Source organism: Roseinatronobacter alkalisoli (genome assembly GCF_028745735.1).
In the GTDB taxonomy this organism is placed as follows: Bacteria; Pseudomonadota; Alphaproteobacteria; order Rhodobacterales; family Rhodobacteraceae; genus Roseinatronobacter; species Roseinatronobacter alkalisoli.
The window spans coordinates 1-115343 of the sequence record NZ_JAQZSM010000013.1 but is presented as its reverse complement, the minus strand read 5'-3'; the positions used below and the strand labels follow the sequence as shown (position 1 = coordinate 115343).

At 60.2% G+C, this 115343-nt stretch carries 109 protein-coding genes and 1 pseudogene (1 of these 110 running past the window's edge); 71 read left to right on the top strand and 39 right to left on the bottom strand.

The window, feature by feature from the left end; translation table 11 throughout:
- Positions 1-914: the 5' portion of a LysR family transcriptional regulator gene (locus tag PUT78_RS14190; protein ID WP_274352932.1), read on the bottom strand. It extends 19 nt beyond the left edge of the window; the window shows 914 of its 933 coding nt (coding positions 1-914); it begins with the start codon at positions 912-914; its stop codon lies off the left edge, out of view.
- A 178-nt stretch (positions 915-1092) separates the two neighbouring features.
- On the opposite strand from PUT78_RS14190, the gene PUT78_RS14185 reads away from it, so the two are divergent.
- From PUT78_RS14185 to PUT78_RS14110, 16 genes are all read left to right on the top strand, one after another.
- Complete coding sequence (locus tag PUT78_RS14185) at positions 1093-2703, top strand: ABC transporter substrate-binding protein (protein ID WP_274352931.1); 1611 nt, start codon at positions 1093-1095, stop codon at positions 2701-2703.
- A 78-nt stretch (positions 2704-2781) separates the two neighbouring features.
- Complete coding sequence (locus PUT78_RS14180; protein ID WP_274352930.1) at positions 2782-3762, top strand: ABC transporter permease; 981 nt, start codon at positions 2782-2784, stop codon at positions 3760-3762.
- Positions 3759-4682 carry an ABC transporter permease gene (locus PUT78_RS14175; protein ID WP_274352929.1) on the top strand — a complete coding sequence of 308 codons (924 nt, stop codon included), beginning with the start codon at positions 3759-3761 and terminating at the stop codon, positions 4680-4682. Before PUT78_RS14180 ends, PUT78_RS14175 begins: the two co-directional genes overlap by 4 nt.
- Position 4683: 1 nt before the next feature.
- Entirely contained in the window at positions 4684-5664 is a 981-nt protein-coding gene (locus tag PUT78_RS14170; RefSeq protein WP_274352928.1) for an ABC transporter ATP-binding protein, read from the top strand.
- Positions 5661-6662 carry an ABC transporter ATP-binding protein gene (locus tag PUT78_RS14165; protein ID WP_274352927.1) on the top strand — a complete coding sequence of 334 codons (1002 nt, stop codon included), beginning with the start codon at positions 5661-5663 and terminating at the stop codon, positions 6660-6662. The genes PUT78_RS14170 and PUT78_RS14165 overlap by 4 nt, the downstream gene beginning before the upstream one ends.
- Positions 6659-7531, top strand: a complete 873-nt coding sequence (locus tag PUT78_RS14160; RefSeq protein ID WP_274352926.1) for an N-formylglutamate amidohydrolase — start codon at positions 6659-6661, stop codon at positions 7529-7531. The genes PUT78_RS14165 and PUT78_RS14160 overlap by 4 nt, the downstream gene beginning before the upstream one ends.
- Positions 7528-8499: a M14 family metallopeptidase gene (locus PUT78_RS14155; protein ID WP_274352925.1), complete on the top strand. Its 972-nt coding sequence runs from the start codon at positions 7528-7530 to the stop codon at positions 8497-8499. Before PUT78_RS14160 ends, PUT78_RS14155 begins: the two co-directional genes overlap by 4 nt.
- A 286-nt stretch (positions 8500-8785) precedes the next feature.
- The gene (locus PUT78_RS14150; protein ID WP_274352924.1) at positions 8786-9271 is read left to right on the top strand and encodes a hypothetical protein; all 486 of its coding nucleotides are present in this window, start codon (positions 8786-8788) and stop codon (positions 9269-9271) included.
- A gap of 133 nt (positions 9272-9404) precedes the next feature.
- Positions 9405-10457: a hypothetical protein gene (locus PUT78_RS14145; RefSeq protein ID WP_274352923.1), complete on the top strand. Its 1053-nt coding sequence runs from the start codon at positions 9405-9407 to the stop codon at positions 10455-10457.
- A gap of 328 nt (positions 10458-10785) precedes the next feature.
- Positions 10786-11883 (top strand): sensor histidine kinase, encoded by a 1098-nt coding sequence (locus PUT78_RS14140; RefSeq protein ID WP_274352922.1) that lies wholly within the window; start codon positions 10786-10788, stop codon positions 11881-11883.
- 39 nt (positions 11884-11922) lie between these two features.
- Positions 11923-12810 carry a LysR family transcriptional regulator gene (locus PUT78_RS14135; protein ID WP_274352921.1) on the top strand — a complete coding sequence of 296 codons (888 nt, stop codon included), beginning with the start codon at positions 11923-11925 and terminating at the stop codon, positions 12808-12810.
- Between the two features lie 90 nt (positions 12811-12900).
- The gene (locus tag PUT78_RS14130) at positions 12901-13377 is read left to right on the top strand and encodes a formate dehydrogenase subunit gamma (RefSeq protein ID WP_274352920.1); all 477 of its coding nucleotides are present in this window, start codon (positions 12901-12903) and stop codon (positions 13375-13377) included.
- Positions 13374-14894: a formate dehydrogenase beta subunit gene (locus tag PUT78_RS14125; RefSeq protein WP_274352919.1), complete on the top strand. Its 1521-nt coding sequence runs from the start codon at positions 13374-13376 to the stop codon at positions 14892-14894. The genes PUT78_RS14130 and PUT78_RS14125 overlap by 4 nt, the downstream gene beginning before the upstream one ends.
- A 91-nt stretch (positions 14895-14985) precedes the next feature.
- Positions 14986-17883 (top strand): formate dehydrogenase subunit alpha, encoded by a 2898-nt coding sequence (fdhF, locus tag PUT78_RS14120; protein WP_274352918.1) that lies wholly within the window; start codon positions 14986-14988, stop codon positions 17881-17883.
- 4 nt (positions 17884-17887) lie between these two features.
- On the top strand, positions 17888-18715 hold the full coding sequence (fdhD, locus tag PUT78_RS14115; protein ID WP_274352917.1) for a formate dehydrogenase accessory sulfurtransferase FdhD: 828 nt from the start codon (positions 17888-17890) through the stop codon (positions 18713-18715).
- Positions 18705-18911: a formate dehydrogenase subunit delta gene (locus PUT78_RS14110; RefSeq protein ID WP_274352916.1), complete on the top strand. Its 207-nt coding sequence runs from the start codon at positions 18705-18707 to the stop codon at positions 18909-18911. Before fdhD ends, PUT78_RS14110 begins: the two co-directional genes overlap by 11 nt.
- Before the next feature lie 11 nt (positions 18912-18922).
- Here the strand turns inward: PUT78_RS14110 and PUT78_RS14105 are convergent, their stop codons facing one another.
- A complete protein-coding gene (locus PUT78_RS14105) occupies positions 18923-19993 on the bottom strand; it encodes an AbrB family transcriptional regulator (protein ID WP_274352915.1) in 1071 nt (356 codons plus the stop codon).
- A gap of 120 nt (positions 19994-20113) precedes the next feature.
- Positions 20114-20800, bottom strand: coding sequence for a GntR family transcriptional regulator (locus PUT78_RS14100; protein ID WP_274352914.1), 687 nt, complete (start codon positions 20798-20800; stop codon positions 20114-20116).
- Positions 20801-20882: 82 nt separating this feature from the next.
- Here PUT78_RS14100 and uxaC point away from each other — a divergent pair, with 82 nt between their 5' ends.
- From uxaC to PUT78_RS14075, 5 genes are read left to right on the top strand one after another with little or no spacing between them, the layout of a single operon-like run.
- Positions 20883-22289 carry a glucuronate isomerase gene (gene uxaC / locus PUT78_RS14095; RefSeq protein WP_274352913.1) on the top strand — a complete coding sequence of 469 codons (1407 nt, stop codon included), beginning with the start codon at positions 20883-20885 and terminating at the stop codon, positions 22287-22289.
- Positions 22290-22304: 15 nt separating this feature from the next.
- Positions 22305-23129 (top strand): 5-dehydro-4-deoxy-D-glucuronate isomerase, encoded by an 825-nt coding sequence (kduI, locus tag PUT78_RS14090; protein WP_274352912.1) that lies wholly within the window; start codon positions 22305-22307, stop codon positions 23127-23129.
- Positions 23126-23851 (top strand): 2-dehydro-3-deoxy-D-gluconate 5-dehydrogenase KduD, encoded by a 726-nt coding sequence (kduD, locus tag PUT78_RS14085; protein ID WP_274352911.1) that lies wholly within the window; start codon positions 23126-23128, stop codon positions 23849-23851. The genes kduI and kduD overlap by 4 nt, the downstream gene beginning before the upstream one ends.
- Position 23852: 1 nt before the next feature.
- A complete protein-coding gene (locus PUT78_RS14080) occupies positions 23853-25256 on the top strand; it encodes a mannitol dehydrogenase family protein (protein ID WP_476453966.1) in 1404 nt (467 codons plus the stop codon).
- Entirely contained in the window at positions 25249-26727 is a 1479-nt protein-coding gene (locus tag PUT78_RS14075) for a UxaA family hydrolase (protein ID WP_274352909.1), read from the top strand. Before PUT78_RS14080 ends, PUT78_RS14075 begins: the two co-directional genes overlap by 8 nt.
- Positions 26728-26732: 5 nt before the next feature.
- On the opposite strand, the gene PUT78_RS14070 is transcribed toward PUT78_RS14075, so the two are convergent.
- A complete protein-coding gene (locus PUT78_RS14070) occupies positions 26733-27704 on the bottom strand; it encodes a helix-turn-helix transcriptional regulator (RefSeq protein ID WP_274352908.1) in 972 nt (323 codons plus the stop codon).
- A 242-nt stretch (positions 27705-27946) separates the two neighbouring features.
- Here PUT78_RS14070 and PUT78_RS14065 point away from each other — a divergent pair, with 242 nt between their 5' ends.
- The 6 genes from PUT78_RS14065 to PUT78_RS14040 all read left to right on the top strand — a co-directional run bounded on the left by PUT78_RS14065 (position 27947) and on the right by PUT78_RS14040 (position 34750).
- Positions 27947-28822, top strand: a complete 876-nt coding sequence (locus PUT78_RS14065) for a carbohydrate ABC transporter permease (protein WP_274352907.1) — start codon at positions 27947-27949, stop codon at positions 28820-28822.
- Positions 28822-29742 carry a carbohydrate ABC transporter permease gene (locus PUT78_RS14060; protein ID WP_274352906.1) on the top strand — a complete coding sequence of 307 codons (921 nt, stop codon included), beginning with the start codon at positions 28822-28824 and terminating at the stop codon, positions 29740-29742. Before PUT78_RS14065 ends, PUT78_RS14060 begins: the two co-directional genes overlap by 1 nt.
- A gap of 4 nt (positions 29743-29746) precedes the next feature.
- Positions 29747-30847, top strand: coding sequence for an ABC transporter ATP-binding protein (locus PUT78_RS14055; RefSeq protein WP_274352905.1), 1101 nt, complete (start codon positions 29747-29749; stop codon positions 30845-30847).
- A gap of 15 nt (positions 30848-30862) precedes the next feature.
- Positions 30863-32116 carry an ABC transporter substrate-binding protein gene (locus PUT78_RS14050; RefSeq protein ID WP_274352904.1) on the top strand — a complete coding sequence of 418 codons (1254 nt, stop codon included), beginning with the start codon at positions 30863-30865 and terminating at the stop codon, positions 32114-32116.
- A gap of 64 nt (positions 32117-32180) precedes the next feature.
- The gene (pglA, locus tag PUT78_RS14045) at positions 32181-33659 is read left to right on the top strand and encodes a polygalacturonase PglA (protein WP_274352903.1); all 1479 of its coding nucleotides are present in this window, start codon (positions 32181-32183) and stop codon (positions 33657-33659) included.
- Entirely contained in the window at positions 33653-34750 is a 1098-nt protein-coding gene (locus PUT78_RS14040) for a glycoside hydrolase family 88/105 protein (RefSeq protein ID WP_274352902.1), read from the top strand. The genes pglA and PUT78_RS14040 overlap by 7 nt, the downstream gene beginning before the upstream one ends.
- Before the next feature lie 21 nt (positions 34751-34771).
- Here the strand turns inward: PUT78_RS14040 and PUT78_RS14035 are convergent, their stop codons facing one another.
- From PUT78_RS14035 to PUT78_RS14005, 7 genes are all read right to left on the bottom strand, one after another.
- On the bottom strand, positions 34772-36145 hold the full coding sequence (locus PUT78_RS14035; protein WP_274352901.1) for an FGGY-family carbohydrate kinase: 1374 nt from the start codon (positions 36143-36145) through the stop codon (positions 34772-34774).
- Entirely contained in the window at positions 36142-36456 is a 315-nt protein-coding gene (rhaM, locus tag PUT78_RS14030; RefSeq protein WP_274352900.1) for an L-rhamnose mutarotase, read from the bottom strand. Before rhaM ends, PUT78_RS14035 begins: the two co-directional genes overlap by 4 nt.
- Positions 36456-37439, bottom strand: coding sequence for an ABC transporter permease (locus tag PUT78_RS14025; protein WP_274352899.1), 984 nt, complete (start codon positions 37437-37439; stop codon positions 36456-36458). Before PUT78_RS14025 ends, rhaM begins: the two co-directional genes overlap by 1 nt.
- A complete protein-coding gene (locus PUT78_RS14020; protein WP_274352898.1) occupies positions 37436-38419 on the bottom strand; it encodes an ABC transporter permease in 984 nt (327 codons plus the stop codon). Before PUT78_RS14020 ends, PUT78_RS14025 begins: the two co-directional genes overlap by 4 nt.
- Positions 38416-39960 (bottom strand): sugar ABC transporter ATP-binding protein, encoded by a 1545-nt coding sequence (locus PUT78_RS14015; protein ID WP_274352897.1) that lies wholly within the window; start codon positions 39958-39960, stop codon positions 38416-38418. Before PUT78_RS14015 ends, PUT78_RS14020 begins: the two co-directional genes overlap by 4 nt.
- Before the next feature lie 73 nt (positions 39961-40033).
- On the bottom strand, positions 40034-41038 hold the full coding sequence (gene rhaS, locus PUT78_RS14010) for a rhamnose ABC transporter substrate-binding protein (protein WP_274352896.1): 1005 nt from the start codon (positions 41036-41038) through the stop codon (positions 40034-40036).
- Positions 41039-41083: 45 nt separating this feature from the next.
- Positions 41084-41890, bottom strand: a complete 807-nt coding sequence (locus PUT78_RS14005) for a DeoR/GlpR family DNA-binding transcription regulator (RefSeq protein ID WP_274352895.1) — start codon at positions 41888-41890, stop codon at positions 41084-41086.
- Positions 41891-42086: 196 nt separating this feature from the next.
- On the opposite strand from PUT78_RS14005, the gene PUT78_RS14000 reads away from it, so the two are divergent.
- Both PUT78_RS14000 and PUT78_RS13995 read left to right on the top strand, forming a co-directional pair.
- Positions 42087-44177: a bifunctional rhamnulose-1-phosphate aldolase/short-chain dehydrogenase gene (locus PUT78_RS14000; protein ID WP_274352894.1), complete on the top strand. Its 2091-nt coding sequence runs from the start codon at positions 42087-42089 to the stop codon at positions 44175-44177.
- A gap of 42 nt (positions 44178-44219) precedes the next feature.
- A complete protein-coding gene (locus PUT78_RS13995) occupies positions 44220-45467 on the top strand; it encodes an L-rhamnose isomerase (RefSeq protein WP_274352893.1) in 1248 nt (415 codons plus the stop codon).
- A gap of 36 nt (positions 45468-45503) precedes the next feature.
- Here PUT78_RS13995 and PUT78_RS13990 read toward each other — a convergent pair whose 3' ends face one another.
- Positions 45504-46529: a LacI family DNA-binding transcriptional regulator gene (locus tag PUT78_RS13990; RefSeq protein ID WP_274352892.1), complete on the bottom strand. Its 1026-nt coding sequence runs from the start codon at positions 46527-46529 to the stop codon at positions 45504-45506.
- Between the two features lie 218 nt (positions 46530-46747).
- Between PUT78_RS13990 and PUT78_RS13985 the strand changes: the two genes are divergently transcribed.
- The 11 genes from PUT78_RS13985 (at position 46748) to PUT78_RS13935 (ending at position 59154) form a co-directional block, all read left to right on the top strand.
- Positions 46748-47983 carry an ABC transporter substrate-binding protein gene (locus PUT78_RS13985; RefSeq protein WP_274352891.1) on the top strand — a complete coding sequence of 412 codons (1236 nt, stop codon included), beginning with the start codon at positions 46748-46750 and terminating at the stop codon, positions 47981-47983.
- A gap of 76 nt (positions 47984-48059) precedes the next feature.
- The gene (locus PUT78_RS13980) at positions 48060-48971 is read left to right on the top strand and encodes a carbohydrate ABC transporter permease (protein ID WP_274352890.1); all 912 of its coding nucleotides are present in this window, start codon (positions 48060-48062) and stop codon (positions 48969-48971) included.
- Positions 48968-49861 (top strand): carbohydrate ABC transporter permease, encoded by an 894-nt coding sequence (locus PUT78_RS13975; protein WP_274352889.1) that lies wholly within the window; start codon positions 48968-48970, stop codon positions 49859-49861. Before PUT78_RS13980 ends, PUT78_RS13975 begins: the two co-directional genes overlap by 4 nt.
- 4 nt (positions 49862-49865) lie before the next feature.
- Entirely contained in the window at positions 49866-50951 is a 1086-nt protein-coding gene (locus PUT78_RS13970) for an ABC transporter ATP-binding protein (RefSeq protein ID WP_274352888.1), read from the top strand.
- A 33-nt stretch (positions 50952-50984) separates the two neighbouring features.
- On the top strand, positions 50985-51734 hold the full coding sequence (locus tag PUT78_RS13965; RefSeq protein ID WP_274352887.1) for a sugar phosphate isomerase/epimerase family protein: 750 nt from the start codon (positions 50985-50987) through the stop codon (positions 51732-51734).
- A gap of 10 nt (positions 51735-51744) precedes the next feature.
- The gene (locus PUT78_RS13960; protein WP_274352886.1) at positions 51745-52866 is read left to right on the top strand and encodes a Gfo/Idh/MocA family protein; all 1122 of its coding nucleotides are present in this window, start codon (positions 51745-51747) and stop codon (positions 52864-52866) included.
- Positions 52863-53915: an L-glyceraldehyde 3-phosphate reductase gene (gene mgrA, locus PUT78_RS13955; protein WP_274352885.1), complete on the top strand. Its 1053-nt coding sequence runs from the start codon at positions 52863-52865 to the stop codon at positions 53913-53915. Before PUT78_RS13960 ends, mgrA begins: the two co-directional genes overlap by 4 nt.
- Entirely contained in the window at positions 53912-55513 is a 1602-nt protein-coding gene (locus PUT78_RS13950) for a glycoside hydrolase family 43 protein (RefSeq protein WP_274352884.1), read from the top strand. Before mgrA ends, PUT78_RS13950 begins: the two co-directional genes overlap by 4 nt.
- Before the next feature lie 37 nt (positions 55514-55550).
- Positions 55551-56609 (top strand): sugar phosphate isomerase/epimerase family protein, encoded by a 1059-nt coding sequence (locus PUT78_RS13945; protein WP_274352883.1) that lies wholly within the window; start codon positions 55551-55553, stop codon positions 56607-56609.
- Positions 56609-57751 carry a Gfo/Idh/MocA family protein gene (locus tag PUT78_RS13940; RefSeq protein WP_274352882.1) on the top strand — a complete coding sequence of 381 codons (1143 nt, stop codon included), beginning with the start codon at positions 56609-56611 and terminating at the stop codon, positions 57749-57751. The genes PUT78_RS13945 and PUT78_RS13940 overlap by 1 nt, the downstream gene beginning before the upstream one ends.
- Positions 57752-57822: 71 nt before the next feature.
- Complete coding sequence (locus tag PUT78_RS13935; RefSeq protein WP_274352881.1) at positions 57823-59154, top strand: cytochrome-c peroxidase; 1332 nt, start codon at positions 57823-57825, stop codon at positions 59152-59154.
- 243 nt (positions 59155-59397) lie between these two features.
- Here the strand turns inward: PUT78_RS13935 and PUT78_RS13930 are convergent, their stop codons facing one another.
- Together PUT78_RS13930 and PUT78_RS13925 are read right to left on the bottom strand one after the other, a co-directional pair.
- Positions 59398-60885: a CRTAC1 family protein gene (locus tag PUT78_RS13930; RefSeq protein WP_274352880.1), complete on the bottom strand. Its 1488-nt coding sequence runs from the start codon at positions 60883-60885 to the stop codon at positions 59398-59400.
- Positions 60882-62183, bottom strand: a complete 1302-nt coding sequence (locus tag PUT78_RS13925; protein WP_274352879.1) for an ROK family protein — start codon at positions 62181-62183, stop codon at positions 60882-60884. The genes PUT78_RS13930 and PUT78_RS13925 overlap by 4 nt, the downstream gene beginning before the upstream one ends.
- Before the next feature lie 229 nt (positions 62184-62412).
- Here PUT78_RS13925 and xylF point away from each other — a divergent pair, with 229 nt between their 5' ends.
- From xylF to chrA, 7 genes are all read left to right on the top strand, one after another.
- Positions 62413-63438, top strand: a complete 1026-nt coding sequence (gene xylF / locus PUT78_RS13920; protein WP_274352878.1) for a D-xylose ABC transporter substrate-binding protein — start codon at positions 62413-62415, stop codon at positions 63436-63438.
- Positions 63439-63574: 136 nt separating this feature from the next.
- Positions 63575-64888: a sugar ABC transporter permease gene (locus tag PUT78_RS13915; protein WP_274352877.1), complete on the top strand. Its 1314-nt coding sequence runs from the start codon at positions 63575-63577 to the stop codon at positions 64886-64888.
- Between the two features lie 3 nt (positions 64889-64891).
- On the top strand, positions 64892-65644 hold the full coding sequence (locus PUT78_RS13910; RefSeq protein WP_274352876.1) for an ATP-binding cassette domain-containing protein: 753 nt from the start codon (positions 64892-64894) through the stop codon (positions 65642-65644).
- On the top strand, positions 65644-67083 hold the full coding sequence (gene xylB / locus PUT78_RS13905; protein WP_274352939.1) for a xylulokinase: 1440 nt from the start codon (positions 65644-65646) through the stop codon (positions 67081-67083). Before PUT78_RS13910 ends, xylB begins: the two co-directional genes overlap by 1 nt.
- The gene (gene xylA / locus PUT78_RS13900; protein ID WP_274352875.1) at positions 67080-68381 is read left to right on the top strand and encodes a xylose isomerase; all 1302 of its coding nucleotides are present in this window, start codon (positions 67080-67082) and stop codon (positions 68379-68381) included. The genes xylB and xylA overlap by 4 nt, the downstream gene beginning before the upstream one ends.
- Positions 68382-68615: 234 nt before the next feature.
- A complete protein-coding gene (locus tag PUT78_RS13895; protein WP_274352874.1) occupies positions 68616-69437 on the top strand; it encodes a sulfurtransferase/chromate resistance protein in 822 nt (273 codons plus the stop codon).
- Complete coding sequence (chrA, locus tag PUT78_RS13890; RefSeq protein ID WP_274352873.1) at positions 69437-70804, top strand: chromate efflux transporter; 1368 nt, start codon at positions 69437-69439, stop codon at positions 70802-70804. The genes PUT78_RS13895 and chrA overlap by 1 nt, the downstream gene beginning before the upstream one ends.
- 105 nt (positions 70805-70909) lie before the next feature.
- On the opposite strand, the gene PUT78_RS13885 is transcribed toward chrA, so the two are convergent.
- The 6 genes from PUT78_RS13885 to PUT78_RS13860 all read right to left on the bottom strand — a co-directional run bounded on the left by PUT78_RS13885 (position 70910) and on the right by PUT78_RS13860 (position 73905).
- Positions 70910-71785: a transglutaminase family protein gene (locus PUT78_RS13885; RefSeq protein ID WP_274352872.1), complete on the bottom strand. Its 876-nt coding sequence runs from the start codon at positions 71783-71785 to the stop codon at positions 70910-70912.
- Between the two features lie 2 nt (positions 71786-71787).
- The gene (locus tag PUT78_RS13880; protein WP_274352871.1) at positions 71788-71988 is read right to left on the bottom strand and encodes a zinc finger domain-containing protein; all 201 of its coding nucleotides are present in this window, start codon (positions 71986-71988) and stop codon (positions 71788-71790) included.
- On the bottom strand, positions 71985-72299 hold the full coding sequence (locus tag PUT78_RS13875) for a hypothetical protein (RefSeq protein ID WP_274352870.1): 315 nt from the start codon (positions 72297-72299) through the stop codon (positions 71985-71987). The genes PUT78_RS13880 and PUT78_RS13875 overlap by 4 nt, the downstream gene beginning before the upstream one ends.
- Complete coding sequence (locus tag PUT78_RS13870; protein WP_274352869.1) at positions 72296-73144, bottom strand: transglutaminase-like domain-containing protein; 849 nt, start codon at positions 73142-73144, stop codon at positions 72296-72298. Before PUT78_RS13870 ends, PUT78_RS13875 begins: the two co-directional genes overlap by 4 nt.
- A gap of 49 nt (positions 73145-73193) precedes the next feature.
- A complete protein-coding gene (locus PUT78_RS13865; RefSeq protein WP_274352868.1) occupies positions 73194-73628 on the bottom strand; it encodes a hypothetical protein in 435 nt (144 codons plus the stop codon).
- Positions 73629-73713: 85 nt separating this feature from the next.
- Positions 73714-73905 carry a Thivi_2564 family membrane protein gene (locus PUT78_RS13860; protein ID WP_274352867.1) on the bottom strand — a complete coding sequence of 64 codons (192 nt, stop codon included), beginning with the start codon at positions 73903-73905 and terminating at the stop codon, positions 73714-73716.
- Between the two features lie 319 nt (positions 73906-74224).
- Here PUT78_RS13860 and PUT78_RS13855 point away from each other — a divergent pair, with 319 nt between their 5' ends.
- On the top strand, positions 74225-74650 hold the full coding sequence (locus PUT78_RS13855) for a hypothetical protein (RefSeq protein WP_274352866.1): 426 nt from the start codon (positions 74225-74227) through the stop codon (positions 74648-74650).
- Between the two features lie 95 nt (positions 74651-74745).
- Positions 74746-74907 carry a hypothetical protein gene (locus PUT78_RS13850; RefSeq protein WP_274352865.1) on the top strand — a complete coding sequence of 54 codons (162 nt, stop codon included), beginning with the start codon at positions 74746-74748 and terminating at the stop codon, positions 74905-74907.
- A 76-nt stretch (positions 74908-74983) separates the two neighbouring features.
- Here the strand turns inward: PUT78_RS13850 and PUT78_RS13845 are convergent, their stop codons facing one another.
- A complete protein-coding gene (locus tag PUT78_RS13845) occupies positions 74984-75217 on the bottom strand; it encodes a hypothetical protein (RefSeq protein WP_274352864.1) in 234 nt (77 codons plus the stop codon).
- A gap of 159 nt (positions 75218-75376) precedes the next feature.
- Here PUT78_RS13845 and PUT78_RS13840 point away from each other — a divergent pair, with 159 nt between their 5' ends.
- Positions 75377-76108 carry a Crp/Fnr family transcriptional regulator gene (locus tag PUT78_RS13840; protein ID WP_274352863.1) on the top strand — a complete coding sequence of 244 codons (732 nt, stop codon included), beginning with the start codon at positions 75377-75379 and terminating at the stop codon, positions 76106-76108.
- A gap of 242 nt (positions 76109-76350) precedes the next feature.
- Here the strand turns inward: PUT78_RS13840 and PUT78_RS13835 are convergent, their stop codons facing one another.
- The 8 genes from PUT78_RS13835 to PUT78_RS13800 all read right to left on the bottom strand — a co-directional run bounded on the left by PUT78_RS13835 (position 76351) and on the right by PUT78_RS13800 (position 84743).
- Entirely contained in the window at positions 76351-76992 is a 642-nt protein-coding gene (locus PUT78_RS13835; protein WP_274352862.1) for a YiaD family glycine zipper/OmpA-like lipoprotein, read from the bottom strand.
- A 380-nt stretch (positions 76993-77372) separates the two neighbouring features.
- Positions 77373-77501 carry a hypothetical protein gene (locus tag PUT78_RS13830; RefSeq protein WP_274352861.1) on the bottom strand — a complete coding sequence of 43 codons (129 nt, stop codon included), beginning with the start codon at positions 77499-77501 and terminating at the stop codon, positions 77373-77375.
- A 21-nt stretch (positions 77502-77522) separates the two neighbouring features.
- Positions 77523-78968: an aldehyde dehydrogenase gene (locus PUT78_RS13825; protein WP_274352860.1), complete on the bottom strand. Its 1446-nt coding sequence runs from the start codon at positions 78966-78968 to the stop codon at positions 77523-77525.
- A 59-nt stretch (positions 78969-79027) separates the two neighbouring features.
- Positions 79028-79924 carry a VOC family protein gene (locus PUT78_RS13820; RefSeq protein ID WP_274352859.1) on the bottom strand — a complete coding sequence of 299 codons (897 nt, stop codon included), beginning with the start codon at positions 79922-79924 and terminating at the stop codon, positions 79028-79030.
- A gap of 3 nt (positions 79925-79927) precedes the next feature.
- The gene (locus tag PUT78_RS13815) at positions 79928-80752 is read right to left on the bottom strand and encodes a fumarylacetoacetate hydrolase family protein (RefSeq protein ID WP_274352858.1); all 825 of its coding nucleotides are present in this window, start codon (positions 80750-80752) and stop codon (positions 79928-79930) included.
- An 11-nt stretch (positions 80753-80763) separates the two neighbouring features.
- Positions 80764-82302 (bottom strand): bifunctional 3-(3-hydroxy-phenyl)propionate/3-hydroxycinnamic acid hydroxylase, encoded by a 1539-nt coding sequence (locus tag PUT78_RS13810; protein WP_274352857.1) that lies wholly within the window; start codon positions 82300-82302, stop codon positions 80764-80766.
- The gene (locus tag PUT78_RS13805) at positions 82299-83984 is read right to left on the bottom strand and encodes a thiamine pyrophosphate-binding protein (protein ID WP_274352938.1); all 1686 of its coding nucleotides are present in this window, start codon (positions 83982-83984) and stop codon (positions 82299-82301) included. The genes PUT78_RS13810 and PUT78_RS13805 overlap by 4 nt, the downstream gene beginning before the upstream one ends.
- A 138-nt stretch (positions 83985-84122) precedes the next feature.
- Positions 84123-84743 carry a TetR/AcrR family transcriptional regulator gene (locus PUT78_RS13800; protein WP_274352856.1) on the bottom strand — a complete coding sequence of 207 codons (621 nt, stop codon included), beginning with the start codon at positions 84741-84743 and terminating at the stop codon, positions 84123-84125.
- Positions 84744-85023: 280 nt separating this feature from the next.
- On the opposite strand from PUT78_RS13800, the gene PUT78_RS13795 reads away from it, so the two are divergent.
- From PUT78_RS13795 to PUT78_RS13780, 4 genes are read left to right on the top strand one after another with little or no spacing between them, the layout of a single operon-like run.
- On the top strand, positions 85024-85563 hold the full coding sequence (locus tag PUT78_RS13795; RefSeq protein ID WP_274352855.1) for a TRAP transporter small permease subunit: 540 nt from the start codon (positions 85024-85026) through the stop codon (positions 85561-85563).
- Positions 85550-86863 carry a TRAP transporter large permease gene (locus tag PUT78_RS13790; protein ID WP_274352854.1) on the top strand — a complete coding sequence of 438 codons (1314 nt, stop codon included), beginning with the start codon at positions 85550-85552 and terminating at the stop codon, positions 86861-86863. The genes PUT78_RS13795 and PUT78_RS13790 overlap by 14 nt, the downstream gene beginning before the upstream one ends.
- 43 nt (positions 86864-86906) lie before the next feature.
- Positions 86907-88007, top strand: a complete 1101-nt coding sequence (locus PUT78_RS13785; RefSeq protein ID WP_274352853.1) for a type 2 periplasmic-binding domain-containing protein — start codon at positions 86907-86909, stop codon at positions 88005-88007.
- 49 nt (positions 88008-88056) lie between these two features.
- Positions 88057-88506, top strand: coding sequence for a GlcG/HbpS family heme-binding protein (locus PUT78_RS13780; RefSeq protein WP_274352852.1), 450 nt, complete (start codon positions 88057-88059; stop codon positions 88504-88506).
- A gap of 236 nt (positions 88507-88742) precedes the next feature.
- Here the strand turns inward: PUT78_RS13780 and PUT78_RS13775 are convergent, their stop codons facing one another.
- Positions 88743-89411 carry a dioxygenase family protein gene (locus PUT78_RS13775; RefSeq protein ID WP_274352851.1) on the bottom strand — a complete coding sequence of 223 codons (669 nt, stop codon included), beginning with the start codon at positions 89409-89411 and terminating at the stop codon, positions 88743-88745.
- A gap of 15 nt (positions 89412-89426) precedes the next feature.
- Positions 89427-90032, bottom strand: coding sequence for a protocatechuate 3,4-dioxygenase (locus PUT78_RS13770; protein ID WP_274352850.1), 606 nt, complete (start codon positions 90030-90032; stop codon positions 89427-89429).
- A gap of 78 nt (positions 90033-90110) precedes the next feature.
- Here PUT78_RS13770 and PUT78_RS13765 point away from each other — a divergent pair, with 78 nt between their 5' ends.
- Positions 90111-90902 (top strand): IclR family transcriptional regulator, encoded by a 792-nt coding sequence (locus PUT78_RS13765; RefSeq protein WP_274352849.1) that lies wholly within the window; start codon positions 90111-90113, stop codon positions 90900-90902.
- Positions 90903-90911: 9 nt separating this feature from the next.
- Here the strand turns inward: PUT78_RS13765 and PUT78_RS13760 are convergent.
- A pseudogene (locus PUT78_RS13760) lies at positions 90912-91288 on the bottom strand (3-keto-5-aminohexanoate cleavage protein).
- Between the two features lie 87 nt (positions 91289-91375).
- On the bottom strand, positions 91376-92716 hold the full coding sequence (locus PUT78_RS13755; RefSeq protein WP_274352848.1) for an aspartate aminotransferase family protein: 1341 nt from the start codon (positions 92714-92716) through the stop codon (positions 91376-91378).
- A gap of 105 nt (positions 92717-92821) precedes the next feature.
- On the opposite strand from PUT78_RS13755, the gene PUT78_RS13750 reads away from it, so the two are divergent.
- The 7 genes from PUT78_RS13750 to PUT78_RS13720 are packed head-to-tail and all read left to right on the top strand — an operon-like array spanning position 92822 to position 99362.
- The gene (locus tag PUT78_RS13750; protein ID WP_274352847.1) at positions 92822-93985 is read left to right on the top strand and encodes a CaiB/BaiF CoA transferase family protein; all 1164 of its coding nucleotides are present in this window, start codon (positions 92822-92824) and stop codon (positions 93983-93985) included.
- Entirely contained in the window at positions 93982-94860 is an 879-nt protein-coding gene (locus PUT78_RS13745) for an SMP-30/gluconolactonase/LRE family protein (RefSeq protein WP_274352846.1), read from the top strand. Before PUT78_RS13750 ends, PUT78_RS13745 begins: the two co-directional genes overlap by 4 nt.
- Before the next feature lie 12 nt (positions 94861-94872).
- Positions 94873-95772 carry a dihydrodipicolinate synthase family protein gene (locus tag PUT78_RS13740; protein ID WP_274352845.1) on the top strand — a complete coding sequence of 300 codons (900 nt, stop codon included), beginning with the start codon at positions 94873-94875 and terminating at the stop codon, positions 95770-95772.
- Positions 95772-96065 (top strand): (2Fe-2S)-binding protein, encoded by a 294-nt coding sequence (locus PUT78_RS13735; RefSeq protein WP_274352844.1) that lies wholly within the window; start codon positions 95772-95774, stop codon positions 96063-96065. The genes PUT78_RS13740 and PUT78_RS13735 overlap by 1 nt, the downstream gene beginning before the upstream one ends.
- Complete coding sequence (locus tag PUT78_RS13730; protein ID WP_274352843.1) at positions 96062-97483, top strand: FAD-dependent oxidoreductase; 1422 nt, start codon at positions 96062-96064, stop codon at positions 97481-97483. Before PUT78_RS13735 ends, PUT78_RS13730 begins: the two co-directional genes overlap by 4 nt.
- On the top strand, positions 97480-98580 hold the full coding sequence (locus tag PUT78_RS13725) for an NAD(P)/FAD-dependent oxidoreductase (protein WP_274352842.1): 1101 nt from the start codon (positions 97480-97482) through the stop codon (positions 98578-98580). Before PUT78_RS13730 ends, PUT78_RS13725 begins: the two co-directional genes overlap by 4 nt.
- Positions 98577-99362: an SDR family NAD(P)-dependent oxidoreductase gene (locus PUT78_RS13720; protein WP_274352841.1), complete on the top strand. Its 786-nt coding sequence runs from the start codon at positions 98577-98579 to the stop codon at positions 99360-99362. The genes PUT78_RS13725 and PUT78_RS13720 overlap by 4 nt, the downstream gene beginning before the upstream one ends.
- 30 nt (positions 99363-99392) lie before the next feature.
- Here the strand turns inward: PUT78_RS13720 and PUT78_RS13715 are convergent, their stop codons facing one another.
- The 5 genes from PUT78_RS13715 to PUT78_RS13695 form a co-directional block, all read right to left on the bottom strand.
- Positions 99393-100949: a sulfatase family protein gene (locus PUT78_RS13715; RefSeq protein ID WP_274352840.1), complete on the bottom strand. Its 1557-nt coding sequence runs from the start codon at positions 100947-100949 to the stop codon at positions 99393-99395.
- A gap of 15 nt (positions 100950-100964) precedes the next feature.
- The gene (locus tag PUT78_RS13710; RefSeq protein ID WP_274352839.1) at positions 100965-101099 is read right to left on the bottom strand and encodes a hypothetical protein; all 135 of its coding nucleotides are present in this window, start codon (positions 101097-101099) and stop codon (positions 100965-100967) included.
- A gap of 88 nt (positions 101100-101187) precedes the next feature.
- Positions 101188-103569, bottom strand: a complete 2382-nt coding sequence (locus tag PUT78_RS13705; protein ID WP_274352838.1) for a TRAP transporter fused permease subunit — start codon at positions 103567-103569, stop codon at positions 101188-101190.
- Positions 103570-103635: 66 nt separating this feature from the next.
- Positions 103636-104679 carry a TAXI family TRAP transporter solute-binding subunit gene (locus PUT78_RS13700; protein WP_274352837.1) on the bottom strand — a complete coding sequence of 348 codons (1044 nt, stop codon included), beginning with the start codon at positions 104677-104679 and terminating at the stop codon, positions 103636-103638.
- Positions 104680-104745: 66 nt separating this feature from the next.
- On the bottom strand, positions 104746-105624 hold the full coding sequence (locus PUT78_RS13695) for an MBL fold metallo-hydrolase (protein WP_274352836.1): 879 nt from the start codon (positions 105622-105624) through the stop codon (positions 104746-104748).
- A gap of 145 nt (positions 105625-105769) precedes the next feature.
- Here PUT78_RS13695 and PUT78_RS13690 point away from each other — a divergent pair, with 145 nt between their 5' ends.
- Positions 105770-106279 carry a MarR family winged helix-turn-helix transcriptional regulator gene (locus PUT78_RS13690; protein ID WP_274352835.1) on the top strand — a complete coding sequence of 170 codons (510 nt, stop codon included), beginning with the start codon at positions 105770-105772 and terminating at the stop codon, positions 106277-106279.
- A 76-nt stretch (positions 106280-106355) separates the two neighbouring features.
- Here the strand turns inward: PUT78_RS13690 and PUT78_RS13685 are convergent, their stop codons facing one another.
- Positions 106356-107132, bottom strand: a complete 777-nt coding sequence (locus PUT78_RS13685; protein WP_274352834.1) for a DeoR/GlpR family DNA-binding transcription regulator — start codon at positions 107130-107132, stop codon at positions 106356-106358.
- A 270-nt stretch (positions 107133-107402) separates the two neighbouring features.
- On the opposite strand from PUT78_RS13685, the gene glpD reads away from it, so the two are divergent.
- The 8 genes from glpD to PUT78_RS13645 all read left to right on the top strand — a co-directional run.
- Positions 107403-109013 carry a glycerol-3-phosphate dehydrogenase gene (glpD, locus tag PUT78_RS13680; RefSeq protein ID WP_274352833.1) on the top strand — a complete coding sequence of 537 codons (1611 nt, stop codon included), beginning with the start codon at positions 107403-107405 and terminating at the stop codon, positions 109011-109013.
- Between the two features lie 24 nt (positions 109014-109037).
- On the top strand, positions 109038-110126 hold the full coding sequence (locus PUT78_RS13675; RefSeq protein ID WP_274352832.1) for an ABC transporter ATP-binding protein: 1089 nt from the start codon (positions 109038-109040) through the stop codon (positions 110124-110126).
- 16 nt (positions 110127-110142) lie between these two features.
- Positions 110143-111249, top strand: coding sequence for an ABC transporter ATP-binding protein (locus tag PUT78_RS13670; protein ID WP_274352831.1), 1107 nt, complete (start codon positions 110143-110145; stop codon positions 111247-111249).
- Positions 111249-112121: a carbohydrate ABC transporter permease gene (locus PUT78_RS13665; protein WP_274352830.1), complete on the top strand. Its 873-nt coding sequence runs from the start codon at positions 111249-111251 to the stop codon at positions 112119-112121. The genes PUT78_RS13670 and PUT78_RS13665 overlap by 1 nt, the downstream gene beginning before the upstream one ends.
- A 24-nt stretch (positions 112122-112145) precedes the next feature.
- Positions 112146-112976 (top strand): carbohydrate ABC transporter permease, encoded by an 831-nt coding sequence (locus tag PUT78_RS13660; RefSeq protein WP_274352937.1) that lies wholly within the window; start codon positions 112146-112148, stop codon positions 112974-112976.
- Positions 112977-112988: 12 nt separating this feature from the next.
- A complete protein-coding gene (locus tag PUT78_RS13655) occupies positions 112989-113267 on the top strand; it encodes a DUF2160 domain-containing protein (protein WP_274352829.1) in 279 nt (92 codons plus the stop codon).
- A gap of 103 nt (positions 113268-113370) precedes the next feature.
- Positions 113371-115083: an ABC transporter substrate-binding protein gene (locus PUT78_RS13650; RefSeq protein WP_274352828.1), complete on the top strand. Its 1713-nt coding sequence runs from the start codon at positions 113371-113373 to the stop codon at positions 115081-115083.
- 138 nt (positions 115084-115221) lie between these two features.
- Positions 115222-115343: FGGY family carbohydrate kinase (locus PUT78_RS13645; protein ID WP_274352606.1), on the top strand; the 122-nt coding region annotated here is incomplete at its 3' end.

Genomic DNA, 115343 nt, shown 5'->3' with positions numbered 1-115343 from the left:
GTCTGGTTGGCCCGCGCGCGTACCATCGCCATGAAGGCAAGCGTGGCTGGCGAATGGCGCGTCCCGATGGGCGAAAGAAAACTGGTCTGCAATGTGATTGTCGGTTCAAACGGGCGGGTGGTCAGGCTGGCGTCCAGCCGCAGGGCGGTCGGAAATGGGTTGATCAGTGCCACCCCCAGCCCTTCGCGCACCAGTTCCGCAGCCGATACGACAGTCGCGGTTTCGATTGTTATGCGCGGTTGCACCCCGGCAGCCGCCAACGCACGATCCTTGGCGACGCGGGCCGAATGGCGGCGGGTCTGCGCAACATAGGCCAGCCCGTCCAGATCCTCGGGCAGGATGACCTGCTTCGCCGACAGCGGGTTTTCGCGCCGCATCAGGCACACGACATGCGATGCGCGGAACGGCTCCACCCGGACCGCCGCATGGTTCGGCTCGGCGTCAGACAAGGCAATGTCAACGCGGCCTTCGGCAACCTGGGTGACAAGGACATCGCTGGACAACACATCGATCAGGATCGTCTGATCAGGATAGCGGCGGGAAAAATCAGCGACCGGACCGGGCAGGAACCGATGTGCGATGGTGGGCGGTGCCGCAATTCGCAAGGGCACTGTCGGGTCAGGCGCACGCCGGTCAGGGTTCTCAATCCGGTCCAGTGCATTGAACAGCACATCCAGTTCCGCATCTATCCCAAGGGCTTCGGAGGTGGGCAGCAGGCGCCCCCCTTCGCGCGCAAAAAGCACGCGGCCCAAACGCTCTTCGAGTTGCGCTACCGTCCGGCTGACCGCTGGCTGTGAAATGCCCAGCACATCTGCTGCTGCGGTTGTCGTTCCTGTGGTGACAATTGCGCGCAGGACACGCAACTCCCGCAGTCTGATGTCAGACCCGTCATTTTTGCTGTTATCTTCAGGCACCGCTACAGCCTATGCGTTTTGGTTATGATGTTTTCTATTTACAATGCTATTAATGCATCATAGCATTTAACGCAAGAGCGGCCTGTAGCTGGTCATGCGCTGGCGCGGTTCGTTCTGTCAAAAGACAAAGATGATACCGTGCGCATTGCGTGCGAGAATCGCAAACAGGGAGCTACCAATGCCCAATACTTCATCACGCGCATTTCTGATGTCCGCCAGCGCAGCGCTTGCGCTGACAGCGGGCGCGGTCAGTGCTGATACGCTGCGGATCGGGCTTGCATCCGAACCAACATCCGTTGACCCGCACTACCACAATCTGGGGCCGAACAATGCGCTGGCCCGCCATATATTCACGCCCTTGATCGAACAGGACGCCCAACAGCTTCTGAATCCCGGTCTTGCAACGGAATGGGAAGCCGTGGATGACACCACCTGGCGCCTGACCCTGCGCGAGGGGGTGACCTTTTCCAACGGTGCGCCGTTTACCGCGCGCGACGTGATCTATACCATCTGCCGCATTCCGCTGGTGCCTGACGCGCCGTCGCCCTTCACGCTATACACCCGCGCCATCGCCGGGCTGGAAGCCGAAGATGACCATACGCTGATTGTAACCACAGACGGGCCGGCCCCGCTGCTGCCCAACCAGCTGGCGACATTCGGCATCATTTCGGCCAGCGTTTCAGGTGCCGAAGATGAGGTGAGTTTCGACACCGATGGCTGCACCGGAATCGGCGATGCGCCCGCATCTGCGGAATTCAATGACCCGGCCTTTGCCATCGGCACCGGCCCCTACACGCTGGATGCCTATATCCGGGGCGAGGAATTGCGCCTGACGCGCAATGACAACTACTATGGCGACGCCCCCGCATGGGAACAGATCGTCATGCGTCCGCTGACCAATGCTGGTGCCCGCGTGGCAGCGCTGCTGGCAGGTGACGTGCAGATGATCGAGAACCCGCCAACGCAGGATATCGCCCGGATCGAAGGCGATGGTTTCGTTATTTCATCCGGTCTGTCAAACCGCGTCATCTATATCGCGCTGGATCAGGGCGATGCGCCGACACCGGGTATTGCCGGCGACACCAACCCGTTGCAGGACGCCCGTGTGCGCGAAGCACTGGCGCTGGCCATCGACCGCGAGGCGATTCAGCAACGGCTGATGCTGGGTCTGTCGGAACCGGCGGGCGAATTGCTGCCTGCACCAATGTTCGGCACCAACCCCGACCGCCCCGCGATCCCCTATGACGCTGAGCGCGCACGCGAATTGCTGGCTGATGCGGGCTATCCCGATGGTTTCCAGATCGTGCTGGGCACGCCGAATGACCGCTACATCAACGATGGGGCCATTTCACAGGCAGTTGCGCAGATGTGGACACAGGTCGGCGTGCAGACCGAAGTGGATGCCAAGACTTTCTCGGCCTTTATCGCGGACCGCAATGGTTTCAACTTCTCGGCCTTTCTGGCGGGCTGGGGTGCGGGCACAGGTGAAATGTCGTCACCGCTGGGGGCGCTGGTCGCCACGCGCGACCCCGATCGCAGCCTTGGCGGCACCAATTTCGCCCGCCATTCCAACCCGGATATCGATGACCGGCTGGTAGAAGCGCTGCAAACTGTGGATGACGCTGAACGCGAACGGCTTCTGCGCGAGGCAAGTGCCATCGCAATGGACACATTCGCCATTGTGCCGATCCATTATGAACTGACCACATGGGCGCTGGCGCCCGGTCTGGAATATGAAGCACGCGCAGACCAGTACACGCTGGGTTTTGCGGTCACCCAGGCCGACTGATACCGGGCCTTTTCATATAGGATGCGCCGGGTCTGATCCCGGCGCATCAGCTTTCTTTTGCCAGCGGAGAATATCATCATGGTGGCATATCTGCTGCGGCGTCTGGGCCAGAGTCTGCTCGCCGTGATTGCAATGGCCGTGCTGGTCTTTCTTGGTGTCTATGCGATCGGCAATCCTGTTGACATCCTGATCAATCCCGAAGCGACAGAGCGTCAGCGGCTGGAGATCATGGAACGCATGGGGCTGGACCGCCCCTTGTGGGAACAGTTCTGGGTCTATTTCGGCAACCTGCTGCAGGGCGATTTCGGCCGTTCCTTCGTCTATGGCGAAAGTGCGATGTCGGTGATCCTGCAACGCCTGCCCGCGACGATGGAACTGGCGCTGTTTGCGCTGGTGCTGGCCATCGTGCTGGGCGTGCCGCTGGGCGTGATCGCCGGGCTGAAGCCCGACACAGTGGGCGGGCGCAGCATCATGGCGGGGTCCATTCTGGGGTTCAGCCTGCCGAATTTCTGGCAAGGCTTGATGATGATCCTGATCTTCGCGGTGTTTCTGGGCTGGCTGCCTGCGGGCGGGCGTGGCCAGACCACCGAATTTCTGGGAATGCGGGTCAGTTTCCTGAACCTCGACGGGCTGAAACACATGATCCTGCCCGCAATCAATCTGGCGTTGTTCAAGATGGCGCTGGTCATCCGGCTGGCGCGCGCAGGCACGCGCGAGGTGATGATGCAGGATTATATCAAATTTGCCCGCGCCAAGGGGTTGTCGCATCGCCGCGTGGTGCTGGTGCATGTGCTGAAAAACATCATGATCCCCGTTGTCACCATTCTGGGGCTGGAACTGGGGTCGATGATCGCCTTTGCCGTGGTGACGGAAACAGTCTTCGCCTGGCCCGGCATGGGCAAGCTGCTGATCGACAGTATCAACCGGTTGGACCGGCCTGTGATCGTGGCCTATCTGATGCTGATCGTCTTCCTTTTCGTGCTGATCAACTTTCTGGTGGATCTGCTGTATTCCGTGCTGGACCCGCGTGTGCGGCTGGCACAGCGGGGCACACAATGAGCGATATTTCCATCACGCCCCCCGTGGAGAAGGCCCCGCAAAAAAAGGCTATCAGCCCGCTGCGCGCGGCGATGCTGGATTTCGCGTCCAGCCCGCTGGCAATGATCGGGCTTGTGGTCATGGTTGTTATGGTACTGGCCGCAATATTCGCACCATGGATCACGCCACAAAACCCTTATGACCTGTCGCAACTGTCGATCATGGACAACAACCTGCCGCCGGGGTCCGAATCCTTTGGCGGGCAGACCTATTGGCTGGGCACCGATCCGCAGGGCCGCGACATGCTGTCGGCCATTATCTATGGCCTGCGGATGAGCCTGATTGTCGCTGTCACCGCCACGCTTTGCGCGCTGGCAATCGGCATGGCGATGGGCATCACCGCGGCCTATTTCGGCGGGCGGATTGATACGCTGATCATGCGGGTGGTGGACCTGCAACTGTCATTTCCCGCGATCCTCGTGGCGCTGATCCTGCTGGCCATTCTGGGCAAGGGCGTGGACAAGGTGATCATCGCGCTGGTGATCGTGCAATGGGCCTATTATGCGCGCACGGTGCGCGGATCGGCGCTGGTCGAACGCCAGCGCGACTATATTGCCGCCGCGCGCGGGCTGGGGCTGGGGCATGCGCGGGTGATGTTCCGCCATCTGCTGCCCAACACCCTGCCGCCGCTGATCGTGGTGGCCACCGTGCAGATTGCGCAGGCCATCGCGCTGGAAGCAACATTGTCCTTCCTTGGTGTCGGTGTGCCAGTAACCGAACCGTCGCTGGGCCTGCTGATCGCCAATGGCTATTCCTACCTGTTGTCGGGCGCATACTGGATCAGCGTCTATCCCGGTGTGGCGCTGCTGGTTGCCATTGTCGCGATCAATCTGGTGGGCGACCAGTTGCGCGATGTACTTAACCCCCGTCTGAGGCGCTGATATGACTGCTGTATTGCAGGTCGAAAACCTGAAAACCCACTTTTTCACCCGTGCGGGCGTGGTCCCTGCTGTCGATGGTGTCAGCTTCTCGGTCAACCGGGGTGAGGTGATGGGGCTGGTCGGCGAAAGCGGGTCGGGCAAAACCGTCACCGGCTTTTCCATCATGGGGATGGTGGACAAACCGGGGCGCATTGTGGGCGGGCGCATCCTGTATCAGGGCCGCGATCTGGCCAACCTGCGGGAACGCGAATGGCAGGCCATCCGTGGCCGCCACATTGCGATGATCTTTCAGGACCCGATGATGACCCTGAACCCGGTGCTGAAGATATCCACCCAGATGATAGAAGCGGTTCAGGCGCATGTCCATATCAGCAAACAGGCCGCGCGCGAACGCTGCCTTGCCACGCTGGCGCGGGTGGGTATCCCGTCACCGGCGGAACGGATGGATGCCTATCCGCACCAGTTTTCGGGCGGGATGCGCCAGCGCGTCGCCATCGCCATCGCCCTGCTTCATGACCCCGAGGTGATTGTCGCGGATGAACCGACCACCGCGCTGGACGTGACCATTCAGGCACAAATTCTGGCTGAGGTGCAGAAACTGGCCGAAGGCAGCGGCACTGCGCTGATCTGGATCACCCATGACCTGAGCGTGGTGTCCAGCCTGGCCGATAATATCGCAGTGATGTATGCGGGCCGCGTGGTCGAACAGGGGCGGGCGGCCACTGTGCTGCGCCACCCCGCGCACCCCTATACCCATGGGCTGATCGAATCCATTCCCAGCCGCAACAAGCGCGGGGTTGATCTGGCGCAGATACCGGGCATGACGCCGCCGTTGCTGGACCTGCCGCAGGGCTGTGCCTTTCGTCCACGTTGCCCCAACGCCACTGATGCGTGCCGCGCCGACCAACCGCCGCGCGAAATGCCCACCGGGCAGATGGCGCGTTGCATCCATCCCATGCGCGAGTCCGAGGTGGCGCAATGACCGAAGCGCTGCTTGAAATTGCCAATCTGTCGAAACGCTTCCGCGAAGATCATGATATGGCCGCACGGCTGGCCGCGCGCATGGGCATGGGGCATGAACCCGCAACTGTTCACGCTGTTGATGATGTCAGCTTCAGCGTGGCCCCGGGCGAGGTGGTGGGGCTGGTGGGCGAATCCGGGTCCGGGAAATCCACCATCGGGCGGATGATTGCAGGTTTGCTGCCACCAACGCATGGCACGATCCGGTTTGAAGGGGCAGATATCACCACCCGCAACCGCGCCGAAACCACAGCTGCGGCCTTGCAGATTCAGATGATCTTTCAGGATCCCATGTCCTCGCTTAACCCGCGGATGCGGGTGCGCGACATCATATCCGAGGCGCCAGTCTATCATGGCATCATCACGCAATCGCAGGCGCGGGAATTCGTGGCGCAGATGCTGGAACGTGTGGGCCTTGAACCCACTGCGGGCGACCGCTACCCGCACCAGTTTTCCGGCGGTCAGCGCCAGCGCATCGTGATTGCCCGCGCGCTGGCGGTCAGCCCGCAATTCCTGATCTGCGATGAATCGGTGGCCGCGCTGGATGTTTCTATTCAGGCGCAGGTGCTGAACCTGTTCATGCGTCTGCGGCGCGAACTGGGGCTGGCTTATCTGTTCATCAGCCATGATCTGGGTGTTGTGGAACATATTTCTGACCGGGTGGTGATATTGTATCTGGGCCGTGTGGTTGAAATCGCCCCGACAGATGCGCTGTTTTCCGATGCCCGCCACCCCTATACGCAGGCGCTGCTGGCCGAAGTGCCGCGTCTGTCATTTGAAAAGCGCCGGTTTGAACCGATCAAAGGTGAAATCCCGTCCCCCATGAACCCGCCGCCGGGGTGCCATTTTCACACCCGCTGCCCCTTTGCCGGGCCGCGCTGTTCACGAGAGGTGCCGCGCCTGCGCCAGGATGGCCCGCGCGCCGTGGCCTGCCATCTGGAAGATGGGGGTGTCGCATGACCCTGATCCCGGCGGTGCTGGAAATTCTGGGCACTGACAGCCAGCGCCTGCCGCTGGTGTTTGACAGCCCGCATTCCGGCACTGACTATCCCGCCGATTTCCGCCCCATCGCCGACCCGGCCCTGTTGCGCATGGCCGAGGATACCCATGTCCACACACTGTTTTCGGGCGCGGTGGATGCAGGCGCGGTGCTGCTGCATGCGCTGTTCCCACGTGCCTATATCGATACCAACCGCGCGGCGGATGATCTGGACCCCGCGCAGATTGACGGCACAATGCCGATGACCCTGCGGCCATCTGTGAAAAGCCGCAACGGCATCGGCCTGTGCTGGACCCGCGTGCCACCCGACGGCGCAGCAATGTATGACCGCCCCCTGACCGCGGCAGAGATCACGCACCGCATCACCACATATCACCAGCGCTATCAGACCACCCTGCGTGATCTGCTGGATGGCGCCCATACCCGTTGGGGGCAGGTCTGGCATGTCAATTGTCATTCGATGCCGCATCGCGCCAGCGCCATGTCGCCCGAACCGCCCGGCACAACGCGCGCCGATTTCGTGCTGGGCGACCGGGATGGCACGACCTGCGCCCCCGCCATGACGGAAACAATCCGCGCATTTCTAGCTGCGCGTGGCGTGTCAGTGGGTATTAACGACCCCTACAAGGGCATGGAACTGGTCCGCGCCAATGGTGCCCCGGCCGCCAACCGCCATTCCATCCAGATCGAAATCAACCGCCGCCTGTATATGAATGAGGCCACACGCGAACCCAATGCGGGCTTCGCGCCGTTGCAGGCCCTGTTGCGTGACCTGTCAGCGCATCTGGGCGAATTCGTCACCAGCCAGCTACAAGGGCAATATCCATGACCCCTGCCACCCCCGCCGCCTATCCCGTAGAACTGACCCCGCCCGACATTACCGCCTATGCGGCCGGGAACACCGGCATCCCCTATGTCTGGACATTCGACAGCGGCCAGCCCGGCCCCCATGTTGCTGTCACCGCCGTTGTGCATGGCAATGAACCCTGCGGGGCCATCGCGCTGGACTGGCTGTTTGGCAACAACGTGCGCCCGGTGCAGGGCAGGTTGTCGCTGGCCTTCATCAACATTGCCGCCTATGAGGCGTTTGACGCAGCCAATCCCAATGCCAGCCGCTGGGTGGATGAGGATTTCAACCGCCTGTGGTCGCCGGGCGTTCTGGACGATCCCGACCGCAAGCTGACCGTTGAACTGGCCCGCGCGCGCGAAATCCGGCCATGGCTGGATACTGTTGATCTGCTGCTGGACATCCATTCGATGCAGCATAAGACCGAACCACTGACCATTGCCGGGCCGCTGGCGAAAGGCCGCGATCTGGCGCGCGCTGTCGGCACGCCCGCAGTTGCGGTCAGCGACCATGGCCATGACGAAGGCGTGCGTATGCGCGACTATGCGGATTTCGCCAACCCGGCATCGGGACGCAATGCGCTGCTGGTGGAATGCGGCCAGCATTGGGAAACCCCCGCCGCCGATATCGCGCTGGACACAACCCTGGCCTTTCTGGCCGCAACCGGCGCGGTGCCGCAGGATTTTGTCGCCGCACACCGGCCATTGCCAGTACCGGAAAACATGCGTTTCTACGAAGTATCCGGCCCGGTAACAATCCAGACGGACAATTTCCGCTTCGCCGAAGACTGGCGCGGGTTTGAACATCTGCCGCAGGGCGCACTGATCGGCCATGACGGCGCGCGCGAAATCCGGGCACCGCATGCCACCACTGTCCTGATCATGCCGTCTGCCCGGCTGTGGCCCGGCAAGACCGCTGTGCGGCTGGCACAACCGGTGGATGTTGCCTGACATACTGGTGGTTTGTCTGAACAATACAGACTGAACCCACGCCAGGCCATAGCGGAAGGCCGGTTGAACCCGGCCCACGGGTGGCGCAGGCTTTGCGCGCGCATCAACACCCGGTTTCCGACCAGATTAAACATGATCCTGTCATGTCATCACGGGCCAGTTCCTGCCCGTGAATGGCACCCCCACAAGGCCCATGCGCGTTATTCGCGGGAACGGAATGCGGTTTCAGGGGTTTTATGCGCATACGGTCTGAAAACACGACCGAAGCAACCGAAGGAAATGGATCATGAGACTTTCCGGTATTCTTGCCCCTGCCTTGTTCGCACTGGCGTCCAGCACTGCGCTGGCCAGCGTTGAAAAAGTGTCCGAAGTCACGGTCGCAGCCGATATTACAGCGATCGGCAATGAAGAAGCTGCATTGTTCTGGGCATCAATCACTGATGACCTGGAGAACGCAATACTTGCCCTGATCGTGGACCGCATCGACGATGAAGGCGCCAAAATTTCTGTGCGGCTGGAAGAAGTCGCACTGGCCAGCGCGTTTGAACGCAGCTTCGATCTGGAGCAGTCGGTTCTGGTCGGTCAGGTCAATGTGACTGATGAAACCGATAACAGCAATTTCAATTCCTACGAACTGAGCGTTTCGCTTTCAGGTGTGACCGCTGTTGACGAATACGGCGAACCGCTGCTGTTTGAAAGTGTTGAAGCCGAACTCGCCTATCAGACGCTGATCACCGCTTTTGCGGAAGGCGTGGTTGCGCGGCTGGATTAGGACGCGCGCTGAAAATCATCAGGCGGGCCGCATTTGCGGCCCGTTTTCTTGGCGCTGTCCATACGCATATTGCATCACATGAACATCCCTGAATTTCCTTGATCGGTTTGCAAAATCGCAGTATTTTGCGCATATGAAGAAAATTCCATCTGCTTCGCTGGATGACCTCAGCGGCCCTTATGACCGCGACGGGACGACGGATGATCTGTGGTTTCTGCCCGGCCCCCCCGAAGATGAACCCGCTTTCCTGCCACCTGGCCCCGCGCAGGAACCGACCGAAGCGTCGGTCCTTGATGAATGGACCCGCGCCGAAGCCGGACATGCTGCGCGGCTGGCGCGCGTTGCAGGGCGGCTGGGGGCGCTGGATGAACGCCTGAAACGCGGCCCGGCCGGGTGGCGGCAGCGGCTGGCCCTGATGGAAGCTGCGGATTTAAGCTGGATCAATGGTGGCCGGGTTGCCCCAGACAGGCTGGCGCTCTGGGTCGCGCTGCGGGTTTCCGGCGTGCAGGATGATACGCAGGCTTTGGCCCGCCTTGGCTGGGCTGTGCGGCGGCTGGGTGGCGGGCCGGGACCAGAGGCGGGCCTGCCGGAATTCCTTGGCCGCCATGATGCAGTGACCACGGATGATGCAGCAGGACTGTTCACCGAACGCGCAGGCGCGTGGGAACAGTTGATGAAATCAGCCGCGCATCTGCATCCGGTGACACGGGCGTGCATGGGGTATCATCTGTGGGCACTGGCCGGACTGGTGCATCAGGGCGACGGGCTGGAAGCCGCAGTGACCGCTGCGCGCATTGCCGCCAGCGAAGGGCAGGGCGCGGTTTTTGCGCCGATGGCCATGGGGGGCGCAGTGGGATTGCGCGCCAATGGCACCCCCGATGCGCGGCTAAAACGCTGGTACGACGGAATGGACGCAGCACTGCTGACTGCGCTGCGCCATCTGGACCAGATCGACGCATGGGATGCACGTGCGGAAACGGCAATGGCGCGACTGTCGGGGCGCACCCCCCCTGCCTTGCGGCGCGCGATGGCGGATTGGCCGCTTCTGTCTGCGCCCATGGCGGAATTCCTGACAGGGGCCAGCCGCGCCGCGGTGCAACGCAATCTTGCATGGATGGAAGATAACGGCCTGATCCGCGAAATGACGGGGCAGGGGCGTTTCCGGATGTGGCGGGCCATGGTGTGACGATGCCGCGGCGGCCTACGGAACTCCGCCCCCCCTCCGACACCATAAGACAACCTGCCTTGCCGTTCCGCCAGACCTGCCCCGCGCTACCGGAAGCAACAATCCCGCACGCGAAGCAACTTGCCGCATGGTCAACCTGCCCAAGGCGCTTGCTTGTAGAACAATAGGCTTGCTTCCTGACCGGATATACGCAATTCCTGATGGGGTGCTCCACTACCTTAAGCGGTGGTTGCTAAGTTGAATTACAATCATAGCGCGAACAGGACGCCATTTGAACCCCGCGACCAGGTCAGAAAAATTTGGATATCGCAGGCATTTCAGCCGGTTGATGAACGGGCTGAGTGCCACATTAATTGCGCAGCGTAGCTGGCAGTTCGAACTGGTTTTCGGCGCATCGGCCGTAATTGTGGCAACATTTCTGCGGTTCGCGTTGGATAATGTGCTGCCGCCCGGTTTTCCGTTTCTGACGTTTTTTCCTGCAGTCATGCTGGCGCTGTTTTTTGCGTCCATCCGGTGTGGTATTGCTGTGGTCGGCATATGCGGCGTCATTGCGTGGTACTGGTTCATTGCGCCTGTGGGTGCGTTCAGCCTGAACAGTGGCGTGATTCTTGCGCTTGGTTTCTATGTGCTGATCACCGCCACGAATGTGCTGATCATCGCGGCGGCTGTCCGGGCCTTGCGGGAACTATCCCTGTCGCGCAGGAAGGCAGATGAATTGGCTCAGTCGCGCACATTGATGTTTTCTGAACTGCAGCACCGCGTTTCGAACAATCTGGGCACAATTGCCGCGTTGCTGCGACTTCAGACCGCGCAGACGAGTGATGCGGAAGCGCGGCGCGCGCTCGCCGCCTCGGAGGCGCGGATCACGTCGATTTCACGCCTTCAGCGCAGGTTGCATTCGGTTGATGCGCAGTCGGTCAATGTGGCGGAATATCTGCGCGACGTGCTGCAGGACACGCTTGCCGTCGCAAAAGAAGGGACCCCGGTCGCGCTGACGATCAATGCCGCACCGCTGCGCGTTCTGAACAATGCGGCAGTCCCTTTGGGGCTGATTGCCAGCGAACTGATGATGAATTCCATCAAACATGGAACATCCCACGACGGCAAAACTGTGATAGAGGTTTCGCTGACTGCGGAACCTGCTGATAACGAGGGGCGAATCGCGGCCGTTCTGGAAATGCGCGATAATGGGCCGGGGCTGCCGACAGGGTTCGAACTGGCAAAATCCAGCAGTCTGGGGTTGACGGTGGCAACCCAGTTCGCCAAGGCGCTGGATGGCGAATTGTCGCTTTGCCACGCGGATTCCAGCAGCGGCACACTGGCACGCCTGCGTTTTACAGTGCCTGACAGCGATCCTGCGGAATCGCCCCTGACCAACGCCGGTTCCCCTGCCAAGGAACAAGGCGTGACACAACAGATTGCCTGACCCCACCGGGCCGGGCAGCCTTGTACAGGACGCATGCCGATGCTGGATAAACTGGAAATGTTCATTGCCGTCGCACGCGAAGGGCATTTTGGCCGCGCGGCCACCAGTCTGGGCATAACCCAGCCGTCGCTGTCCAATGGCATCAAGCAGTTGGAAGAACAGCTTGGCGTGCAGCTTATTTTCCGCGGCTCGCGTTATGGCGGGCTAACGCCCGAAGGGCAGACAGCGCTGGTCTGGGCGCGGCGCATTGTCGGTGACAGCCGCCAGCTTAAGGAAGAAATGCGCTTCAAGCGTCATGGGTTGTCTGGGCGGCTGCGCATTGCGGTCATTCCCACGGCATTGACATGGGCCGCACGGCTGGCCGCGACATTCTGCGAGAAAAACCCCAATGTGCGCCTGACCATCCTGTCGCGCACCTCGATCGAGATTTTGTCGATGCTGGACAATCTGGATATTGATGCGGGTATTTCCTATCTGGACAATGAACCCATGGGCCGTGTCAGTACGGAACCGCTGTATGAAGAACGGTATCTGCTGGTCTGTGGCGCGGAATCGCCTTTTGCCGCGCGTGATGCTGTGGGTTGGGATGAATTGCAGGGTGAACGCCTTTGCCTGTTGACGCCTGACATGCAGAACCGCCGGATCATCAACCGCAATTTTGCCGATGCGAATGTAACCCCCGAAACCTGGGTGGAGGCGAATTCAACCGTGGTGCTGATGGCCATGGTTGCCGAAGGCGGCTGGATGACCGTCCTGCCCGAAGACAGCGCGCGGTTTCTGGCCAGCGGCAAGGCGGTCCGCACAATTCCGCTTCAGGGGGATGCGGTGCCCCATGTCGTGGGGCTTGTCGCTCCATGGCGCGAGCCGCATACCCCCGTTCTGGAAGCGCTACTGCGTGCGGCACGCCAATTATCGACGGTTGATTGATAGCCGCTGCCTATCAATCAACCAATAATGAATATTGATTTCAAATGATAATTCATGGTCTGATGGGATAAACACCCAATGAGGCCAGCCATGACCCTTTCCGCGCCAGCCACCGAGACCGATGACATGCGTGCGATCATCGCGCAGCATCTGCATCTTGAAGGGCCGCTTCTGCCGATCCTGCATGCGTTTCAGGATGCATTCGGGCATATTCCCGCAGCTGCCAGCCCCCTGATTACAGAGGCGCTGAACATTTCCCGCGCGGAATTGCATGGGGTTATAAGTTTTTATCATGATTTCCGTGAAAACCCCGCCGGGCGGCATGTGCTGAAGATTTGCCGCGCCGAAGCCTGTCAGGCAGTGGGCGGCAATGCGCTGGCCGAATCCACCCTGCGCAAGCTGGGGCTGGACTGGCATGGCACCACGGCAAATGGCGCGGTGACGGTGGAACCGGTTTACTGCCTGGGCCTGTGTGCCTGTGGTCCGGCTGTCATGGTGGACGGGCGCGTTCTGGGCCGTGTGGATACCGCGCGCATGGACGCGGTTCTGGCGGAGGCGGGCGCATGAAAATATTTGTCCCTGCAGATAGTGCAGCCCTCGCCCTTGGTGCCGATGACGTCGCCGCCGCAATCACGCAACAGGCGCGCGCGCGCGGGCTGACGGTTGAACTGGTGCGCAACGGCACCCGTGGCATGATCTGGCTGGAACCGCTGGTCGAGGTCGAGATTGACGGTGTGCGCCACGGCTTTGGCCCCGCCACCCCGGGGGATGCGGATGCGATCCTTGATGGCTCCTCCCCCAAGGCGCTTGGCCCGGTTGATGAACTGGACTGGATGCGCAACCAGACCCGCCTGACATTCGCGCGCTGCGGCATCATCGACCCGCTGTCGCTGGGCGATTATCAGGCGCATGGCGGGCTTGCGGGTTTGCGCCGGGCCATTGCCATGACGGGCGCGGATATTGTGGATGAAGTCACCAAATCCGGCCTGCGCGGGCGTGGCGGCGCGGGTTTCCCCACAGGCATAAAGTGGAACACAGTGCTGGGCGCGCAGGCGGCGCAGAAGTATATTGTCTGCAACGCAGATGAAGGCGACAGCGGCACATTTGCCGACCGCATGATCATGGAAGGCGATCCTTTTACCCTGATAGAAGGGATGGCGATCGCGGGTCTGGGCGTGGGGGCCACACGCGGCTATGTTTATCTGCGTTCGGAATACCCTGACGCGATTTCGGTGATGACCCGCGCAGTGGAAATTGCGCGAGCAGCCGGTGTGCTGGGGCCAGATGTGCTGGGGTCGGGCCGCGCGTTCGACATGGAGATCCGCAAAGGGGCCGGGGCCTATGTCTGCGGTGAAGAAACCAGCCTGCTGAATTCACTGGAGGGCAAGCGCGGCGTGGTGCGCGCGAAACCACCCCTTCCGGCGCTGGAAGGGTTCCTGGGCCAGCCCACTGTGGTCAATAACGTAATATCACTGGCCACAGTGCCGGTGATTTTTGAAAAAGGCGCTCAGTTCTATGCGGATTTCGGGCAGGGCCGGTCGCGCGGCACAGTGACCTTGCAGATCGCGGGCAATGTCGCGCGCGGCGGGTTGTTTGAAACGGCGTTTGGCATGCCCCTGGGCACAGTGGTCAATGACATCGCAGGCGGCACGGCCAGCGGCAGGCCCGTCAAGGCAGTGCAGGTAGGCGGCCCGCTGGGGGCCTATATGCCCGTGTCGAAATTCGACACCGCATTGGGCTATGAAGAATTCGACGCCGCAGGCGGGCTGATCGGCCATGCGGGGTTGGTGGTGTTCGATGACAGCGCCGACATGCTGCGCATGGCGCGCTTTGCAATGGAATTCTGCGCTGTGGAAAGCTGCGGCAAATGCACGCCCTGCCGGATTGGTGCTGTGCGCGGCGTCGAAACCATCGACCGGATCGCGGCAGGTGACGGGGCGGCTATCCCGTTGCTGACAGACCTGTGCGAAACCATGAAGGACGGATCGCTTTGTGCACTGGGGGGCTTCACGCCTTTCCCGGTGATGTCCGCGCTGACCCATTTCCCCGATGATTTCGCGCGCATGAAGGAGGCTGCGGAATGAATGTTTCAGCCGCCATATTGCGCCGCGCCATGCGCGTCGTCCCCCATACCCCCCAGAATATTTGCAGCAAGATGAAGCAGAGAGTTTGCGCATGAAGGATTTTGTCATTCCATCCGATGACCGTGATCTGGGCACCCCTGCGCGCGAGGGTGCGCCGGTAACATTGCAGATTGACGGGTTCGAGGTGACCGTACCTGAAGGTACATCCGTAATGCGCGCGGCGGCATTGGCGGGATTGTCCATTCCCAAGCTATGCGCAACGGACAGCGTTGAAGCTTTCGGGTCATGCCGTCTGTGCGTTGTGGAAATCGAAGGGCGGCGCGGCACGCCCGCGTCCTGCACAACGCCGGTTGCGCCGGGCATGGTCGTGCACACCCGGAATGAAAAACTGCGCAAGCTGCGCCGCGGTGTGATGGAGCTGTATATCAGTGACCACCCGCTGGATTGCCTGACCTGTGCTGCCAATGGCGATTGCGAATTGCAGGATATGGCAGGCGTCGTGGGTTTGCGCGATGTGCGCTATCAGGCACCTGAAGGTGCCGGTCTGGCCAATCATTTTGCACCGCGCAATACCAGTGGCGAGGCGAATCCCGAATGGCTGCCCAAGGATGACAGCAACCCGTATTTCACCTATGACCCGGCGAAATGCATCGTCTGTTCACGTTGCGTGCGCGCCTGCGAAGAAGTGCAGGGGACATTCGCGCTGACGATTGAGGGACGTGGGTTTGACAGCCGCGTGTCCTTTGGTGCGAAAAGTGACACCGCGCTGGCGTCTGATTGTGTGTCCTGCGGGGCCTGTGTGCAGGCCTGCCCGACAGCAACATTGCAGGAAAAATCGGTGATCGAACTGGGCACGCCCACGCGGTCGGTTATCACAACCTGCGCCTATTGCGGGGTTGGCTGTTCGTTCAAGGCAGAACTGAATGGCGATGAACTGGTGCGCATGGTGCCCTATAAACACGGCAAGGCCAATCGCGGCCATAGCTGCGTGAAGGGGCGTTTCGCCTATGGTTATGCCAACCACAAGGACCGCATTCTGAACCCGATGATCCGTGACAGCATTGACCAGCCCTGGCGCGAAGTCAGCTGGGAAGAGGCGCTGTCTTTTGCCGCTGCTAAAATGCGCGGCATTCAGGCGGAATACGGGCGCAAATCTGTGGGGGTTATCACCTCCAGCCGCTGTACCAATGAAGAAACCTATCTGGTGCAGAAACTGACCCGCGCGGTGTTTGGCAACAACAATACCGACACTTGTGCGCGGGTGTGCCATTCACCCACCGGCTATGGACTGGGCCAGACCTTCGGGACCAGCGCGGGCACGCAGGATTTCGACAGCGTGGAACAGGCCGATGTGATCATGGTCATCGGTGCGAACCCGCATGCGGGCCACCCGGTTTTTGCCAGCCGCATGAAGAAGCGCCTGCGCGCGGGCGCCAAGCTGATTGTCGTGGACCCGCGTCGTACTGAAACCGTGCAAGGCCCGCATTACAAGGCCGCGCATCATCTGGCATTGCGGCCGGGGACGAACGTGGCGGTGGTGACCGCGATGGCGCATGTCATTGTGACCGAGGGGCTGATGAATGAGGACTTCATCCGCACCCGTTGCGACTGGGATGAATTCCAGCATTACGCCGAATTCGTATCCGACCCGCGCCACAGCCCCGAAGCAAGCGAATTGTTGACGGGCGTTCCGGCCGCAGAATTGCGCGCGGCGGCCCGGTTGTTCGCCACAGGCGGCAACGGGGCCATCTATTACGGGCTGGGTGTGACTGAACACTCTCAGGGGTCCACCACAGTCATGGGGATTGCCAACCTGGCCATGCTGACCGGCAATGTCGGGCGGCGCGGCGTGGGCGTGAACCCGCTGCGTGGCCAGAACAATGTGCAGGGGTCATGCGACATGGGGTCATTCCCCCATGAATTGCCGGGCTACCGCCATGTCAAACTGCCTGAAGTCCGCGCCATTTTCGAACAGGCCTGGGGTGTGGAAATTGACCCGGAGCCGGGCCTGCGCATTCCCAACATGCTGGATGCTGCTGTAGCCGGGCAGTTCAAGGGCCTGTATTGTCAGGGCGAAGATATCCTGCAATCGGACCCGGACACCAAACATGTGGCCGCAGGGCTTGCGGCGATGGAATGTGTCATTGTCCATGACCTGTTCCTGAATGAAACTGCCAATTACGCGCATGTGTTCCTGCCCGGTTCGACCTTCCTTGAAAAGGACGGCACATTCACCAATGCCGAACGGCGCATCAACCGCGTGCGTCAGGTAATGGCACCGCGCAATGGCTATGCCGACTGGGAAGTCACCCAACTTCTGGCCAATGCGATGGGCGCGAACTGGCGCTATACCCATCCCAGCCAGATCATGGATGAAATCGCCCTGACAACGCCCAGTTTTGCGGGCGTGGATTACGCGACGCTGGAAGAAAAAGGGTCGGTGCAATGGCCCTGCAATGACGCAAACCCAGAGGGCACGCCGCTTATGCATGTGGACGGATTCGTGCGCGGCAAGGGGCGGTTCATTGTCACCGAATACGTGGCGACCGATGAAAAGACCGGACCGCGCTTCCCGTTGCTGCTGACCACGGGGCGCATTCTGTCGCAATACAACGTGGGCGCGCAGACGCGGCGCACGGATAATGTGGTCTGGCATGATGAGGATCTGCTGGAAATCCACCCCCATGATGCGGAACAACGCGGCATCAATCAGGGCGACTGGGTGAAACTGGCCAGCCGGTCGGGGGAAACCACGCTGCGCGCCACATTGACCGACCGTGTCAGTCCGGGTGTGGTTTACACCACGTTCCACCACCCTGTGACGCAGGCGAATGTCATCACCACTGATTATTCCGACTGGGCCACCAACTGCCCGGAATACAAGGTGACGGCAGTGCAGATCAGCCCGTCGAACGGTCCCAGCGAATGGCAGGAAGAATATCAGGCGCAGGCAGCACTTTCGCGCCGTATCCTGCCCGCTGCGGAATAGGGCCATGACCGCGCGGCGCCCCCCTGCTGCCAGCATGTCGGGCCTGTCCGTCCACAAGGACGGGCAGCGCGACATGTGGCGCACCCTGCCGGATGAGGTTCCGGTGGCGCTGGTCTTTGACGGAACAACCCTTGCGGTGATGATGGCCAGCCCCGCTGATATTCATGATTTCGCTGTGGGTTTTGCCTTGACCGAGGGGATTATCGCCACCGCAGATGAAGTGCAGGATTTTGAACTGGCCGAGCATCCTGCCGGGCTGGAAGCGCGGCTTTGGTTGCGGTCCGACCGCTCAGAGGCCCTTCAGGCCCGCCGCCGGTTCATGGCGGGGCCGGTGGGTTGCGGGTTGTGCGGGGTTGACAGTCTGGAACAGGCCAGCCGCCCCTTGCCCCATGTGCCTGACACTGGCCTGCGGTTGCCCCGCAAGGCTGTGCTGACTGCGGGCAAGGCATTGGCAGCGCGCCAACCCCTGCGCGAACAGACCGGGGCCACCCATGCGGCGGGGTTCCTAACCCGTGACGGCAGTATCATTCTGGCCCGCGAGGATGTGGGCCGCCACAATGCGCTGGACAAACTGATCGGCGCCATGGCGCGCGCCGGGATGGATGCAGGGCAGGGGGCTTTTGTCCTGACCAGCCGTCTGTCGGTGGAACTTGTGCAGAAATGCGCCATGGCGGGCTGTCCGGTGCTTGTATCCGTTTCCGCACCCACTGTTGCGGCCCTGCGGCTGGCGCGGGATGCGGGGATTACAGTTGCCGCTTTTGCGCGCGGTGACGGTTTTGACATTTACGCGCATCCCGCGCGCATTATTACAGAGGTATCCGATGCAGCCTGATAAACTGGTATATATGGCCAACCAGATTGCGACCTTCTTCAAGTCACAACCGGGCGATGACGGGGCCGAACGCATTGCTGCGCATCTGCGCGATTTCTGGGATCCATCCATGCGCGCGCATCTGTGCGAACTGGCAAAACAGGATGATCAGGTACTGGATGAAAATGTGCGCAAGGCAGTCGCATTGCTGAACTGACGCTGCTGCATTCAGTCCCGTTTCGGCGGGGTCCAGTGCGTCAGGCGTGCGGTGATCCGCGTCAGCAAGGGCGCGGACGGGATGATGATGAAAATCCGCGTGATGTGATAGGCGGTGACCAGCGCCACGCTTTCCTGTAATACTTTCGCGGTCAGGGCCATTTCTGTCACGCTGCCCGGCGCAGTGGCCAGAACCATGGTTGCCCAGTTCGTTCCCGTAATCGGGGCCAGGATCAGCGCCAGCACCAGACATAGCAGGATCATCAGCAATGTGGACAACAACGCAGCCGGAACAAAACGGCCTGCCCGCCGGAACAGGTCGCGGTTGATCACCGCGCCCAGCCAGACCCCCAGCAATACCTGCGCACCGGCAAGCACCACATAGGGGCTGGCCGTGACCGGCAGCCCCGCCGCAGAGGCCGCAGCCGACGCCGCCAACGGACCAAGGAAAAACGGGTTGGAAATGCGCAGCACCTTGAACAGCAGCGCCCCGAGAATGGCCAGCGTCAGCAATAATACCGTGCCCGCCGGGGTCCACGGGATATTGCGCAGGGTGGCGGAAGGGTCGTCAACGCTGCCATCGATCAAAAGGATGGCAGGTGGAATCAACAACACCAGCGCCATGATCCGCAAGGTCTGTGCGAACACCACAGGGCCGGGTGCAACCCCATAGCGCTGCGCCAGATTAGCGGATTCGACCGGCCCCATCGGAACCGACGCCAGTGTTGCGGTCATGGCGTCAACATCTGACAGGCGCATCAGCACCCAGGCCACCAGAAACCCCGCAGCGATTGTCAGCAATGCAGCGATCACCATGGGCAGGAACATCGCCCCCAATGATTCCAGCGCAGCCGGTGTAAAGGCCAGACCAACAGACCCCGCAACCACGATCTGTCCCGCCGGGCGTGTCAGGGCGGGGGCCTTGATCTGGACACCGCCAAGGCTGATTCCGGTTGCGAAGATCAGTGCGCCGATCATCCAGGGCAGCGGAAGATGCAGTTGTGCTGCAACCCAGCCAGTGCCGACCGCGCCCAGATAAATTGCTGTGATTTTTGCATATCTGCCCGGAACGGACTGCTGCATCGGGAAACCCCGCAGGTGACCTTCGGCCTGTTTACCCCAAAGCGGAAACGGATGCCAGCATGAAACTTCACGTGTGTATTGTCTATGTGCCGGATGCGCCCGCAACGAACGCGAACCGCGTCAGAACACCTCTGGCTGGGTGGTCTGCAACCAGTCGATGATTTCATCAATATGGTTCAGATGCCGCTTGACCGCAGCGGCCGCCCCGTCGCCGTCACCCGCGCGCAATGCGTCCAGAATGTCATGATGTTCAGCCAGCGCGCGTGGCGCACCAAAGGACAGGCTGAGATAGCGCGCGCGGTCCATATGACCCTTGTTTTCCTTGATTACGGCCCAGCCGAACCCAAGCCCCGAATAATTGCAGATATCGTGGTGGAACTGGTCGTCAAGCGCGTGAAATCCGGTTTTGTCAGCCATGCGCAAGGCATCTTCCTGACGCACAAGAATATCCTGCAATGCAGTCAAATGCACAGGTTTCAGGTTGGTGGCGGCCACGCGCATGGTTGCTTCTTCCAATGCACTGCGGATGAAATAGGCCCGCACAATCGCATCCTTGGAAATGGGTGCGACGGTGGTTGCGCGTTGGGGCCGGATCTGGATGAAACCCAGTTGCGACAACCGGTAAAACGCATCGCGCACAGGCTGTCGTGACACGCCCAGCTGCGCCGCAACTTCTGCTTCGGACAGCTTTGTTCCAGGTGGCAGCGTCAGATTGATGATACGTTCATACAGCATATCGTACACCTGATCAGCCATGCTGCGCGGGTGGTGTGCATCCAGTGGCGGAAGAAGCGGCGACATTGTCATGGGATGATATCTACAGCCCTTGACGCCTCCTGTAAACTAGAATATTAGCCGAATAGATTGTTTTCCCGAACCCGAGGTGCAAATGCCACTGCTGCACGAAGACCGCCTTTTTCCGATCGAAGGGCGTGCGCGTGATATTGCGCGGGCGCTTTATGCTGACATCCGTGATCTGCCGATCATCAGCCCGCATGGCCATACCGACCCGCGCTGGTATGCTGAAAACGCGCCCTTTCCTGACCCGGCACAGTTATTCGTTACGCCGGATCATTATGTTTTCCGCATGCTGTGTTCACAAGGTGTGGCACTGGCTGATCTGGGCGTGCCGCGCGTCGATGGTGGCGCAACGGAAACCGATGGCCGCAAGATATGGCGGCTGTTTGCGCAGAATTACCACCTGTTTCGCGCCACCCCGTCGCGGCTGTGGCTGGACTATTCGTTCCAGAACGTCTTTGGTATTGACCGGCCCCTGAACGCGGGCAGCGCAGACTGGTATTTCGACCACATCGCGGAATGCCTGGCCAAGCCGGAATTCCGGCCCCGCGCGCTGTTTGAACGTTTCAACATTGAAGCGATTGCCACAACCGAAGCGGCCACCGACGATCTGCGCTGGCACCGGATGATCCGCGACAGTGGCTGGACAGGACGTGTCATAACCGCCTACCGCCCCGATGGTGTGATTGACCCCGAAATGGAAGGCTTTGCCGAAAATGTTGCCCTGATGGGCGAACAGACAGGCGAAGATACCACCACATGGGCGGGTTATCTGAATGCGCATCGCGCGCGGCGGGCGTATTTCAAGGAATTTGGTGCCACATCTTCCGACCATGGGCACCCATCCGCCCGGACAGAGGATCTGCCGCAGGCGGATGCCGCAGCGCTGTTCACCAAGGCCCTGCGCGGGGAATGCACCCCGGATGAAGCCGATGCATTCCGCGCCCATATGCTGACGGAAATGGCGCGGATGAGTCTGGATGACGGGTTGGTTCTGCAAATTCATCCGGGATCGCGACGCAACCATTCCGACCCGGTCATGGCCATGCATGGCCGCGACAAGGGGTTCGATATTCCGGGCCGCACCGATTATGTCGCAGCATTGCGCCCGCTTCTGAATGCGGTTGGCATGCGCACCGATCTGAGTGTGATCCTGTTCACGCTGGACGAAACATCCTATGCGCGTGAACTGGCACCGCTGGCAGGCGTATATCCCTGCCTGAAACTGGGCCCGGCATGGTGGTTCCATGACAGTGCCGAAGGGATGCGCCGTTTCCGCGAAATGACAACCGAAACCGCAGGGTTCTACAACACTGTGGGGTTCAATGACGACACCCGCGCGTTCTGTTCCATTCCTGCCCGCCATGATGTCGCGCGGCGTGTGGATTGCGCATATCTGGCAACGCTGGTTGCAACCGGGCGCCTGTCCGAAAATGACGCGCCTGAACTTGCATATGATCTGGCCTATGGGCTGGCCAAGCGTGCCTACAAACTTTGACCGGAAGGAAATTCCATGCTGAATGTTGAAACCCGCCACGCCATCCATCCTGAACACGCCAAGGGCATGGATACTGCTGCGCTGCGCGGTCATTTTCTGGCCGAAGGGCTGTTTGCCGACGGGGAAATCCGGCTGGCCTATACCCATTATGACCGCTTTGTTCTGGGTGGTGCCGTGCCGGGGGGAACTGCGTTGGTGCTGGATCAGGTTGCGGAAACGAAAACCCCCAATTTCATGGACCGGCGCGAAATGGGGATCGTCAATATTGGCGAACCCGGCCGCGTAGAAGCAGATGGTCAGGTCTGGGACATGGCTTATGGTGATGTGCTGTATCTGGGCATGGGTGCCGGGCCTGTGACATTTACGGGCGCGGGGCGGTTCTATATTACCTCTGCGCCTGCACACCGGGCATTCCCGCACCGTCTGGTCAAGGTGGCCGACGCCAAGGAAGTGAAACTGGGCGCTGCGGAAACATCCAACAAGCGCACCATCCGGCAGTTCATTCACCCGCTGGTCATGGAAAGCTGCCAGTTGATCCTTGGCTATACCTCGTTAGAAGACGGGTCGGTGTGGAACACCATTCCCAGCCATATTCATGACCGCCGCATGGAAGCGTATCTGTATCATGGCATGGCACCGGAAGCGCGCGTGCTGCATCTGATGGGCGAGCCGCAGGAAACCCGGCATCTGTTCGTCGCCAATGAACAGGCGGTGCTGTCGCCGCCATGGTCAATCCATTCGGGTGCGGGGATCGGGGAATACACCTTCATCTGGGCGATGGCGGGGGATAATGTCGATTACACCGATATGGACTTCATCCAGCCGGAGGATCTGCGATGACCGCCTTTTCGCTGCAAGGGCAGACAGCACTGGTCACCGGCGCGAATACCGGCATTGGGCAGGCGATTGCGGTCGCGCTTGCACAGGCCGGGGCCGATGTCATTGCCGCCGGTCGGCGTGATTGTGATGAAACGCTGGCCCTTATGGGCGGCGGACGGTCGCTGCAACTGGACTTCGCAGACCCGATGGCCGCGCGCGATGTGTTCGCGCAGGACCGCATTGACATTCTGGTCAATAACGCAGGTATCATTCGCCGCGCAGATGCAGTTGATTTCACGGAATCCGACTGGGATGACGTGATGGATGTGAACATGAAAGCACTGTTTTTCACCTGTCAGGCATTCGCGCGCGCCGCATTGCCACGCGGGCGCGGCAAGATCATCAATATCGCGTCCCTGCTGTCGTTTCAGGGGGGTATCCGCGTGCCATCCTACACCGCCAGCAAACATGGGGTTGCGGGGCTGACGAAATTGCTGGCTAATGAATGGGCGGGGCAGGGGCTGAATGTGAACGCCATTGCCCCCGGCTATATTGAAACCAACAACACCGAAGCGCTGCGCGCCGATCCCGACCGTTCGCGCGCCATACTGGACCGCATTCCCGCCGGGCGCTGGGGCAAACCCGAAGATATTGCGCAAACCGCAGTGTTTTTGGCCGCACCTGCATCCGATTATGTGAATGGTGCAATTCTGAACGTGGATGGAGGCTGGCTTGCACGATAGATTGAATCATCCGCCCGCCGCCACGCCCGCAGGTATTGTGCATCTGGGGCTGGGCGCGTTTTTCCGCGCGCATGTTGCAAGCTATCTTGCGGATGCGATGGCACGCCATGGTGGTGACTGGGGCGTGATCGGTGTCTCGCTGCAATCGCCCGGCACACGCGACAGGCTGCGCCCGCAGGGTTGGGCCTATACAGCCGTCGAACTTGCCCCGGACGGGGAAAAGCCGCAGATCATGACGCTGCTGCGCGATGTTCTGGTCGCGCCGGAAAACCCGCAGGCGGTGCTTGATGCCATGGCCGCGGAAACCGTGTCGATTGTCAGCCTGACAGTCACGGAAAAGGGCTATTGCCACGAACCGGCAACCGGGCGGCTGGACCCCGCGCATCCTGATATCGCGCATGATCTGGAACATGATCTGCCAAAATCCGCGCCGGGCTATCTGGTGCGGGCGTTGCAGTTGCGCCATGCGCGCGGGTTGCCGCCGTTTACGGTGCTGTGCTGTGACAATCTGCCGGAAAACGGGCGGGTCGTGCGCGCAGTTGTGCTGGAACTTGCACGTCTGATCGACCCTGCGCTGGCCGACTGGATTGGTGACAATGGCGCATTCCCGTCCACGATGGTCGACCGCATCGTGCCTGCCACGACTCCGGATGATCTGGACCGCGTGGCCGCCCTGACCGGGTTGCGCGACGAAGCGCCGGTGATGCATGAACCGTTCCGCCAATGGGTAATCGAGGATCATTTCTGCGGCCCCCGCCCCGATTTTTCGGGCACAGGTGCGCAATTGGTCGCGGATGTGACCCCGTTTGAGCATATGAAACTGCGCATGCTGAACGGCACGCATAGCGCACTGGCCTATCTGGGCTATCTGGCGGGACATCAGACCATTGCAGATGTCATGACCGACCCTGCATTCGTTGCCTATGCCCGCCATCTGTGGCAGGCAGAAATCATCCCCACGCTGACCCCGCCGGAAAACACCGATCTGGGTGCATATGCCGATGCGCTGGCCGCGCGGTATGCCAACCCCGCCATCCGGCACCAAACATGGCAGATTGCCATGGATGGCAGCCAGAAACTGCCGCAGCGCATTCTGGCCACGATTGCCGATAACCGTGCCGCCGGGCGCGATATCAGCGGGCAGGCTTTGGCGGTTGCGGCATGGATGCGCTACACATCCGGACGCGACGAAACCGGCGCCCCGATTGACGTAAAAGACCCGCTTGCGCCCCGTCTGGCGGCATTGTGGCACGAAGATCCGCGCGATACGGTCACGGCCTTCTTGGCCCTGTCAGAGGTATTCCCCGAAACCCTGCGCAATGACGCAGGCTTTGCGGATGCCCTGACACAGGCCTTGTCGGGGCTGGTTGCCCAAGGCGCGCGCGCGATGGTGGCCGATGTCTGAACCGCTGATCCTGAACCCTGCAGATACTGTCGCTATCCTGACAGAAAAGGGTGTTGCATCCGCAGGGCACAAGGTCGCACGCCAGCCGATGCCGAAAGGGGCACCGGTTATCAAATGCGGGCAGGTGATCGGCTATGCCACCACCGATATTGAGCAGGGCGCGCATGTGCACAGCCATAACTGTGCCTTTGGCGCGCATGGGCGCGACTACAGCCCCGGCGCGGGGCTGGAGGTGGCACGCGCCGCGCTGGAAATCCACGCATCTGCCCCCGCGATGCAGTTTCAGGGCTATCACCGCGATGGCGGGCAGGTGGGCACGCGCAATTATATCGCGTTGGTGGCGACTGTGAATTGTTCAGCCACCGTGATACGCCGCGCCGCAGATGAACTGGACCGCGAAGGCGCGCTTGACGCTTATGCGAATGTCGATGGCGTTGCGGCTTTTGCCCATGGCACCGGCTGCGGCATGGGGTCCAGCGGGCCGGGATATGACGCGCTGAAGCGCGTTCTGACCGGCTATGCAGGGCATGCCAATGTGGGCGCTGCGCTGTTTGTCGGGCTGGGCTGCGAAGTCATGCAGATCGCACGCATGAAGCAGGATCTGGGTGCTGCAGCGCGGTTCCACTGGCTGACCATTCAGGACACAGGCGGCACCCGCGCGACAATTGACGCCATCAAGGCACGGGTGCGGGAAATACTGCCTGCGGTCAACGCCGCACGCCGCACGCCCGCGCCGGTCTCAGCGCTGAAAATCGGGTTACAATGCGGGGGGTCGGACGGGTTTTCAGCAATCACGGCCAATCCCGCGCTGGGGGTGGCAAGTGACATGCTGGCGGCGCAGGGCGCGTCAGTTGTCCTGTCCGAAACGCCAGAGATTTTTGGCGCGGAACGCCTGCTGCTGGACCGCGCCGTGTCTGAGGATGTGGCCCGCAAGCTGATGGCCCGGATCAGTTGGTGGGAAGACTACACCGCGCGCAATGGCGTGTCGCTGGACAGCAACCCAAGCCCCGGTAACAAGGCGGGCGGGCTGACGACAATTCTGGAAAAATCGCTGGGGGCGGTGGCCAAGGCAGGCAGCACACCATTGCAGGCGGTGCTGGACTATGCGGAACCTATCACCGCGCCGGGACTGAATTTCATGGACACGCCCGGCTATGACCCTGTATCGGCCACAGGCCAGATCGCGGGCGGGGCGCAACTGATCGTCTTTACCACCGGGCGGGGGTCTGCCTTCGGGTCGAAACCGGCACCCACGCTGAAACTGGCCACGAATTCACGCCTGTTTGACGCGATGCGCGATGATATGGACCTGAATTGCGGCGATATTCTGGACGGGGTGTCGTTACAGGACAAGGCTGCGCAGATTGTGCAGATGGTTCTGGCCACAGCATCCGGGCAGGTCACCAAATCCGAAGGGTTAGGGCTGGGGGATCATGAATTCGTACCCTGGCAGATTGGTGCAGTGGTCTGAGTGCATCACTCCGGTGCGCCAGTCGGGGAATGAATGGGCGGCGGGCGCAGCGGATACAGGATTTCGCCATCTTCCTGCCCGCGCGGCCAATGCCCGTCGCGGCGCAACCGCACCTGATTTTTCCAACCTCGGGGACTGGTGCCTATATGGCGCTTGAACAGGCGGGAAAAGTAATAGACATCCGCAAATCCCAGCCGCGTTGCGGTTTCCGAAACACCTTTGCCCGCTTCCAGTAATTGCATGCCAATTTCCATGCGTTTGAATTCCTGATATTTTGCAGGCGTTGCGCCCAGTCGGCGGCGGAACTCGCGGCGGAAATAGACATCGCTATAGGGCGCATCGCGCACCACCTGTTCGGCCAACCCCGCTTGCAAGGGTTCAGCGGCAATCCGGGCGGCGGCGATCATCACCGCCATCGACAGCCCTTCGGACTGGTCAAGCGTCGCGTCTTGCGTGTCGCGCCAGTCCAGAAATGCATCTTCTATGAATTCGTTCAGAATAACCATGAAAGCATGGTGCATGGACATGGTGACTGAACTGGCGGGCGCGGTAGCACGGTAATGGCGCACCAGCGGTTCCAGCATTGGCCAGCGGGATAGGGTGACCACCTGCCGCAGATGCAGCCGCGCCAGAAAATCATGCCGCCCGAACAGATCCAGCCGGAAATGCTGCGCCAACCCGGTATAGAGCAGGTCCGGGTCGGGATTGCGGCCCTGAAACCGCGTCCCGGCGGGAATAAGCATGGCCATTCCGGGCGTCAGGCTGACATGCTGATCCCCCAGCAGATACACGCCCTGCCCCGACAGGCAGATAACAAGGTCATGAAAGCTGTTCACCTTGTCGATGGACCAGCTATGCGAATGTTTCATCCGGATCGCAGAGCGCGTCAGCGTCAGATCCAGCGCCCGGACAGGCAGGCCCGCCAGAATTCCGGCCCCTGCTGTGTTCGCGTCTGCGGGGTGTTCTGTTTCGTCCATCTTTTTCTGCATAAACGTCAATTCCATCCGTCCGTCAAACTGGCATATTAGGCGAATACTTCTGACGAGGGAATGCTTGTCAGTGCTGGTCGAATCGAAGGAGGAGCGGTTTGATGACGTGCCAAAGGCATATACTTTGCCATAGACACTGCATCCTGTCATCAACTACGGGTTGTCCCCCATGCTGCGGTCCCCGTGCGGACCTCATGGGAAACATGTATCAAATGACAGGGAAATAAACCATGGAAAGCCGTTTTCTGGGGCTGGCCTATCTGGCGCCTTATATCATCGGGCTGCTGGTCTTTACGATGATCCCGTTTCTGGCCTCGCTTTACCTGAGTTTTACGGATTACAATCTGATGTCGCGCCCGGTCTGGACAGGGCTGGAAAACTTCCGCGACCTGTTGTCGGACCGGACCTTCAAGCGGTCGCTGAATGTCACGCTGATATATGTGTTTCTGACAGTTCCGCTGAAGCTGGTCTTTGCACTGTTCATCGCCGTAATCCTGAACTACCGGCTGCGCGCCATCGGGTTTTTCCGCACGGCCTATTATGTGCCGTCCATTCTGGGCGGATCTATCGCAGTGGCGGTGCTGTGGCGCTATATTTTTGCCGATACCGGGCTGGTCAACATGGTGCTGGTTACCATCGGACTGGACCCTGTGAACTGGTTCGGCGATCCAGTCAATGCGCTGTTCACCATCACGCTGCTGCGCACATGGCAGTTCGGTTCAGCCATGGTCATCTTTCTGGCGGCGCTGCAATCAGTGGACAAATCGCTTTATGAAGCCGCCGCGATTGATGGGGCGGGCAAGTGGCACAGCTTCTTCTTCATCACGCTTCCGCTGATTACGCCTGTCATTTTCTTCAATCTTATCATGCAGATGGTGCAGGCGTTTCAGGAATTCAACGGCCCCTATGTCATTACCGGCGGCGGTCCGTTGCGGTCCACCTATCTGCTGCCGCTGTATATCTATGACGAGGCGTTCAAGAATTTCAACATGGGCTATGCGTCGGCCATCGCCTGGGTGCTGTTTGTCATCATCATGGTGCTGACCGTGGCGGCGTTCTGGTCATCCAAGAAATGGGTCTATTACGCCGGCGACAAAAGGAGCTGATGATGAGTATTCCAGACACAACCCTTGCGTCTGCCAAGGCCCTGGTGGCCCCTGTCCTGGACGATACATCCCGCGCGCAGATCAGGGCGGAACGCATGTCCGCTTTCGTGCGCTATACGCTGCTGATTACCGTCGGGTTTCTGATGCTGTATCCGCTGCTGTGGCTGGTGGGTGCATCGTTCAAGACCAATTCGGAAATCTTCGGTTCCATCGGGTTTATCCCGCAGGAACCAACGCTGGACGGGTATCGCAAAGGGTGGGAAACATCGACACCCTATACATTCGGGCGGTTTTTCTGGAACACGTTCCTGATCATCCTGCCCAAAACCATCTTCACGGCGATTTCCTGCGCGCTGGTGGCGTATGGGTTTGCCCGGTTTGAGTTTCCCTACAAGAAGCTGCTGTTCGCCAGCCTGATTGCCACGCTGCTGCTGCCCAATGTGGTGACACGCATTCCGCAATACATTCTGTTCCGCGATCTGGGCTGGCTGGACACCTATCTGCCGCTTTGGGTGCCGTCTGCTTTTGCCGGGGATGCGTTCTTTGTGTTCATGCTGGTGCAATTTCTGCGTGCCATTCCCCGCGACATGGAAGAAGCGGCGCGCGTGGACGGGGCCAACAGCCTGCAGACCCTGATTTACATCGTGGTGCCCATGCTGATGCCCGCGCTGATTTCGGTGGCACTGTTCCAGTTCATGTGGACGATGAACGATTTTCTGGGTCCGCTTATCTATCTGTCGTCGGTCCAGAGTTTTCCTGTCTCGCTGGCGCTGAAACTGTCCATCGACACGACCGAAGCGTTTGACTGGAACCGCATTCTGGCCATGTCCGTGCTGGCCCTGCTGCCTGCACTGATCGTTTTCTTCATGGCACAACGATACTTCATCGAGGGCATCTCGACCGGTGGGGTGAAAGGGTAGACCTATGGCACGTTTGCAAATCAGGAATCTGGAAAAGACCTATACCAATACGTTCAAGGCGGTGCATGGCATCAATCTGGATGTGGCAGACGGGGAATTCATGGTGCTGGTCGGCCCGTCGGGCTGCGCCAAATCCACCACGCTGCGCATGATCGCGGGGCTGGAAAGCATATCCGGCGGCGAAGTTGTGATCGGCGACCGCGTCGTCAACCGCCTGCAGCCGGGGGAACGCGGCATCGCGATGGTGTTCCAGAACTATGCACTTTATCCGCATATGAAGGTGCGCAAGAACCTGTCCTTCGGGCTGCGGCTGCAACGCGCCCCCAAGGCGGAGATTGAACGCAAGACCGCCGAAGTTGCGCGTATTCTGGAAATCGAACCGCTGCTGGACCGTCTGCCGAAGGAATTGTCGGGCGGGCAGGCGCAGCGTGTGGCCCTTGGCCGCGCCCTGATCAAACAGCCCGAAGTGTTCCTGTTCGACGAACCACTGTCCAACCTGGATGCGAAACTGCGCGCGTCAATGCGGGTGCGCATTACCGATCTGCACAAGCGGCTGAAGGATCAGGGCATGTCATCAACGGTGATCTATGTCACCCATGACCAGACCGAAGCCATGACCATGGGCGACCGGATCTGCGTGATGAAGGATGGCCATATCATGCAGGTGGCCGACCCCAAGACCCTGTATGACCGCCCCGCAAATGCCTTTGTTGCCGGTTTCATCGGCAGCCCTGAAATGAACCTGATTGCGGGCAGGCTGGATGGCAACAGCTTCCATCTGGGTGCGCAATCGCTGGTCCTGCCCGATGAACTGATGGCCCGCCTTCGCGCCAATAGCGGGTCGGTCACGCTGGGCATTCGCCCCCAGCACCTGCGGGTGAACACCGCCGACGGGCTGCGGGCCGTTGTCGCGGGGGCGGAATTCATGGGCCATGAAGTTGTCCTGCATCTGGATGTGGAAGGCGAGCGTGTGGTCGCGGTGTTGCCCGCCGCAGACTACGCCGATCTGGACCGCGGCACGACAGTTACGCTGACCCCGGATCCGGGCCAGGCGCATGTTTTCGATCAAAGCGGCGGGAATATCTCGCTTTCGACGTCTCAGTAACGGGAGGATTTACACATGAGACTACTGACAACAACCATTCTGACGGGCCTTCTGGCCAGTGCCGCGCAGGCAGATACGCTGCGCATGTCATGGTGGGGCGGCGATGCCCGCCATGCCCAGACCCAGGAAGCGCTGAATTATTGCGGCCCCAAGCATGGCCATGACATTCAGGCTGAATTCACCGGCTGGTCGGGCCATCAGGAACGTATCACCACCCAGATCGCCGGCCGGACAGAAGCCGATATCATGCAGATCAACTGGCCATGGCTGCCGCTGTTCTCGCCTGATGGAACGGGGTTTGCGGACCTGTATGAATATGACCACATCATCGACCTGTCACAGTTCACCGAAGCGCAGCTTGCCGGTGGCGAAGTGGCGGGCAAGCTGAACGGGATTCCCGTATCCACCACCGGACGGGTCTATTTCTTCAACAAAACCACCTTTGAACGCGCCGGTCTGGACGTTCCCACCACCTGGCAGGACGTGATCGATGCGGCCCCTGTCCTGCGCGCGGAACTGGGACCGGATTACTACCCGTTCGAAGCGGCCGGTCTGAACGCGATCTTCCTGGTATCAATGGCGGTGACGCAAGCGACCGGCAAAGACCTGATTGACCCGGAAACAACGACTGTTGCCTGGACCGAGGAAGAACTGCTGGACGGTATCCGCTTCTATCAAAGCCTGGTCGAAGCAGGGGCCATTCGCGAATGGCGTCAGGTCGCGGGCGAGGGCAATATCGAGTTGTTCGAAATGCGCCCATGGTCTGACGGGCGGATTGCCGGCACCTATGAATGGGATTCTGCCTATGCCAAATATGCCGACCCGCTGGGTGGCGATCAGGTGCTGGTGCCGGTACCCATGCTGATGACCGAAGGGGCGGTGACGGAAGCCACCTATTCCAAGCCATCCATGTTGTTTTCCATCTCGCGCAATTCTGACCACCCCGAAGCGGCTGCGGAAATCATCAATTGCCTGCTCAATGACCCGGAAGCAATTGAAATCCTGACCGATTCACGCGGGGTGCCTGCCAGCAAGGTGGCGTTCGGATTGCTGAACGAAAATGACCTGATCAACCCCAATGTGGCCGCCGCCAATGCGATTGTGCTGGACGGCACAGGGCCGGTGGTGTCGTCGTTCAATGAACACCCGCGCGTGCGCGATGCGTTCCGCGACAATCTGGAAGGCGTGGCCTACGGCATAATCAGCGCCGAAGACGCGGCGGCTGATATCATCAGCAGTATCGACCGCGCATTGCGCCAGTTCCGCTGATCCCTGACCCCAAGGCGCGCGCGAACGTCCGTGCGCGCCTTTTGCCTTCATCCGGACCCGAACCATGCCCCCCTTGATTGAACTTGTGGCAATCACGCCCCGTGCGGTTGCCTTGCGACTGCTGATGCCTGATGCCCGCTATTACCTGCCGGAACCGGTGGCATGGCGGTTGCATGGTGACGGGATTGACCGCCAAGGCACGACCGACCGGGTTGTGACAGTGCTGCATGATCTGCCGCCAGCCACGACCCTGAGTTTTGACGCAGCCGGTTTTGCGCCATTTGAAGTCACCCTGCCGCCCTGCAACGGGGCCGTGGTGCTGAATGACCCGGCACAGGCGCAGGTGTTGCTGGACGGGCTGCCCGATGGCGGCACATTGATTGTGCCTGCGGGCGAATGGGTGGTGGCACCGCTGTTGATTCCGTCGCACCGCCATATCTGGCTGGCCGATGGTGCGCGTCTGGTGGCCCCGTCGGACCGGGCGGCATTTCCAATTCTGCCCGCCGGACAGGGTGGCAGTTGGGAAGGACTGCCTGATGCCTGCTACCGCGCCATTCTGACCGCGATTGATGCGCATGACATCACCATTTCCGGCCCCGGTCTGGTGGACGGGGGCGGCGCGCACGGCGACTGGTGGGACTGGCCGAAAGAAACCCGCAACAATGCCCGGCGTGCGCGCCTGCTGCACCTGATCGGTTGCGAGGGTGTAACAATTCTTGGCCCGGTGCTGACAAATTCACCAAGCTGGACAGTGCATCCCTATATGTGCCGCAACCTGTCCTTTGCCGGGCTGACCATCCGGAACCCCGCTGACAGCCCCAATACCGATGGCCTGAACCCCGAAAGCTGCGAAGCTGTCCGCATTGACGGGGTGCGCTTTTCAACCGGTGATGACTGCATCGCCATCAAGGCGGGCAAACGCAGCGACACTGGCGGCGATGCCCATCTGATGCCCACACGCAACGTGACTGTGCGCAACTGCCTGATGGAACGCGGCCATGGTGGCGTTGTCATCGGGTCCGAAATGTCGGGCGGTGTCAGCGATGTGCGGATTTCCGATTGCGAGATGGTCCAGACCGACCGCGGCTTGCGCATCAAGACACGGCGCGGGCGTGGCGGTGTCGTGTCCGGCATCCATCTGCGCAATGTCAGCTTTGACGGCGTGGACACGGTTTTGGCCATCAATATGCATTATTTCTGCGACCATGACGGGCATACGCCCTTCGTGCAGACGCGCCAGCCGCAGCGCGTGGATGACCTGACGCCGCAGATCCGCGACATCACGCTGGACCGGATAGTGGCGCGCGATGTGCGGCTGGCTTTTGCCGCCTGTCTGGGCCTGCCGGAAGCGCCGGTGACGGGCGTGGTGGTCACCGATGCCGATGTCACCTTCGCGCCCGCACCCACACCGCAAGTGCCCCTTATGGCCGATGGGCTGCGCGCTGTGGCCGGGGCGGGCGTGTTGACGGAACACTGCGCCATTTCGGCCCCAACTGATCTGCCCCAAGGCCCCCTGACACTGAAGGATTTTCAGCCATGCTAGAGTATTTTGACGCATATGCTGCGCGCTATCAGCCCTATAAGGGTGGGGATTGGTGCTATGAGGATGGCTGCATTTATCGGGGGCTGTTGCTGCTGTATCAGGCCACGGGGCAGGCGCGCTGGCGTGATCACCTGATGCGGCTGGTTCAGCCACAGGTGGCCCCCGATGGCAGTTTGCGTGGCTACCGGATTGATGAATACAATATCGACAACATCCTCGCCGGGCGCATCCTGTTTGCGCTGGACCGCTGGACGGATGATCCGCGCTGGATGCGCGCGGCAGCACTGCTGGCGCGGCAGCTGGACACCCATCCGCGCACCGATAGCGGCAATTACTGGCATAAGCTGCGCTATCCGCATCAGGTCTGGCTGGACGGGCTGTATATGGGCCTGCCGTTCCAGATTGAATACGCGCAGGCCACAGGCGACAGCGCGCGCATCCGCGATGCGCTGGCGCAGATGTCCAGCGCGCTGGCGGTGACCTTGCGCGATGACGGGCTTTATGCCCATGGCTATGATGCCGCGCGGGTGCAGGAATGGGCCGATCCCAGTACCGGGCGATCCCCCAGTATCTGGGCGCGCGCGCTTGGCTGGCAGGCTATGGCGCTGGTCGATTGCGCCGAATTGGTGGGGCTGGCGGAATTTGATGCGGCTGGCCTGCTGGCACCATTGCGCGGTTTACTGGCGCAAGTGATCACGTGGCAGCAACCTGATGGGGGCTGGCTGCAGCTTATGACCATGCCTGATCTGGCGGGGAACTATACCGAAAGCTCTGCCAGTGCGATGTTTGCCTATGCCATGACCAGTGCCGCAGCGCTTGGGGTGGATCTGCCCGGTCAGAATGATGCCATCGCGCGCGTGACCGCGTTTGCGCGCACTCGTCTGGTGCCCATGGACAACGGCGAAGTGCAGTTTGGCGGGATTTGCCATGTCGCAGGGCTTGGCGGGTTTTCAGGTGTCTATCGTGACGGAAGCCCCGACTATTACCTTAGCGAGATACAGGTCAGTGATGACGCCAAGGGCACCGGCCCGCTGATGATGGCCCATGCCCGCGCGCTGCAACTGGCGCAGGCCCCGTTGCAGCCTGTCTGACGGGGCCGCTGCGCCTTCCGATTACTGTGACTGGCGCAGATTGTCCTGCCATGCCGCTGCATAGGCCTTGCAGGACTGCGCCAGTTCCGCAGGTGGCGGGGTGCAGGCGGGCAGGGGGGGCAAGGATGTGTCCTTGAACAGCAGCGCTGCCCCCTGACTGGTGCCGGTTGCGCCAGTCGCTGCGCAAACCGGGCTGGCGGTCACCGCCTGCAACATTGTCAGGAAGGCTGCGTTGCGGGCAAATGGCCCTTCCACGATTACCCGCCCCTGATGCCCGATCAGGTCCAGACATTCCGCCGTCATCAATGCCAGATAGAACCCGACCGCCGCGGCGCGGGTGTCACTGCCAGGGGGCGGGGGATCGCCCGTCCAGCCGCCCTGAAACTGGCGGAAGGGGCCGGTTTCAGGTATTGTTCCGGGCAAGGCGGCAATATTGTCGCGCAAGACCTGCGCCATGGCCGCATCGGTGGGCTGCCCGCCCTTGCCCTGCATCAGGTATTCGAATTCGCGCCCGCCCATGAACCGCGCTGATGGAACTGCATGCCCGCGCGCGTTCACATTCAGCAATGTGTCGCGCGCGGGGTCCAGCGCGGGGGTACGCCCGCCCATGGCCATGGCCACGACCCATGTGCCGGTGGACACCACGGAAAACGGCCCCGTTTCTGCCAGCAGATGCGGTAATAGGGATGCGTTCGAATCGTGGATGCCACAGGCAACAGGCAGGCCCGCTGGCAGCCCCGTCCGTGCTGCGATTCCGGGCAGCACCCCGCCCAGCACATCCGATGGTTTGCGCGCAGGGGCCAGTTTACCCCCGATGCCAAGACGGTCAACCAGACTGGAAAACTGCCCCTTGGCCGGATCCCACAAATCCGTATGGCAGCCCAGCGACGTGACATCGCAGGCCAGTTGCCCCGTCAGCCGGAAACCCCAGTATTGCGGATAGGTGACAATATGCGCCACGCGCGCGGGCAGGTCCGGCGTGGTCGAAAACTGCCAGAACAACTGCGCCCCAAGGTTCAGCCCGCTGCGCAATGCGGGACTGCCGGTATGCGAAAATGACGGGCGCAGCGCGTCGTATTCCGCGCGCAGATCATCCGGGCCGTTATGTTCGTAATCCAGAACAGGCGCGGCCAGACTGCCATCTGCGGCCAGAAGCGCCGCGCAGGCCCCATGCGTGGTGATCGCGATGGCATCCACGCCATGCGTGGCATGGAAATCTGCCAGCCCGTCCAGAATGAAGCGCCAATGCCCTTCGGTATCGAAATGCGGCCAGGGCGGGCCGGGCTGCACTGTGTTGGGGCGCGTCAGAACAGCGGTTTCATGCAGGGTCTGGCCGTCGACCAGCGCCAGTTTGGCATTGGTCTTGCCTATGTCGATCACGGCGATATGGGTCATGGCAGGTGGAACATGGGAATAAGCGGAGTTGCCACGGGTTCATTGCCCGGATGGGTTTCCATCAGGTCGGCCATGTGCGCCCACCAGCGTTGCATCACCGGATGGGCGGGCAGGGCGTCCATGCCATGATCCTTTGGCCGTGACAGCATGGCAAACAGGATACCTGTTTCCATGTCCAGATGGATGGAATAGTCGCTGACACCGGCATCTTTCAGCAAATCCACCAGTTCGGGCCATATGGCGTCATGGCGGCGCTTGTAATCGTCCTGGCAGCCCGGTTTCAACTGCATCCTGAAGGCGTATTTTTCCATCAGCGAGTCTTCCATTTTTCCCATAGCCGCGGCAGTGCGATGACAGAAATCAGCAGCGCGCCAATGACAATCGACATGACAATGCCCGGCACGTTCAGCAGGCCCAGCCCGAATGTGACCAACCCCATGATGAAGGCCGCCAGCACCACACCGGGTATGGTGCCCGCGCCGCCCAGAATGCTGACCCCACCAAGGACAACCATTGTGACAATCTCCAGCTCCCATCCCATGGCGATGGAGGGGCGCGTGGACCCCAGCCGCGATGTCAGGCATATCGCGGCCACGCCCGACATCAACCCTGTCAGCAGGAACAGGATGAATTTGACCCGCGCCACGCGGATACCGGAAAATGCCGCTGCGACGGGGTTATTCCCGATGGCATAGACCGCGCGTCCGAAATTCGTCTTGTGCAGAAGCACGCCGAAAATCACCGCCAGCACGCCAAACAGCGCCAGTTCAAAGCTGATGATCCACCAGACATAGCCCTGCCCGAAAAAGGCGAAATCAATCGGATAGCCGCGAAACGCCTGATCACCCAGAACGATATAGCTGATACCGCGAAACAGACTCATGGTGCCGATGGTCACAACAATGGATGGCAGGCCAAAGCGCGTGACCAGCACCCCGTTGAACGCCCCGCAGACCAGTCCGACCCCCAGCCCGACCATGACCAAGGCGGGCGTGCCGAACCCCATCTGCACCGCAAACCCCATTGCTGTCGATGCCAGCGCGATGATCGATGCCACCGACAGGTCAATCTCGCCCGAAATGATCAGCAGCGCCATGGCGAAGGCGATCATCGCTTTTTCGGTGAAATTGAAAGTCGCGTCCGACAGGTTCCACGGGTCCAGAAAATAGGGTGATGCAAAACTGTTCAGGATGAAAATTCCCACTGCCACCAGCAACAGCAGCGTTTCCCAGCTTTTCAGGTTGCGCTGCAACGGGCTTTGCAGCCGGTCGGGGATGGTGCGTGTCGTGCTCATGTCGCGTGCTCCGCGCGTTTCAGGATGATCCGGCCCCTGGTGCGGTTTGCCCGCGCATTGAAGGCCACAGCGATAATGATGGCCGCGCCCGAAATCGCCATCTGCCAGAATGGCGACACGTTGACGACCGGCAGCGCATTCTTGATGACGCCCAGAAACAACGCACCCAGCAACGCGCCCGCGACTGTGCCCACGCCGCCGGCGATGGAAATGCCGCCGATGACACATGCCGCCACCACGTCCAGTTCGAACCCGCCTGCGATATCGACATAGGCGACTGCGTAGCGCGACACCCACAGATACCCCGTCAACCCCGCCAGCGCGCCCGAAATGGTGAAGGCCCAGAATTGCGTGCGCCCCACATCAAGCCCGGTATAGGTGGCCGCATGCGGATTGCCCCCCACAGCATAGACCGCGCGCCCCAGCGTTGTGCGCGACATGATGACGGTAAACAGGATCACGGCCAGAATGGCGAACCAGCTCAGCATCGGCAGGCCCAGCACCGTGCTGCGGGGAAATGCCTTGAACGCCGCGCTCATCTGGTGGCTGTTGACCCAGCGCCCTTCGCTCAGCACAAAGATCAGCCCGCGGAAAATGGTCATTGTGCCAAGGGTGACCACAATGGGCGGGATTTGCAGTTTCCACACCAGAACCCCGTTTACCATGCCCAGAAGTGCGCCAAGGCCCATGGCGAGTATCACAATTGCAATAATCGGCAAGTCCGGCATGGCCGCGTTAAGCATGGCAACGACCATGCCTGTCAGGGCCAGATTGGCCGCCACCGACAGGTCAATACAGCGCGTCAGAATGACAATCATCTGTCCGATGGCCAGCAAGATCAGTGGCGATGTGTCGTTAAACACCCTGATCAGGTTATTGGGCGCGACGAAACCCGGAAACCGCGTATAAATCACCCCAAGCAGAAGCACGATTGCGCCAAGCAGGATCATTTCGCGTGATGCTATGGCACGTCTGATCATTGGTCCGCTCCATCTTCGATACCGGCGGCGCGGCGCACCAGTGTTTCGGGGGTCAGGTTGTCATGGTCAAGTATGTCCACGATCCGGCCTTCGCGCATGACCACCACACGGTCGGACATGCCAAGGATTTCAGGAATTTCCGAGCTGACCATAATGACCGCCAACCCCTGCGCGGCCAGTTCGGCCATGAATTCATGCACCGCCGCCTTGGACCCGATATCGATGCCCTTGGTCGGTTCATCCAGAATGATGACTTTGGGGCGTGTGGCCAGCCATTTGGCAATCACCACCTTTTGCTGATTGCCACCCGATAATGTGCCAAGTTCAGTATCCAGTGATGCCGCGCGCAGGTCCAGACGGCTGGTATAGTCACGCGCAAGGCGGAATTCTTCAGCCAGACGCAGGAACCCGTTGCGCGATGTTCGCCGCAGCGACGGCAGGGTGATGTTCTGAAAAATCGGCAGCGAGGTGATGGCACCCTGCTTGCCGCGGTCTTCGGGCACATAGACAATGCCCTGCGCCACCGCTTCAGCGGGCGAACGGATGACGCGCACCTTGTCGTCAATACGCACCACCCCCTTGGATGGTCTGGTAATGCCGAACAGGGCCTGCATCAGTTCGGACCGGCCCGCGCCGACCAGCCCGTAGAACCCCAGGATTTCGCCCCGATGCAAGGTGAAATTGATATCAGCAAATTCGGTCGGGTGGTCATAGCCGACAACGCGCAGGATCTCGGTTCCGCCAAGGCGCTGGCGGTCGGGAAAAATCTGGTCCACGGCGCGGCCTACCATCATTTTGACAAGGTCACTTTCGGTAACATCGGTAATCAGCCCGTCACCAATGAACTGGCCATCCCGGAACACTGTGTAGCGGTCGGCAATTCTGAATATTTCGTCGAATTTATGGCTGATGAACAGGATCGCCTTGCCCTGCGCCTTCAGCTTTTCAACAAGATCGTACAGTTCCTGGATTTCCTTGTGCGACAGGGCCGCGGTCGGTTCATCCATGATGACAATGCGCGCATCCACGGACAGGGCGCGGGCAATCGCCACCAGATGCTTGTTGGCAATGCCCAGATCGCGCAGGCGCACTGTCGGGTCCATATGCGCGCCGATGCTGGCCAGAATTTTTGCCGCTTTTGCTATCATGGCGCGCGTATCGATCAGCCCCAGACGGGTGCGCGGGGCATGGCCAAGATAGATATTTTCGGCCACGCTCAGGTCATCAAACAGCACTGTTTCCTGATGAATGGCCGTAACCCCTGCGCTGGCCGCATCCTGCGCGGTCGCAAAACTGACGGGTTGGCCGTCCAACAGGATTTGCCCGCCATCGGGCTGGTATATCCCTGTCAGAATCTTGACGACCGTGGATTTGCCCGCGCCGTTTTCCCCCACAAGTGCAGTTACCTGCCCCGGATAAAGCCGCAATGCCACATCCGACAGGGCCTTCACGCCCGGAAAGATCTTGGTGACGCCATCCAGCGCCAGAATGGGGTCCGTGCGCGCGCCTTCGGGCGCGGTAGGGGGGGCAACAGCCTGCATGATTGTTTTATTCCGATAGGACAAAAATCCGCCCCGGCGCGGTGAACGCACCGGGGCGGCAAGAAAAGGACGCTTAGAAGATGTCCTTGAATTCTTCGATATTGGACGCGTCATAGACGAAGGGATCAGCCATTGCACCTTCGGAATTGTCGTCCAGTGTCAGCGTGCCCATGCGCCCCATCGGGATTTCGGCACCGGGACCGGCTTCGGCCTGATCGGTTGCCAGCATATAGGACAGATAGGCGGCCGAATAACCCAGATCGATCGGGTTCCAAATGGCGAAGGATTGCGATGCACCTGATTCAATGGCCCCCGCCATTTCCGATGGCAGCCCAAGGCCTGTGACATTCACCTGACCAACCTTGCCCGCATCCTCTACTGCGCGCGCAGCAGCCACGATGCCGACCGATGTGGGCGCGATGATGGCGCTCAGGTCAGGGTAGGTCTGCATCAGGCCCGTAGCCTCGCGGTAGGATTTGTCGGCCAGATCGTCGCCATAAACCGTGCTGACCACTTCGATATCCGGGTATTGGTCCATGACCTTCATCATTTCCTCGATCCAGATATTCTGGTTGGTCGAGGTGGTGGTGGCCGATAGCAGCGCAACCTGCCCGCCATCAGGCAACTGGTCCGCGGCCAGTTTGATGATCATGTTGCCGATCAGCGGGTTTGATGACGGGTTCAGATGCAACTGCCGCCCTTCCGGTGCAACGCCGCTGTCCCAGCTTATAACCGTGATGCCCCGGTCCATGGCGCGGCGCAGCGCGGGAACCAGCGCGTCCGTGTCATTGGCCGAAACCGCGATGGCGTCCACCCTCTGTGCGATCAGGGAATTGATAACCTCGATCTGGCCTTCGGCCGTGGTGTCGGTCGGGCCGGTATAGATGATTTCGACATTGCCCAGTTCTGCTGCGGCTTCCTGTGCGCCTTCGGCTGCGGCTTCAAAAAAGCCGATGCCAAGTGCCTTGACCACCAGCGCAATGCGCACTGTGTCATCCTGTGCAAAAGCGGCACTGCCCATCAAGCTGGCAGCAAGGCCAAGCCCGGTGGCGAATTTGGTAAAGTTCCGGCGTTTCATGCAAGTTTCCTCCCTGGAATTGTTGCAGATGAAGTGTTCGGGCAGTCAGGATGCCTCCCCTGCGTCAGGCTGCGCGCGTCCCATAGGGGCCACGATCAGCCGGATATCCGCCGCGTCCAGCATGGATGCGGTCTTGTCGGTGATGCCGTCATCCGTGATGACAGTGTGGATGCGCGCCAGCGGACACAGGATCAGGCTGGTCCGCGCCTTGAATTTTGTACTGTCCACCAGAACGACCAGTTCATCGGCCTGGCCTATCAGCTTCTGTTCAGCCTGTATCAGCAACGGGTCCGCTTCCATCAGGCCAAGCGGGCCAAGGCCCTGCGCGCCCATGAACATGCGCTTGGCATAGAAATTGCGGGTCACGTCATTGTCGAATGGCGACAGGATGATGTTCTGTTCGCGGTAAATCGTCCCGCCCGACAGCATGATGGTGTTTTTCGAATGGTGCAGCAGGTGTTCGGCAATGGGGAATGAATTGGTGAATACCTGCATCCGGCGGTTGGCCAGCGGGTGCACCATCTGGAATGTGGTCGTGCCACCGTTGATGATGATCGGATCGCCATCTTCGCACAGACCCACCGCAGCGCAGGCAATGGCCTGCTTTTGCTTGATGCGCATGGTCTGGTTCACGGCAAAGGGCCGCCCGGCCAGCCCCACGAATTGCGGTGGTGTCAGCGCTTCCGCCCCGCCGCGTACACGGCGCAGCTTCTTCTGGACATGCAGGGTTGCAACATCGCGGCGAATGGTCGCTTCGGATGCGCCGGTCAGGTTGCACAAGTCAACCACCGTCACCACGGGCCGGTCCTGCACAGCAGAAAGAATGATTCTATGGCGTTCTTTTTCGTGCATTGCGCCCCTCCTGCGTGCCGAAATGCTGCGAGAGAATGCGCGTCGTGTCAATCATTAATTTTCATAAATGATCAGAGTAAATCAAATTATGATCGTTTATGATCGTTTTTGATTGACAAAACGCCGCAGCATTTGTCAGGTTCAGCGCAACAGGCGCGGGATGGCGGATTCGCCCCAACAAGGAGATCATGACCTGATGACCGATAACCGATTGCAAAATGGCTGGGATGCGGGCCGCGCGGCAACACTGACAGAGGCCGAAAAGCTGCTGTACCGTTCCAACCTGCTGGGGTCTGACAAGCGCATAACCAATTATGGCGGCGGCAACACGTCGGCCAAGGTCATGGAAACCGACCCGCTGACGGGTGAACAGGTGGAAGTGCTGTGGGTCAAGGGGTCTGGCGGCGATGTGGGGTCCATCAGGATGGACGGGTTCGCCACGCTTTACATGGATAAGCTGCGCGCGTTGAAAGATGTCTATCGCGGGCCTGATCATGAAGATGAAATGGTCGGCTATCTGCCGCATTGCACCTTCAATCTGAACCCGCGCGCGGCGTCGATCGACACGCCACTGCACGCCTATGTCCCCTTCAAGCATGTGGACCATATGCATCCTGACGCGATCATCGCAATTGCGGCAGCGCGGGATTCGCGTGCGCTGACGCAGACCATCTTCGGCGATGAAATCGGTTGGTTGCCCTGGCGGCGGCCTGGTTATGAACTGGGGCTGTGGCTGTCAGATTTCTGCGCGAAGAACCCGCAGGCCAAGGGCGTTGTTCTGGAAAGCCATGGGTTGTTCACATGGGCAGATGACGCGCAGGAATGCTACGCGCTGACACTGCAGATCATCCAGCAGGCGATGGACTGGTTCGCGGCGGAGACCACGGGCAAATCTGCTTTTGGCGGCGCGGTGCATCAGCCGTTGGACGGGGACGCACGCCGCACGACTGCCGCGCGGCTGATGCCAGTCATTCGCGGGCTGGTATCGGGCGATCATCATATGGTGGGCCATTTCGACGATAGCGCGGCAGTGCTGGAATTCGTCAATGCCCGCGACATGCCGGATCTGGCAGCGCTTGGGACCTCCTGCCCCGATCATTTCCTGCGCACCAAGATCCGCCCACTGGTGGTGGCGTTTGATCCTGCTGAAAATGATCTGGATGGTGTGATTGCCAACTTGCCGGAACAGGTGGCGGCCTATCGCAAGGATTACGCCACATATTACGATCGCTGCAAGCACGACAATTCCCCGCCGCTGCGCGACCCCAACCCGGTGATATTCCTTGTGCCCGGGGTTGGCATGATCAGTTTCGCCAAGGACAAGGCCACCGCGCGCATTTCCAGCGAATTCTATGTCAATGCCATCAATGTCATGCGCGGGGCATCCAGCGTCAGTACCTATGTCGGGCTACCGGAACAGGAAGCGTTTGATATTGAATACTGGTTGCTGGAAGAAGCCAAGCTGCAGCGCATGCCCAAACCCAAATCGCTGGCGGGGCGCGTGGCACTGGTAACGGGCGGCGCGGGCGGTATCGGCACGGCCACGGCGGACCGCTACTTGCGCGAAGGGGCCTGTGTCATGCTGGCCGATATTGACGCCGATGCACTGGAACGCACGCGCGACGTGCTGGCGGGGCAATATGGCGCCGATGTGGTACGCACGCAGATCATGGATGTCACGGATGAGGATGCGGTGGCCGCAGCCTATGCCGCGATGGCGGTAGAATTCGGCGGGGTCGATATTCTGGTGTCAAACGCAGGCATTGCGTCCAGCGCCCCGGTAGAGGAAACCAGTCTGGCGCTGTGGAACCGCAATATGGACATTCTGTCCACTGGTTATTTCCTTGTCAGCCGCGAAGCATTCCGCGCGATGCGGGTGCAGGGGATGGGCGGGGCGATTGTCTTTGTCGCGTCCAAGAACGGGTTGGCGGCATCGCCCAATGCATCGGCCTATTGCACGGCGAAAGCGGCGGAAATTCATCTTGCACGCTGTCTGGCGCTGGAAGGGGCGGAAGCGGGCATCCGCGTCAATGTCGTAAACCCCGATGCAGTGCTGCGCGGGTCCAAGATATGGTCGGGCGAATGGCTGGACCAGCGCGCCAGCACTTACGGCACAGACAAGGGCGGGCTGGAAGAAATGTATCGCCAGCGATCCATGCTGAAACGCTCTGTCCTGCCCGAAGATATTGCCGAAGCGGCCTATTTTCTGGCATCCGACCTGTCGTCCAAATCGACCGGCAATATTCTGAATGTCGATGCGGGCAATGTGCAGGCATTCACGCGCTAACGCATGCAGCGAACATGCAAAACCCATAGATCAGAGGCTGATATGACCCAATATGACAGCGCGCGTGACCAGTTCGCGCAATGGGGTGTCGATACGGACGCGGCGCTTGCACAACTGGCGAAGATCGCGATTTCGGTGCATTGCTGGCAAGGCGACGATGTGCGCGGGTTTGAACGGCGCACAGGCAGCTCAGGCGGCGGCATTCAGGCCACGGGCGACCATCCGGGGCGCGCACGCACACCGGATGAATTGCGCGCCGATCTGGAATTTGCCTTCGGGCAGATCCCTGGGCAGCACCGGCTGAACCTGCATGCCTGCTATCTGGACACGGACCAGACACCGGAACGCGATGAACTGGACCTGTCGCATTTCACCCCTTGGGTGGATTGGGCGCGCGATCAGGGGCTGGGGCTGGATTTCAACCCCACCTTCTTTGCCCATGCCAAGGCTGATGACAACCTGACCCTGTCGCACCCCGATGCAGGCATACGGGATTTCTGGGTGGAACACGGGCGGCGCTGCCGTGACATTGCAGCGGGCATGGGCGCTGCGCTGGGGTCATCGGCGGCAAACAACATCTGGGTGCCCGACGGGTATAAGGATACGCCAATTGACCGTATGGCTGCGCGCCGCAGGCTGGAACAGTCGCTTGACCGCATGCTGGCCGATCCTCTGGACCCCGCGCATATGCGCGACGCGGTTGAATCCAAGCTGTTCGGCATCGGGGTGGAAGCCTGCACCATCGGCAGTCATGAATTCTATATGGGGTATGCCATCCGCAAGGGGCTGATGCTGTGTCTGGATATGGGGCATTTCCATCCGACGGAATCGGTGGCCGACAAATTGTCTGCGGTGGCGCTGTCGGTCGATGAGTTGCTGCTGCATGTGTCACGCCCCATGCGCTGGGACAGCGACCATGTGGTAACGCTGAATGATGATGTGCTGGCCGTTGCGCAGGAACTTGTCAGCGCGGGTCTGCTGGGGCGCACGCGCATCGGGCTGGACTTCTTTGATGCCACGATCAGCCGGACCGCGGCTTGGGTGATCGGCACGCGCAACATGCAAAAGGCCCTTTTGCGCGCGTTGTTGCTGCCGATGGACCAGTTGCGCAGCGCTGAAAACGGGCTAGATTTCACGACCCGCCTGATTGTGACTGAAGAATTCCACGATCTGCCCTTTGGCGCGGTCTGGCAGGAATTCTGCGCACGCCACGATGTGCCCAACGGACAGGCATTGCTGGGCGGGCTGGACAGCTATCAGCGCGGTGTCGCGACCAGCCGCAACGCCTGAAACACATCGCGCAAAACCGGGTAACGGTTTTGCGCATCATGGCGGCGCGGCGGTCGTACCCCGTTCAATCAATGCGACAGGCGCAAAGATGACATGCGCCCCTTCGGTTTTCTGCTCGCCCCGCAGCCGCGCCAGCAATTCCTGCGCCGCAAGCCTGCCAAGCCCGGACCGGTCCTGACGGATGGTGGTCAGGCCCGGTTCCATGAAGGCCGCCAGTTCGATATCATCGAACCCTACGACCGAAATATCCTGCGGCACCGCAACGCCAAGCTGCTGGCACCGCGTAATGAAGCTGAGTGCCATCGCATCCGATGCACAGAAAACCGCTGTTGGCCGTTCCGAAAGTGCCAGAATCCGTTCTGCGGCCCGCGCACCCGCGCCCAATGAAAAGTCGCCTTCCACAATCCAGTCCGGTGAAATATCCAGCCCATGTATGGCGCAACGTTGGGCAAACGCTTTTTTGCGCACCTCGGCCAGAATATTTTCCGCAGGGCCGGCCACATGGGCAATCCTGCGATGCCCCAGCGCAACAAGATGATCGACCACCAGTCGCGTTCCTAGTCCATTATTGCTGCGGATAGAAGGCAGCTGCCATTGATCGGACCATTCGCAGCAGAAAACAACCTGCTGCATCATGTTGGTGCTGCGCAGCGCATGGCCTGTTGCATCCGACATATGCCCGTCCAGGGTGATCATGCCATCCACACTGCCATTTAGAAAACAATCCGCAACCGCATGTTCAGATGCGCCGGGTTGCTGGCTGTCAAACACCAGAACCGAATACCCGTTGGCGGCAAGCACATCATTGATGCTGGACAGGATTGCGGAAAAGAACGGGTTCCCCAGATTCGGAACCAGCACCAGAACCGCCCCCGCGCGCCTTGTGCGCAGATTGCGCGCCGCCTGATTGACACGGTAACCGGTGGAATGGATCGCGTCGAAAACCTTCTGGCGCGTTGGCGCACTCAGGCGGTCGGGCTGGGTAAGGGCGCGACTGACAGTTGCAGTGGATACGCCCGCGACGAATGCGACGTCCTTGATTTTTGGCTGGGTCTTTTTCATCGGGGGTTCCGCGACCTTCTTTTCTGGGCGGTTACAAATTTCTTGACAGATTGTTTCATGTGGTGGAAGCTAGTGCAATCGATTACATCGTGATTCATCCTCGGAGGAGAGTACTTTGATCTCGGATTGTAATCGATTACATCGCGCGGGCAAGAAGTTTTCGAAAAAATCCGCGCTGCACGTGACACACGCGGCTTATGTCGCTGAGGGAGGAATAAATGAAAAAAACAATCGCATTGCTGGCATCAACCAGCCTGATTTCCGTTGGTACTGCCGCCATGGCCGCCGATCTGGAAGTGACACATTGGTGGACATCAGGCGGTGAAGCCGCGGCTGTTTCCGAATTCGCACGTATGTTCAATGAAAACACCGAACATACATGGGTTGATGGTGCCATCGCCGGGGGCGGGGGCACCGCGCGCCCGATCATGGTTGGCCGCATTACCGGCGGCGACCCGATGGGCGCTACGCAATTCAACCATGGACGGCAGGCCGAAGAACTGGTCGAAGCCGGGCTGATGCTGGACCTGACCGAACTGGCAGAGGCCGAAGGCTGGAGTGACTTCGTTAACCCCAGTTCGCTTCTGGACAGTTGCACGCTGGACGGCCGCATTTATTGCGTGCCGATCAATATTCATTCCTGGCAATGGCTGTGGCTGAGTCACAAAGCCTATGAGGATGCGGGCATTCCTGTACCAACAAACTGGGACGAATTTGTTGCCGCTGCCCCCGCGCTGGAAGAAGCTGGGAAAATCCCGCTTGCGATGGGTCAGCAGCCCTGGCAATCCAACGGTGCATTCAACGTGATGGCGATCGCGCTGGCGGGCACCGATGCATGGAAAGCAGTGCATCTTGATCATGACGCCGAGGTTGCGGCAGGACCGGACTATGCCCGCGTGTTCGAAGCTGCGGCACAGGCCCGCGCATTTTCCGCGCGCTCGAATGTGCAGGACTGGAATCAGGCAACGAACATGCTGATTTCAGGTCAGGCAGGCGGCCAGATCATGGGCGACTGGGCGCAGGGTGAATTTCAGGTCGCAGGTCAGGTTGCCGGAGAGGATTATTCCTGCCTGCCGGGTCTGGGCGTGAATGAGATCATCTCAACCGGGGGGGATGCCTTCTATTTCCCGAAGGTCAACAACCCGGAAATTGAGGCCGCCCAGCTTGAACTGGCCTCGCTGATGATTTCCAAAGAAGCCCAGGTCGCGTTCAACCTGAAGAAAGGGTCATTGCCGGTGCGTGGTGATATTGACCTGACGGCGGCGAATGACTGCATGGCCAAAGGACTGGAAATTCTGGCGACCGGCGCAATCCTGCCGGATACGAACCAGACCTTTTCACCTGATACCCAAGGCCAGCTTGAGGATCTGATGGTCGAATTCTGGAATGATCCCAGCTATTCCGCCGAGGATGCGCAGCGTCAGTATGCCGACATAATCTCGCGCGCAGACTGATCAGCCAGCCGGGGTTCCCTGACGTGCAGGGAATCCCGGTCATCCGACAGTATTTCCCGAAATCCGGAGAACAATAATGTCAAGCGCAAGACGCGTTCGCGATGGCGCACGCCCGCCAATCCGCCTGCTGCGCAATCTGTCATCCAAGATTGCGGCCATCCCGATGGTGCTGGTGGGACTTGGTGTTTTCGTGGGGGGCACGCTATGGACAGTGCTGCATTCCTTCACAGACTCGCGCCTGTTACCACGGCTGAACTGGGTTGGCCTCGATCAGTATGAACGCCTGTGGAGCACGCGACGATGGCTCGTATCCATTGAAAACCTGGCGGTTTACGGCATCGTGTCGCTGGTGCTGACCATGTGTCTGGGTTTCTTTCTGGCGGCCCTTCTGGATCGCAAAATCCGATATGAGGATACATTCCGCACGATTTTCCTGTATCCGTTCGCGCTGTCCTTCATCGTCACAGGTCTTGTCTGGCAATGGATCCTGAACCCAGAATTCGGCATTCAGGCAATTATCCGCGGACTGGGCTTTCAGAATTTCAACTTCGACCCGCTCTATAACCCCGATCTGGTGATTATCGGCCTGTTGATTGCAGGGCTGTGGCAGGGCACGGGGCTGATCATGGTCATCATGCTGGCAGGCTTGCGCGGCATTGACGAAGATATCTGGAAGGCCACCCGCGTGGACGGGATTCCGATCTGGAAAACCTATATCATCGTGATCATTCCGATGATGAAACCGGTTTTCGTGACCGCGCTGGTACTGGTCACCAGCGGGATTGTGAAACTGTATGATCTGGTTGTGGCCATGACAGCGGGCGGGCCGGGCATCGCGTCGGAAGTACCTGCGAAATACGTCTATGACACGCTGTTCACACGTCAGAACCTTGGTCAGGGCTTTGCCGCATCGACAATGATGCTGGTGACAGTCGCCATCATTCTGATTCCATGGGCCTATATGCAATTCCGGGAGAAGCGCCAATGACCGCTGCTGTCACCACTCCGCGCGGGGCCAGGCCGAAAAACCCCTTCGCGCCGCGCAATATCATGCTTTATGGCGCACTGATCATCTTCAGCATCTACTATCTGCTGCCGCTTTATGTGATGCTCGTCACCTCGTTGAAGGATATGGCCGAAATCCGTGTCGGCAATATTTTCTCGCCGCCGGTGGAAATCACGTTCCAGCCCTGGGTCAAGGCCTGGTCGGAAGCCTGCACCGGTATCAATTGCGACGGGCTGTCGCGCGGGTTCGGGAATTCTGTGCGCATTCTGATCCCGTCGCTGATCCTCTCGGTTTCGGTCGCGGCACTGACGGGCTATGTGCTGGCCTGCTGGCGCTTCAGGGGGTCCGAAGTGTTCTTCGGCATCCTTCTGCTGGGCGCATTCATCCCCTATCAGGTGCTTCTCTATCCGCTGGTAATCATTCTGCGCGAAATGGGGCTGTTCGGCTCGCTCTGGGGGCTGGTGCTGGTGCATACGGTCTTTGCCATGCCAATCAACGTATTGTTGTTCCGCAACTATTTCGTGGCGCTGCCGGAAGAATTGTTCAAGGCCGCACGGGTGGACGGTGCCGGCTTCTGGGGTATCTTCTTTCGTATCGTGATCCCGATGTCGCTGCCGATCTTTGTGGTTTCGGGCATCATTCAGGTCACAGGTATATGGAACGATTTCCTGTTCGGCGTCGTCTATACCCGCCCAGAGAATTACCCGATGACGGTGCAACTGAACAATATCGTCAACTCGGTGCAGGGCGTAAAGGAATATAATGTGAACATGGCAGCCACCATGCTGACAGGGCTGGTGCCACTGGCAGTATATTTCTTCTCTGGCAGACTTTTCGTTCGCGGCATCGCTGCCGGCGCAGTCAAGGGCTAAGAACATGACAAATTCTATCGAAATCAAGGACCTGAAACTCAGCTTTGGCGCTGTGACGGTACTGGAAGACCTGAATCTGGAAGTGGGGCAGGGCGAGTTTCTGGTGCTTCTGGGGTCATCCGGTTGCGGAAAATCAACACTTCTGAACTGCATCGCGGGGCTTCTGGATGTCACCGATGGCGAAATCCATATTCAGGGGCAGAATGTCACCTGGGAGGAACCGTCCAGACGTGGCATCGGCATGGTGTTCCAGTCCTACGCGCTTTATCCGCAGATGACGGTCGAAGGGAACCTTACCTTCGGCCTGAAGAATGCCCGTGTGCCCAAGGACGAGATTGCAAAGCGCATCGCCCGTGCAGCCGAAGTGCTGCAGATCGAGCCGCTTCTGAAGCGCAAACCCGGTGCGTTGTCAGGCGGGCAGCGCCAGCGGGTGGCGATCGGGCGCGCGCTGGTGCGCGATGTCGATGTGTTCCTGTTTGATGAACCACTGTCGAATCTGGATGCGAAACTACGCGCCGATCTGCGGGTGGAAATCAAACGTCTGCACCAGACCCTGAAGAACACCATGATCTATGTGACACATGATCAGGTAGAGGCTATGACCCTTGCTGACCGCATCGCCATCATGCGCGGCGGGCAGATCATGCAGCTTGCACATCCGTCGGAAATTTATAACCGTCCCGTGAACAAATACGTGGCAGGTTTCATCGGCTCGCCTGCCATGAATTTCATGGAAGGTCAGCTGGACGGCGGGGCGCAACGGTTCGATACCGGGCGGGGTCTGGAATTTTCGGTGCAGGGGTATGAATTCGTCGGGCCGCCAACGACGGGGCCGGTCTGGCTGGGGCTACGCCCGGAACATGTGCAGTCGGGCAAATGGGCCGAAGATCAGCCTGTGCAGATGGAGGCGCTGGTCGATATGGTCGAACCCATGGGGTCGGATACCCAAGTCTGGGCCAAAGTGAACGGCCAGGAATTGCGCTTCCGCATGGATGGCCAGGAGGCAGTGGACATCGGCGACCGCATACCCATCGGGTTTGATCCGGCGCGCCTGTCGCTTTTCGATAAATCAACGGAAAACCGGCTGTAAAGCCAAAATCAGAACCGCAGAAAGGTATGCAGCATGGACGTCTCGTTCCAGCTTTATTCAGCACGTAACTTCACACCATGGGAGGGGGTTCTCGATCAGTTGACGGCCCTCGGCTATACACAGGTCGAAGGGTTCGGCGGGGTCTATCAGGACGCGCCCGCTTTCCGCGCCGCACTTGATGCGCGCGGGTTGTCGATGCCCTCTGGGCATTTCTTCCCGCTGGCCAGCTTCGAGGAGGATTTTGACAAATCCATCGCTGCAGCGCGGGCTTTGGGTATGGCGCAAATCTATTGCCCCGCACCTGATGATATCTACCGCGAGGGCGCGGATGCAGCAGCGTGGCGCGATCTGGCCGCGCGGCTGGAAACAGCCGCCAAGCGCGTACAGGATGCGGGCCTGCGCTTTGGCTGGCACAACCACCATTGGGAATTCATGCCCCTTCCCACGGGCGAAATCCCAATGGCGCTGCTGTTGGAAGGCGCCCCGTCAATGGAATGGGAGGCCGATATCGCCTGGATCGTGCGCGGCGGGGGTGACCCGCTGGCATGGATCAAGGACCACGCAACGCGCATCACCGCGGCCCATGTCAAGGACATCGCCCCTGCGGGAGAGGCCGAAGATGAAGATGGCTGGGCCGATGTCGGCCATGGCACCATGGACTGGCCTGCTATTACGGCCGCATTGCGCGCCGCAGGGGTCAGCCTGTTCGTGATGGAGCACGACAACCCGAATGACCTGGCTCGTTTTGCGCGCCGGTCCATCACCAGTTTCCGCCAGTTCTAAGGGGCAAATCATGACAAGAAAACTTGGTATCGGGGTTTTGGGCTGCGGGAATATCTCTGCTGCATATATGCGCCTGGCCCCACTGTTTCGCGGCATTGAAATGCGCGCCTGTGCTGATCTGTCCGAAGATGCGGCGAAGGCCCGCGCGGGTGAATTCAGCCTGCGTGCAGAAACCATTGACGGGCTTCTGGCCGCGGATGACATTGACATCATCGTCAACCTGACCGTGCCTGCCGCGCATTTTTCCGTATCCCAGCAAGTGCTGGAGGCGGGAAAACATGTCTATTCCGAAAAACCCTTTGTGCTGACATTGGATGAGGGGCGCGCCCTGGCCAGCAAGGCTGCGGCAAAGGGGCTGCGCGTGGGGTCCGCACCCGACACATTCCTGGGCGGGGCGCATCAGCTTGCCCGCCATCTGATTGACAACGGGCGGGTCGGGGCCATCACATCGGGCACCTGTTTCGTGCAAAGCCCCGGCATGGAAATGTGGCACCCGAACCCGGACTTCTTTTTCAAGCCGGGTGGCGGGCCGATCCTTGATCTGGGACCATACTACATTTCCAACCTTGTGCAGCTTCTGGGACCGGTCAAACGTGTGACCGCCATGAGCATGAGTGCGCAGGCCGAACGCACCATCACATCGCAGCCGCGTTATGGGCAGAAAATCCCTGTTGAAACGCCGACCACCATACATGCGATCCTGCAATTCCATTCGGGCGCGCAGGTGACCTATTGCGCCAGTTGGGATGTCTGGCAGCACGGCCATGCCCCCATGGAACTGTATGGCGAACATGGCACCCTGCATGTGCCCGACCCCAATTTCTTTGGCGGTGAAGTGCGCATGACCCAGAAAGCTGCGTTCACTTCGGCAGGTACAGCATGGGATCACCCGTTTGCGCGTGCCAATGACGGGGTGCAGGCCAATTATCGCGCCGCAGGGCTGGCCGATATGGCGCTGGCCATTCTGGACGGGCGGCCGCACCGGTGTTCGCTGGAATTTTCGCTGCATGTGGTGGATGTGATGACCGCCATTCTGAACGCTGCGGAAACCGGCCAGGTGCTGGACATCGCCACCAGTTGTGAACGCCCCGAAGCGCTGTCCCCCGACGCAGCACAGGCGTTGCTGGCATGAGTGTCTATTGCGCATCAGACGACCGCTACACGCGGATGCAATACCGGCGCTGCGGGGCGTCCGGGCTGATGTTGCCTGCAATCTCACTGGGGTTGTGGCATAATTTCGGCGATGACACCCCGCATGAGGTGAAGCGCAGCATTTGCCAGACGGCCTTTGACCACGGAATCACGCATTTCGATCTGGCCAATAATTACGGCCCCCGCCCTGGTGCCGCCGAAGCGGCATTCGGGGAAATACTGCGCACCGATTTTGCGCCTTACCGCGATGAACTGGTGATTTCGACCAAGGCGGGCTACCGGATGTGGCCGGGGCCTTATGGGGAATGGGGCAGCCGCAAGTATCTGGTGTCGTCCTGCGATGCGTCGCTCAAACGTATGGGGCTGGATTATGTCGATATCTTCTATTCCCACCGTTTTGACCCCGACACGCCCCTGGAAGAAACCATGGGCGCATTGGATTACATCGTGCGGTCGGGCCGCGCGCATTATGCCGGGATTTCCAGCTATAATTCCGAACGCACCCGTCAGGCTGTAGCCATCCTGAAAGACCTTGGCACGCCCTGCGTGATTCACCAGCCCAGCTATAATATGCTGAACCGTTGGGTGGAACGCGACGGGCTGAAGCAGACCTTGCAGGAACTGGGGGTCGGCTCCATCGCGTTCACACCGCTGGCACAAGGCATGCTGAGCACGAAATACCTGAACGGTATTCCCGAAGGCAGCCGCGCCAGTCAGGGCAAATCGCTGGCCGCTGGCATGATCAGCGACCGCGCGATCGAAAACATCCGCAAGCTCAATGACATTGCGGCGGCCCGCGGGCAGACACTGGCGCAGATGGCAATTGCATGGGTGTTACGCGATGGCGGCATTACGACGGCTCTGATCGGCGCATCAAAGCCCGCGCAGGTGGTGGATTGCGCAGGCGCCGTGGGTAATCTGGATTTCACCGCTGCGGAACTGGCCGAGATTGACCGTTGGGCGGATGAAGAAAACATCAACCTGTGGGCGCAATCATCCGAACTGGACAAAGGGGCAGGGCAGACATGATCCGCAACCCCATCCTGCCCGGTTTCAACCCTGACCCGTCCATATGCCGTGTGGGGGATGACTATTTCATCGCCACATCAACATTTGAATGGTTCCCCGGCGTACAGATTCACCGCTCCACCGATCTGGTGAACTGGGAACTGGCCTGCCGCCCGCTGACGCGGGCCAGCCAGTTGGACATGCGCGGCAATCCCGACAGTTGCGGGGTCTGGGCGCCGTGCCTGTCCCATGCGGACGGGCTGTTCTGGCTGGTCTACACGGATGTCAAACGGCTGGACGGCAATTTCAAGGATGCGCATAACTACATCGTCACTGCACCCGCGATTGACGGGCCGTGGTCGGACCCGGTCTATGTCAATTCATCGGGGTTTGACCCGTCGCTGTTTCATGATGATGACGGGCGCAAATGGTTTCTGAACATGCAATGGAACCATTGCGGGCGTTCAGTGGGCGGCCGGCCGAGAAGCCCCGCCTTTGACGGCATTCTGATGCAGGAATGGCACCCGGAACACGGGCTGACCGGCCCGGTGCACAATATTTTCGCAGGCAGTTCCATTGGACTGGTCGAAGGGCCACATCTGTTCAAACGCAAGGGCTACTACTACCTGACCACCGCCGAAGGGGGCACCGGCTATGGTCATGCCGTAACAATGGCGCGCGCGCGCCAGATTGATGGCCCATACACGCTGCACCCCGACACACATCTGATCACGTCAAGGGACCACCCGGACGCGCCCCTGCAACGCGCGGGCCATGGCCAGATTGTGGAAACACCGCAGGGTGATGTCTATCATACGCATCTGTGTTCGCGCCCGCTTCCGGGGCGGTTTTCGCCGCTGGGGCGTGAAACCGCGATCCAGAAATGTATCTGGGCCGATGATGACTGGTTGTATCTGGCGCATGGCGGTCCCGTGCCCGCGCTGGATGTGGCCGCCCCTACAGAGGTGGAACCACGGCCCGCTGCTGCCATCCGGCGCGTGTTTGACGGGCCGGACCTGCCGCCGGAATTCCAGTGGTTGCGCAGCCCGCAGCCCGAACGGCTGTTTACCCTGACGGGGGATGCGCTGCGCCTGCACGCACGCGAAAGCATTGGCAGCTGGTTTGAACAATCGCTGGTCGCGCGCAGGCAGGAACATCTGCATTACAGCGCCGAAACCGAACTGGCGGAATTTACCCCCGACACCTATCAGCAGGCCGCAGGGCTGGTGACATATTACAACCGCAGCAAGTTCCATTTCGCCGCCGTGACATGGGACAAGACGCTGGGGCGGTGCCTGACAATCATGTCCTGCAATGGCGACTGGCCTGATGGCGCGTTAAGCTGGCCATGCGAGCCGGTCGCACTGGCCCCCGGCCCTGTCTGGCTGTCGGTGCAGGTCAGCGGTGCAGTGCAGCAATTCCACTGGCATCAGGGTGGCACCACATCCCCGCTTGGGCCAGCGCTGGATGCATCGGTCATTTCGGACGAAGGCGGGCGGGGGGAACATGGTTCCTTCACCGGCGCCTTTGTCGGGATGATGGCATTCGACATCACCGGACGGGCACTGCCCGCGCATTTCCGCAGCTTCGATTACACTCCCGAACCGGGACGGGCCTGAACGGCCTGCCCAAAACACCAAACCACGAGGAAAACCAATGCCCGCAAAAATTAAGGGTCCAGCCCTGTTCCTGGCGCAATTCGCAGGCGATGATGCCCCTTTCAACTCGTTGGAAAATATCACCAAATGGGCCGCATCGCTGGGGTACAAAGGCGTGCAGATCCCAACATTCGACACACGCCTGTTCAATCTGGACCGTGCTGCCGAAAGCAAGGATTACTGCGACGAAATCGCTGGTATCTGCGCTGCGGCGGGTGTGGAAATCACCGAATTGTCCACCCATCTGCAAGGCCAGCTTGTTGCCGTGAACCCTGTCTATGATACGGCGTTTGACGGATTTGCGCCTGCCGCCCTGCATGGGAAACCGGCAGCGCGGCAGGAATGGGCCGTGGATCAGGTGAAAAAGGCCGCGCGCGCCAGTCGCCATCTGGGGCTGGACACGTCCGTCAGCTTTACCGGGTCGCTGGCGTTTCCGTTCCTGTACCCCTGGCCACAGCGCCCCGCTGGCCTGATAGACGAGGCATTTGCCGAACTGGCCCGTCGCTGGCGGCCTATTCTGGATGTCTATGACGAATACGGCGTTGATATCGGTTATGAAATTCACCCCGGCGAAGATGTCTTTGACGGTGCGACATGGGAAATGTTTCTGGACGCGCTGGACGGACATACCCGCGCGCGCATCAATTACGACCCGTCGCATTTCCTGCTGCAACAGATGGATTATCTGGCCTTCATCGATATCTATCATGACCGCATCTGCGCCGTTCACGTCAAGGATGCGGAATTCAACCCCGATGGGCGGCAGGGCGTTTATTCCGGCTATCAGCCATGGCTGAACCGCGCGGGCCGGTTCCGCAGCCTTGGCGATGGCCAGGTTGATTTCGCGGCGATCTTTTCCAAACTGGCCCAATATGGATATGACAGCTGGGCCGTGCTGGAATGGGAATGCTGCCTGAAATCACCGGAACAAGGCGCGGCCGAAGGTGCGCCTTTCATCGCGCAGCACATCATCGACGTGACCGACAAGGCGTTTGACGATTTCGCAGGCGCCAAAACCGATATCGCGCAGATCCGCGCCATGCTGGGGATTGCATAATGAGCGCACGTCTGAAACTGGGCATGGTGGGCGGCGGCGAAGGCGCGTTCATCGGGGGTGTTCACCGCATTGCCGCGCGCATTGACGGGCAGTGGGATCTGGTTGCGGGGGCGCTGTCGTCGGACGCAGCACGCGCGCATGCATCAGCGGCCGCGCTGGGGATCGCGCCCGATCGCAGCTATGACAGCTTTGAGCAGATGGCAGCAGCGGAAGCCGCGCGCGATGACGGCATCGATGCGGTTGCGATTGTCACGCCCAATCATATGCATGTCCCTGCTGCGCTGGCGTTTCTGAAGGCGGGAATTCATGTCATCTGTGACAAACCGCTGGCGTCGAAACTGGAAGATGCGCTGCAACTGGAACAGGTGCTGGCACAATCGGGCAAGCTGTTTGTGCTGACGCATAATTATTCGGGTTATCCGCTGATCCGACAAGCGCGCGACATGGTTGCGCGGGGTGAGTTGGGGCAGTTGCGGCTCGTGCATGTCGAATATGTGCAGGACTGGCTGACCGAAGCCGCCACCGGCAAACAGGCCGAATGGCGCACCGACCCCGCGCGGTCCGGCGCGGGCGGGGCAATTGGCGATATTGGCACCCATGCCTGGCAACTGGCCGAATTCGTGACCGGCCAGTCCCCCGAAGCGCTGGCCGCCGATCTGTCCAGTTTCGTGGAGGGGCGCGCGGTGGATGACAACGCCCATGTGATGCTGCGCTATGCCAGCGGGGCAAAAGGCATGCTCTGGGCATCGCAGGTGGCCGTCGGCAATGAAAACGCGTTGCGGCTGCGTATTCACGGTGACAAGGGAGGCCTGGACTGGGCGCAGGAAAACCCCAACCAGATGGCGTTCACGCGCTTTGGCCAGCCAACGCAGATTCTGACACGCGCGGGCGCGGGCGCCACTGATGCGGGACTTGCCACCACACGCATACCGGCCGGTCACCCCGAAGGGTATCTGGAAGGGTTTGCCACGCTTTACCTTGAAGCGGCAGATGCGATTCGCGCACATGATGCCGACAATACCACTGGGGGGTCTGTCCTGCCGGGCCTGTCGGACGGGCTTTCGGGTATGCGCTTCATCGATGCCTGCCTGCGTTCATCACAGGCGGGCGGGGTCTGGACGCCGGTCATTCAACAGGGCTGACCGCGTTGGCCCCTTGCTGCAACCCCATTGTTGCGGCACTCTATGTGGCAACGATGGGGAAGGGGGACAGGATGCGGTGCATCGCTTTGGGTCTGATAGTGGTTGCAGGGCTTGCCCCCGGCGGCGCTATGGCTGACATCCCCTTGCCTGACCCGGTGTCGGATACGGATTATGCCAGCCATCCGCCGGAACTGGTGCGCCTTGGCTGGCATCTGTTTTATGACCCCATCCTGTCGGGCAACCGTGAAGTGGCCTGTGCGACATGCCACCACCCTGCCTTTGGCACCTCGGACGGGGTATCGCTGGGGCTGGGGGACGGGGGCAGGGGGCTTGGCCCAGCCCGCGTGGCCGATGCGGATAACATGCCCGAGCAGCGCATTCCGCGCAATTCACCGGCGTTGTGGAACCTTGGCGCGCATGAATTCACCCGCATGTTTCATGATGGCCGGATAGAGGAAGACCCAACCCGCGAAACCGGTCTGCGCACCCCGCTGGAAGGCGACATGATGGTGGGGTTCGCGTCGCTTCTGTCGGCGCAGAACATGTTTCCTGTGCTGAGCCCCGATGAAATGGCAGGCCATTACAGCGAGAATGAAATCGCACAGGCCGTGCGGCAGGGCCGGATTACCGGCGCAGGCGGCGCATGGGATCTGATTGCCGCGCGGGTGCGTGGCATTCCCGATTACGCCGCGCGCTTCATCGCGACGCATGACAATATTGGGGCCCCTGACGACATTGCCTTTACTGATATATCCAACGCCATCGCGGCATTTGTCGCTGTCGAATTCCGGTCTGATACCAGCCCGTTTGATGCCTTTCTGCGCGACGGGACCAGCCTGCCGGAGGATGCGGCGCGCGGGATGGGTCTGTTTTACGGGCGTGCAACTTGCAGCACCTGCCATTCCGGCCCGTTCCAGACCGATCACGGGTTTCATGCGCGCGGCGTGCCGCAACTGGGGCCGGGCAAAGCCGCGCGGTTTGAATCCCACCGCCGCGACACAGGGCGCATGCGCGTGACAGGGCGGGATGAAGATGCTTTTGCCTTTCGCACACCGTCGCTGCGCAATGTGGCGCATTCTGCCCCCTATGGGCATGCGGGTTCACATGCCACGCTGGCAGGTTTCATCCGCGACCATGCCGACCCTGTGACCGCGCTGACACGCTATGACCGCGCGCAGGTCATCCTGCCCGATCTGGGTGTGGACGACTGGCTGATCATGAATGACCCCGTTGAGATTGCCGCCATTGCGGGTGCCGTGCAAACCCCGCCCATCGCGTTGAATGACGACGATATTGCCGATATCGTGGCCTTTCTGAACAGCTTGAGCGACCCGCAGGCACTGGCGGGGCAGTTGGGCGTGCCCCCTTCTGTGCCCAGCGGACTGGTCGTTCCGAACCCGTAATGGGAGCGTTTGAGTGTTGGGGTATGAATATAACCCGCGCTATCGGCGGGCAGGGGACTACCGATCCCACATCTGAGACGCTCACTTTATGCAGGCGGAATACCCCGACATACAAGGCGTGCTATGACGCTGGCGTAACCGGCAGGCCGCGGGACGGCCCGCCGATAGCGCGTTTTCCGGGCTTTCGCCGCGCCACTGGCGCGACGGTCCCTTCAAACCCTGCGGCCTTTGTTCCGCGATGCTTCAGTCAGGCTGCAGGCTGATAACCTGATTGACGGCATCGACGCTATGGCGACTTTCCCGCCCGTCGGGCCAGATGACATGCACATCGGCGCGCATAGCGTCCCCTAGCCCGAAATGCAGTGGCACTAGTTGTCCGCCTGCATGGCCCCCGCCGATGGTGATGTCCTGCCATTGCGTGCCCGTTTCGGTTTCCACGTGCACCCGCGCGCCAATCGCAAAGCGGTTTGCCCCGTCTTGGCGCAGATCAACGCCCAGCCAGTTGCCAACCCCATCGGTGTCATTGCGATACAGCCGCGCAGGCGCACGGCGGTTCATCACCACCAGATCAAGCCGCCCATCACCATCCAGATCCACCAGCGCCGCCCCGCGCGAACGGTCAGGATCCGCCAGCCCCGCGGAATGCGCGACCTCAGAAAACTTGCCATCCGTGCCTTGCAGCAACAGGTTGTTGGGATCGGCCATGGCCAGATCAGGCATCTGGTCCACATTGCCCTTGGCCACGAACAGATCGGCGCGGGTGTTATTGTTCACATCCCCCCATTGCGCATGCCACCCGGTCGATGGGCGGCCATCATCGCCCGCAAACGGTCGGTGCGCCGTGTGGCCCATGCTGAAGGGGGCGGGGTCATAGGTGCCATCGGGCTGGGCCAGTTGCAGCATCTGATCGGCCATGGATGTCAGGTAAACATCGGCCAGCCCGTTGCCCGTCACGTCACGGCTGGCAATGCCCATGCCCCATAGCATCAGGTCAGGCCAGCCGTCAGCACTGTCCAGAAAGCGGCCATCTGCAATATCCCACATCTGTTCATGGCCGCCACGCACATAGTAATGCCTGTCATTGGACAGGCGCAACGTCATGCGGTCGCGCGCATCGCGTGCGGCCAGCGCCGAGAGCGGGCAGAACCCCGGCCCGAAGGGGTCCGATACCCAGCCCGTGCCATCAGGGCGCAGCAGTTGGTTGTCATCGCAGGCAAAGAATGGCCCTGTGGGGTCGTCGCGGTCCACGTAGTTGCCGATGAACATGGCGGGCCGTGTCGCACCTGCATCCCACCACGCGCTGAATGCCGTGGACCAGCCATTGCCCGCATCAATGCCAAGTTCTTCGGTCGCATCCTGGAAGCGGCAATCCCCCAGCCCGCGCAACACCACATTCGGCCCCACGCGCAACACGAACAGATCCAGCACCCCGTCGCCATCGACATCCAGCGGATAGGCGCCTGTCACATCATGCAGGTCAGTTTCTTGCGGCGCGAACACCATGCCGCCCATGTTGCGCAGCAGCAGTGCAGGCCCTTCGCCACCGGCCAGAAACAGGTCGGGCAGTCCGTTGTCGCTGCAATCGAATGCGGCCACGCCGCCACCCACGAAATGCTCCCACCCGCCGCTATAATGATGTTCGGGAATGGTATGGGTCAGGTCGGCAAAATGCGGCGTGTCTGACAGGGCAGGGGCCACAGTCATCATCAGGGCAAGAACCGCGCCTCTCATGCGGCACTGCCGCGCGTGGTAGAACTGCCCAGCCGCTGCTCGGTCAATGCCCCCAGCGCCAGCGCAACTGCACCCTGCGCCCAGACCAGATCGCCCCAGGCATGGATTTCCACACGCGCGGGCGCGCGGGCACCTATCAATGTCATGGCCTGCATTTCGGCCATCACCTCGCGGGCATAAAGATAATCATATTGCATGCGCCCACCGGACAGGATGACCAGTTCGGGGTCAAACATCTGCACGACATTCGACAGGCCAAGCGCCAGATACCGCCCCGCACGCCTGAAAATGGACAGCGCCGCTTCATTGCCGCGCTTCGCTTCCGCGAACAGATCTTCCAGCAGGGCAAGCGGGCTTTCAGCCAGGCTTTCATGCTGGTCCAGCGCGGTTGCCGCTTCGCGCGCCAGCGCATAATCCGCAACATAGGCTTCCAGACAGCCCCGTTTGCCGCACCGGCACAGCGCACCGTCCAGTTGTACCTTGGTATGCCCCAGTTCCAGCCCCACACCGCGCCCCCCGCGATAGAGCTGGTTGAACAGCACCAGCCCCATGCCTACCCCATGTTCAATGGTGATCACCGCGAAATCCGATTTCCTGCGCCCGCCCCCGAACCACAATTCCGCAAGTGTCAGCAGATTGGCATCATTGTCCAGATAGGTCGGCACACCGAATGCGTCCTGAAACTGCGCGCTTAGTGCAGTTCCCGGCGAATTCAGCATGGGCGACCATGGCACATTGCCGGTCGCATAATCCACCATACCCGCCATACCCACCCCGATGGAGTCGATATCGCGCAGCTGCATACCTTGCGATGCCAGCAATTTATCCATCAATGCGCGGGCTTCGGCCACCAGCATGGCGGGGCTTTTCCGGTTGGGGCGGGTCGGCAAATCGGCTTCGGCAATCCTGCGGCCCGCAAAATCGCTGAGCACTGCAGTATGGCGCACATCCCCCAGTTTCATGCCGACAACATAATGCGCTTCAGCAACCACCTCCAACTCCACAGGTGGTCGACCACGCCCGATACGGGGCTGGTCGGGTTCCAGCGGTGCGGCAAGGGTGATTTCGCGCAGGAATCCTTCGGCGATCAGTTCGGCGGTAACGGCACTGACCGATGCTGCACTGACGCCAAGGGCACGCACCATGTCCGCGCGCGTGATCTTGCCATGGGCGCGGGTATAGTCGAACAGCATCTGACGCAGGGGGCGGGGCACCGGCGCGATATTCGCCAGAACCGGCCCGCAACCAGTGGGTTCTTCGGCATCAGATATGATGGCCCCGACATGATGCGGTGTCATCTTTGCCCTCCCCAGCGCAATAATAACTTCACAGGATAAATTAATAACACCGAATAATGGTGAATACATCAAGCAAAAACACCAGACCAGCGCAAATTAGTGGATAATAGTCAGAATACCTGACATATTTCCATTTATTTTGTTTGACAGTCGAAAAATATATGGCCATTATTCCCCTGTCTGGCCGCAGCATCAGACTGCGCGCCAAGATTTGTTCAGGGAGGAACGTATGCAACGAATTCTGACAGCGGCTATTGTCGCAACCCTTGGCTTCAGCACATCCGCATTGGCCCAGTCACTGACTGTTGGCGTAAGCTGGTCCAACTTTCAGGAAGAGCGGTGGCAGACTGATGAAGCTGCAATCCGCGCCGCGCTGGAAGCTGCGGGGGCCACCTATATTTCATCTGATGCGCAATCATCATCTTCCAAGCAATTATCAGACATCGAAAGCCTGCTGGCGCAGGGCGCGAATGCCCTGATCGTTCTGGCGCAGGACGCCGCCGCCATTGGCCCCGCCGTGCAGGCCGCAGCAGATGAAGGGATCCCCGTCGTCGCCTATGACCGCCTTATTGAGGACAGCCGCGCGTTTTACCTGACCTTCGACAATGTCGAAGTGGGTCGCATGCAGGCGCGCGCCGTTCTGGAACAGGCGCCAAACGGCAACTATGTCATGATCAAAGGTTCGCCCACTGACCCCAACGCAGACTTCCTGCGCGGTGGCCAGCAGGAAATCCTGCAAGACGCGATTGATGCTGGCGACATTACCATTGTCGGCGAAGCCTATACCGATGGCTGGCTGCCTGCCAATGCGCAGCGCAACATGGAACAGATCCTGACTGCGCAGGACAACAATGTCGATGCGGTCGTGGCGTCCAATGACGGCACCGCTGGCGGTGTTGTCGCTGCACTCACCGCGCAGGGCATGGACGGAATCCCTGTATCCGGCCAGGATGGCGACCACGCCGCGCTGAACCGTATTGCACTTGGTACGCAAACGGTTTCCGTGTGGAAAGACGCGCGTGATCTGGGCCGTGCAGCAGCTGAAATTGCTGTGCAACTGGCTGCCGGCACCGAAATGGCCGATATCGAGGGCGCAGATATGTGGACCTCGCCCGCAGGCACTGAAATGGTCTCGATGTTCCTGGAACCTGTTCCGGTGACAGCGGATAACCTGTCGGTTGTCGTCGATGCAGGCTGGATCAGTCTTGAAGCCCTGTGTCAGGGTGTCAGCAGCGGCCCCGCGCCCTGTAACTGATCCCTGCACGAAGCGAATCAGACGGGGCGGCATGCGTGCCGCCCCACCGTCGATATGCTGGCCCGCCGCATATTGGTCCTTGCCAGTGCACCCGCCGCGATCAGCTGCACGGCCACGACATTCAGGACATTTCCCCATGAGCACCCCCAACACAGCGAACCGCGCATTATCCGGCGCGGACAAGGCGAAGAAAACGCGCCTGATCGATGCACTGGAACTGGATACCCGCCTGCTGGGCATGATCGGCGCCTTTATTCTGGTTGCCGTCGTGTTCAATGTCCTGACGGACGGGCGTTTCCTGACCCCGCGCAATGTATTCAACCTGACCATCCAGACCGCCAGCGTCGCCATCATGGCCACTGGCATGGTGTTCGTCATAGTCACGCGCCATATCGACCTGTCGGTGGGCGCGCTGCTGGCCACATGTTCGGCGGTCATGGCGATGATGCAAACCGCATGGCTGCCGCAGTTTCTGGGCCTGCCGCTGGGTCATCCGCTTATCCCGTGGCTGGCAATCGGCGCGGGCATTCTGACCGGCGGGCTGATCGGGGCGTTTCAGGGCTATCTGGCGGGGTATCTGTTGATTCCGGCCTTCATTGTCACGCTGGGGGGCTTGCTGGTCTGGCGCAATGTGGCGTGGTATCTGACCAATGGCCAGACCATCGGCCCGCTGGACCAGACCTTCCAGATGTTCGGCGGCATAAACGGGACCATGGGCGAATTCTGGTCATGGGTCGTGGGCATTGTTGCCACATTGGCCGCGCTGGCCGCACTCTGGTCGAAACGGCGCGACAAGCTGCGCCATGATTTCCCCGTGAAACCGCTTTGGGCCGAAATGGCATTGGGCGCGATCATTGCAGGTGCCATTCTGGGGCTGATTACGGTGCTGAATTCCTATCAGGTGCCCGCCGCGCGCCTGCAACGCGAATTTGCCGCCCGTGGTGAAACCATGCCGGACGGGTTTACCGCCGCTTATGGCCTGCCGATTTCGGTGCTGTTGCTGATTGTCGTGGCTATTGTCATGACAGTCGTTGCCCGGCGCACGGCGCTGGGGCGCTATATCTTTGCCACTGGCGGGAACCCGCAGGCGGCGGAATTGTCGGGCATCAACACCCGCCTGCTGACGGTCAAGGTGTTTGCCATCATGGGCGCGCTTTGTGCCATTTCGGCGGTCGTGGCCTCGGCCCGTCTGACCAACCATTCCAATGATATCGGCACGCTGGACGAATTGCGCGTCATCGCGGCGGCCGTGATCGGCGGCACAGCACTGGCAGGTGGTATCGGCACGATCTATGGCGCAATCCTTGGCGCGCTGATCATGCAGTCGCTGCAATCTGGCATGGCCATGGTGGGCGTGGATGCACCCTTGCAGAATATCGTTGTGGGCAGCGTTCTGGTTCTCGCCGTGCTGATCGACATCATCTATCGCCGCCGCACAGGAAAGGGCTGAACCATGACCCGCACACCACTTGTTGAAATGCGCAATATCTCGATTGCCTTTGGCGGCGTGCAGGCGGTTGATGATGTGTCAATCGATCTGTATCCCGGCGAAGTCGTGGGCCTGCTGGGCCATAACGGCGCAGGAAAATCCACGCTGATCAAGATCCTGTCGGGGGCATATAAGGCCGATAGCGGTGAAATCTGGATTGATGGCGTGCAGGCCACGATCAACAGCCCCCGCGATGCCCGCGACTATAACATCGAAACCATCCACCAGACGCTTGCACTGGCGGACAACCTGTCTGCCCCTGCGAACCTGTTTCTGGGGCGCGAATTGCGCACCATGTTCGGTTTTCTGGATGACAGCCGCATGGAGGCGGAAACCACCAAAATCATGGCGCGGCTGAACCCGAACTTTAAGAAAATCGCGGAACCGGTCAGTGCCTTGTCGGGGGGGCAGCGCCAGTCGGTTGCCATTGCCCGCGCGGTCTATTTCAACGCGCGTATTCTTATCATGGATGAGCCGACTGCGGCCCTTGGTGTGCATGAAACCAAGATGGTGGCCGATCTGATCATGGAACTGAAGGCGCAGGGGCTGGGCATTTTCCTGATCAGCCATGACACCCGCGAAATGATGGAACTGTGCGACCGTGTGAGTGTCATGAAAAACGGCCAGCTTATCGGCACCGAACGGGTCGAGGATGTGACGGAAGACGACATCCTGTCGATGATCATCATGGGCAAGAAGGCAGAACAGGCAGCATGATGTATCTGGGATTGGACCTTGGCACCTCTGGCCTGAAGGGGCTGGTCATTGATGAGGGCGGCGCGGTACAGGCCGAAGCCTCTGCACCGCTGCGCGTTGCACGCCCAGCCCCCGGTTGGTCGGAACAAGACCCCGCCGACTGGATCACGGCGGCGCAAGCAGTGTTGCGCGCCCTGTCGGCAAAGGTGGATATGGGCGCCATCGCAGGCATTGGCCTGTCTGGGCAGATGCATGGCGCCACGGCGCTGGACGCATCCGACAAGGTACTGCGCCCCTGCATCCTGTGGAATGACACCCGCGCCAGTGTGCAGGCAGCAAGACTGGACGCTGACCCGCGGTTCCGTGCCATCAGTGGCAACATCGTTTTTCCGGGCTTCACTGCGCCGAAACTGGTGTGGATGGCGGATGAGGAACCTGACCTGTTTGGGCAGGTGGCCAAGGTTTTGTTGCCAAAGGATTATCTGCGTCTGTGGCTGACCGGGGCGCATGTTGCCGAAATGTCGGATGCTGCGGGCACAAGCTGGCTGGATGTGGGCGCGCGTGACTGGTCGGATGATCTGCTGGCCGCAACCGGGCTGGGCCGCGACCAGATGCCCGCGCTTGTCGAAGGGTCCGCGCCTTCTGGCGGGCTGCGCGACGCGCTTGCGCAGGAATTCGGGCTGCGGGCGGGTATTCCCGTGGCGGGAGGGGCGGGCGACAATGCCGCAACCGCCATCGGGCTGGGGATCGCGCGGGGCGGGCAGGGCTTTGTCAGTCTCGGCACCTCGGGCGTGCTGTTTGCCGCAACGGATGGCTATGCACCCGCGCCGGAAACCGCGGTACACACGTTCTGTCATGCGCTGCCAGGCACATGGCACCAGATGGGTGTCATTCTGGCAGCCACTGATGCGTTGAACTGGTTTGCAGGAATTGCGGGCGCAAGCGCAGAAGATCTGACGGCCGGTCTGGGTGAATTGCAATCTCCGGGCCGGGCGTTGTTCCTGCCCTATCTGGGGGGCGAGCGCACACCGCTGAATGATGCGGGTATTCGTGGCGCGTTTGTGGGTCTGGACCACGCGACCGACCGTAACGCCGCCACCCGCGCTGTGATGGAAGGCGTGGTTTATGCGCTGGTGGATTGTCAGCAGGCGCTGGCGGCCACCGGCACGCAACTGGACACGCTTCTGGCCGCAGGCGGGGGCGCGCGGTCAGATTACTGGCTTTCGGCATTGGCAACGGCGCTGGACCTGCCGGTTCAGGTGCCGCAAGCGGGCGATTATGGCGCGGCCCTTGGTGCTGCGCGGCTGGGTCTGATGGCGGCAACCGGGGCAGGGGCGGACGCAATGCCACTGCCGCCCATCGCCCGCAGCTTTGACCCCGTCACCGACAGGAAACAGGCCTTTCAGGACGGCTATGCCCGCTTCCGCAAGGCACAAATGGCAATCAAGGAACTCTCATGACCGATTTCTTCAAAGGCATCCCGCAGATCACCTATCAAGGACCGGACAGCGACAATGATTTCGCGTTCCGTCACTATAACCCCGACGAAATCGTGCTGGGGCGCAGAATGGAGGACCACCTGCGTTTTGCCATCTGCTACTGGCACAGTTTTGCGTGGCAGGGTGGCGACCCCTTCGGCGGCCAGACATTCCTGCGGCCATGGTTCGGCGACAGCATGGAGAATGCGAAACTGAAAGCCGATGCCGCATTTGAAATGTTCCGCATCCTGAACGCGCCCTATTACTGTTTTCATGACGCCGACATGCGCCCCGAAGGCAGCAGTTTTGCCGAAACCACCCGCAATCTGGAAGAAATGACTGATTATTTCGCCGCCAAGATGGAAGCGGGCGGTCCGAAACTGCTATGGGGTACGGCAAATCTGTTCAGCCACCGGCGTTTCATGTCCGGGGCCGCCACCAATCCCGACCCTGATGTGTTTGCCTATTCCGCAGCCACCGTGAAAACCTGCATGGATGCGACCCTGCGTCTGGGGGGTGAAAACTATGTCCTGTGGGGCGGGCGCGAAGGGTATGAAACCCTGCTGAACACCGACCTGACCAAGGAACTGGACCATATGGGCCGCTTCCTGTCGATGGTCGTCGATTACAAGCACAAGATCGGTTTCAAGGGCGCGATTCTGATCGAACCCAAACCCCAGGAACCCACAAAACACCAGTATGATTATGATGTGGCGACCGTGTTCGGGTTCCTGCAACGCTTCGGACTGGAAAAGGAAGTGAAGGTCAATATCGAACAGGGCCATGCCATTCTGGCCGGTCACAGTTTCGAGCATGAACTGGCACTGGCCGCCAGCCTTGGTATTTTCGGCTCGATCGACATGAACCGCAATGATTACCAGTCAGGCTGGGACACGGACCAGTTTCCCAATAACGTGCCTGAAACCGCACTGGCCTATTATGAAATCCTGCGCGCGGGCGGGTTCACCACTGGTGGGACGAATTTCGATTCAAAACTGCGCCGCCAGTCGCTGGATGCCGAAGATCTGATCCTGTCACATGCGGGTGCGATGGACGTCTGCGCGCGCGGGTTGAAAGCCGCCGCCGCGATGCTGGAAGATGGCAGGTTGGAATCCGCACGCGCAGCGCGTTACGCAGGCTGGGCCAAACCCGAAGCGCAAGCACTTCTGAACAGCGATCTGGACAGTATTACCGCTGATGTGCTGGCGCGCGGCATTGACCCGCAGCCATCTTCAGGCAAACAGGAGAAGCTGGAAAACCTGGTCAATCGTTTCATGTGAACAGGCTTTCGGGTCTGCCCCTGCGCTGGGGTAGACCCACCCTCGGCGCATGTAATGTACCCCATAATCAATGTTATGTTAATTTATTAATTGGTGAGTCACGGGAACGCAACCCGTAGTTCTTGACACTTCTGCCTGCGTCGGCTTAGCTGAACCTATGGGGACCCGCGAGCTCCCCACGAGGCGCCAGCTGAAGATCGCGTTCCATATCACCCGCAAGACGGAGGAACGCACATGCCTGCGCCCAATGCCATTTCATTCGACAAACTTACCCGCATCATCGGAACCCCGCGCGCACCGCGCCTGCTCGATGTGCGGTCCGAGGAGGATTTCGCCGCCGATCCGCGACTGCTGCCGGGTGCCACGCGCGTCGACGATCAGGCGCTTGCCGCCCTCGCGCCACAGCTCGGTGGTCAGCCGTCAATCGCCGTTTGTCAGGCCGGTCACCGGCGCAGTCAGGGCGCCGCCGCCTGGCTGCGCGCCGAGGGTTGCTTCTCGGAATATCTGGAGGGTGGGTTCGAGGCTTGGCGATCCGCCGGGCTGCCGCTGATTGATCCGGCTAAATTGCCCGCACGCGATGCACAGGATCGCACCGTCTGGGTTACACGATCGCGCCCCAAGATCGACCGCATCGCCTGCCCCTGGCTGATCCGGCGGTTCCTTGATCCTCGCGCGATCATCCTGTTCGTCGCGCCGGCCGAGGTGGTGGGCGTCGCCGAGCGCTACAATGCCGCGCCCTTCGACATCGAGGATGTGTTCTGGAGCCACCGAGGCGATCTGTGCACTTTCGACGTAATGCTGGCGGAGTTCGGCCTGCGCATTCCCGCGCTCGACCGCCTCGCCACCATCGTGCGCGGTGCCGATACCGCCCGGCTTGATCTCGCGCCCGAGGCGGCCGGTCTGCTGGCAGTGTCGCTCGGCCTGTCGCGGATGTTCTCGGACGATCTGGAGCAGCTGGAAGCCGGGATGCTGCTTTACGACGCCTTTTATCGCTGGGCGCGGGACGCCACCAACGAGACCCATAACTGGCCCACCAACAAGCCGAAGGCAGAGTAATGCAGGACCGCCCCTACCCCACCCTAGCCGCAGCCATCCGCATCTGGGCCCGTATCGGCCTGCTCAGCTTTGGCGGTCCCGCCGGGCAGATCGCGCTCATGCACCGGATTCTCGTCGAAGAACAGCGCTGGCTGGGCGAGAAGCGGTTTCTCCATGCGCTTAACTACTGCATGCTGCTGCCGGGGCCGGAGGCCATGCAGCTTGCCGTCTATATCGGCTGGCTGATGCACCGCACGCTGGGCGGCATCATCGCGGGCGTGCTGTTCGTTCTGCCCGGCGTCGTGGCGATCATGGCGCTAAGTTGGATTTACGCACTCTACGGCAATGCCGGTCCGGTGGAGGCACTGTTCTTCGGGCTGAAGGCGGCGGTCCTTGCCATCGTAGTACAGGCAGTCTTGCGCATCGGTTCGCGCGCCCTGAAGAATGGCGCGATGCTTGCCATTGCTGCGGTGTCCTTCGTGGCGATCTTCGGTTTCGCTGTACCATTCCCGCTTATTATCCTGATTGCTGGCCTGACCGGGTACTTCGGCGCCCGGGCGGGCCTGCCCGCATTCCATGATGGCGGCGGACACGGGAAGGTGGGCAAGGTGCAGGTCGATGATGCCGATACCCTGCTGGGCGCGGAATCGCCGGAGCACACGCAGGTCAACCGCGCCTGGGCGTTTCGCATCTCGGCTGTGTTCCTCATGCTCTGGCTGACGCCGGTCGCGCTGCTGTTCGGCCTGCTGGGTCCGGCCAATGTGTTTTCTCAGATCGCGGGTTTCTTCAGCGTCATGGCGGTGGTGACCTTTGGGGGTGCCTATGCGGTGCTGGCCTATGTCGCACAGGAGGCGGTGCAGAATTACGGCTGGCTTGCCCCCGGCGAGATGCTTGACGGCCTCGGCATGGCTGAAACCACACCCGGCCCGCTGATCATGGTAACGCAGTTCGTGGGCTTCATGGGGGCCTTGCGCGAGGCAAGTGGCCTGTCACCCCTGATGGCGGCAACGCTGGGCGGGCTGCTGACGACATGGGTGACCTTCACGCCCTGCTTTCTGTGGATCTTCCTTGGCGCGCCCTTCATCGAGCGTCTGCGCGACAACAAGGTGCTGACGGCCGCGCTGACCGCGATCACCGCAGCTGTGGTGGGTGTCATCCTGAACCTTGCCGTCTGGTTCGGGATGCATGTTGTCTTCGATCAGGTCACGACCGTGACGGGCATCGGCCTCAATGTCGATGTGCCGGTGCTGGCTTCGGTCAATCTTCCGGCGCTGGTTCTGGTGCTGGCGGCAGTGGTCGCGGTGTTTCGCTTCCGGACCGGAACACTGACTGTCTTGTTGTCATGCGCAGCTGTCGGTGTGGCGCTGGGAATCGCGGGGCTGTTGTGACGCCGATGCCGCAAAACTCATGTTGTGCCACTTTCGGACAGGTTTGAGGGTATTTCGGGCCAATCGCGGGAACGGGGCGGTTTGACAGACATTGGACATGTCTGGTCAAGGAGGGTCTACCGCTGCAACAGAGATTGCAACGTCCATGCGCGCAACGTCCTCTTGCCGCGTCAGGAAACTGCCTGTCACCGGTGCGACCTGCATGATATGGCGCGCCACTGCCACTGGTATCAGGTTTCCCGCCCCGACCGCGCGGTTGGTCGGGTCGAAGGATATCCAGCCTGCACCGGGGACAAACACTTCAACCCAGGCATGAGTCGAACCCTGCCCCGCTGATCCGACAAGGTTTTGCAACGGGTCGAACATGTAGCCAGAAACAATCCGCGCCCCGAAGCCCAGCGTCCGGACCGCTTCGGCAAACAGAACCGCAAAGTCGCGGCATGACCCCCAGCCGCGATCCAGGGTTTCCAGCGGGCCCTGGGTGCCCATATCTTCGCGGATTTGATAGGATATCTGTTCGGAAACGCCGTTGCTGACATCCTTGAGCAACGACAGCGTATCAGTCGGTCTTTGCATCACGAAGCGTTCGACCCACGCTGACAGCCGCCCCGCGCTGTCGGCATATTGCGGAAGGGCCAGTGCGCCAAGATCGGTCTGGTCCTCGACAGAATAGCGGAACGGATAGGTCTGCGCCGATGCAGCAATGGCGAAAACGGGCCAATGCGGTGCGCTCAGGGACAGTGTCATTCTGCTTTCGATCACAAGATCAACCGCCATGGCACGAAAAACCGCTGTCGCGATGGAATTGCCGACGACGTCATAGGCCCATGTCACTTCGGCCGCGGGCGATATGGTCAGGTCAAATGACAACAGCTTCAGCTCGCGCGTTTCTCTGGGGCGCAGTATCATCCGGTGCGGACCCAGGGACACGGGGGATTGATACGCATATACTGTTCTGTGGATGATGCGGATTTCGGGCATGGCTAGCGCTGACGGTTCCCGTCACCGCGCGCGGGCAATCCCGACTTCCACTGCGCCGATCCTTTGCAGCGCGGGCAGATACGTTCACCGAAACCTTCGCTTTGAAAAACCGTCTTGCAGCGCAGACAGGCACGTCTGGTCGGCACGTCGCGCGGGGACCGGAAGGGATCGGGGTCGGTATTTTCCGGATAGGCGTCGGTCATAGCTTGTACTCCCCGCATCTGTTCAGGCGTGCCATATCAAAAAGCACACGCCGGATAAGAATTTGCACCTGACTATCCTGCGCGTCTGGCGTCGATGCGTAGCGCTCGATCAGGAAAATGGCTTTCTGGGAAACATCAGTCCAGCTATCTGCCGGTCCCGCCAGCATTTGCCTGTGAAAGGCCGCATCGCGTTCAGGCTGCCTGGCCAGACGGTCAGGACCGCAATACCCGCAGTCGTGACGCCGGAAAGAAACGGCAATCTGCGCATCAGGGCTGCGACGGGCGTCCAGATCCACGGGGTTGTCGGTCATGGGACGGCTTCCTGTCCTGTCAGCAGGCGCTTTTCTTCTTGCCGTGCTTCTTCCGTCCAGACCACAAAGCCTGTCATGGTGGCTGGCCCGAAGGTCTGTGTCAGGGGCACATCAGCGGCATCGCGGCCCCGCGCGACAAGAAACCGTGCGAAGCGGCGGGCATTGTTGCGCGGGTCAAACATGTGCCACTCGCCGTCCAGATACACCTCCATCCAGGCGGCAAAATCGCCTGCCGGATGCGGAAGCGGTTCGCCTATATCGCTCAGATACCCGGTGCAGTAGCGCGCAGGGATGTTCATGCAACGGCACAGCGTGATTGCCAGATGCGCGAAGTCGCGGCACACGCCAACACCTTCCGCCAGCGTTTGGGATGCTGTCCGCGTGCTCCGTGCGTGCTGATAACCGAAGCTGACTTTCGCCTGAACGAAGTCACAGATTGCCTGCACGCGCGCCCATCCGGCATTACCCTGACCAAACACCTGCCAAGCCTGCTCTGACAGCAGATCCGTGTCGCAATAACGACTTCCCAGCAGATAGACGAGCGTGTCAAAGGGCAGGTCCTGTACCGCATGCTGACGTGCGGACGGGGCAACAGGATCGGGCAGGCCGGAATCGTGAAAGACGCCGTTCGCCGACAGGGTGAAATCCCCCGCCGGGGCGAGCATGCGCGTACACCAGTTGCCAAAGCCATCCCGGTATCCCGCAAGCGGAATGCTGGGATCCGCAACAAGGTCATCCTGCTGTATCATGTCGTTGAAACGGGTATAATGGACATTCAGCATCGCAATCAGGGGTGTGGGTTGCGGGAACCGGAAACTCATCCGGCATCCAAGGCTTATCAGCATGATGCCCCCCCGGGAGTTCCCGCGTGAGTGAAACAATTGTGGCATAATATCAGGCCACATCGGAAGATTTCGGGCCAAGCGCGCCCAAAGGGGGCACTGCATTTTCAACAGGCGGCGGACCAACCGGTTCTGCGTCGCGCGATGGGGTTTGGCGTGGGGGCATCCCCTCGTTTTCGGCGCGCTGGACAGCGCCGACATCCGCCCTGTCGCGACGCCATTGCGCCTCGCTGCCATTGCGCGTGTCACTTTGGTTTGCACAGGCCACGCGGTTTGCGCGGGCACGAAGTTGCTGTATCTCAGCGTTTGTGATCCGCTCCGCTGTCATTACCAGCCGGACCATAAGATCAGCCAGCATCTTCACAACGAAAAAATCCACGACACTGCGCCCTGCCCGCTTGTTGCAGGCAAACACGTGTTCCAGACCCGACAGCGGTGCATTGCGTATGAGGGTTGCAGTATGGTCATCGATGGGGGCGTTTGACATGGGTTTTCCCACCTTTCGGGATCAGGGGTGCGGCAAAGTGATCGACCCAGTCAGCACAACTGTCCGCAGGACAAGACCTGCTGCCTCAGCCACCCACCCGAATACCGGCCATGTTGCCCAGAATACCAAAGGCACTGAGCAGCCACAGGATGACTGCGATCACGATGACAGCGTTCAGGATGGATTTGATCTTGCGATCCATCGGGATGTAAGTGTTCACCAGCCACAGCAGAACGCCGACAACAATAAGGGTGATGATCAGATTCATAAGTGGCATGTCTGGTATCCTTGTGCGATAACGCTGGTTCTGGCCATGGGTCGGGGCGTATGTCGATGCGTTTGGCGGCGCCCGACCTGCAGCCTGTATAAAACCCTACAACAGGCAGTCATTGTCGAAACTGATCGACGTTAGCGGCGGCGCGGTTATAGCCAGATAATGCCGCAATCATGCGGCGCACTGATCTGCATCAGCCGCAGCGGGCACGTTTTTGTCTATCATGGCGGGAGGAGGCCGGAGTGACCCCCTTCAATCAGGCGGTCAGGTTGGCGGATTGCCGCGTCACACAGCCCCGGATTTCACAGAAAGGGCGCATCGCATGTCCAGAATGGATTATTTCAGTCAGGGGGGAACCCCGTTCGATGGCTTCCTTTATGCCGAGCTGGGTCAGGACCGGGCGGGAAACACTGTCAGCGTCCTGTCCGCTCTGGCGCGCCTTGGCCGCGACCCCTGGGACGAAGCTGCGGAACTGTCCGCCATGTCCAGCGCTGTTGCGCAAACCCGTCTTGGGGTGCTTCTGGCCCGCTTTCACGATGTTCCCGCAGTTGACCGCGATCCGCGTGCAACCATTCCCCGGCTTGTCGCTTTACTGCCATCGTCCACCGCGCAGAAAACCGGCGCGGGCAATGTGCTGCCCGCCGGGGCAAAGGTGCCGGGAATTGGCGCGATCATTGCTGTGCTGATGATGGTGATCGTGTTTCTGTTGCAGACGTTCATCTTCGGGTCTGCCGGAACCGGTGATTGATGTATCAGGGATCGCTTCTTTGAAATTGCCCCACGTTCTTTCAGGCCGTGGTACGACCAGTCCATCCCCAACACCCCATGCAAGGACCAAAGAACATGGACAAAAACGCGAAGAAGAAGTCAACGACAAGCGGATCGAAAGGGGGGAAAATCCCCAGTGACTACAAGTCGCGCGAAGCCGAAGGCAAGCACAGCGCCGCAGACAGCAAGTTTCAAAAGCAGATCGGCAAGGCAAAAGATACCCTGCGCAAGGGTTGATATCGTCTGCTGAAAACCCCACCGCAATATCCTTCTTGCGGTGGGGTTATGTATATCAGTGACAGCAAGAATAATTTTAACGGCGCCGCACGGAATTCCCGCCGGCCAGTATTCCGTTGATCAAAGCTGCCACGGCGGCATGGATTTCCGCATGCTCTGCATCCGGGGAAAATTCATGTGCGGCAGCGGCGTCATGCAATATCCCGACGATCTCTTTTTCCGGCAGGACATTTCTGTCGTTCAACGCCAAAAGCAGCGACTCGCATATTGACAGGGCGGCGATTCCGGCAATCTCGTTTGGGACGGGCATGGGCGGTTTCGCTTTCTGTTTCAGGAGGGACAAGTCGGAACGTGTCGCAACAATAGACCCAGTCTGTTATACTGGACTGATACAAAGCAGCATGAGGCACAAGTTTTGCGGCTATTCGAACTGTAAGCCTCAGACCACCTTTCCCAGCTGGAAGCCGACATGTTTATCCTGCAAAGCCCCCTGACGCGAAAGCTGGCTGCCTTTGTCGCCTTGTCGGAAGCCGATCTTGACACGCTGGAACGTTTCCATCGGCGCAGGCGCAGCTTTCTGTCCGGGCATCAACTGATCCATGAAGGGCAGAAAAACCAGTCGGCCTTTATCCTGGCCGAAGGCTGGGCTTGCTCCTACAAGATGCTGCCTGACGGCGAGCGGCAGATCGTGGATTTCCAGGTTCCGGGGGATTTCCTGGGTCTGCGCAGTGTGCTGTTCCGCACCACCGATCACAGCGCTGAAGCTGTAACCCGGATAGAGGCATCCGAGGTGCGCGCCGCTGATATTCTTGATGGTTTTGCCAATGCCCCACGCCTTGCCACCGCTGTCTTGTGGGCAGCGTCACGCGATGAGGCGATGGTGGTGGAACATCTGGTCAATCTGGGCCGCCGGTCTGCAGAGGAGCGAATGGCGCATTTCCTGCTGGAACTGGGGGCAAGGCTGCAACTGGTGGGGATCGGCGACAAAACCGGCTTCGATTGCCCGCTGACGCAATATCATCTGGCCGACGCGCTGGGGCTAAGCGCGGTGCATGTAAACCGTGTACTGCGCCATCTGCGCGAGGAAGGGCTGGTAACGTTCCAGAAAGGCCGGGTCAGTTTCGACGATTTTGGCGGTCTGGTAACGCTTGCAGCATTCGACACCGACTACCTGGATCAGGACGGTCCGCTGTTGCGATGACATTCCCATGGGTAAACCGCTGGCAGAACATGGTCACTCTTGCGCGTTGATCAGACCAGCGCGTGCTTGGCTGCGTCATGCTTGCAGTCACATTCAACATCATTCCGGGCAGCCTGACGATGCATCATTTGCCCGGCATGGTAACTGATACAGGTTTGCATGCGGGGGATTATTTTCAAGCGCACTCTGGCCGGAATGAACGAAGCGGGCACGGGTTTTATCCCGGCCCGCCCTTCGACCTGTCAGTTTCTTGGGGTAATCACAATTTCAACCCGGCGGTTTTCAGCGCGCCCGGACACGCTGGCATTTGATGCGACAGGTTCATAAAAACCACGTCCGGCAACCACGATCCTGTTACTGCTGACGCCGTTCTGTATCAACACACGCGCAACTGCCATTGCGCGATCCTGGCTTAGCTGGTTGTTAAGCGCTGCGGACCCGACATTGTCGGTATGACCGACAACCCGGACGCCGGAATTGGGATGGCGGCGCAGACTGTCAGCGACCACCCGTAGCGCCGGGCGAAACCCGGTATCGACCACGGATGACCCGGTGCGAAAGGTTACGGATTCCGGCAGGATGACCCGCAGGTCGCTGCCGGTATTGGTGATTGCCGCGCCTGTACCGGCAAGTGACTGGCGCAACTCTCGTTCCTGTGCGGCCATACGCGCCCCGATGGCCCCGCCAACAGCGGCCCCGACCACCCCGCCAATCACGGTAGCACGCGTGTCGCCCCCGATGATCTGCCCTGCTGCGGCACCTGTCAGCCCGCCAATGACCGCCCCCGAAACGGGCTGATTGGCAGACCCGTCCTGATTTGTGCATCCCGCAAGGATCGAAATGGTCAGAATAGCTGTCGCAATTGGCTTTACATGGTAACCCATTGTCTTCTTCCTTCCAAAGGTGTCGCCTGGACAGAAACTGTCTGGCCGTAGCACCGAACTGCCATCAGCATGACACCAACGATCGATCCGCTTGCTGATCTGGGTTAACCTGCATGAAAACGCAGAAATCGATGACTAACGCGAACTGAGCTGATCGTTTTGACCAGCGCGCGCGCAGCAACGCCACCCCGGACCTTGCGGTGGGGCGCACCGGAATAAGTGGGGGATTATTGCTGAACCGGGGAAACCCGGTCCGCACCCGCCATGATTCCCCGTTCAACAGGGCCGCCAAGGATCATCTGCGTTCCATGCGGCGGGCATGAAATAGCCGGTTAGGCCCCCCCCTGCCCTTCCCCCCATAGCAGCGCACGTCCGCGCCGCTACAGCATCATTTCCCGGGGTGGCGCGTCTGCGTCATGGCTGGACGTGGCACCCACAGATCGGTTGGCAAACACCAGTTCAGGCATTGCCTTGCGCGGGCGCAGACCAACCGCATGGGCAGACCACATGTCCCGATCAGAAAGGCCCCATCAGAAAGGATAGTGCTGATGGGGGTCTTCGATGGTGATCCAGCGCATACTGGTAAATTCATTCATGCCCATCACCCCGCCGAAGCGGCCATGCCCGGAAGCCTTGACGCCACCAAACGGCATCTGTGCCTCATCCGCGACTGTGGGACCGTTGATATGGCAAATTCCGCTTTCGATACGTCCGGCCACCACTTGCGCGCGCCTGATGTCAGACCCATGGACCGCTGCGGACAGGCCGTATTCGGTGTCATTGGCCACGCGCACCGCCTCGTCATCACCACTCACGCGGATGATGGATTTTACCGGGCCGAAGCTTTCCTCGCGGTAGATACGCATCTGGGGGGTCACATGGTCCAACACGCCAGCCGGTACAATCGCACCTTGCCGTTCGCCCCCGGCCACCAGTTTCGCCCCCTTTGCCACTGCATCCGCGATCAATGCGTCGATCTTTTCGGCTGCATCCTCTGACACCAGCGCACCCAGATGCACTTTTTCGCGCGGATTGCCCGCAACCAGCGCGTTCGCGCGCGCGGCAAGTTTCCCGACAAATGCATCGGCGATCTTTTCGTCAACGATGATCCGTTCCGTTGACATGCAGATTTGACCCTGATTCATGAATGAGCCGAACACCGCCGCATTCACCGCGCCATCCAGATCGGCATCATCCAGCACTATCAGCGGCGCCTTGCCACCCAGTTCCAGCAGAACCGGCTTCAGGTTCTCACCGGCTAGGCGCCCGATGATGCGGCCAACAGCTGTTGAGCCGGTAAAATTAACATGCTTGATGCTGTCATGCTTTATCAATGCCTCGACCAGCGCGGGGGCATCTTCAGGGGCGTTTGTAATCACATTGACCACGCCAGCGGGAAATCCTGCTTCGGTGAAACAATCGCCGATCAGCGCGTGGGTGCCGGGGCACATTTCCGACGCCTTCAGAATGACCGTATTGCCACAGGCAATCGCCTGCGCAATGGCGCGTGTCCCCAGAATGACCGGCGCATTCCACGGCGCAATACCAAGGCACACCCCCAGCGGCTGGCGGACGCCCATGGCCGTGTTCCCCGGCTTGTCAGACGGAATGATCTCGCCTTTGATATGTGTGGTCGACGATGCCGCTTCACGCAGGATTCCGGCGGCGAACATGGTGTTGAATGCCCCCCACGGACCCGTGGCACCGGTTTCTGCGGTCATAAGTGCAGTAAATTCGTCGGCCTTGGACGCCATGATGTCTGCGGCCTTGTTCAGCAGACGCCTGCGTTCATTGGGACCGGATTTTGACCAGGTCAGGAACGCTTTCTGCGCGGCGCTTACAATGTCCGCAACGTCATTTCCGGTCGCGGCCGGGGCTGTTGTCGCGACATCACCTGTGACCGGGTCAATCCGTTCGAAGGTCCGGCCGTCCTTTGACCCGGCGGGGTTGCCGGCAATCAGCATATCAATTTTCATCGTGTTTCCAGTTCATAGCAGCAAGGGTTACAGTGTGGATGAGTGTTGCCAATTCCGCGTCAGCGCACAAAGGGGATCGCCAGTTGCGCGGCCTTGCATTCGGCAGTCTTGGGTGGACAGATTCCCCATTTGTCGACCCGGCCTTCTGGCCAGATCCAGTCCTTCGGGCCCCCGACCGGATAGCTGTCATCGACCAGCAGCACCTCGGCGGTATGTTCAATCACGATTCCGAACGGGTCGACAAAGTAGAAGAAAACGTTGTCGCCCGGTCCATGACGCCCCGGCCCCCAGCCAATGGCGAAGCCTGCATCACACATCTTGCCACCGGCGCGCATCATGTGGTCATAATGATCATGCAGGAACGAAACGTGGTTAAGCGTATTGATTTCAGCTTTTGCCAGCACCAATGCATGATGGTCATCATTGGTGCGCAGGAAGGCCATTGTGCCGTTGAAGTCAGTCTGCACCATGCCCATTCCGTCACGGTAAAACGCGATATCCGTGTCAATGGATGCGCTGTTGATGTTCACATGGGCCAGCCGGACCGGGCGCCAGTCATCATTGGCCAGCGGCACAGGGCGCGTATCCCCCTGAACGACGGCAATCCGCCGTCCGGCATGGTCCAGCACACTGAACCCGATGCCGCCCCCCGGATCTTTTTGCGGGGCAATGCCCTGTTCCGCCTGTGCCCCGGCGGCAATCATCGACGCGCGCAGATGTTCAAGATCAGTTGCCGGATCGGCGCGCCATGTGACCTGTTTGATACCCGCCTGCGGCCCTTGCGTCAGTGCCAGTACATAGGGGTCATCTCCGATACCGCGCAAGTACAGTGTGCCCGCATCCTCTGATACCGGCACCAAGCCCCAGATATCGGTGTAGAATTTGGCTGCACGCGGCAGATCAGGCACGATCAGCGCCACCGAACGCAACGCCTGAACAGGAAAACGCGTCGCCATCGCTCAGCCCTCCTGCATGACGCGGCTGACCAACCGGCCAATGCCGCTGATTTCCACTTCAATCTGATCGCCGGGCTTCAACCAGACCGGCGGGTTACGCTTGGCCCCCACCCCCCCGGGCGTGCCAGTTGCAATAACATCACCGGGTGCCAGCGGTGTGAAACATGAAATATAGGCAATGATCGCGGGAATCGGGAACAGCATATGATCAAGCGTGGCGCTTTGCATCACGGTGCCGTTCAGCGTGGCGCGGACCTCAACAGCGGACAGGTCGGGAATTTCGTCCGGGGTCACCAGTTCAGGGCCGAACGGTGCCGTGGCGGGAAAGTTCTTGCCGGGTGTGAACTGGCGCGTGTGCCATTGCCAATCGCGGACCGACGCATCGTTGAAACAGGCGTATCCGGCAACATACGCCATGGCCTCTGCCTCTGGAATGTTGCGCCCGTGCCTGCCTATGACCACGGCAAGTTCGGCCTCATAGTCCAGATCGCCGGAGATACCGGGCCGCATGATCGGATCATCCGCACCCAGAAGCGTGTCGGCGAAGCGCGTAAAGATCGAGGGATGATCAGTCCGCGCGCGCCCGGTTTCCACGCGGTGTGATTCATAATTGTGGCCCACGCACAATATCTTGCCCGGATTGGGAATCACTGGCAGCAGGTGCAGCGCTGCGCGGTTCAGTCGTGGCCCGGTGGCATCTTCGGCTGGCAGACCCTGCACCAGTGCGGTTTTCAGGTCGGGCGCATAGGCGGTCAGGTCGACAATTGTATCACCTGCAACGCGGCCCCAGCCGCCCTTGCCGTTATTGCGAAAACTCAGATAGCGCATAATCCTGCCTTTCAGCTTGTTGAATCGGGTAATGTCAGGGCCATGGCGGCAGCAATCTTGTCGGCACAGGTGTCAAAGCCCCGGGAATCCGGTGCCAGCGCGGCAACATAGAAATCCGGACGGACCAGCACCAATGCAGCGGCGCGCTGTGCGAACCATTCCGCCAACAACCCGTCTGGGTCCGGCAATGTGGCGACATCGATAACGCGCGCCCCGACCGCGGCCAGAAATGCACGCGCGCGCGGCCCCGGACTGGTCCCGTTTGCAAACAACCGCCAGCCGGTTCCGGCAAGATCGTCCAGCAACGCGCCATTGCCAGTCCGGGGGTTGATGAAACGTTCGCCCGCACCGGGCGCAATAATGTCAGACGTCAGCGGAGCAATCAGTTCGGCCGCAGTGCGCATGCCCTGTTCACTGCGGATGCGCCGGTCACGCGCCGCTGCCTTCTGGGGGTCCAGTTCGCAAATATAGCGCCCCGCATTGACGGCAGCGCCGATTACATGACGGACCTGCGCGTCCCGTTCGGTCTGATAGCTGTCAAACAGCGCCTTGTCCGCACGCCCTTGCGCCACCAGCGCCAACCGCCACGCAAGGCCTGCCACATCGCGCAGGCCATGGCACAATCCCTGACCAAAGAACGGCGGCGTCTGGTGGGCGGCATCACCCGCCAGAAAGACCCGGCCCACATGCCAGTGTTCGGCCACCAGGCCATGAAACCGATAGGTCGCAGCCCGGATGATCGTGTGCGGCGTCGCGCCGACCCAGGGTGCGATCATTTCCGATACACATGCCGGTTCCGCCATTGCCGCGTCATCTTCGTCCGGCAGCAGCATGAATTCCCAGCGTCGATGTGCGCCGCGGCCCGGAACAATCGTCGCCGGGCGCGATGGCACACACATCATACACGAAAGGTCTTGCAGGTTTGCGCCCTCGGGCACGCCTGTAAGCGGGGGAAAGATGATAGGCCCGTGAACCTCTGCATCGACCACAAGCCAGGGTTCCTCGAAATCCAGATCGTCCAACCGCACGCCCAAAGCTTTGCGCACCGTCGACCGTGCCCCGTCGCAGCCGATCACCCAACGCGCCCGCGCTTCCGTACCATCCGAAAGCGAAAGTGTCACGCTGTCGTCAGTTTGCACCAGCCCTTCGACAACCACACCAAGATCAAGCCGTACCTTGGGGAACCGCTCCAACCCCTTGCGCAAAACTGTTTCCAGTTCCGGCTGATAGAAGAAATAATCATTGGCATAGCCAAAGGGTCGTGGCTGCCCGGCGGCAGACAGGAACCGAATGACCCCGTGATCCGCGCCGAAATGAATATGGCCATCGCCGGCGCGCATCATTGGCAACAGCATGTCGCCCAATCCCACCGCAGCAAACAGCCGCAACATTTCATGATCGACATGCACCGCCCGCGGCAGGCTGTAGGGCGCAGGGTCGCGCTCTATTACCCGCACCGACAACCCGGCCTGCCCCAACAGGTTTGCCGCCAGCGCGCCGACCGGCCCGCCGCCAACGACCACCACGTCAAAAAGCGCAGCACCGGTCATGCCACCCTCCCCATTGCCGCAAAGCGGCTCATGGATGGGTGGGGCACATAGGCAGTGCGGCAATCCAGTACCGCCGGTAATCCGGATGCCAGCGCACGCCCGAATGCAGGCGCAAAATCATCCAGTTCTGTGACCACCTCTCCGTGACAGCCGAAGCCGCGCGCAATCGCTGCGTAATCGGTTCCTTCCAGTTCTGTGGCGAATTCAAACCCTGCCTTGGCCTGCCCGGCCCGTATCACGCCCCAGGCCGCATTATTGTGAATCACCACGATGATGTTCAGGCCGTTGCGCCGCGCGGTATCAAGTTCCTGAAGTGTAAATCCGAAACTGCCGTCACCGCAGACATTGACTACCAGTTTCTCAGGATTGCTGGCCTTGAGCGCCAATGCATAAGGCGTGCCAAACCCCAACTGCCCCATTCCCGGTTCATGAAACCGCTGGCGCACGTCATGGACGGGCAGGATATCATTGCTCCAGAATGTGGTGTGTCCGCCGTCGTAGACCACAAGCGAATCATCCGGCAACAAGCCAGCCAGGGCGCGGCTCAGATGAGCGGGGTGAATCCCCCCCTCCCCCCAGAGGGGGGTGCCACTGTCCATGGCGCCTTGATACTGTTTCCATTCCGCCCGTAGCCCGTCGCGCCAGCCAGCAACATCGGCAACCGGTTCCTGCTGCGGCAGCGCATCGGAAATTGCGCCAAGCGCGGCGCGGGCATCCGCCACGATCCCCAAAGCCACTGGCGTGACCATGCCAATCATCGCGGGGTCAATATCGACATGGATCAGCGCGGCATCCGGGGCAAAACCCGGCCCGGTGCCATGCCACATCCACGACGAAAACCGGCATCCCACTGCAAGGATGACATCTGCCTCGGCTATGGCGCGATTTATCGCTGTGCCCCCGATGACGCCCCCATGCCCGATATGCGCCAGATGGCCAGTAGGCACAGCGCCAATGCCCATCTGCGTCGCCATTGCCGGTGCATGCAAAGCTTCTGCCAGCGCCAGAAACTCTGCCGCCGCACCAGAAGTCACAACACCACCACCCGCAATCAGCAGCGGACGGCGGGCATTGCGAAGCATTTGCGCGGCGCGGGTTGAATCATCGGGGGCGGCGGGCTGCCGCGACAGGCTGCGATAGCGCGCAGGGCTGGGAAAATGGTCCTTGGTGAATGGCAGCGAAAGCCCCAGCATATCTGCGGGAATCGACACATGCACCGGACCGGGCCGCCCGCTCAGGGCCTCGCGAAAGGCTTTGTGCAGTACCTCTGGCACCCGTGCGGGGTCGTGAATACGTTGGCTAAACTTGGTAATGGGCCGGAACAGATTGACCAGATCCAGCTCCATCAGCATTCCGCGCGCGGGCTCGCTCAGATGCAGCGCATTGCTGGATGTTATGGCCAGCATCGGCAAATTGTCTGCATACGCACAGGCGATGCCCGTGGTCAGATTGCCGCCGCCCGGTCCCAACTCTCCCAGCGCGACAGCAATCCTGCCGGTGCCTGCAAAAACGCCTGCGGCCATATGCGCCGCCGCTGCTTCATGCCGGACCCCAATGAAACGCACGCTTTGCTGACGCGAGAGAGCTTCGAAAAGGGGCGCCAGCTTGCCACTGGCAATCCCAAAAGCAAAAGACACATCCTCGGCGGCAAGGCACCGCACGATGGCATCGCCAACTGTCATGTTCACGCAACTTCCCCCAGCAACTTATTCGGCGCCAACAGGCCGCCGATCTGCGCTGAACATTAAACACTCGTTTAATTATTGCAACTCAATTTTACACTGCCTGACTGGGAAGTCATACTTTAACTATCGCATTGGTCAACGCACCGGCGCGCGCATTCCTTCTATGAAGTAGTTAATCAGCTGCTTGCGCATATCCTCTCGGTTCATCGGGTCGCATCCGCCTTTTGAAATCAGATGCAGGCCCGGCGGGGCCGGACGCACACCGAAATAAAGCATGGACCCCACCATCGCGAACAGTCGCCAGGTGATGGTGTGCCGCGTCAGATGTGGCAGGCAGCGCTCCAGCTCGTCCAGAAAGGTTACGTTGACGGCAGTAAAGGCGCGCGCCGCGATCTGATCAAAAGCTTCCATCCGCTCCGCTATCATGACCGCATGCAGGCGGGAAAACACCCCGTCCGAATCAGTGTCAAACTGCGGATCTATCATAGGGGCAAGGTAAATTTCGACCACATCCTCTAGTTCCAGCCGTCCCAGCCGCCGCCGCTCCTGTGCCAGCCGCGTCATTCGATCAGCAACATTGTCGGCGGCATAGATGCGGATGACCTCTTCAAATAGCTGCTGCTTGCTGCCAAAATGATAGTTCACCAACGCCGGGTTTACCCCCGCCGCCTGCGCGATCTCCCGGACGGAGACGGCCTGAAAACCGTTATCCGAAAACAACTTGGCCGCCGCTTCAATCAACTTCGAACGCGTCAAGGCGGAATCGGCCTTGCGGCCCTCCCCATTGCTGCGGCCGGACGCACGCCTGGCGCCTGCTTTCCTGGTATCTTCTGTCATCATATCCTGTCCTGTAATTTTCCCATTGTGACCAGATACACGACAACTGCAATAACTTTTCCCTTGACGTATTGAACAATAGTTTTAAACATTTGTTTAATGATTGATCCGAAAATTGGCGATCAAGGGAGGAATACATGTCAGAGTATGCGGGCACCATCAGGTGCCGGTGCGGGCCTTGTTACGAAGGGGCGGCACCATGCTGAAGACTGCTATCAACGGAATTCAGTTTATAGCCGAGAGATTCGCCGCGCTTATCACCGTGGCCGCCTGCGTTGCGCTGGTCGTGGCCACGCTTCATATCGTGGCCGATGTATTCATGAGCCGGTTCTTCCGGTCGCCGATCATCGGCACACATGACATCGTGACCACGTATTATATGGTTTCGTTGTTCTTTCTGCCACTTGCCTATGCAGAAAGCCGCGGCGCACATATCAAGGCCGATCTGTTTTTCACGCCCCTGCCCTTCGCGGTGCGCTGGTGTGTGTCCATGGTGACCTATCTGTCGCTCAGCGGTTTTCTGTCGGTCCTGACATGGCAGATGACCCTGCGCGCGATACGTCAGACAAATATCGGGGACATGCGCCTGATCGGCGATTTCTATCTGCTGCTCTGGCCTTCTCGTTGGCTTGCCGTCCTGGGGATTGCGGCGTTCACAATCATTGCAGTGATCCGAACGCTGTCGCTGCTGGTCCCCGGTGGCTACGACAACCTGGAGCGGAGGCATGACGATGCTTAGCAATTTTGCAGTGGGTGCGATCGGCATTGCGGTCATGGTCGGCCTGATCGGTCTGCGGTTTCATATAGGGTTGGCAATGGCGCTGGTGGCCACGGTCGGCATAACCATCATTGCCGGGCCAAGGGTAACCTATACTGTGCTGCAGGTCGTTCCGTATGAATTTGCCAACAGCTGGGAATTTTCGGCGGTTCCGCTGTTCATTCTGATGGGCACGGTGGCCTATCGGTCAGGCATGACAACATCGCTTTTCAGAGCAGCGCGACTGTGGCTGTCATGGATGCCGGGCGGGCTGGCGGTTGCGGCGAATTTCGGTTGCGCAGGGTTTTCGGCGGCAGCAGGGTCAAGCGTGGTCACAGCAGTATCAATGGGCCGCATCGCAGTGCCAGAAATGCTGCGCTTTCGCTATGATCCGGCGCTGGCGACAGGCGTTGTCGCAGCCGCGGGCACACTGGGCGTTATGATCCCGCCGTCAATCCCGATGATCCTGTATGGCTATTTTGCAGAAGTTTCGGTGGCACAACTGTTCATCGCCGGTGTCCTGCCCGGCCTGCTGACTGCCTTTGTCTATACGGGCGTAATCGTGGTGCGGTGCTGGCTGAATCCTGATCTGGCCCCGCCGGTTCCCGATGACACTGACCGGCGCGAAAAATGGCGCGCGCTTGGCGAAACCTGGCCATTGCCCCTGATCATCCTGGTCGTGATCGGCACCATCTACACGGGCTTTGCTTCACCCACGGAATCAGCCGCGTTCGGGGCTGTGGCCGCAGTGGCAATCGCGACATTTCAAGGCAAAATGCAATGGGCGGTGCTGCGCAAATCCTTGTTGGAAACGATCGAAACCTCTGCGGCGATTTTCTTTGTGGTGATCGGTGCGATCCTGCTTACGCGCTTCATGGCCTTCTCGGATCTGCCGGAAACCATTGCGCAGATCGTTATTGAATATGGTGTCGATAAAATCACGCTGATCCTGGTGACGGGGCTGATCTTCCTGGTGCTGGGCTGCTTTCTGGACCCGATCGGCCTGTTGCTGCTGGCCCTGCCGGTATTCCTGCCGATCTACATCGCAGCCGACATCAACCTGATCTGGTTCGGCATCATATTTATCAAATACATCGAGATTGGCCTGATCACACCGCCCATCGGCGTAAATATCTTCGCGCTGAAGTCGATCCTGCCGAATGTCCCGATCCAGACGATCTTTCGCGGCGTCGCATGGTTTTTCGTCGCGGAGTTGTTCGTGCTGGCCCTGTTGATCGGCTTTCCGTCGATCTCGCTCTTTCTGCCAAGCCTGATGCGCTGACGCGCCTTGCCATGACATTACCCTATCAACCCGGAGGAGAACCATGAAGAACCTTTTTGCAAACGCCACAGCCATCGCGCTGTTCCTGTCAGCCGGTGCCACGGCTGTTCAGGCCCATGAAATCAGCTATTCGTCGCATTTGCCGCCATCGGTGACCGCCAATTCACAAGGGATCATCCCCTTCTTCGAGGCGGTGGCCGAAGAAGCCACGTCACCCGTCGAAATCAAGTATTTCTGGGCGGGTTCGCTGTTTAATGCCGCCGGGAATTTCGAGGCCGTGCGCGATGGAACCGTGGATGCGGCCTTCACGCAGCCACAATCAAACCAGGCTGACATGCGTGTCAACGCGATGTTCGCTGACCTTATCCATTATGGCGGAAATCCCTATGCGACCGCCGCGGCCTATACCCAGACATTGCTTCTCGATTGCCCGCGCTGCGCCGAAGACTACAGCCGCAACGGTGTACGCTTTATGGGTGCGCATTCGGCCACGCCGGCTGCGTTGATCTGCAACAGCGCCGTGACCAGCATCGACGACCTGCGCGGTCGCCGCCTGATCGGTCAACCCGGTTATTCGCGTTGGGCGCAGGCACTTGGTGCAACGCAGCTGGATGTCCCGCCGCCACAACAAATGGAGGCAATCCAGCGCGGACAGGGCGATTGCACCTTTGCTGCGCGTGAATGGCTTACATCATTCAGCTTGCAGGACATCGCGCATACAATTGTCGATGTACCGGTCGGCGCGCAATTCGCCATCTCCTTGATGACCTTCAATGAAGGGTCGTGGAATGCCCTTCCGCAGGATATCCGGGATGCCATGATCCGCAACATGCCGCTGGCAATCGCCCGTGTCATTGACGCCAGTGTGAAACGCGAAGAAGCGGCGATGGAAACAGCCGTATCAAGCGGTGTGGTCGTAACCGATCTGGGCGGCACATATGGTACGGCATTCGCCGAATTCATGGAAGGCCAGCGCGCACGGGTTCTTGGCGACGCAGAGCGGCGCGGCATCGACAACGCGGAGGAGGTGATTGACACCTTTGTCGCCAATGTCGCGCATTGGAACGCCCTCATCGCAGAGCACGGAACAGAGAATTTCGCCCAATTGCTATGGGATGAAATCTATAGCCAACTTGATTACTGAACCTTTCGGGCGCGTCGGTTCCGGCGCGCCCCCTTTGTTGGGATATACCATGACCACAATTCTGGCCAATATGCAGGTGTCGCTGGATGCAGCCGATACCCTGATTGACGCAGCCCTTGCCGAAGGACAAAAACGCGAGCTCTTGCCCCTGTGTGTGGCTGTGCTGGACGTGGGCGGCCACATTATCGCCCTTAAACGCCAGGACGGGTGTGGCTTGCTTCGCGCCGATATCGCACAAGGCAAGGCTTGGGCTGCATTGGCCATGGGCCTCAACGCCGCGACGACAGGACAACGGCTTTCGGGGAATCCCGGTTTCCTGACAGCTGCGATTGCTGCATCCGACGGGCGCATGGTGCCGCATTCCGGCGGCTTGCTGATCATTGACGCCGATGGCCGGGGCATCGGCGCCGTCGGCATCAGCGGCGACACCGGCGAAAACGATGAACTCTGTGCCCGCGCGGGTATAGCGGCGGCGGGGCTGCACGTTGCACCCGTCTGATCTGCTGGTGCGCCCTTTGCCTGACCTATCAGTCACCCCCCGGCTCCCCCCCAACGCAATATTGCAATCAGTACCGATAGTCACTGTCGCCACGCAGCAGCAGGCCCCGCCAGACCGACGCGCTTTCGTCAAGGCTGACATGACTGATGACGCGCGTGTCCCGTACAATCCAGATATCGCCGTTCAAAAGCAGGCCGGGGGACAGATCCCCAGCGCGTAGATATCGGACAATTCCGTTATTCGAAAAATGTCGCGTTGCGCCCGCCAGCGACGATATCGAAGCGGTAGCCCTGATCTACATCGATATCGGGAGTCGCATAGGGCTTGCCCATGTTCCGCCCGAAAGCGTCCCCCATCAGGATCGCCATCGGATCGGTGGCGTTGTTCGGCTCGTCCGGAAAGTACATTTGCGTAATCAGCCGCACCGGGCCGCCGCTGATCGACAGGTGTATGTGTTTGGGCCGCCAGCGCCCGATATCGGGGCGTGCCAGATAGGCGCCGGGGCTGATCGTCCAGAAGCGGTACGTGCCGTCGTAATCAGTCAACACCCGGCCCATACCAAAGAAATTCTCATCAAGCTTCAGGCCGGAGTGATCTTCGACATGCCGGTAGCGCCCGTAATGGTTGGCATTCCAGATTTCGAGCAGCGCACCGCGGACCGGCTTGCCATCAGCGGTCCGCAGCGTGCCGGAAACCTCGATCGCGTCACCATCAGCGCGGGGAAGATCGGGTGAAATGCGGGTCATATCCCATTCGTACTGGCGCGTGACGGCGCGTGCAGGCACAACAGGAACGAAACTTTCCCGAACCGCCTCGGGGATCAGTCGCAAACGCTTGCGGGGTGTGCGCTGATCGGATGTGTTGTCAGTCGGTCCGATGCCGAGCTGTCGTCCAAGTTTTGTCATCCTGGCATCTTCCTTTCAGCTTTCGAGATCATCGAAGAACGGGGTTTCATTGTCACCCGCCATCACGATATCGAAGCGATAGATTTCGGCACCAGCGGCGGCGGTGCCGTCACGCCGGGCCATCAGGCGGTCGCGGTCCTCTGGATCCAGTCCCAGAAGCAGCGGATCACCATCATTGGCCGGGTGATCTGCAAAGAATAGCTGCGTGACAATCCGGTTGATACCATCTGAGAACAGCGTCACCGTGATGTTGGGTGCGCGGCCCGGCGCCGGTCCCGGCATGATCGTGCAGAAGGAATATTCCCCGCTGTGACTGCGCAACCGGCCATAGCCGCTGAACCACGGATCAATGTCCGGGTGCCCTTCCGTTCCGGGTGTGCGGTAGATCCCCATGGCATTGGCCTGCCAGAATTCCATGACCACGCCATGGGCCAGATTGCCGTGCCGGTCAAGAACCCGGCCGCGCAGGATGATGTGCTGCCCGCTTGCGCCAGCGACCACGCCGGAATGGATGCGGGTCAGATCCTCCAGGCTGTCATCCCCGAAATAGATCGGAAAATACGGTCCGCAGGTATCTTCGTTGGTCGGCAACAGGGCATTTGCCCTTTGCTCCTCGCTCATTCGCTTCCTCCATTGAACAACTGGTGTTTTACATCTAAAACGTTCGCGCGTTCCCTGATGAAAGACTGATCCGGCAAAATGACTGAATCCGCCAATCATTCCATATACTTCGTTCCGGGTCTGCAGCGCGGCCTCCGGGTGCTCGAAATCCTTGGCGCGGCGGCAGAACCAATGTCGTTGAGCGAGATCGCCCGCAAGATGGAACTCAGCCGTTCGTCGACATTCCGGCTGGTCTACACGCTGCGCTACATGGGCTTCATCAAGGAAGCCGAACAGAAGAACACCTTCACGCTGGGGGCGCGGGTTCTGAACCTGGGTTTTGCCTATCTCAATCAGCAGCCGGTCACAACCATCGCCCGCCCGCATCTGTCCGCACTCCGGGACAAGACCGGGGTCAGCGCCCATCTTAGTGTGCTGGAAGGCCAACATGTGCTGTATCTTGGCAGCCATCAGGCGCGGACCGGGTTCGTGTCGAACATGGTGACCGGCACGCGATCCGACGCCTATGCGTCGGCCATCGGCTGGTGCCTTCTGTCGTCGCTCAGCGATGCGGAGCTTGCAGCCTTCTGCGACGGGCTGGAAATGCGGGCAAAGACCGCGCACACGCCGACCAGTCCCGCCGAACTCAAGGCGCGGGTCGATCAGGTGCGCGCCGATGGCTATGTCTTTTCGCGCGGGTTTCACGAACCCGGTGGTTCCAGCATCGCGGTGCCGGTGCGTGACAACAGCGGCAAGGTCGTGGCCTGCGTCAATATCTCCGGTCCCGACAGCGGTTTCGATTTCGACCGGATCGACACATTCTATGTGCCGGAAACACAGGCGACCGCGCTGCGCATCTCGCGCGAGCTGGGGTATGGGGGACCAGCCTAGCATGATGGATCACTGCAGCCCAAGGATGCTGCGCGCGTCCTGCGGTGTTGCAAGGGTGCCGCCCAGACCGGTGATACTGCCAACGGACTTTTCCACCAGCTGCGCGTTCGAACGGCAATATTCCCCTCTCGCGATATAGGCGGTGTCCTCCATTCCGATCCGGCAATGCCCGCCCAGCAGGAAGGCCTGCGCCAGCATCGGAAAGGCCATGCGACCAATACCGAAGCCCACCCATTCCGTGCCCTCGGGCAACTGACCGACGCGAAAGCCATGGTTACGGGGTTGGCCATCGCCCCGAAGCGCACACCCAGCACCATCAGCGGGGTCTTGATGACACCGCGGCTAATGAAATCCTTCAGCATGTGCAAATCACCCGAGTCGAATATCTCGACCTCTGGCTTGACGCCCGCCCCATAGATGCATTCGGCGATTTGCTGATGATGGCCGAAGTCAGGACGGTCTTGCGAGTCATGTCAATCCTCCATCAAATCAAGGGCGGCGCTGACCGCTGCGGCGGTCAGTTCGGCAATCCGGTCAATTTCCCCGGGCGTTGATGTATAGGCGGGTGCCAGCAAAACATGGTCGCCATCAGTGCCGTTGACGCATCCTTGCGCCGGATAGCACATCAGGCCCCGGTCAAGGGCAGTCTTCTGGATGTTCTGGGCCAGCCGCGCCGTCGCCGGGAACGGTTCCTTGCTGGCCCTGTCCCGAACCAGCTCGACACTCCAGAACAGGCCGCGCCCCCGGATGTCGCCGGTATTGGGGTGCTCCCCTAACCGAGAGAGAAGCGCTTTGCGCAGCTGTTCGCCGCGCTGGCGGACATGTTCCAGCAGATTTTCGTCCTCGATAACGTTCTGGACCGCCAGCGCCCCGGCGGTTGCGACAGCGTGCGACATATAGGTGTGACCATTCCATAGAAGACCACTGCCATCCTGGATTGCGGCGATCACCTTTTCGGCGGCCAGAACGGCGGCGATTGGCTGATACCCCGCGCCCAGTCCCTTGGCCAATGTGGTGATGTCGGCGGCGATCCCTTCCTGTTCCAGCGCGAACAGACTGCCGGTGCGGCCCATGCCGCACATCACCTCGTCGGCAATGAAAAGGACGCCATGTTCGTCGCATATCTCCCGGATACGCTTGAAATACCCTTCCGGCGGGGGTTGCGTGCCCAGAGAAGCGCCGACTACCGGCTCTGCTACGAAAGCCATGACCGTTTCCGGCCCCAGTTCGCGGATACGTTCGTCCAGAAGATTGGCCATGCGGTAGGCAAACCCGGCATCTGATTCACCGTCTTTCTGCATCCGGTAGCTATAGGCAGCGTCGATGTGACTGACCTCCAGCAGCAGGGGCTGGAACGGTGCACGCCGACCAGCATGGCCGCCGGTCGCCAGCGCGCCCAGCGTGTTGCCGTGGTAGGACGGGGCGCGGGCGATGATCTTGTGGCGGGCAGTCTCTCCGCGTTCCAGATGGTATTGCCGCGCCAGTTTCAACGCCGCTTCCATCGCTTCAGAACCGCTGCCCAGAAACATCACGCGGCCCGCCCCGGTGCCCCTTGGCGCGCGCGCAACCAGAAAGCGTGCCAGTTCTTCCGCGGGCGCGTTGGTAAAAAAGCTGGTATGCGCAAACGCAACGCGGTCGATCTGCGCCTTGAGGGCGGCGCGGACCCTCGCATTGTCATGTCCGAGGCAGGACACCGCGGCCCCCCCACAGGCATCCAGATACCGCTTGCCGTTCTGGTCGATCAGGTAATTTCCATCGCCGCCGACGACAATCGGCAGCGATGCGTTCAATAATCGATGGAGTAGGCTGGACATGGATTCTACTTTTGTCTTGTATACTAGATGATGTTTTGTATATTAAACGATGCAAGAAAACTCAAGAAGGTTCTGTCCGACTGCGGCAAACAGGGAAATCCGACTATGGGCGCGCTGACAGGGATACGGGTTATTGAGCTGTCGCAGGTTCTTGCTGCGCCTTTCTGCGGCTATCAGTTCGCACTGCTTGGTGCCGATGTCATAAAGGTCGAGCTTCCCGACACGCCTGATTGCGCACGCGGGCGGGGACCATTACCTGCGTTGAACGCCAAAGGAATTGGCCTGACCTATCAGGTTCAGGGCGGCAACAAGAAATCGCTGGCGCTGAACATCCGCACCGAACCGGGACGCGCGGCACTTCTGAAGCTGGTCGAAAACGCGGATGTCTTTCTGGAGAATTATTCGACCGGCGCGCTGGACACGCTCGGGCTTGGCTACGCAGCGCTGCGCCAGTGCAATCCGCGCATCGTCTACTGTTCCATAACCGGATACGGCGACCAAGGCCCCAAAGCATCCAAAGGGGCCTATGACAATACCATTCAGGCCGCATCTGGCGCCATCGGACAAAGCGGCGGCCACAAACCGGGCGTATCTTTCGTGGATTACGCCGCAGGCTATTCGGCCGCATTCGCGATAGCGGCGGCGCTGTTGCAGCGTGAACGCACCGGTCGGGGCTGCCATATCAGCACCTCGATGCTGGAAGTCGCCCTGTCGCTTATGGCACCGGAAGCAGCGGCACAACATATCGCACCCGAAGTTCCGAAACGCAAAGAAGCGGGGATCTCGGCCTTTGATACTGCGGATGGAACGCTGATGCTGGGGGCCTTCAAGCCATCGCAATACCGCAAGCTGGGCGCATGTCTGGCGGCGCAGGGCCATGACGTTCCGGTATTGGACCGAATAAGCGAATGGACTGACATCTGGCAGAATTCCGATACGATCCGGGTGGCTTTGCAAGACATCTTCATTCTGCGGAGTGCTGACGCATGGCAGTCGGTGCTGGAAGCTGCCGACATTCCCGCCGAACGGATTGTAACGCTGGCAGAATCCATTGCAGCACCACAGTTGGCCGCGCGCGGATATTTCGCACCATCGCCCGCCGATCCGTCAATCGCGCTGCCGCTGGCAGGGTTTCGCATGACCGAAGGCGGCGCAGAACTGCAGCGCGCCCCGCCGGTATTGGGGCGGGACAGCCGCGAAGTGCTGACAAAAGGTGGTTTAAGCGCCACCGAGATTGACGCGCTGTTCGCGGCGGGGGTTGCGAAATGACCCGCCGGTTGACCGCTGAACCTGCCTTCCGTCTGCCGGACGCACACCGCCACACCGGCGCACCTTCGGCCTGGGCCAGAATGACCAGACCGGGGCAGCCGATGCATTCCTTTCTGGAAGCGGCATTCTTTGATGATGATCGCAATCTGTGGCTGTCGGACGTACCCTATGGCCGCGTTTTCTGCATTTCACCCAAGGGCGAATGGAAGATAATGCACAAGATTGATGGCGAACCACACGCCATGCGCATCGCGCCGGACGGGCGGCACATCGCAGTGGATTACCGTCACGGGCTGATCGATCTGACCGGTCCGGACAGTTTCAAGGTGCTTCACACCGGGTTACATGACCAGCCGTTCCTCGGCCTCTCGGACATGTGCTATGGGGCAGATGGTACGCTCTGGTTCACTGATAGCGGCCGCAGTTCACTGAGCGATCCCACTGGCCGGGCCTACTGCCTGCCCCCCTCCGGGGGGTTGCGGCTGCTGCTGGATTGCGTGCCCTATTCCAACGGCATCTGCCTGTCGCCGGACGGACAATGGCTTTATGTCGCCGCAACCCGCGCCAATCAGGTGTGGCGGCTGTCGACGCGCCTGCCCGAAACCGGCCAGCCGATGGTGGGAACTTTCCTGCAACTTTCCGGCGGTTTGGGGCCGGACGGGCTGGCGACCAATACCCGCGGCTGGCTGGCAGTGGCGCAGGCGCAGGCAGGGCGTGCATATGTTTTCGACGCGCTTGGTGACCCCGTGGCCGAAATACGCCTGCCCAACGGGCTGTGGACCACCTCGGTGGCGTTCCACCCCGACAACCAGTCCCGTCTATATATCGTCGATGCACAGACGGGCAGCATCTTCACCTCTGACATTCCTGACTGACGGACCAAAGCAATGCAAAAAGAAGACCTTCATGGCTATGTGCCGGCCATCGTCACGCCCTTCAACAACAAGGGCGAAATCATGGACGACGCCTTTGCCGGACTGTTCGAATTCCTGATCAGCCGTGGTGCGACGACGATCTGCATCGCGGGCGATAACGGCGAAAGCTGGGCGCTGTCAGCGGCGGAGCGGGGCCGACTGGTGCGGCTGGCCAAGGACACCGCCAAGGACCGGGTCAAGGTGATGATGGGCATTTCTGCCCCGACCATCGACGCCGCACTGGCCTATGTGAAAGCAGCCGAAGAAAACGGTGCCGATGTGCTCTTGTCAATGCCGCAAACCTATGTGCTGAAAGCCTCGGAGGCAGAGCTTTACGCGCGTTTCGACAGGATTTCCGCCGCGACCGACAAGCCACTGGTGCTCTATAATTCGCCACGCCGCATGGGGTTTTCGCTGACCATCGACCAGACAGAAACCCTGCTCGACAACCACAATATTATCGGCATCAAGGAAAGCCAGCGCGATTTCTTTTACCACACCCATCTGTTGCAGCGGCTGGGCGACAGGATGTCGGTGATGACCGGACCGTGCCATTACATTCTGCCGAATTTCGCACTGGGGGCCAAAGGCTTTATCGCGACGGGGCCGGAATTCACCGATCTGAAACCTGCGGATATGGAAGCTGTCGGCAGGGGTGCCCCGAACGAAACATGGCGCCACGCGCACTATCAACTGACGGTGCTTTACGAATTGCTGATGGGCACCGCGACCTGGCCTGCGGCGTTCAAGGCGGCACTGAACCTGATCGGCCAGCCCTCCGGCGTGCCGCGCGATCCGGTGTTGCCCGCAACCAAGGCCGATATCGACAAGATAAAGCGGACGTTTGACCAGCTTGGGATCAGCTATTCCTGATGCGGCTGGTTCCCGATCATTCCGGGCGGATCAGACGTTCCGCACTGGTGGAATTCACCTTCGACGACGCGCCCGTCAAGGGCCATGCGGGCGAAAGCCTGGCCGTGGCGTTGATACGGGCGGGGCATCTGCATCTGCGGGATGCGCCCGAAGATGGCGCGCCGCGTGGCGCGTTTTGCTGCATGGGCCTGTGCCAGGAATGCGTAATAGGCATCGACGGGCTGGCCGTTGAAAGCTGCCGCGAAATCGTTGCCCCGGGCCTTGTCGTGACCTCGTTCAGGGGGCGGGCATGATGTTGCAAACAGACATCGCGGTAATCGGCGCGGGACCGGCCGGGGCGAATGCGGCGCTGGCGGCCGCGCGCCAGGGCTTCTCCGTGATGTTGCTGGACGAACAGCCCCTGCCCGGCGGACAGGTCTGGCGCGCCAAGAGCACCGCAATTCTTGACGCCCCGGCAACACCGGAGGGGGACGCGGGCGACCGGCTTCGCCAGTCCGTCAAGCGCAGTTCTGTCACCTATGCGGGTGATGCAAGGGTGTGGCAAATCGAACCTGTGGAAGGCGCGTGGCAGTTGCATATGCTGAAAGGGGGGCGCACTGCGCCGCTGCGCGCGCGGGCATTGGTTATCGCCACCGGCGCGCGCGAATTCGTGCAACCGGTGCCGGGCTGGACCACGCCGGGGGTGCTGGGGCTGGCCGGGGCGACTGCGCTGTTCAAGCAGGAACTGGCGCTGCCCGGAAAGCGGATCATCGTTTCGGGCACAGGTCCGCTGGTGTTTTATGTTGCCGCTGAAATCCGCCGTTTGGGCGGCGAAGTTGCCGCCGTTGTCACGCCCAACAGCCAAGGTGACTGGCTGCGCGTGCTGCCCGCCATGCTTCCACGCCCCGATCTGCTGATGCGCGGGGCGCGGTGGATTGCCGATCTGATGGCAAGTGGGGTGCCTATTCATTGGCGTCATGCGGTGACCCGGGTTGAGGGCGGAAGCCGCGTGCGCGGCGTCGGGTTCCGCAAGCTCGCCCCAGACTGGTCGCCGATTGGCACATCGCAGGGGCTGGAAGGTGACAGCCTGTGCCTTGGCAACGGATTGATCCCCGCAGTAGAGGCGGCGCAACTGGCCGGGGTGGCGCTGGCCTATCATCCCGAATTGGGTGGCTGGGTGCCCCGGCATGACGAAGACGGGGCGACAGACGTGCCGGGTGTGTTCATCTGCGGGGACAGCGCAGGCATTCGCGGTGCAGCAGCGGCAGAAATCCATGGCAGGCTCGCGGGATTATGCGCCGCGCAGCATCTGGGCGCAGACACCCGGAAGGAACGGAAACAATTGCGCCCCATCCATGCGCGTGCAGCGCGGTTCGGCACCACCATGACAGCGCTGAGCATCCCACGAGCCGGGCTGGCGCAGCTCACCACAGAAGAAACCGTTATCTGCCGCTGCGAAAGCCTGACGCGCAGTGCCATCGCGGCAGAAATTGCCGGGGGTGCCCGCAGCAGCAATGCCGTGAAATCGGGCCTGCGCGCGGGCATGGGTGCCTGTGGTGGCAAATTCTGCCAGACCACCGTAGCCCGCATGATCGCGGCTGCCGATGGCCGTGCAGAGGCCGACGTGCCACCACCCACACCCCGCCCACCGCTGCGCCCGGTGCCAGTTTCGGTGCTGGCGGGAGATTTCGAATATTCCGACCTTCCAATTCCGAAACCGGCCCCGTTATGACCCGGATTTACGACATTGCCGTGATCGGCGGCGGCATCATGGGGTGCGCTTGCGCCCTGCGCGTGGCCGAGGGTGGCATGCTGCCCATTGTGCTGGATCAGGGCGATTTGGGACAGGGCGCCTCTGGGGTGAATGCTGGTACACTCAGCCTCCAGATCAAGCGCGTCAGACTTATGCCCTATGCACTGAAGGGCCATCACGAGTGGGCGCGCATGGGCAATGCCGTGGGTTTTCACAAGACCGGCGGATACACACTGGCGTTCACTGAACACGAGGCGGAGCTGCTGTATGAACGTCAGCGGCTAAAGGCAGAAGCGGGCGCGCCGATCAGTTTTGTGTCGGCACAAACGTTGCGGAAGGCCGAGCCGGGCCTTACGCAAAAGGTGGTGGCCGCAAGCTATTGCCCCGAGGATGGCTATGCCAATTCCTCGCTTACCGGGCAGTATTATCGTCGGCGGTTACAGGACCAGTCAATTTCCTATCATGAGCGCTGCCCGGTGACGGCGGTTGATCATGACAGCAACGGTTTCACCCTCGCCACGCCTATCGGCCCGGTCCGGGCGCGGCGGTTGTTGCTGGCTGCCGGGGCCTGGCTCAGGCCGGTCGCGGCACTGTTGGGCGTTGATCTGCCGGTGCGCGCACGGGTCAACACCGTTTCGGTGACCGGGCGGATGCCGCCACTGGTTTCAACCGTGATCGGCCATGCCACCGGCCTTTTGACCATGAAACAGAAAGCTAACGGCACGGTACTGGTGGGCGGTGGCTGGCAGGGGCGCGGCACCCCGCAGGCGGGGCGCGGGCAAGTGACTGCGGAAACCGTAGTGCCCAATCTGGCACTGGCGCAATATGCGCTGCCGGGTCTTGGCAACGCACGGGTTTTGCGCAGCTGGACCGGGTTCGAGGCCAATGTGCCCGATTTCTACCCGCTTGCAGGGGCGTTGCCGGGGGTGGAAAACGCCTTCGTTCTGGGCTGTGTGCGTGGCGGTTACACCATTGGTCCCTATATCGGCCGACTGATGGGCGATTTCATTCTAAGCCGGGAACCGGAACTGCCCCTGTTCGACCCCGCCCGCAACTTCGATGAGGAAGCCACATGAACCCGAGTTCAACTGACCCCGCCCGTCTGGACGGCAAACTTGCCATTGTCACCGGCGGCGGCAGCGGCATTGGGGCGGCCACCGCAAAGGTCTTTGCCGCTGCGGGCGCGACCGTCATTGTCACTGGCCGCCGACTGGAACCGCTGCAGCGGGTAGCAGAAGACATCGGCGGGCATGCCATCGCCTGCGATGTTTCGGATCAGGCACAGGTCAAAGCGATGTTTGCCAAAGCGCGGACGATCACCGGCAAGGTGGATGTGCTGCTTAATAACGCTGGTGGTCCCGGCCCGATTGCACCGGTCGCCGACGTGGATATGGACGATTGGGTCGCCTGCATGAATATCAACCTTGTGGGCGCAATGTATTGCCTGCAGGAAGCCGCGCGGATCATGTCAACGCAGGGCTCCGGCTCGATTATCAACATGTCGTCGTTGATGGGCATTCAGGGCTATGCGATGCGGTCGGCCTATGTGGCGTCCAAATTTGCGCTGATCGGCATCACAGAAACCATGGCGCGTGAACTCGGACCGGTGGGCGTGCGGGTGAATGCGCTGTTGCCCGGCGCGGTATCGGGCGAAAACATGGACCGCATCCTTGCCCGCCGCGCCAAGGCCGAGGGGCGCCCGGTTGAGGAGATCGTGCGCCAGAACTACACCGATGTGGCGGCGCTAAGGCGCTGGGTCGCGCCCGAAGAAGTGGGGCGCGCAGCGCTCTACTACGCCTCGGATCTCAGTTCGGCGATCACCGGCGACAAGATGAAGGTTGATTGCGGGCGGTTCTGAGTCCGGGCGTTCACCTGATCAACAACCGGGTCAGGCCGGGTGTCGCGCGCGCGGGCTTTCATCCATCTGCGCGATCAGGTGATCAAGTAATTGCGCTGTGCATTTGCGCCGCGTTTCCGCATGATCGGGCGCGTCCCATAGGTTCTTCACCTGATCGGGATCGCGTCGACGGTCATACAGTTCGCCCCAGGATTCACCCCCGGGAACCCTCAGCGCCCAGTCGTCGGTGACAAGTGAACGTATGCGCGCCGGTGCTGAATACCCGAAGCGCATATTTGCATCATTATATTCGATCAGCAGCGATGCCCGCGCCAGGGAACGGTCCCCCTGAAGTTCGGCAAGGAAGGAACGGCCCTGCATACCGGCATACGGCAGCAAACCCGCCCGCGCGAGGATAGAGGGGGCAATGTCAACAGTGGACGCAAGTGCGTCGTTACGCGCGACTAGCTGCGAAAGATCAGGGTCGTTCCAGATCAACGGCACGCGATTTATCGAATCGCGCATCCACGGACCCTTGAGCAGCAAGTCACTGTCGCCAAGGTAATCACCATGGTCTGACGTGAAGATCACGACTGTCCTGTCGCGGCGGCCACTCTCCTCAAGCGCCGACAGGATTGCCCCCACCGCATCGTCAATCATCGCGATCATCCCGGCGGTCAGCGCCATAGCCTCGCGGAGGTGCTGTTCCCGCGCCATAAAGGCGAAGGTGCGCGCGTCGGGTGCGCGCCCTGCCACAAAGTCTTCGTATAGTGCCATTAGCGGCGGTGGCGGTGCCACGTGGTCGGCAAAACGTGGCCCCAACGCGAACTGATCCGGGTTGTACATGTCCCAGTAACGGCCGGGCGGGTTGAACGGGTGATGCGGGTCAGGGAAGGAGACAAAGGTAAAGAGCGGGTCTTCGTTATCTGCATTCGCCTGCAAATGCCGCACCGCGCTGTCACGGATATACGCCGTTGGATAGGCGTCTTCCGGAATATCGGTGCGTAATGCCTGAGGACAGGTATAGTTATGCGGAAGTTGCCGCAGCGGGTTCTCTGCAGCATTCGGATAGTTGCGGCGCAACCATTGGCGATAATGGCCGCTGGCTTCTGTCCCGTGCCGGGTCACCATGTCGATATGGTCAAATCCGTAATACGGAAGCGGCAGATCATAGTTTTCCGTCCCGGAATACCGTGACGGCTGTTCATGGCCATAGGCGGTAAAATCGGTCTTCCACGCTTCTGCGATCGACCCTGTCTTTCCCTTGGGAGCAACAGTCTTGTCAATCATCGGCTGCAAATGCGACTTGCCGACCGATGCTGTCTGATATCCCGCCGCCCGCAACACGTCCACGAATGTATTTGCCGTCAACGGAAGGTGACAGCCATTATAGCGCAAGCCGTGGACACTGGGATAGCGCCCGGTCATGAAACTGGCGCGGTTTGGCATGCAAACAGGCGATGCAACAAAATATTGCCCGAATGAAGTGCCGCCTTGTGCGAGAGAGTCTATATGCGGGGTTCGCAGGACAGAATGGCCGTTACATCCAAGCCAGTCCCAGCGGTGCTGATCGGTCATGATGACAAGAAAATCCGGACGGTCGCTCATCTGTGGGCTTCTCCTTTATTCCTGCAAGCCTTGCTGCCGGTCGTGGTGCTGCCCTGCGTCCTTGTCCCGCGACAGCGGGCGGCCAAAGGGGCCTGCCTGAACGTCATTCACCGCATGCCGATTGATGATAACGGCTTCGGTACTGCGCATCGGCATTTACCCGTTCGCATCGTGGACCAAGGTATTTCAGCCTTGCAGATGTACGCACGGCCGCAGCGCGGCGCATTCGGACATCTGGTCAGGCCGGGTCCGACGCACCCCCCGCCGAAAGGGTTTCCGCAACCTTTTTCCGGCGTGCGACCAGTACATGCGCGCCGATCACGACAAGACCCAATACCGTCGCCACCGAGTAGATAAGCGGATCATACATAAATATACCGATAGCAATGACGATGCGCAGGACAACCTGCCATGGTGCAAGCCGCGCAAGGTCATAGCGTGCAAGCGCGCTTGCAAGAAGATACAGCGCCACCAACAAACGTGCCATCAGCGCGATAAGGTGTGGCCAATGAATCTGTCCATCATGCCCCGGCAGGAATATTGTCGCACCGGATGCCGAGGGGTCAATCACTGCCTGCGGAATAAGCAGTAACTCGGGGTAGAACGCGAAGATGAACGGGACAACAAACATCATCACACCGGCCCTGAGTGCGGCAAAACTCGTCATGATCGGATCTGCTTTGGTAATCGACGCAGCCGCATAGGCCGCCAGGGCAACCGGCGGCGTGATTGCCGACGCGGCAGCGAAGTAGAATATGAACATGTTCGCTGTGAATGTTGACAGACCAAGGCCCACCAGAACCGGCCCCATAAGAAGTGAGACGTTGATGAACGCCGGTGCCGCGGGCATACCCATACCAAGCAGAATTGCCAGCAACATCGTTGCGATCAACGCGACAAACTGGAACACCCCTGCGCCTGCTTCGCCAAGATTCATGGAGTTGAGCCATTGAAGCACATCCACCGAAAGGTAGAACGGCATTCCGGTTAGTTTCAGGCAGAAGTCAATGATGGTGACCACCAGGAACATCAGGTAGAGCGTTGCAATAAGCGTCCCCGCCTCTGCAAGGGCGTCGACCAGTTTGCGTGGCGTTTTGCGCACCGTGGGGTCCAGAAACAACAGGCCCATCAACAGCATTACGGCCCACCAGCCAGCGCCACCTACATCGCCCGCCGCATTCTGGATCAGTTGGAACCCCCAGGGAAGGTTTCGTCCGATACACCCCGTGTTCGACATCGCCTGCTCGACACCAAAGAGAGTACCGAGCCAGCCGCAGCCGATGGATTCCTTGCTGGTAAGAAGCAACACGGTAATCAGGCTGATCGGTGCAAAAATCATGACAAGGTTCAGCTTGTCCTGTCGCGTCATGCGCATATCTTCGGAGAACCCGCCAACAGCCTGAATGCCTTGCTTGCGTGCCTGAAACACGACGGTCAGGAACAGGCATATGAAAAAAGCAAGCGCAGGGATCACCGCAGCTTTGATCACGTCGGCATAGGGAACCGCCGCCATTGACGCAAGAACGAAGGCCGCCACACCCATGACCGGCGGCATGATTGTCCCACCCGAAGATGCGGCCGCCTCGACGCCACCTGCGAAAACCCTGGAGAACCCGCGTTGCAGCATCATCGGGATCGTCAACCTGCCCGTTGAGAGGACATTCACGATCGGCCCACCAGAGATAGTTCCGAACAGCGCCGACGAAACGACAGCGGCATGCGCGGGACCGCCACGAAGATTACGGGTCACGCGCATGGCAAGCTTGAGCAGGGACTGACCGCCAGCAGAAATGCCGAACAGCGCCCCAAGAATAAGGTAGGGGAAAATATCGTTGAGAATGATACTCATGAAACGGCCAAGCAACCCGGAAGCATTGTTCGTCAGAATTCCCTGAACGCGGGAATATCCGTCCGCAAGTGTCCGTGGCTCGCTACCCAGACGGGTGACAAGATATTTGTTGATGCCCGTATCACCGTAGAAATACCAGATCGCGATGGTCAGGAATGACCACGCAACGACCAGGATCGCAACAAGAACCAGCGGCAGCCCCCAGACCTTGACCGTGTAAGCCAGAAACACGGCAATCGCGAAACCCACCACAGGAACCAGCCACGGCCCGAGGGTGTTCAGACATCTGGGGTTGTCAACTGTCGACGGGGCGGGCAAACCAAGCAGCAGCGCGTTTTCACGCTCGATCTCCAGGCTTCGCGCGATCATTCGCGCCCGGTCACCGGTGATCTGATCAATGACACAAACAGCTGAAATTTCAGATAGGTAGCTTAGGGATATGATGATCGTCACCACAACAAGAAGCGCATCAAACGCGTAATGCAGTGTGTTCCCGCGACTCCCCTCAGCGGCTTGGCGCTTGCATGCCTGATTTAATGCGACGATGAGCATCATCACAACGAACGCAATCGGATAGAAGTACTCATAGGGAAAGCGCCGGATCGATATCCACGGCAGGCCGGTGACAGACCTGATTGCCTGATCCAGGCCCGGAATGCCCGGCATCGCGTTAAACAGCCCTATGACGATGAAAGCGAAGGCGAGCAAGTAACATGCGCGCGCCAGGAGCGGGCGCTCCTGCGCCGCCGCATTCTGAGAGCTATTGGCCATGATCTACCTATGATCTCTGCTGTTGGTGAGGAGATGCCGCAGGAGACCCTCCTGCGGCCATCCGGTTCAGGGTTTGGCGCAATCGGGAACCGTGTATCCGGCTTCCTCCCACGCGACGACAGCGGCGGGATGATAGGTCAGTGGCACGTTCCCGCACATGCCCGTAAACTCCAGGTCGACATGACCCAGATTGACATAGCGCATGTAAGGTGCCCTGTTCTTGAAGGTATCCACATTATCAAGCATCAGGCGCGTCAGGGCACCGGCCATTTCGTCGCTCATGGACGCATTGACCACGATTGCGCCGGTGGACATGGGGCTTCGCCAGTATTCGTCATCTGAACTGATGGTCAAACCGCTCTGCGTTGGTATATCCGCAAGGGGGACCATGAAACCGGCTGTGCCGGGGCTGGCCAGATAGTTCTGGAACGCTTCGCTTTCATACGCGTCGCGCGGAACCGAATACAACGTGATGGCACCAGCCGCCGACGCTTGCGTGATGCGTTCATCAGCAGGAAGGTAGATCGGCAGAACCGCAGCTTCGCCTGTTCCGTCTGCAAACATGTTGCCGACCTGCCCCCAGTTCGCCTGAATGCCCGTATAGCCGGAGCCATCCTCAAGACCGGCAATCAGCTGGATCATGGCGCGTGCATTGGCCAGCGCACCACCCGAGGGCGGACCGTTCAGAACACGCCGCCCTTCCAGCGCGTGCCAGCCGTCTACCGCCGAACTGTCATAAGAATATAGGCCAATCGCGCCAAATCCGAATGTGAAAAGGGCGCGAACATCATTCACAAGTTCCGTGCCCTGTTCGGCGCCGACATTGGCGTAGGGCCCGGCACCACGGGACAGCATAAACGGGGCAACCAATGGCACGGGCGCAACATCGGTCGTCCCGCGCGCAACATTCAGCAGCGAATCCGTCAGCGTTTGACCATCCTGGATCTGGAAGTTTGCAATCCCCGTGCTGGCGGCAAGTTCTCCCAGCGTCATCACGGTGGTCAGGATGGAACTGCCGGGGGTGGGCCCTTCTGCGGAAAGGGTGACCTGAGCCTGCGCGCCAGCTCCTGTCAGCATGGTTAAAGTGGCACCAATGATGTATCTTTTCATTTTCTCTCCTCCCTACCGGTTTCCAGGGCCGGTACTATCGACCTATGCGCATGCGCATTCGGTCAGTTACCCGCGCTCCACCATGGCAGAGCAAACGGAAATGGACTTGCCCAGACGTATGACCATAAGATCATGCGCAACCATGACCGGCTGGCGGTAGGTCTCTGCCATCTCGGCAAGCATATCTTCCAGCAACGGCGGGTTCGGCCCCATCAGCACCACATGTGTCAATATGGCGAGGTGCGGGCGCACACTGTCAAAGACCTGCCCTACCTCCCGCGGTGTGATGTGATGCTCCAGCACTGTGCGTGTGTGGCTATGGCGCTCCAGTGTTTCCGGGCGGGCCATGGCAACCTCATGAATCAGCACGTCAGCGCCTTGCGCCTGCCGGACAAGGTTTTCCGAATAGCGCGTGTCATGAGAATGCACGAGAACCCGGCCCCCGAATTCAACGCGAAAACCAAACGCCGGTTTGACGAATTCGCCGTGATCCACCTCTATCGCGGTTATCTTCAGCCCGCACTCATCGAAAACGACACCTTCGCTGAACTCGGTAACCGCCACCTGATGGCAGTCCTCGGTGATTTCATTGTCAGCAACCCGGATTTTTCGATCTGCGGCGGTGAACGTCCACAATCCTTCAACCACACTGCGCACACCCTCTGGTCCAGAAACGCGCAACTGCGTCTGGCGGCCACCCCAGGATGCGGGAAGCGCCCCGGTCATCAGCAGGTCAGGCAACCCGGCGTAATGGTCCGAATGAAAATGGGAAAAGATAACCGCATCGATAGATCCGATCGGGATGCCAATTTCCGAAAGCCGGAGAACTGTGCCGCGACCGCAATCAAGCAGCACGCGGCGCCCTCCCGCCTCAATGAGCGTGGATGTTCCAAAGCGCTGCATACTCGGCAATGGCGTGCCGGTCCCCAGAAGCGTGACCTTCATCACTGATTCCCCCCAGCGAATGGTTCATTCTGTTATTTGATATAAATTAAATTTGTTATATGCAATAACTTTTTTAGTTGCAGTCTTTGAGGTCAGAAGGCATTATAGAAATCGCATCAGGTGCCAGCGTCGAGAAGGAAAACCCATGCCTACTGCTTCACCGGCAGACGATAGCAGCGTGATCAAGGACGACTTCGGGAACCCAGGTAATTCGTTGGAAGCATTCCTGGGTTACAACCTGAAACGTGCGTTCAATGCTATTCACGCCAATCTCATGCTGACATTGCGCGCGTTCGACCTGCGCATGGTGACCTACTCTGCCCTCGTGGTCGTGGTGGAACGCGCTGGCCTGCGGCAGTCGCAACTGGCCGACGCGCTGGGAATAGAACGCGCCAATACGGTTGCAATCGTGGATGAGCTTGTGAACCGCGGGCTGATATCGCGCGAGCGCACGCCAGCGGACCGCCGGGCCTACGCGCTGATCCCGACCAGTGCGGGGCGCGACCTCTGCGCCAGGGCGATGGCTGCCGACCGCGCTTGCGAAGCGCAGATAAAAGCATGCCTCACGCAAGAAGGCGTGCGGCGCCTGATTGCAGATCTCGGGCGCATCGAAGAAGCAGCACAGATTGTCCTTGAAGCGCGCACAAAGAACTGAACCGGACAGTAAACTAGGGGTTCTGCGAATTTATTTTAACCTGGCACCTGCCCCGAACGCCGCTGACAGGTCAGGTTCACAGATGTGTCTGTGCCCGGGTAACGCTGACAGATGTTCCCCAGTTCCTGCAAGCCCCGGCCAGCCCCGCCGGGAGCGGCGCATCAGTATAGAATTCGTCCATCTGCGCAAGTGAACCAATCCGGGCAGGCGCGCGGCGGCGAAATTTGGACTGGTCTGCCACCAGAAAACTGCGCCGCGCCTGTTTCAGAATAGTCTGGCTGACGCCGACTTCCTGAATGTCGAAATCCAGCATGTCGCCGTCATCATCCAGCGCAGAGCAACCTATCACGGCCAGATCGAACTTGAATTGCTGTATCGCATGGGTCGTGACCGTTCCGACCAGCCCGCCATCGACCCGCCGCAACAGCCCGCCCACCACAATGATTTCGCAGTTCGGATTATCGACAAGGATATTCGCCACGTTCAGATTGTTGGTCAGCACCATGATGTCGCGATGGCCCAGCAAGGCGCGGGCCACGGCCTCTGTCGTGGTTCCGATGTTCAGAAACAGTGAACACCCGTTGGGAATGTTACGCGCCGCCGCTTCCGCAATTGCCGCTTTTCCGACTTCGTTCAGGTCGCGCCGGTCCTGATAGCCGATATTGGCCACAGTCGAAGGCAGGATCGCGCCCCCATGCACGCGCTGCAGTTTTCCCTGTTCCGCCAGTTCCGAAAGGTCGCGGCGGATGGTCTGAAGCGTAACGCCGAAATGTGCGGCCAGACCGTCCACTGCAACGCGCCCGTCGCGGCGCGCGATGATCTGAATGTCGCGCAGGCGTTCGGACTGGGACAAGAGGATTCTCCTTCAACCGCTGTGATTCGCACCTGCGCACGGGATCGCGCATGCTGCCCTGTAGCGATCCTTACCAGCCCAGATGTTCGTTTCAAGGATTATTTGAACAACACGATCACAAGCTATAGAACAAAAGCAAAACAAAAGGCTTTGATTTTTTCGTTCTCAAAAAAACGAATATATTTTCGCATCAATCGAAAAATACTTGCGCGGGATCGCTGCGCGCGCATAGTCTGCCTGACGTCAGGATTTTACGCTTCGGGAGGGCGCATGGCGCAAGCCAGTGAACAGAAACCCACAGTTGAAACCACCCATGATCTGCTGATCATAGGCGGTGGGATCAATGGCTGTGGTATCGCACGCGACGCTGCCGGGCGTGGCCTGTCGGTCGTGTTGTGCGAAAAGGCCGATCTTGCTGGCGCCACATCATCAGCGTCGACCAAACTGTTCCACGGCGGTTTGCGCTATCTGGAATATTTTGAATTCCGTCTGGTCCGCGAGGCATTGATCGAACGCGAAACCTTGTTACGTGCCATGCCGCATATTTCCTGGCCTATGCGGTTCGTGTTGCCCTACCACAAGGATATGCGGTTCGAAAGCGACACGCCCACGTCAAAACTTCTGTCGCTGTTCATGCCATGGATGAAGGGACGCCGCCCTGCCTGGCTGATCCGGCTGGGGTTGTTTCTGTATGACAATCTTGGCGGCCGCAAGATCCTTCCGGCCACATCAACCCTGTCGCTGAAAGACCAGCCAGAGGGCGCGCCGCTGCAGGCGCGGTTCGAAAAAGCCTATGAATATTCCGATTGCTGGGTCGAGGATTCGCGTCTGGTGATACTGAACGCCCGCGACGCGGAATCGCGCGGCGCACAGGTTCTGACCCGGACTGAAGTTGTCTCCGCTGCTGTGCAGCCGGATGGAACATGGCAGATTACGGTCAAAACCGAAGATGAAACGAAAACAATCCGCGCAAAAATGCTGGTCAATGCTGCCGGTCCATGGGTGGGCGATGTGATCCATGACAAGCTGCGCCTGAACAGCCGCGAAAATGTGCGTCTGGTGCGGGGCAGCCATATTGTGACGCGCAAACTTTATGACCATGACAAATGCTATTTCTTTCAGGGCGCGGATGGGCGGATCATCTTCGCCATCCCCTATGAACAGGATTTCACCCTGATCGGCACAACCGATGCTGAACATGACGACCCGTCGCGGGCCCCATTCTGCACGGAGGAGGAACGCGATTACCTTTGCGCCTTTGCCAGCCAGTATTTCGAACGGCCGGTGACACGGGATGACGTGGTGTGGTCCTATTCCGGTGTGCGCCCGCTTTATGATGATGGCGCAAGTTCCGCCACAGCTGCGACACGCGATTACACACTCAAGGTGGACCGGTCGGTGGGTGCACCGGTGCTGAATATATTTGGTGGTAAGATCACTACCTACCGGCGGCTGGCCGAAGCCGCGCTGGAACATATCGGCACTGTACTGCCACTTGCGAAGGGGAAATGGACAGCCGGAGTGCCACTTCCGGGCGGGGATTTCGCGCATGATGGCGGCGCGCAACTGGTCGCGGATCTGCACCGCGATTACCCGTTCCTGACTGATTTCTGGGTGCGGCGGCTGGTGCGCGCCTATGGCACGGAAGCGCGCACCATTCTGGGGCAGGCCAGGTCAGCCGGTGATCTGGGCCATGACTTCGGGGCAACCTTGACCGAAGCAGAAGTTATCTGGCTGATGACACGTGAATATGCCCGCCACGCGGAGGATGTGCTGTGGCGGCGCTCGAAACTGGGCCTGCGGCTGGATGAGGACCAGACCGCGAAGCTGGAGGCGTGGATGGCCCGCAATGTTGCGGAAGTATTGCGCGCGGCAGAATAAGCCGCGCTTAAGGGAGGAGGAACTATGTCGCTTGTATTGGAAGGCGTCTCGAAGGTGGTGGAGGGGCAGACACATATCTACCCCACCGACCTGACGCTGGAGGGCGGCACGATGAATGTGCTGCTTGGCCCCACATTGTCAGGCAAGACCACGCTGATGCGGCTGATGGCGGGCCTTGATGCACCTGCGACCGGGCGCATTCTGTGGAAAGGTCACGACGTCACGGGCCAGCGCGTGCAGGACCGCAAGGTGGCGATGGTCTATCAGCAGTTCATAAATTACCCGTCAATGACAGTCTATGACAACATCGCGTCACCCATGAAGCTGATGGGCGTTTCGCGCGCAGAACTGGACCGCAAAGTCCGCGAGGCGGCGGAACTGATGCAGTTGACGCCCATGCTTGACCGCAAACCGCTGGAACTTTCGGGCGGGCAGCAACAGCGCTGTGCGCTGGCGCGCGCACTGGTCAAGGATGCCGGGCTGGTGCTGCTGGATGAGCCGCTGGCGAATCTGGATTACAAGCTGCGCGAGGAGCTGCGTGCAGAAATCCCGCGCATATTCGAAGAATCCGGCGCGATTTTCGTCTATGCCACGACCGAACCGGAAGAGGCGCTTTTGCTGGGCGGAAATGTCGCGACCATGTGGCAGGGGGAAATCACCCAGTTCGGCCCCACACCGCAGGTCTACCGCCAGCCGAAGGATGCAACCACTGCGCGGGTCTTCTCGGACCCGCCGATGAATTTCACCAGCATCGTCAAGGCGGGTGACCGGATCAGTTTCGGCGATGGGCAAAGCGCTGCGGCCACGGGCGCGCTGGCCGGGCTGCCCGATGGCACCTTCACTGCCGGGTTCCGCCCTGATCATCTGCATCTGTCCGCACAAGGCAGTGGCGGGCTGCATTTCAGATGCACCCTGCGCGTGACCGAGATCACAGGATCGGAAACCTTCATGCATCTTGACCATGCGGGTGACCGCTGGGTGGGACTGATGCATGGGGTACACCATCTGGAATTCGGCACCCCGATCGACATCTGGCTGGATGCTGCCCATGTCTATGTCTTTGCACAAAGCGGGCATCTGATAGCGCCGGCCAGCTACACGGCTGCGGCCTGAGGGAGGGGGGGAGAAAATGGCACAAATCACACTCGATAATCTGGCGCATTCCTATCTGCCCAATCCGCGATCAGAAGATGACTTCGCCCTCAAGCAACTGGACCATGTCTGGAATGACGGCGAGGCCTATGCACTTCTGGGGGCGTCCGGCTGCGGAAAATCCACGCTTCTGAACATTATTTCGGGCCTGCTGGTGCCCTCGCGCGGGCGTATCCTGTTTGGTGAACAGGATGTGACACATCAGGACACGGTCGCGCGCAATATTGCGCAGGTTTTCCAGTTTCCGGTCGTCTATGACACGATGAGTGTCGGCGACAACCTGGCCTTTCCGCTGCGCAATCGCGGCATGGACCCGGCCTATATTGCCGCGCGGGTGCAGAAGATCGCCGCGATGACCGGCATGGAAGATATCCTGCGGCGCAAGGCGCGCGGGCTGACCGCAGACACGAAGCAGAAGATCAGCCTTGGGCGTGGCATGGTCCGCGAGGACGTGAACGCCATCCTGTTCGACGAACCGCTGACCGTGATCGACCCACATATGAAATGGGAATTGCGCACGCAGCTGAAAGCGCTGCACAACGAATTCGGGCACACCATGATCTATGTGACCCATGATCAGACCGAGGCGCTGACCTTCGCCGACAAGGTTGCGGTCATGCATGACGGGCGCGTCGTCCAGCTTGGCACACCGGAGGAATTGTTCGATACGCCGGAACATACCTTTGTGGGCTATTTCATCGGTTCCCCCGGCATGAACCTGATTGACGCCGAAGTGTCCGGCAGCGTTGCCCATTGCGCGGGCCATGCCGTGCCGTTGGGCGGCAGCTACAAGGCATTGCAAGGCCGCGTGCAGATCGGGATACGTCCTGAATTCGTGACGCTGGCAAGTGGCAATGACGGGCTTCCCGTCACCATCAAGCGCATTGAGGATGTGGGGCGTCATCAGATCCTGCGTGCTGAATTCGCAGGCAAGCCGGTCAATGCCGTGCTGCCCGAAGGCATGCCCGTTCCCGCGGATGCCAACCGCCTGATTTTCGCGCCCGAGCGGGTCAATGTCTATGTGGATGATTGGCGCGTCGCACCGCTGCATTCGGTTGCCACCCCTGCAAGAGAGGCCGTGTGATGGACAAGGTGCAAAACAACAAGGCGTGGTTTCTGGTACTGCCAGTGCTGGTACTGGTCGCCTTTTCTGCTGTCATCCCGCTGATGACAGTGGTGAATTATTCGGTTCAGGACACGTTCGGCAACAATGTGTTCTTCTGGGAAGGGCTTGGCTGGTTCAAGGACGTTCTGACCTCGGACCGGGTGCATGCCGCCTTTGGTCGCCAGCTTGCATTTTCCGGTATCATCCTTGCCATCCAGATCCCGCTTGGCATTGCGATTGCCATCTGCATGCCCAAGCGCGGGTTCTGGGCCTCGGTCTGTCTGGTGCTGATGGCGCTGCCGCTGCTCATTCCATGGAATGTTGTCGGCACGATCTGGCAGATTCTGGGGCGCAGCGATATCGGTCTGGTGGGCTATGCGCTTGATCAGATCGGCATCACCTGGAACTATGCGCGCAATCCGGTGCATGCTTGGGTGACGGTCGTGATCATGGATGTCTGGCACTGGACATCGCTTGTGGCGCTTCTTGCCTATGCCGGGCTGCAATCCATTCCGCAGGCGTATTATCAGGCCGCCAAGATCGATCAGGCCAGCCGCTGGAAGGTGTTCCGCTATATCGAACTGCCCAAGATGCAGGGCGTGCTGCTGATCGCGATCCTGCTGCGCTTCATGGACAGTTTCATGATCTATACGGAGCCATTCGTGGTAACCGGGGGTGGGCCGGGCAGTGCCACCAGTTTCCTGTCGATTGATCTGGTGAAAATGGCGCTGGGGCAGTTCGACCTTGGCCCGGCGGCGGCATTCTCGATCATGTATTTCCTTGTGATCCTGCTGGTCTCTTGGGTGTTCTACACCGTGATGACCAATCTTGACAAAACGGAGGGCCGGTAAATGGCAGTCACGACCGACACCTACATGCCCACCAGACGCAGAATTGCCATGCCCCGGGTGAAGGCCCGCCATGTGGTAATGGTGATCTACCTGCTGTTCATGCTGATCCCGATCTACTGGCTGGTGAAAATGAGTTTCCAGACAAACCGGGAAATCCTTGGCGGGTTCACGCTCTGGCCACATAACCCGACGCTTAACAATTACCGCGTCATCCTGACTGATGCGTCCTGGTACATGGGCTATGTGAATTCCATCACCTATGTGGTGATGAACACGGTCCTGTCGCTGGCTGTCGCACTTCCTGCCGCCTATGCCTTCTCACGCTACCGGTTTCTGGGCGACAAGCATCTGTTCTTCTGGCTGCTGACAAACCGGATGGCCCCGCCAGCGGTGTTCGCCCTGCCCTTCTTCCAGCTTTATTCATCGGTGGGGTTGTTTGACACCCATATTGCGGTGGCCCTTGCGCATACGCTGTTCAACGTGCCGCTTGCCGTCTGGATTCTGGAAGGGTTCATGCGTGGTGTACCCAAGGAAATCGATGAAACCGCCTATATCGACGGCTATTCCTTCCCGCGCTTCTTCATCAGGATCTTCATGCCATTGATCGCAAGTGGCATCGGGGTGGCGGCGTTCTTCTGCTTCATGTTCTCCTGGGTGGAACTGCTGTTGTCGCGCACACTGACGGCAGTGGCTGCGCAGCCCATCGCCTCTATCATGACGCGCACGGTTTCGGCCTCTGGCCTTGATTGGGGGGTGCTCTGCGCCGCCGGGGTGCTGACCATCATTCCCGGCGCGCTGGTGATCTATTTTGTCCGCAACTACATCGCCAAGGGCTTTGCCCTGGGCCGCGTTTAAGGGGGAAAGCCCATGAATCTTAACTGGATGGCATGGACCGGGCCGACCGCAATCTTCTTCATCGTGATTGCCTGCCTGCTTCTGATCTTCACCTTCCTCGGGATCAGATACCCCGAAACCCCGCGGCGCGGCATTCTGACAATCGAGACGACGCGCGGGGACAGGTTGTTCATCACGCTTCTGGGGTCGGCCTTCATCAATGCGGGCTGGCTGGCAATAAGCGGTCTGCCGCAATGGTGGGCCCTGGGAATTTGCGCGCTTTACGCCGCAGCGGTGTTCCGCTGGGTGTGAGAGTGCGCAAGTAAGCGCGTGCCGGACCACAGGGAGTGAGGCCCGAGGGCGGCCCGGACACGCAGGACTGAAAACGAAGGTTCAATCCATGGGAGGATATAACATGAACCGACTGCTAAGGACATCAACCGCGCTGGCAATGGCGCTTACGGTGACGGGAAGTCCGGCATTCGCCGATATGGACGCCGCCATCGCATTTCTTGACGAACATATAGGCGAGATGTCGGTCCTGACCCGCGAGGAACAGGAAGCGGAACTGCAATGGTTCATCGAAGCAGCAGAGCCGTTTCAGGGCATGACCATCAATGTCGTATCCGAAACCCTGACAACGCATGAATGGGAAGCCAGCGTTCTGGCCCCTGCCTTCAGCGCCATGACGGGTATCAACGTGACCCATACGCTGATCAGTGAAGGCGATGTGGTCGAACGCCTGCAAACGCAGCTGCAGACCGGCGAAAACGTCTTTGACATGTATATCAACGACGCAGACCTGATCGGCACCCACTGGCGCTACCAACAGACCCGCAACCTGACCGACTGGATGGCCGGCGATGGCGCATCTGTCACCAATCCCGGCCTGGATCTGGATGACTTCATCGGAACCAGCATGGCCACCGGGCCGGATGGGAAGCTGTATCAACTGCCCGTGCAGCAATTCGCGAACCTTTACTGGTTCCGGTATGACTGGTTCAACGACCCTGAAATTCAGGCAGAGTTCGAAGCCGAATATGGCTATCCGCTGGGTGTTCCGGTGAACTGGTCAGCCTATGAAGATATCGCCGCCTTCTTCACTGGCCGTGAAATCGACGGGCAGACGGTCTATGGCCATATGGATTACGGGCGCCGTGACCCATCCCTGGGCTGGCGCTTTACCGATGCGTGGTTGTCCATGGCCGGGGCGTCCGATCTTGGCTTGCCAAATGGTGTGCCGATCGACGAATGGGGTATTCGTGTCAACGACAACTTCCAGCCGGTCGGTTCCTGCATGGCGCGCGGTGGGGCCACCAACAGCCCGGCTGCTGTCTATTCGATCGAAAAATACGTCGAATGGCTGAATGAGTATGCGCCGCCCGCAGCCGCCGGTATGAACTTCTCTGAATCCGGGCCGGTGCCCGCACAGGGCAACATCGCGCAACAGATCTTCTGGTACACCGCCTTCACCGCTGACATGGTCGCGGACGGGTTGCCGGTCGTCAATGAAGATGGCACGCCGAAATGGCGCATGGCCCCCTCGCCGCATGGGACCTACTGGCAGGAAGGCATGAAGGTCGGTTATCAGGATGCGGGTTCGGCAACCCTGCTGGAATCGACCCCGGTCGACCGCGCGCAGGCGGCATGGCTCTATGGTCAGTTCATCGCCTCGAAAACCGTGGATGTGGCGAAGTCCCATTATGGCCTGACCTTCATCCGCGAATCCACCATCCAGCATGACAGCTTCACCGAACGTGCGCCCCGTCTGGGCGGTCTGGTGGAATTCTACCGCTCGCCCGAGCGTGACCTGTGGACCGACACTGGCTTCAACGTGCCGGATTACCCACGTCTGGCGCAACTGTGGTGGCAGAATATCGGTGATGCGTCGTCAGGCGCGCGCACGGCACAGGAAGCCATGAATGCGCTGTGCGACCAGCAGGAAGCCGTGATGGCGCGTCTGGAACGCGCGGGGGTGCAGGGCGAATTCGGCCCGGCCCTGAACGATCCACAGGAAGAGTCCTACTGGCTGGAACAGCCCGGTGCGCCATGGCCGAAGCTGGATGACGAGAAAGGCGAGCCATTGACCGTCGCCTATGACGAACTGATCCGCCGCTGGACGGAATAAACCTCCCTGTCGGGGCTGTGCGCCAGCATGGCCCCGGCCACGTACAGGCGGAGTGGTGATCGCACTGCTTCGCCTGTTTCTTTGCAGATATATCAGACAGGAAAACCGGTCCTTCAGGCCGCGCGGGAGAAGGCATACATGGGCTATATACTTGCGATAGATCAGGGGACGACATCGAGCCGTGGGATTGTTTTTGACGGTCAGATGCGGATTTCTGCGATCGCGCAGGAGGAATTTCCGCAGCATTACCCGGCCTCTGG

Bases quoted from the DNA above. Each gene is read 5' to 3' on its own strand.
- PUT78_RS13895 (WP_274352874.1), top strand. From the start codon at position 68,616: ATGCCTGCGCCCAATGCCATTTCATTCGACAAACTTACCCGCATCATC.
- PUT78_RS13835 (WP_274352862.1), bottom strand. From the start codon at position 76,992: ATGGGTTACCATGTAAAGCCAATTGCGACAGCTATTCTGACCATTTCG.
- PUT78_RS14100 (WP_274352914.1), bottom strand. From the start codon at position 20,800: ATGACAATGTCGCCGCTTCTTCCGCCACTGGATGCACACCACCCGCGC.
- PUT78_RS14000 (WP_274352894.1), top strand. From the start codon at position 42,087: ATGACCGATAACCGATTGCAAAATGGCTGGGATGCGGGCCGCGCGGCA.
- PUT78_RS13670 (WP_274352831.1), top strand. From the start codon at position 110,143: ATGGCACAAATCACACTCGATAATCTGGCGCATTCCTATCTGCCCAAT.
- PUT78_RS13735 (WP_274352844.1), top strand. From the start codon at position 95,772: ATGCGGCTGGTTCCCGATCATTCCGGGCGGATCAGACGTTCCGCACTG.
- PUT78_RS14140 (WP_274352922.1), top strand. From the start codon at position 10,786: ATGAACGGGCTGAGTGCCACATTAATTGCGCAGCGTAGCTGGCAGTTC.
- PUT78_RS14150 (WP_274352924.1), top strand. From the start codon at position 8,786: ATGAGACTTTCCGGTATTCTTGCCCCTGCCTTGTTCGCACTGGCGTCC.
- PUT78_RS14130 (WP_274352920.1), top strand. From the start codon at position 12,901: ATGACCCTTTCCGCGCCAGCCACCGAGACCGATGACATGCGTGCGATC.
- PUT78_RS13790 (WP_274352854.1), top strand. From the start codon at position 85,550: ATGACGATGCTTAGCAATTTTGCAGTGGGTGCGATCGGCATTGCGGTC.
- chrA (WP_274352873.1), top strand. From the start codon at position 69,437: ATGCAGGACCGCCCCTACCCCACCCTAGCCGCAGCCATCCGCATCTGG.
- PUT78_RS13755 (WP_274352848.1), bottom strand. From the start codon at position 92,716: ATGTCCAGCCTACTCCATCGATTATTGAACGCATCGCTGCCGATTGTC.
- PUT78_RS13750 (WP_274352847.1), top strand. From the start codon at position 92,822: ATGGGCGCGCTGACAGGGATACGGGTTATTGAGCTGTCGCAGGTTCTT.
- PUT78_RS13805 (WP_274352938.1), bottom strand. From the start codon at position 83,984: ATGACAGTTGGCGATGCCATCGTGCGGTGCCTTGCCGCCGAGGATGTG.
- PUT78_RS13780 (WP_274352852.1), top strand. From the start codon at position 88,057: ATGACCACAATTCTGGCCAATATGCAGGTGTCGCTGGATGCAGCCGAT.
- PUT78_RS13675 (WP_274352832.1), top strand. From the start codon at position 109,038: ATGTCGCTTGTATTGGAAGGCGTCTCGAAGGTGGTGGAGGGGCAGACA.
- rhaS (WP_274352896.1), bottom strand. From the start codon at position 41,038: ATGAAACGCCGGAACTTTACCAAATTCGCCACCGGGCTTGGCCTTGCT.
- PUT78_RS13830 (WP_274352861.1), bottom strand. From the start codon at position 77,501: ATGTGGTCTGCCCATGCGGTTGGTCTGCGCCCGCGCAAGGCAATGCCT.
- PUT78_RS13995 (WP_274352893.1), top strand. From the start codon at position 44,220: ATGACCCAATATGACAGCGCGCGTGACCAGTTCGCGCAATGGGGTGTC.
- fdhD (WP_274352917.1), top strand. From the start codon at position 17,888: ATGACCGCGCGGCGCCCCCCTGCTGCCAGCATGTCGGGCCTGTCCGTC.
- PUT78_RS13765 (WP_274352849.1), top strand. From the start codon at position 90,111: ATGACTGAATCCGCCAATCATTCCATATACTTCGTTCCGGGTCTGCAG.
- PUT78_RS13690 (WP_274352835.1), top strand. From the start codon at position 105,770: ATGCCTACTGCTTCACCGGCAGACGATAGCAGCGTGATCAAGGACGAC.
- PUT78_RS14005 (WP_274352895.1), bottom strand. From the start codon at position 41,890: ATGCACGAAAAAGAACGCCATAGAATCATTCTTTCTGCTGTGCAGGAC.
- PUT78_RS13715 (WP_274352840.1), bottom strand. From the start codon at position 100,949: ATGAGCGACCGTCCGGATTTTCTTGTCATCATGACCGATCAGCACCGC.
- PUT78_RS13710 (WP_274352839.1), bottom strand. From the start codon at position 101,099: ATGCGCAGTACCGAAGCCGTTATCATCAATCGGCATGCGGTGAATGAC.
- PUT78_RS13700 (WP_274352837.1), bottom strand. From the start codon at position 104,679: ATGAAAAGATACATCATTGGTGCCACTTTAACCATGCTGACAGGAGCT.
- PUT78_RS13945 (WP_274352883.1), top strand. From the start codon at position 55,551: ATGCCCGCAAAAATTAAGGGTCCAGCCCTGTTCCTGGCGCAATTCGCA.
- PUT78_RS13990 (WP_274352892.1), bottom strand. From the start codon at position 46,529: ATGAAAAAGACCCAGCCAAAAATCAAGGACGTCGCATTCGTCGCGGGC.
- PUT78_RS14155 (WP_274352925.1), top strand. From the start codon at position 7,528: ATGACCCCTGCCACCCCCGCCGCCTATCCCGTAGAACTGACCCCGCCC.
- PUT78_RS13845 (WP_274352864.1), bottom strand. From the start codon at position 75,217: ATGCCCGTCCCAAACGAGATTGCCGGAATCGCCGCCCTGTCAATATGC.
- PUT78_RS14040 (WP_274352902.1), top strand. From the start codon at position 33,653: ATGCTAGAGTATTTTGACGCATATGCTGCGCGCTATCAGCCCTATAAG.
- PUT78_RS14070 (WP_274352908.1), bottom strand. From the start codon at position 27,704: ATGGACGAAACAGAACACCCCGCAGACGCGAACACAGCAGGGGCCGGA.
- PUT78_RS13885 (WP_274352872.1), bottom strand. From the start codon at position 71,785: ATGCCCGAAATCCGCATCATCCACAGAACAGTATATGCGTATCAATCC.
- PUT78_RS14180 (WP_274352930.1), top strand. From the start codon at position 2,782: ATGGTGGCATATCTGCTGCGGCGTCTGGGCCAGAGTCTGCTCGCCGTG.
- PUT78_RS13860 (WP_274352867.1), bottom strand. From the start codon at position 73,905: ATGCCACTTATGAATCTGATCATCACCCTTATTGTTGTCGGCGTTCTG.
- xylF (WP_274352878.1), top strand. From the start codon at position 62,413: ATGCAACGAATTCTGACAGCGGCTATTGTCGCAACCCTTGGCTTCAGC.
- PUT78_RS14055 (WP_274352905.1), top strand. From the start codon at position 29,747: ATGGCACGTTTGCAAATCAGGAATCTGGAAAAGACCTATACCAATACG.
- PUT78_RS13960 (WP_274352886.1), top strand. From the start codon at position 51,745: ATGACAAGAAAACTTGGTATCGGGGTTTTGGGCTGCGGGAATATCTCT.
- PUT78_RS13775 (WP_274352851.1), bottom strand. From the start codon at position 89,411: ATGACAAAACTTGGACGACAGCTCGGCATCGGACCGACTGACAACACA.
- PUT78_RS13855 (WP_274352866.1), top strand. From the start codon at position 74,225: ATGTCCAGAATGGATTATTTCAGTCAGGGGGGAACCCCGTTCGATGGC.
- PUT78_RS13965 (WP_274352887.1), top strand. From the start codon at position 50,985: ATGGACGTCTCGTTCCAGCTTTATTCAGCACGTAACTTCACACCATGG.
- PUT78_RS13910 (WP_274352876.1), top strand. From the start codon at position 64,892: ATGACCCGCACACCACTTGTTGAAATGCGCAATATCTCGATTGCCTTT.
- PUT78_RS13730 (WP_274352843.1), top strand. From the start codon at position 96,062: ATGATGTTGCAAACAGACATCGCGGTAATCGGCGCGGGACCGGCCGGG.
- PUT78_RS13980 (WP_274352890.1), top strand. From the start codon at position 48,060: ATGTCAAGCGCAAGACGCGTTCGCGATGGCGCACGCCCGCCAATCCGC.
- PUT78_RS13795 (WP_274352855.1), top strand. From the start codon at position 85,024: ATGCTGAAGACTGCTATCAACGGAATTCAGTTTATAGCCGAGAGATTC.
- PUT78_RS13655 (WP_274352829.1), top strand. From the start codon at position 112,989: ATGAATCTTAACTGGATGGCATGGACCGGGCCGACCGCAATCTTCTTC.
- PUT78_RS14170 (WP_274352928.1), top strand. From the start codon at position 4,684: ATGACTGCTGTATTGCAGGTCGAAAACCTGAAAACCCACTTTTTCACC.
- PUT78_RS14050 (WP_274352904.1), top strand. From the start codon at position 30,863: ATGAGACTACTGACAACAACCATTCTGACGGGCCTTCTGGCCAGTGCC.
- kduI (WP_274352912.1), top strand. From the start codon at position 22,305: ATGCTGAATGTTGAAACCCGCCACGCCATCCATCCTGAACACGCCAAG.
- PUT78_RS14015 (WP_274352897.1), bottom strand. From the start codon at position 39,960: ATGCAGGCTGTTGCCCCCCCTACCGCGCCCGAAGGCGCGCGCACGGAC.
- PUT78_RS13940 (WP_274352882.1), top strand. From the start codon at position 56,609: ATGAGCGCACGTCTGAAACTGGGCATGGTGGGCGGCGGCGAAGGCGCG.
- PUT78_RS14065 (WP_274352907.1), top strand. From the start codon at position 27,947: ATGGAAAGCCGTTTTCTGGGGCTGGCCTATCTGGCGCCTTATATCATC.
- PUT78_RS14125 (WP_274352919.1), top strand. From the start codon at position 13,374: ATGAAAATATTTGTCCCTGCAGATAGTGCAGCCCTCGCCCTTGGTGCC.
- PUT78_RS13705 (WP_274352838.1), bottom strand. From the start codon at position 103,569: ATGGCCAATAGCTCTCAGAATGCGGCGGCGCAGGAGCGCCCGCTCCTG.
- PUT78_RS13870 (WP_274352869.1), bottom strand. From the start codon at position 73,144: ATGCTGATAAGCCTTGGATGCCGGATGAGTTTCCGGTTCCCGCAACCC.
- PUT78_RS13810 (WP_274352857.1), bottom strand. From the start codon at position 82,302: ATGACCGGTGCTGCGCTTTTTGACGTGGTGGTCGTTGGCGGCGGGCCG.
- PUT78_RS14025 (WP_274352899.1), bottom strand. From the start codon at position 37,439: ATGAGCACGACACGCACCATCCCCGACCGGCTGCAAAGCCCGTTGCAG.
- PUT78_RS13815 (WP_274352858.1), bottom strand. From the start codon at position 80,752: ATGCGCTATCTGAGTTTTCGCAATAACGGCAAGGGCGGCTGGGGCCGC.
- pglA (WP_274352903.1), top strand. From the start codon at position 32,181: ATGCCCCCCTTGATTGAACTTGTGGCAATCACGCCCCGTGCGGTTGCC.
- PUT78_RS13970 (WP_274352888.1), top strand. From the start codon at position 49,866: ATGACAAATTCTATCGAAATCAAGGACCTGAAACTCAGCTTTGGCGCT.
- PUT78_RS14175 (WP_274352929.1), top strand. From the start codon at position 3,759: ATGAGCGATATTTCCATCACGCCCCCCGTGGAGAAGGCCCCGCAAAAA.
- PUT78_RS14165 (WP_274352927.1), top strand. From the start codon at position 5,661: ATGACCGAAGCGCTGCTTGAAATTGCCAATCTGTCGAAACGCTTCCGC.
- PUT78_RS14060 (WP_274352906.1), top strand. From the start codon at position 28,822: ATGATGAGTATTCCAGACACAACCCTTGCGTCTGCCAAGGCCCTGGTG.
- PUT78_RS13770 (WP_274352850.1), bottom strand. From the start codon at position 90,032: ATGAGCGAGGAGCAAAGGGCAAATGCCCTGTTGCCGACCAACGAAGAT.
- PUT78_RS13740 (WP_274352845.1), top strand. From the start codon at position 94,873: ATGCAAAAAGAAGACCTTCATGGCTATGTGCCGGCCATCGTCACGCCC.
- PUT78_RS13975 (WP_274352889.1), top strand. From the start codon at position 48,968: ATGACCGCTGCTGTCACCACTCCGCGCGGGGCCAGGCCGAAAAACCCC.
- xylA (WP_274352875.1), top strand. From the start codon at position 67,080: ATGACCGATTTCTTCAAAGGCATCCCGCAGATCACCTATCAAGGACCG.
- PUT78_RS14145 (WP_274352923.1), top strand. From the start codon at position 9,405: ATGAAGAAAATTCCATCTGCTTCGCTGGATGACCTCAGCGGCCCTTAT.
- PUT78_RS13720 (WP_274352841.1), top strand. From the start codon at position 98,577: ATGAACCCGAGTTCAACTGACCCCGCCCGTCTGGACGGCAAACTTGCC.
- PUT78_RS13930 (WP_274352880.1), bottom strand. From the start codon at position 60,885: ATGAGAGGCGCGGTTCTTGCCCTGATGATGACTGTGGCCCCTGCCCTG.
- PUT78_RS13950 (WP_274352884.1), top strand. From the start codon at position 53,912: ATGATCCGCAACCCCATCCTGCCCGGTTTCAACCCTGACCCGTCCATA.
- fdhF (WP_274352918.1), top strand. From the start codon at position 14,986: ATGAAGGATTTTGTCATTCCATCCGATGACCGTGATCTGGGCACCCCT.
- xylB (WP_274352939.1), top strand. From the start codon at position 65,644: ATGTATCTGGGATTGGACCTTGGCACCTCTGGCCTGAAGGGGCTGGTC.
- PUT78_RS14110 (WP_274352916.1), top strand. From the start codon at position 18,705: ATGCAGCCTGATAAACTGGTATATATGGCCAACCAGATTGCGACCTTC.
- mgrA (WP_274352885.1), top strand. From the start codon at position 52,863: ATGAGTGTCTATTGCGCATCAGACGACCGCTACACGCGGATGCAATAC.
- PUT78_RS13840 (WP_274352863.1), top strand. From the start codon at position 75,377: ATGTTTATCCTGCAAAGCCCCCTGACGCGAAAGCTGGCTGCCTTTGTC.
- rhaM (WP_274352900.1), bottom strand. From the start codon at position 36,456: ATGGAAAAATACGCCTTCAGGATGCAGTTGAAACCGGGCTGCCAGGAC.
- PUT78_RS14035 (WP_274352901.1), bottom strand. From the start codon at position 36,145: ATGACCCATATCGCCGTGATCGACATAGGCAAGACCAATGCCAAACTG.
- PUT78_RS13935 (WP_274352881.1), top strand. From the start codon at position 57,823: ATGCGGTGCATCGCTTTGGGTCTGATAGTGGTTGCAGGGCTTGCCCCC.
- PUT78_RS13650 (WP_274352828.1), top strand. From the start codon at position 113,371: ATGAACCGACTGCTAAGGACATCAACCGCGCTGGCAATGGCGCTTACG.
- PUT78_RS13820 (WP_274352859.1), bottom strand. From the start codon at position 79,924: ATGGCGACGCGTTTTCCTGTTCAGGCGTTGCGTTCGGTGGCGCTGATC.
- PUT78_RS13915 (WP_274352877.1), top strand. From the start codon at position 63,575: ATGAGCACCCCCAACACAGCGAACCGCGCATTATCCGGCGCGGACAAG.
- PUT78_RS13725 (WP_274352842.1), top strand. From the start codon at position 97,480: ATGACCCGGATTTACGACATTGCCGTGATCGGCGGCGGCATCATGGGG.
- PUT78_RS13745 (WP_274352846.1), top strand. From the start codon at position 93,982: ATGACCCGCCGGTTGACCGCTGAACCTGCCTTCCGTCTGCCGGACGCA.
- PUT78_RS14105 (WP_274352915.1), bottom strand. From the start codon at position 19,993: ATGCAGCAGTCCGTTCCGGGCAGATATGCAAAAATCACAGCAATTTAT.
- PUT78_RS13925 (WP_274352879.1), bottom strand. From the start codon at position 62,183: ATGACACCGCATCATGTCGGGGCCATCATATCTGATGCCGAAGAACCC.
- PUT78_RS14075 (WP_274352909.1), top strand. From the start codon at position 25,249: ATGTCTGAACCGCTGATCCTGAACCCTGCAGATACTGTCGCTATCCTG.
- kduD (WP_274352911.1), top strand. From the start codon at position 23,126: ATGACCGCCTTTTCGCTGCAAGGGCAGACAGCACTGGTCACCGGCGCG.
- PUT78_RS14135 (WP_274352921.1), top strand. From the start codon at position 11,923: ATGCTGGATAAACTGGAAATGTTCATTGCCGTCGCACGCGAAGGGCAT.
- PUT78_RS13850 (WP_274352865.1), top strand. From the start codon at position 74,746: ATGGACAAAAACGCGAAGAAGAAGTCAACGACAAGCGGATCGAAAGGG.
- PUT78_RS14185 (WP_274352931.1), top strand. From the start codon at position 1,093: ATGCCCAATACTTCATCACGCGCATTTCTGATGTCCGCCAGCGCAGCG.
- PUT78_RS13865 (WP_274352868.1), bottom strand. From the start codon at position 73,628: ATGTCAAACGCCCCCATCGATGACCATACTGCAACCCTCATACGCAAT.
- PUT78_RS13875 (WP_274352870.1), bottom strand. From the start codon at position 72,299: ATGACCGACAACCCCGTGGATCTGGACGCCCGTCGCAGCCCTGATGCG.
- PUT78_RS13825 (WP_274352860.1), bottom strand. From the start codon at position 78,968: ATGAAAATTGATATGCTGATTGCCGGCAACCCCGCCGGGTCAAAGGAC.
- uxaC (WP_274352913.1), top strand. From the start codon at position 20,883: ATGCCACTGCTGCACGAAGACCGCCTTTTTCCGATCGAAGGGCGTGCG.
- PUT78_RS13665 (WP_274352830.1), top strand. From the start codon at position 111,249: ATGGACAAGGTGCAAAACAACAAGGCGTGGTTTCTGGTACTGCCAGTG.
- PUT78_RS14020 (WP_274352898.1), bottom strand. From the start codon at position 38,419: ATGATCAGACGTGCCATAGCATCACGCGAAATGATCCTGCTTGGCGCA.
- PUT78_RS13880 (WP_274352871.1), bottom strand. From the start codon at position 71,988: ATGACCGACGCCTATCCGGAAAATACCGACCCCGATCCCTTCCGGTCC.
- PUT78_RS13660 (WP_274352937.1), top strand. From the start codon at position 112,146: ATGCCCACCAGACGCAGAATTGCCATGCCCCGGGTGAAGGCCCGCCAT.
- glpD (WP_274352833.1), top strand. From the start codon at position 107,403: ATGGCGCAAGCCAGTGAACAGAAACCCACAGTTGAAACCACCCATGAT.
- PUT78_RS13785 (WP_274352853.1), top strand. From the start codon at position 86,907: ATGAAGAACCTTTTTGCAAACGCCACAGCCATCGCGCTGTTCCTGTCA.
- PUT78_RS13695 (WP_274352836.1), bottom strand. From the start codon at position 105,624: ATGAAGGTCACGCTTCTGGGGACCGGCACGCCATTGCCGAGTATGCAG.
- PUT78_RS14160 (WP_274352926.1), top strand. From the start codon at position 6,659: ATGACCCTGATCCCGGCGGTGCTGGAAATTCTGGGCACTGACAGCCAG.
- PUT78_RS13985 (WP_274352891.1), top strand. From the start codon at position 46,748: ATGAAAAAAACAATCGCATTGCTGGCATCAACCAGCCTGATTTCCGTT.